At 66.4% G+C, this 114,758-nt stretch carries 99 protein-coding genes, 2 tRNA genes and 1 pseudogene (2 of these 102 only partly in view); 39 read left to right on the top strand and 63 right to left on the bottom strand.

What is annotated here, in order from left to right; translation table 11 throughout:
* The 5 genes in view from trbJ to trbB are tightly spaced (at most 47 nt apart) and all read right to left on the bottom strand, a layout consistent with a single transcriptional unit that may run on beyond the window.
* A protein-coding gene (gene trbJ / locus Y958_RS04900; protein WP_088871118.1) for a P-type conjugative transfer protein TrbJ crosses the window boundary here: on the bottom strand, positions 1-460 show its 5' portion. Its footprint begins 299 nt before the window's first position; only the first 460 of its 759 coding nucleotides appear in the window; it begins with the start codon at positions 458-460; the stop codon falls past the left edge of the window.
* Complete coding sequence (gene trbE, locus Y958_RS04895) at positions 457-2,895, bottom strand: conjugal transfer protein TrbE (RefSeq protein ID WP_088871117.1); 2,439 nt, start codon at positions 2,893-2,895, stop codon at positions 457-459. The genes trbJ and trbE overlap by 4 nt, the downstream gene beginning before the upstream one ends.
* A gap of 12 nt (positions 2,896-2,907) precedes the next feature.
* Positions 2,908-3,189: a VirB3 family type IV secretion system protein gene (locus Y958_RS04890; RefSeq protein ID WP_088871116.1), complete on the bottom strand. Its 282-nt coding sequence runs from the start codon at positions 3,187-3,189 to the stop codon at positions 2,908-2,910.
* Positions 3,189-3,470: a TrbC/VirB2 family type IV secretion system protein gene (locus Y958_RS04885; protein WP_244909415.1), complete on the bottom strand. Its 282-nt coding sequence runs from the start codon at positions 3,468-3,470 to the stop codon at positions 3,189-3,191. Before Y958_RS04885 ends, Y958_RS04890 begins: the two co-directional genes overlap by 1 nt.
* Positions 3,471-3,517: 47 nt before the next feature.
* A complete protein-coding gene (trbB, locus tag Y958_RS04880) occupies positions 3,518-4,477 on the bottom strand; it encodes a P-type conjugative transfer ATPase TrbB (RefSeq protein WP_425600668.1) in 960 nt (319 codons plus the stop codon).
* A gap of 297 nt (positions 4,478-4,774) precedes the next feature.
* Between trbB and Y958_RS32980 the strand changes: the two are divergent.
* From Y958_RS32980 to Y958_RS04865, 4 genes and pseudogenes are all read left to right on the top strand, one after another.
* Positions 4,775-4,912 (top strand): annotated as a pseudogene (locus tag Y958_RS32980) (MerR family DNA-binding transcriptional regulator); the annotation flags it as partial.
* Positions 4,913-4,957: 45 nt separating this feature from the next.
* A complete protein-coding gene (locus Y958_RS32975; protein WP_425600673.1) occupies positions 4,958-5,233 on the top strand; it encodes a MerR family transcriptional regulator in 276 nt (91 codons plus the stop codon).
* Positions 5,157-6,344 (top strand): MFS transporter, encoded by a 1,188-nt coding sequence (locus Y958_RS04870; protein WP_088871113.1) that lies wholly within the window; start codon positions 5,157-5,159, stop codon positions 6,342-6,344. The genes Y958_RS32975 and Y958_RS04870 overlap by 77 nt, the downstream gene beginning before the upstream one ends.
* Before the next feature lie 115 nt (positions 6,345-6,459).
* Positions 6,460-7,356, top strand: a complete 897-nt coding sequence (locus tag Y958_RS04865; protein WP_088871112.1) for a phosphotransferase enzyme family protein — start codon at positions 6,460-6,462, stop codon at positions 7,354-7,356.
* A gap of 60 nt (positions 7,357-7,416) precedes the next feature.
* On the opposite strand, the gene Y958_RS04860 is transcribed toward Y958_RS04865, so the two are convergent.
* The 8 genes from Y958_RS04860 to Y958_RS04825 form a co-directional block, all read right to left on the bottom strand.
* Positions 7,417-7,854 carry a ribbon-helix-helix domain-containing protein gene (locus tag Y958_RS04860; RefSeq protein WP_088872482.1) on the bottom strand — a complete coding sequence of 146 codons (438 nt, stop codon included), beginning with the start codon at positions 7,852-7,854 and terminating at the stop codon, positions 7,417-7,419.
* 8 nt (positions 7,855-7,862) lie between these two features.
* Positions 7,863-8,300 carry a type IV secretory system conjugative DNA transfer family protein gene (locus Y958_RS04855; protein WP_145960790.1) on the bottom strand — a complete coding sequence of 146 codons (438 nt, stop codon included), beginning with the start codon at positions 8,298-8,300 and terminating at the stop codon, positions 7,863-7,865.
* Positions 8,301-8,349: 49 nt separating this feature from the next.
* Complete coding sequence (locus Y958_RS04850; protein WP_088870540.1) at positions 8,350-8,955, bottom strand: plasmid pRiA4b ORF-3 family protein; 606 nt, start codon at positions 8,953-8,955, stop codon at positions 8,350-8,352.
* The gene (gene tnpC, locus Y958_RS04845; protein WP_145960797.1) at positions 8,952-10,547 is read right to left on the bottom strand and encodes an IS66 family transposase; all 1,596 of its coding nucleotides are present in this window, start codon (positions 10,545-10,547) and stop codon (positions 8,952-8,954) included. The genes Y958_RS04850 and tnpC overlap by 4 nt, the downstream gene beginning before the upstream one ends.
* 96 nt (positions 10,548-10,643) lie before the next feature.
* Entirely contained in the window at positions 10,644-10,991 is a 348-nt protein-coding gene (tnpB, locus tag Y958_RS04840) for an IS66 family insertion sequence element accessory protein TnpB (RefSeq protein ID WP_088870542.1), read from the bottom strand.
* Complete coding sequence (tnpA, locus tag Y958_RS04835) at positions 10,988-11,422, bottom strand: IS66-like element accessory protein TnpA (protein WP_088870543.1); 435 nt, start codon at positions 11,420-11,422, stop codon at positions 10,988-10,990. The genes tnpB and tnpA overlap by 4 nt, the downstream gene beginning before the upstream one ends.
* Positions 11,423-11,458: 36 nt before the next feature.
* On the bottom strand, positions 11,459-13,039 hold the full coding sequence (locus Y958_RS04830) for a conjugal transfer protein TraG (protein ID WP_425600667.1): 1,581 nt from the start codon (positions 13,037-13,039) through the stop codon (positions 11,459-11,461).
* A 146-nt stretch (positions 13,040-13,185) separates the two neighbouring features.
* The gene (locus tag Y958_RS04825; protein WP_088871111.1) at positions 13,186-14,193 is read right to left on the bottom strand and encodes a zinc-dependent alcohol dehydrogenase family protein; all 1,008 of its coding nucleotides are present in this window, start codon (positions 14,191-14,193) and stop codon (positions 13,186-13,188) included.
* Positions 14,194-14,297: 104 nt separating this feature from the next.
* On the opposite strand from Y958_RS04825, the gene Y958_RS04820 reads away from it, so the two are divergent.
* Positions 14,298-15,263 (top strand): AraC family transcriptional regulator, encoded by a 966-nt coding sequence (locus Y958_RS04820; protein WP_186291263.1) that lies wholly within the window; start codon positions 14,298-14,300, stop codon positions 15,261-15,263.
* An 11-nt stretch (positions 15,264-15,274) separates the two neighbouring features.
* Here the strand turns inward: Y958_RS04820 and Y958_RS04815 are convergent, their stop codons facing one another.
* Positions 15,275-15,571, bottom strand: coding sequence for a DUF2285 domain-containing protein (locus Y958_RS04815; protein ID WP_088871109.1), 297 nt, complete (start codon positions 15,569-15,571; stop codon positions 15,275-15,277).
* Positions 15,572-15,780: 209 nt separating this feature from the next.
* Here Y958_RS04815 and Y958_RS04810 point away from each other — a divergent pair, with 209 nt between their 5' ends.
* Positions 15,781-16,002 (top strand): helix-turn-helix domain-containing protein, encoded by a 222-nt coding sequence (locus Y958_RS04810; RefSeq protein ID WP_088871108.1) that lies wholly within the window; start codon positions 15,781-15,783, stop codon positions 16,000-16,002.
* Between the two features lie 157 nt (positions 16,003-16,159).
* On the opposite strand, the gene Y958_RS31215 is transcribed toward Y958_RS04810, so the two are convergent.
* The 3 genes from Y958_RS31215 to Y958_RS04795 form a co-directional block, all read right to left on the bottom strand.
* The gene (locus tag Y958_RS31215; RefSeq protein ID WP_145727940.1) at positions 16,160-16,891 is read right to left on the bottom strand and encodes a hypothetical protein; all 732 of its coding nucleotides are present in this window, start codon (positions 16,889-16,891) and stop codon (positions 16,160-16,162) included.
* Between the two features lie 244 nt (positions 16,892-17,135).
* Positions 17,136-18,023 (bottom strand): LysR family transcriptional regulator, encoded by an 888-nt coding sequence (locus tag Y958_RS04800; RefSeq protein WP_244909375.1) that lies wholly within the window; start codon positions 18,021-18,023, stop codon positions 17,136-17,138.
* A gap of 204 nt (positions 18,024-18,227) precedes the next feature.
* Positions 18,228-19,772, bottom strand: coding sequence for an MFS transporter (locus Y958_RS04795; protein WP_244909374.1), 1,545 nt, complete (start codon positions 19,770-19,772; stop codon positions 18,228-18,230).
* Positions 19,773-19,934: 162 nt separating this feature from the next.
* Here Y958_RS04795 and Y958_RS04790 point away from each other — a divergent pair, with 162 nt between their 5' ends.
* Positions 19,935-20,795 (top strand): LysR family transcriptional regulator, encoded by an 861-nt coding sequence (locus tag Y958_RS04790; protein WP_186291262.1) that lies wholly within the window; start codon positions 19,935-19,937, stop codon positions 20,793-20,795.
* 59 nt (positions 20,796-20,854) lie between these two features.
* Here Y958_RS04790 and Y958_RS04785 read toward each other — a convergent pair whose 3' ends face one another.
* Together Y958_RS04785 and Y958_RS04780 are read right to left on the bottom strand one after the other, a co-directional pair.
* Positions 20,855-21,778 (bottom strand): EthD domain-containing protein, encoded by a 924-nt coding sequence (locus Y958_RS04785; protein WP_088871103.1) that lies wholly within the window; start codon positions 21,776-21,778, stop codon positions 20,855-20,857.
* Entirely contained in the window at positions 21,778-22,998 is a 1,221-nt protein-coding gene (locus Y958_RS04780) for an MFS transporter (protein WP_088871102.1), read from the bottom strand. Before Y958_RS04780 ends, Y958_RS04785 begins: the two co-directional genes overlap by 1 nt.
* 122 nt (positions 22,999-23,120) lie before the next feature.
* Between Y958_RS04780 and Y958_RS04775 the strand changes: the two genes are divergently transcribed.
* Positions 23,121-24,044 (top strand): LysR family transcriptional regulator, encoded by a 924-nt coding sequence (locus tag Y958_RS04775; RefSeq protein WP_088871101.1) that lies wholly within the window; start codon positions 23,121-23,123, stop codon positions 24,042-24,044.
* A 30-nt stretch (positions 24,045-24,074) separates the two neighbouring features.
* Here the strand turns inward: Y958_RS04775 and Y958_RS32970 are convergent, their stop codons facing one another.
* The 13 genes from Y958_RS32970 to Y958_RS04710 form a co-directional block, all read right to left on the bottom strand.
* Complete coding sequence (locus Y958_RS32970; RefSeq protein WP_425600672.1) at positions 24,075-25,196, bottom strand: DUF3363 domain-containing protein; 1,122 nt, start codon at positions 25,194-25,196, stop codon at positions 24,075-24,077.
* A gap of 1,222 nt (positions 25,197-26,418) precedes the next feature.
* Positions 26,419-27,348 carry a lytic transglycosylase domain-containing protein gene (locus Y958_RS04765; RefSeq protein ID WP_088872481.1) on the bottom strand — a complete coding sequence of 310 codons (930 nt, stop codon included), beginning with the start codon at positions 27,346-27,348 and terminating at the stop codon, positions 26,419-26,421.
* Between the two features lie 4 nt (positions 27,349-27,352).
* Positions 27,353-27,685, bottom strand: a complete 333-nt coding sequence (locus Y958_RS04760) for a DUF736 domain-containing protein (protein ID WP_088871099.1) — start codon at positions 27,683-27,685, stop codon at positions 27,353-27,355.
* A gap of 45 nt (positions 27,686-27,730) precedes the next feature.
* A complete protein-coding gene (locus Y958_RS04755; protein WP_088871098.1) occupies positions 27,731-28,276 on the bottom strand; it encodes a S26 family signal peptidase in 546 nt (181 codons plus the stop codon).
* Positions 28,273-28,794, bottom strand: a complete 522-nt coding sequence (locus Y958_RS04750) for a DUF2840 domain-containing protein (RefSeq protein ID WP_088871097.1) — start codon at positions 28,792-28,794, stop codon at positions 28,273-28,275. The genes Y958_RS04755 and Y958_RS04750 overlap by 4 nt, the downstream gene beginning before the upstream one ends.
* Positions 28,791-29,042, bottom strand: a complete 252-nt coding sequence (locus Y958_RS04745) for a hypothetical protein (RefSeq protein WP_088871096.1) — start codon at positions 29,040-29,042, stop codon at positions 28,791-28,793. Before Y958_RS04745 ends, Y958_RS04750 begins: the two co-directional genes overlap by 4 nt.
* Positions 29,039-29,692 carry a ParA family partition ATPase gene (parA, locus tag Y958_RS04740; RefSeq protein ID WP_088871095.1) on the bottom strand — a complete coding sequence of 218 codons (654 nt, stop codon included), beginning with the start codon at positions 29,690-29,692 and terminating at the stop codon, positions 29,039-29,041. The genes Y958_RS04745 and parA overlap by 4 nt, the downstream gene beginning before the upstream one ends.
* On the bottom strand, positions 29,689-30,759 hold the full coding sequence (locus tag Y958_RS04735) for a replication initiator protein A (RefSeq protein ID WP_088871094.1): 1,071 nt from the start codon (positions 30,757-30,759) through the stop codon (positions 29,689-29,691). Before Y958_RS04735 ends, parA begins: the two co-directional genes overlap by 4 nt.
* Positions 30,760-31,029: a helix-turn-helix transcriptional regulator gene (locus Y958_RS04730; protein ID WP_088871093.1), complete on the bottom strand. Its 270-nt coding sequence runs from the start codon at positions 31,027-31,029 to the stop codon at positions 30,760-30,762.
* A 163-nt stretch (positions 31,030-31,192) separates the two neighbouring features.
* A complete protein-coding gene (locus Y958_RS04725) occupies positions 31,193-31,678 on the bottom strand; it encodes a DUF2285 domain-containing protein (RefSeq protein ID WP_244909373.1) in 486 nt (161 codons plus the stop codon).
* Positions 31,679-31,724: 46 nt separating this feature from the next.
* On the bottom strand, positions 31,725-31,979 hold the full coding sequence (locus tag Y958_RS32250) for a transcriptional regulator domain-containing protein (protein ID WP_088871091.1): 255 nt from the start codon (positions 31,977-31,979) through the stop codon (positions 31,725-31,727).
* A 296-nt stretch (positions 31,980-32,275) separates the two neighbouring features.
* Positions 32,276-33,118 carry a DUF932 domain-containing protein gene (locus Y958_RS04715; RefSeq protein ID WP_088871090.1) on the bottom strand — a complete coding sequence of 281 codons (843 nt, stop codon included), beginning with the start codon at positions 33,116-33,118 and terminating at the stop codon, positions 32,276-32,278.
* Positions 33,119-33,439: 321 nt separating this feature from the next.
* Positions 33,440-33,997: a TetR/AcrR family transcriptional regulator gene (locus Y958_RS04710; protein WP_244909372.1), complete on the bottom strand. Its 558-nt coding sequence runs from the start codon at positions 33,995-33,997 to the stop codon at positions 33,440-33,442.
* Between the two features lie 145 nt (positions 33,998-34,142).
* Here Y958_RS04710 and Y958_RS04705 point away from each other — a divergent pair, with 145 nt between their 5' ends.
* Entirely contained in the window at positions 34,143-34,793 is a 651-nt protein-coding gene (locus tag Y958_RS04705) for an NAD(P)H-dependent oxidoreductase (protein ID WP_088871089.1), read from the top strand.
* Positions 34,794-34,819: 26 nt separating this feature from the next.
* Here the strand turns inward: Y958_RS04705 and Y958_RS04700 are convergent, their stop codons facing one another.
* The gene (locus Y958_RS04700) at positions 34,820-35,134 is read right to left on the bottom strand and encodes a DUF736 domain-containing protein (protein ID WP_088871088.1); all 315 of its coding nucleotides are present in this window, start codon (positions 35,132-35,134) and stop codon (positions 34,820-34,822) included.
* 571 nt (positions 35,135-35,705) lie between these two features.
* On the opposite strand from Y958_RS04700, the gene Y958_RS04690 reads away from it, so the two are divergent.
* Entirely contained in the window at positions 35,706-36,257 is a 552-nt protein-coding gene (locus Y958_RS04690) for a DUF2867 domain-containing protein (RefSeq protein WP_088871086.1), read from the top strand.
* A gap of 69 nt (positions 36,258-36,326) precedes the next feature.
* A complete protein-coding gene (locus Y958_RS04685; protein WP_186291261.1) occupies positions 36,327-36,875 on the top strand; it encodes an AAA family ATPase in 549 nt (182 codons plus the stop codon).
* A gap of 64 nt (positions 36,876-36,939) precedes the next feature.
* Here the strand turns inward: Y958_RS04685 and Y958_RS04680 are convergent, their stop codons facing one another.
* The 6 genes from Y958_RS04680 to Y958_RS31205 all read right to left on the bottom strand — a co-directional run bounded on the left by Y958_RS04680 (position 36,940) and on the right by Y958_RS31205 (position 42,507).
* Positions 36,940-37,626 (bottom strand): class I SAM-dependent methyltransferase, encoded by a 687-nt coding sequence (locus tag Y958_RS04680; protein WP_088871085.1) that lies wholly within the window; start codon positions 37,624-37,626, stop codon positions 36,940-36,942.
* Positions 37,619-38,248, bottom strand: a complete 630-nt coding sequence (locus tag Y958_RS04675) for a CatA-like O-acetyltransferase (RefSeq protein WP_088871084.1) — start codon at positions 38,246-38,248, stop codon at positions 37,619-37,621. Before Y958_RS04675 ends, Y958_RS04680 begins: the two co-directional genes overlap by 8 nt.
* 256 nt (positions 38,249-38,504) lie before the next feature.
* On the bottom strand, positions 38,505-40,520 hold the full coding sequence (locus Y958_RS04670; RefSeq protein WP_088871083.1) for a ParB/RepB/Spo0J family partition protein: 2,016 nt from the start codon (positions 40,518-40,520) through the stop codon (positions 38,505-38,507).
* A gap of 304 nt (positions 40,521-40,824) precedes the next feature.
* Positions 40,825-41,517 (bottom strand): alpha/beta fold hydrolase, encoded by a 693-nt coding sequence (locus Y958_RS04665; protein ID WP_088871082.1) that lies wholly within the window; start codon positions 41,515-41,517, stop codon positions 40,825-40,827.
* A 301-nt stretch (positions 41,518-41,818) separates the two neighbouring features.
* The gene (locus Y958_RS04660; protein WP_088872478.1) at positions 41,819-42,172 is read right to left on the bottom strand and encodes a DUF2958 domain-containing protein; all 354 of its coding nucleotides are present in this window, start codon (positions 42,170-42,172) and stop codon (positions 41,819-41,821) included.
* Positions 42,173-42,252: 80 nt separating this feature from the next.
* The gene (locus Y958_RS31205; RefSeq protein ID WP_145727941.1) at positions 42,253-42,507 is read right to left on the bottom strand and encodes a hypothetical protein; all 255 of its coding nucleotides are present in this window, start codon (positions 42,505-42,507) and stop codon (positions 42,253-42,255) included.
* Positions 42,508-42,532: 25 nt separating this feature from the next.
* On the opposite strand from Y958_RS31205, the gene Y958_RS04655 reads away from it, so the two are divergent.
* On the top strand, positions 42,533-42,916 hold the full coding sequence (locus tag Y958_RS04655; protein WP_088872477.1) for a helix-turn-helix transcriptional regulator: 384 nt from the start codon (positions 42,533-42,535) through the stop codon (positions 42,914-42,916).
* A 73-nt stretch (positions 42,917-42,989) separates the two neighbouring features.
* Here the strand turns inward: Y958_RS04655 and Y958_RS04650 are convergent, their stop codons facing one another.
* From Y958_RS04650 to guaA, 5 genes are all read right to left on the bottom strand, one after another.
* Entirely contained in the window at positions 42,990-43,424 is a 435-nt protein-coding gene (locus Y958_RS04650; RefSeq protein ID WP_088871081.1) for a SecDF P1 head subdomain-containing protein, read from the bottom strand.
* Between the two features lie 647 nt (positions 43,425-44,071).
* Complete coding sequence (locus Y958_RS04645; RefSeq protein ID WP_088872476.1) at positions 44,072-44,461, bottom strand: GNAT family N-acetyltransferase; 390 nt, start codon at positions 44,459-44,461, stop codon at positions 44,072-44,074.
* A gap of 68 nt (positions 44,462-44,529) precedes the next feature.
* On the bottom strand, positions 44,530-45,171 hold the full coding sequence (locus tag Y958_RS04640) for a GNAT family N-acetyltransferase (protein WP_088871080.1): 642 nt from the start codon (positions 45,169-45,171) through the stop codon (positions 44,530-44,532).
* Between the two features lie 19 nt (positions 45,172-45,190).
* Positions 45,191-46,489, bottom strand: a complete 1,299-nt coding sequence (locus Y958_RS04635) for a tyrosine-type recombinase/integrase (protein WP_425600666.1) — start codon at positions 46,487-46,489, stop codon at positions 45,191-45,193.
* Positions 46,490-46,760: 271 nt separating this feature from the next.
* The gene (guaA, locus tag Y958_RS04630; RefSeq protein ID WP_088871079.1) at positions 46,761-48,323 is read right to left on the bottom strand and encodes a glutamine-hydrolyzing GMP synthase; all 1,563 of its coding nucleotides are present in this window, start codon (positions 48,321-48,323) and stop codon (positions 46,761-46,763) included.
* Positions 48,324-48,518: 195 nt separating this feature from the next.
* Here guaA and Y958_RS04625 point away from each other — a divergent pair, with 195 nt between their 5' ends.
* Together Y958_RS04625 and Y958_RS04620 are read left to right on the top strand one after the other, a co-directional pair.
* Complete coding sequence (locus Y958_RS04625) at positions 48,519-49,517, top strand: alpha/beta hydrolase (RefSeq protein ID WP_088871078.1); 999 nt, start codon at positions 48,519-48,521, stop codon at positions 49,515-49,517.
* Between the two features lie 65 nt (positions 49,518-49,582).
* Complete coding sequence (locus Y958_RS04620) at positions 49,583-50,269, top strand: GNAT family N-acetyltransferase (protein WP_211098529.1); 687 nt, start codon at positions 49,583-49,585, stop codon at positions 50,267-50,269.
* A gap of 10 nt (positions 50,270-50,279) precedes the next feature.
* Here Y958_RS04620 and Y958_RS04615 read toward each other — a convergent pair whose 3' ends face one another.
* From Y958_RS04615 to Y958_RS04595, 5 genes are all read right to left on the bottom strand, one after another.
* Positions 50,280-50,864 (bottom strand): GNAT family N-acetyltransferase, encoded by a 585-nt coding sequence (locus Y958_RS04615; protein ID WP_088871076.1) that lies wholly within the window; start codon positions 50,862-50,864, stop codon positions 50,280-50,282.
* A 132-nt stretch (positions 50,865-50,996) separates the two neighbouring features.
* Positions 50,997-52,403 carry an RsmB/NOP family class I SAM-dependent RNA methyltransferase gene (locus tag Y958_RS04610; RefSeq protein ID WP_088871075.1) on the bottom strand — a complete coding sequence of 469 codons (1,407 nt, stop codon included), beginning with the start codon at positions 52,401-52,403 and terminating at the stop codon, positions 50,997-50,999.
* A 161-nt stretch (positions 52,404-52,564) separates the two neighbouring features.
* Positions 52,565-54,040, bottom strand: coding sequence for an IMP dehydrogenase (guaB, locus tag Y958_RS04605; RefSeq protein WP_088871074.1), 1,476 nt, complete (start codon positions 54,038-54,040; stop codon positions 52,565-52,567).
* A gap of 286 nt (positions 54,041-54,326) precedes the next feature.
* The gene (locus tag Y958_RS04600) at positions 54,327-55,055 is read right to left on the bottom strand and encodes an RlmE family RNA methyltransferase (protein ID WP_088872474.1); all 729 of its coding nucleotides are present in this window, start codon (positions 55,053-55,055) and stop codon (positions 54,327-54,329) included.
* 105 nt (positions 55,056-55,160) lie between these two features.
* Complete coding sequence (locus tag Y958_RS04595; protein ID WP_081486709.1) at positions 55,161-56,195, bottom strand: Ppx/GppA phosphatase family protein; 1,035 nt, start codon at positions 56,193-56,195, stop codon at positions 55,161-55,163.
* Between the two features lie 441 nt (positions 56,196-56,636).
* On the opposite strand from Y958_RS04595, the gene Y958_RS04590 reads away from it, so the two are divergent.
* The 6 genes from Y958_RS04590 (at position 56,637) to Y958_RS04565 (ending at position 61,666) form a co-directional block, all read left to right on the top strand.
* Positions 56,637-56,710, top strand: a tRNA-Gln gene (locus Y958_RS04590).
* Positions 56,711-56,780: 70 nt separating this feature from the next.
* Positions 56,781-56,854: transfer RNA gene (locus tag Y958_RS04585), tRNA-Gln, on the top strand.
* A gap of 159 nt (positions 56,855-57,013) precedes the next feature.
* The gene (locus tag Y958_RS04580; RefSeq protein WP_088871073.1) at positions 57,014-57,280 is read left to right on the top strand and encodes an AbrB/MazE/SpoVT family DNA-binding domain-containing protein; all 267 of its coding nucleotides are present in this window, start codon (positions 57,014-57,016) and stop codon (positions 57,278-57,280) included.
* Positions 57,277-57,690: a type II toxin-antitoxin system VapC family toxin gene (locus Y958_RS04575; protein ID WP_088871072.1), complete on the top strand. Its 414-nt coding sequence runs from the start codon at positions 57,277-57,279 to the stop codon at positions 57,688-57,690. The genes Y958_RS04580 and Y958_RS04575 overlap by 4 nt, the downstream gene beginning before the upstream one ends.
* A gap of 177 nt (positions 57,691-57,867) precedes the next feature.
* Positions 57,868-59,601: an ankyrin repeat domain-containing protein gene (locus Y958_RS04570; RefSeq protein ID WP_088871071.1), complete on the top strand. Its 1,734-nt coding sequence runs from the start codon at positions 57,868-57,870 to the stop codon at positions 59,599-59,601.
* Positions 59,602-59,635: 34 nt separating this feature from the next.
* Positions 59,636-61,666 (top strand): M13 family metallopeptidase, encoded by a 2,031-nt coding sequence (locus tag Y958_RS04565; protein WP_186291260.1) that lies wholly within the window; start codon positions 59,636-59,638, stop codon positions 61,664-61,666.
* A 4-nt stretch (positions 61,667-61,670) separates the two neighbouring features.
* Here the strand turns inward: Y958_RS04565 and Y958_RS04560 are convergent, their stop codons facing one another.
* The 3 genes from Y958_RS04560 to Y958_RS04550 all read right to left on the bottom strand — a co-directional run bounded on the left by Y958_RS04560 (position 61,671) and on the right by Y958_RS04550 (position 64,426).
* A complete protein-coding gene (locus tag Y958_RS04560; protein ID WP_088871069.1) occupies positions 61,671-62,498 on the bottom strand; it encodes an NAD-dependent epimerase/dehydratase family protein in 828 nt (275 codons plus the stop codon).
* Between the two features lie 71 nt (positions 62,499-62,569).
* Positions 62,570-63,421 carry a 2,4-didehydro-3-deoxy-L-rhamnonate hydrolase gene (locus Y958_RS04555; RefSeq protein ID WP_088871068.1) on the bottom strand — a complete coding sequence of 284 codons (852 nt, stop codon included), beginning with the start codon at positions 63,419-63,421 and terminating at the stop codon, positions 62,570-62,572.
* A gap of 105 nt (positions 63,422-63,526) precedes the next feature.
* Entirely contained in the window at positions 63,527-64,426 is a 900-nt protein-coding gene (locus Y958_RS04550) for a LysR family transcriptional regulator (RefSeq protein ID WP_088871067.1), read from the bottom strand.
* Between the two features lie 97 nt (positions 64,427-64,523).
* Between Y958_RS04550 and Y958_RS04545 the strand changes: the two genes are divergently transcribed.
* The 5 genes from Y958_RS04545 (at position 64,524) to Y958_RS04525 (ending at position 72,170) form a co-directional block, all read left to right on the top strand.
* A complete protein-coding gene (locus Y958_RS04545) occupies positions 64,524-65,498 on the top strand; it encodes an NAD-dependent epimerase/dehydratase family protein (protein WP_088871066.1) in 975 nt (324 codons plus the stop codon).
* A gap of 82 nt (positions 65,499-65,580) precedes the next feature.
* Positions 65,581-67,164 carry a S10 family peptidase gene (locus tag Y958_RS04540; RefSeq protein WP_088871065.1) on the top strand — a complete coding sequence of 528 codons (1,584 nt, stop codon included), beginning with the start codon at positions 65,581-65,583 and terminating at the stop codon, positions 67,162-67,164.
* A gap of 249 nt (positions 67,165-67,413) precedes the next feature.
* The gene (locus Y958_RS04535) at positions 67,414-68,997 is read left to right on the top strand and encodes a S10 family peptidase (protein ID WP_088871064.1); all 1,584 of its coding nucleotides are present in this window, start codon (positions 67,414-67,416) and stop codon (positions 68,995-68,997) included.
* A 123-nt stretch (positions 68,998-69,120) separates the two neighbouring features.
* Positions 69,121-71,154 carry a S9 family peptidase gene (locus tag Y958_RS04530; RefSeq protein ID WP_088871063.1) on the top strand — a complete coding sequence of 678 codons (2,034 nt, stop codon included), beginning with the start codon at positions 69,121-69,123 and terminating at the stop codon, positions 71,152-71,154.
* Between the two features lie 20 nt (positions 71,155-71,174).
* Positions 71,175-72,170 carry a hypothetical protein gene (locus Y958_RS04525; protein WP_145727942.1) on the top strand — a complete coding sequence of 332 codons (996 nt, stop codon included), beginning with the start codon at positions 71,175-71,177 and terminating at the stop codon, positions 72,168-72,170.
* Between the two features lie 58 nt (positions 72,171-72,228).
* Here Y958_RS04525 and Y958_RS04520 read toward each other — a convergent pair whose 3' ends face one another.
* Positions 72,229-73,212, bottom strand: coding sequence for an MBL fold metallo-hydrolase (locus Y958_RS04520; RefSeq protein ID WP_088871061.1), 984 nt, complete (start codon positions 73,210-73,212; stop codon positions 72,229-72,231).
* A gap of 116 nt (positions 73,213-73,328) precedes the next feature.
* Here Y958_RS04520 and Y958_RS04515 point away from each other — a divergent pair, with 116 nt between their 5' ends.
* The 3 genes from Y958_RS04515 (at position 73,329) to leuA (ending at position 78,495) form a co-directional block, all read left to right on the top strand.
* Positions 73,329-73,952 (top strand): TetR/AcrR family transcriptional regulator, encoded by a 624-nt coding sequence (locus Y958_RS04515; protein ID WP_186291259.1) that lies wholly within the window; start codon positions 73,329-73,331, stop codon positions 73,950-73,952.
* A 155-nt stretch (positions 73,953-74,107) separates the two neighbouring features.
* Entirely contained in the window at positions 74,108-76,273 is a 2,166-nt protein-coding gene (locus Y958_RS04510) for a TonB-dependent siderophore receptor (RefSeq protein ID WP_088871059.1), read from the top strand.
* A 554-nt stretch (positions 76,274-76,827) separates the two neighbouring features.
* On the top strand, positions 76,828-78,495 hold the full coding sequence (leuA, locus tag Y958_RS04505) for a 2-isopropylmalate synthase (RefSeq protein ID WP_088871058.1): 1,668 nt from the start codon (positions 76,828-76,830) through the stop codon (positions 78,493-78,495).
* A gap of 11 nt (positions 78,496-78,506) precedes the next feature.
* Here the strand turns inward: leuA and Y958_RS04500 are convergent, their stop codons facing one another.
* Positions 78,507-79,424 (bottom strand): LysR family transcriptional regulator, encoded by a 918-nt coding sequence (locus Y958_RS04500; RefSeq protein WP_088871057.1) that lies wholly within the window; start codon positions 79,422-79,424, stop codon positions 78,507-78,509.
* Between the two features lie 136 nt (positions 79,425-79,560).
* On the opposite strand from Y958_RS04500, the gene Y958_RS04495 reads away from it, so the two are divergent.
* Positions 79,561-80,397 (top strand): oxidoreductase, encoded by an 837-nt coding sequence (locus Y958_RS04495; protein ID WP_088871056.1) that lies wholly within the window; start codon positions 79,561-79,563, stop codon positions 80,395-80,397.
* A 38-nt stretch (positions 80,398-80,435) separates the two neighbouring features.
* Here Y958_RS04495 and Y958_RS04490 read toward each other — a convergent pair whose 3' ends face one another.
* The 4 genes from Y958_RS04490 to Y958_RS04475 all read right to left on the bottom strand — a co-directional run bounded on the left by Y958_RS04490 (position 80,436) and on the right by Y958_RS04475 (position 83,871).
* Positions 80,436-81,107: a hypothetical protein gene (locus Y958_RS04490; protein WP_145727943.1), complete on the bottom strand. Its 672-nt coding sequence runs from the start codon at positions 81,105-81,107 to the stop codon at positions 80,436-80,438.
* Between the two features lie 167 nt (positions 81,108-81,274).
* The gene (locus Y958_RS04485; RefSeq protein WP_088872473.1) at positions 81,275-82,612 is read right to left on the bottom strand and encodes an LLM class flavin-dependent oxidoreductase; all 1,338 of its coding nucleotides are present in this window, start codon (positions 82,610-82,612) and stop codon (positions 81,275-81,277) included.
* Between the two features lie 106 nt (positions 82,613-82,718).
* On the bottom strand, positions 82,719-83,414 hold the full coding sequence (locus Y958_RS04480; RefSeq protein WP_088871054.1) for an SDR family NAD(P)-dependent oxidoreductase: 696 nt from the start codon (positions 83,412-83,414) through the stop codon (positions 82,719-82,721).
* A 76-nt stretch (positions 83,415-83,490) separates the two neighbouring features.
* Positions 83,491-83,871 (bottom strand): tautomerase family protein, encoded by a 381-nt coding sequence (locus Y958_RS04475; RefSeq protein ID WP_040848959.1) that lies wholly within the window; start codon positions 83,869-83,871, stop codon positions 83,491-83,493.
* Positions 83,872-84,018: 147 nt separating this feature from the next.
* On the opposite strand from Y958_RS04475, the gene Y958_RS04470 reads away from it, so the two are divergent.
* Together Y958_RS04470 and Y958_RS04465 are read left to right on the top strand one after the other, a co-directional pair.
* Entirely contained in the window at positions 84,019-84,483 is a 465-nt protein-coding gene (locus Y958_RS04470; RefSeq protein WP_088871053.1) for a MarR family winged helix-turn-helix transcriptional regulator, read from the top strand.
* A gap of 216 nt (positions 84,484-84,699) precedes the next feature.
* Positions 84,700-86,382 carry a methyl-accepting chemotaxis protein gene (locus tag Y958_RS04465; RefSeq protein ID WP_088871052.1) on the top strand — a complete coding sequence of 561 codons (1,683 nt, stop codon included), beginning with the start codon at positions 84,700-84,702 and terminating at the stop codon, positions 86,380-86,382.
* A gap of 71 nt (positions 86,383-86,453) precedes the next feature.
* Here the strand turns inward: Y958_RS04465 and Y958_RS04460 are convergent, their stop codons facing one another.
* The gene (locus tag Y958_RS04460; RefSeq protein ID WP_244909371.1) at positions 86,454-90,281 is read right to left on the bottom strand and encodes a LamG domain-containing protein; all 3,828 of its coding nucleotides are present in this window, start codon (positions 90,279-90,281) and stop codon (positions 86,454-86,456) included.
* Between the two features lie 313 nt (positions 90,282-90,594).
* Between Y958_RS04460 and Y958_RS04455 the strand changes: the two genes are divergently transcribed.
* Positions 90,595-92,283, top strand: a complete 1,689-nt coding sequence (locus Y958_RS04455) for a methyl-accepting chemotaxis protein (RefSeq protein ID WP_088871051.1) — start codon at positions 90,595-90,597, stop codon at positions 92,281-92,283.
* A 152-nt stretch (positions 92,284-92,435) separates the two neighbouring features.
* Complete coding sequence (gene mgrA / locus Y958_RS04450; protein WP_088871050.1) at positions 92,436-93,479, top strand: L-glyceraldehyde 3-phosphate reductase; 1,044 nt, start codon at positions 92,436-92,438, stop codon at positions 93,477-93,479.
* 222 nt (positions 93,480-93,701) lie between these two features.
* On the opposite strand, the gene Y958_RS04445 is transcribed toward mgrA, so the two are convergent.
* From Y958_RS04445 to Y958_RS04430, 4 genes are all read right to left on the bottom strand, one after another.
* On the bottom strand, positions 93,702-94,562 hold the full coding sequence (locus tag Y958_RS04445; protein WP_244909414.1) for a glycosyltransferase family 2 protein: 861 nt from the start codon (positions 94,560-94,562) through the stop codon (positions 93,702-93,704).
* Between the two features lie 288 nt (positions 94,563-94,850).
* Complete coding sequence (locus tag Y958_RS04440) at positions 94,851-96,488, bottom strand: alpha-L-fucosidase (RefSeq protein WP_244909370.1); 1,638 nt, start codon at positions 96,486-96,488, stop codon at positions 94,851-94,853.
* 72 nt (positions 96,489-96,560) lie between these two features.
* The gene (pbpC, locus tag Y958_RS04435; RefSeq protein ID WP_244909369.1) at positions 96,561-98,657 is read right to left on the bottom strand and encodes a penicillin-binding protein 1C; all 2,097 of its coding nucleotides are present in this window, start codon (positions 98,655-98,657) and stop codon (positions 96,561-96,563) included.
* 20 nt (positions 98,658-98,677) lie between these two features.
* The gene (locus Y958_RS04430) at positions 98,678-103,543 is read right to left on the bottom strand and encodes an alpha-2-macroglobulin family protein (RefSeq protein ID WP_088871047.1); all 4,866 of its coding nucleotides are present in this window, start codon (positions 103,541-103,543) and stop codon (positions 98,678-98,680) included.
* 376 nt (positions 103,544-103,919) lie between these two features.
* On the opposite strand from Y958_RS04430, the gene Y958_RS04425 reads away from it, so the two are divergent.
* From Y958_RS04425 to Y958_RS04400, 6 genes are all read left to right on the top strand, one after another.
* On the top strand, positions 103,920-105,146 hold the full coding sequence (locus Y958_RS04425; RefSeq protein WP_088871046.1) for an ROK family transcriptional regulator: 1,227 nt from the start codon (positions 103,920-103,922) through the stop codon (positions 105,144-105,146).
* Positions 105,147-105,308: 162 nt separating this feature from the next.
* Positions 105,309-106,493, top strand: coding sequence for an AGE family epimerase/isomerase (locus tag Y958_RS04420; RefSeq protein WP_088871045.1), 1,185 nt, complete (start codon positions 105,309-105,311; stop codon positions 106,491-106,493).
* Positions 106,494-106,549: 56 nt separating this feature from the next.
* Positions 106,550-108,595 carry an alpha/beta hydrolase domain-containing protein gene (locus Y958_RS04415; RefSeq protein WP_088871044.1) on the top strand — a complete coding sequence of 682 codons (2,046 nt, stop codon included), beginning with the start codon at positions 106,550-106,552 and terminating at the stop codon, positions 108,593-108,595.
* Between the two features lie 151 nt (positions 108,596-108,746).
* Positions 108,747-111,563 carry a protein kinase domain-containing protein gene (locus Y958_RS04410; RefSeq protein ID WP_088871043.1) on the top strand — a complete coding sequence of 939 codons (2,817 nt, stop codon included), beginning with the start codon at positions 108,747-108,749 and terminating at the stop codon, positions 111,561-111,563.
* A 22-nt stretch (positions 111,564-111,585) separates the two neighbouring features.
* Entirely contained in the window at positions 111,586-114,450 is a 2,865-nt protein-coding gene (locus Y958_RS04405) for a serine/threonine-protein kinase (protein WP_186291257.1), read from the top strand.
* A 123-nt stretch (positions 114,451-114,573) separates the two neighbouring features.
* Positions 114,574-114,758, top strand: the 5' portion of a protein-coding gene (locus tag Y958_RS04400) for a helix-turn-helix transcriptional regulator (protein WP_088871041.1). It continues 829 nt past the right edge of the window; the window shows 185 of its 1,014 coding nt (coding positions 1-185); it begins with the start codon at positions 114,574-114,576; its stop codon lies beyond the right edge, outside the window.

Below are 114,758 nucleotides of genomic sequence, written 5' to 3'. Positions count from 1 at the left end.
CCTGCACGCGCATGGCGTCCTGCAAGCCGCCGACCGTGTTCTGCCAGCGCGAGCGGGCATCGGCGACGAGCTGCAGGTCCGACGCCGACATCGAAGCGGTCGAGTACTTCTGCTGGAAGGCCCGGTCGATCTGCTGAACGTCAAAGGCGATGTTCTGCGCTTGGCCGAGAAGCAGCTGCGTCCGTTGCACGGACTGTTGAAGCTGCTGGAGCGACGAATACGGCAGGCTCGCCAGATTGCGGGCCTGGTTGATCAGCATCTGCGCTTCGTTCTGCAGCGAGGTGATCTGATTGGTGATCTGCTGGAGCGCACGGGCCGCCTGAAGGACGTTCTGCGCATAGTTCGAGGGATCGAAGACGATGATGGCGTGCGCGGGCATCGGCAGCACCGGTGCGATGGCGGCAGAGGCGGAAAGCAAGGCAGCGGCGAAGTGCGCCGCGCGCAGACGGCGCAGGGTCATGGGCGTGTCTCCAGATTGGTGAGGTCGGGAATGAGGTCGGCGGCCCAGCCGGCGCCGCGATGGCGCAGCCAGGCGTCGAGGAAGCCATCGCGGCCATGTTCGGCGACGATCTTCGCGATGGCCGCCTGATCGGTCTTCGAGGACGCGGCGCAGAGCGCCAGCGCCACGTCCGACAGACCCAGCTCGAACAGCCGATTGCCGCGCCGGGACTGGCAGTAGTAGTCGCGCTTCGGCATGGCCCGCGCGATGATCTCGATTTGACGGTCGTTGAGGCCGAAGCGGCGATAGATGGCGGTGATCTGCGGCTCGATCGCCCGCTCGTTCGGCAGCAGCAACCGCGTCTGGCAACTCTCGATGATGGCGGGCGCGATGGCGCTGCCGTCGATGTCGCTGAGTGACTGCGTGGCGAAGATGACGCTGGCGTTCTTCTTCCGGAGCGTCTTCAGCCATTCGCGAAGCTGGCCGGTGAAGCCCTCGTCGTTGAGCGCCAGCCAGCCTTCATCGACGATGATGAGCGTCGGAGATCCGTCGAGTCGGTCTTCGATCCGGTGGAAGAGATAAGCGAGCACCGCCGGAGCGGCTTCTGTGCCGATCAGCCCTTCGGTTTCGAACGCCTGAACGGTTGCCGTGCCCAAATGCTCGCTCTCGGCATCGAGCAACCGACCCCAGGCCCCACCGATGCAGTAAGGCCGGAGTGCCTGCTTCAGGTCGTTCGACTGCAACAGGACGCACAGGCCGGTGATCGTGCGTTCCTCGATCGGTGCCGAGGCGAGCGAGGTCAGCGCCGTCCAGATGTGCTCTTTGACCTCCGGCGTGATAGCGACGCCTTCCCGGATGAGGATGGCGACGATCCAATCCCCGGCCCAAGCGCGTTCTGCGGTCTCTTCGATGCGGGCGAGCGGCTGGAGGCTGACGGAGGCTTCCGATCCGTCGGTCAGACCGCCGCCGAGATCGTGCCAGTCACCAAGCATGCCGAGCGCGACGGCGCGGATCGAACCACCAAAATCGAAGGCGAAGACCTGAGCCCCGGCATAACGGCGAAACTGCAGAGCCATTAGCGCCAACAGCACCGACTTGCCGGCGCCGGTCGGGCCGACCACCAGGGTATGGCCGACATCGCCGACGTGAAGGGAAAACCGGAACGGGGTCGAGCCCTCGGTCTTGCCAAAGAGCAAGGGGGCGGCACCGAAGTGCTCGTCCCGTTCCGGCCCCGCCCACACGGCACTGAGGGGGATCATGTGGGCGAGATTGAGTGTGGAAATCGGCGGCTGGCGAACGTTGGCGTAGACATGGCCCGGCAGGCTGCCGAGCCAGGCGTCCACGGCGTTGATGGTCTCCACCATCGCGGTGAAGTCGCGGCCCTGGATGACCTTTTCGACCAGCCGCAGCTTCTCGTCGGCAGCGCGCGGATCGGTGTCCCACACCGTCACCGTGGCGGTGACGTAGGCGATGCCGGCATAGTCGGCGCCGAGTTCCTGGAGCGCGAGATCGGCGTCAGCCGCCTTGTTCGATGCATCCGTGTCCAACAGTATGGATTGCTCGTTGGTCATCACCTCCTTCAGGATCGCGGCAATCGACTTGCGCTTGGCGAACCACTGACGGCGGATTTTGGTGAGCAACTTCGTCGCGTCGGTCTTGTCGAGCAGGATCGCGCGGGTGGACCAGCGATACGGGAAGGCGAGCCGATTCAACTCGTCGAGCAGGCCCGGCGTGGTCGCGGTCGGAAAACCGGTGATGGTCAGGACGCGCAGGTGCTGCGCTCCCAGCCGCGGTTCCAGCCCGCCGGTGAGCGGCTGATCGGCCAAGAGCCCATCGAGATACATCGGCGTCTCGGGCACGCGGACGCGATGGCGATGCGTGGAGACGCAGCCGTGCAGATAAGTCAGTGTCTCGCCGTCATCGAGCCAGTGGCATTCCGGCATGAAGGCTTCGATGAGATGCAGCAGCCGGTCGGTGCGGTCGGCAAAGCCGACCATCACTTCGTGCGCATCGATGCCGGTCTTCTCGCGCCCCTCGTAGAGCCATGTTTCGGCACGCGCTGCATCCTCGGCCGGTGGCAGATAGGCGAAGGTCAGGAAGTAGCTGGATTCGAAATGGCTCCCCGCTTCTTCGAAGTCGGCTTTCCGTTCGGCATCGACCAAGGCTGAGGCGGCATCAGGGAAACGGTTCGCAGGATAGATGCCTGCTGCATGGCGTTGCGCCTCGACGAAGATCGCCCAACCGCTCCCGAGACGGCGGAAGGCATTGTTGAGGCGACCGGCGATGGCGACCAGTTCGGCGGGCACGGCCGAATCCAGATCGGGACCACGGAAGCTCGCTGTGCGTTGGAAACTGCCATCTTTGTTGAGCACGATGCCGGTGCCGACCAAGGCCGCCCAAGGCAGGAAATCGGCGAGCCGGCGATTGCGGTTGCGATATTCGGCGAGGTTCATCATGGCCGCGTCCCCTCAGACCGAAAGGTGCGCTGGGATGCGCAGATGGCGGCGGCCGACCTCGACAAAGAGCGGGTCGCGCTTCGCGGCCCACACCGCCGCCAAGTGCCCGATCGCCCAGATGGCGATGCCGACCAGCCAGAGACGCAAACCAAGGCCCACCGCGCCGGCCAGCGTGCCGTTCATAATCGCGATGGCGCGCGGCGCGCCGCCGAGCAGGATCGGCTCGGTCAACGCCCGGTGAACCGGCACGGTGAAACCCGGCACTTCGCCGCTCTGGTCGCCGACGCCCGCCATCAGACCAGCGCTCCGCCGCCAAACGAGAAGAAGCTGAGGAAGAACGAGCTGGCGGCAAACGCGATCGACAGGCCGAAGACGATCTGGATCAGGCGGCGGAAGCCACCCGAGGTGTCGCCGAACGCGAGCGCCAAGCCAGTGGTGATGATGATGATCACGGCGATGATCTTGGCGACCGGACCTTCGATCGACTGAAGGATCTGCTGCAGCGGCTGTTCCCACGGCATTGATGAGCCGGAGGCATAGGCGGGTGCCGTCACCGCCACGCTGAGCGCGACGATGGAGACGGTTAGGGCGAAACGTTGGCGCGCGAGGCGTGCGACTTGGATCACGGAGTCTCTCCTTCCGGGTTGGTGCTGATCGCGCTCGATGCACCGCCGACGGCGGGCACGACGCGGTAATCGCCGTCCGGGCCAAGGCCATCGACGCGGGCGAGTTCGGCGAGCCGGCGCGCTGCTCCACGGCCGGAAAGCACGGCCACGAGGTCGATGGTCTCGGCGATCAGCGCGCGCGGAACGGTGACGACGGCTTCCTGAATGAGCTGTTCCATCCGTCTGAGCGCGCCGATGGCGCTGCCGGCATGGATGGTGCCGACGCCACCCGGATGGCCCGTACCCCAAGCCTTCAGAAGGTCGAGCGCCTCCGCACCGCGTACTTCGCCGATCGGGATGCGATCGGGGCGCAGACGTAAGGATGAGCGGACGAGATCGGACAGCGAGGCGACGCCATCCTTCGTCCGCATCGCGACGAGGTTGGGCGCGGCACATTGCAGTTCGCGCGTATCCTCGATGATGACGACGCGATCGGATGTCTTCGCGACCTCCGCCAACAGCGCGTTGGTCAACGTCGTCTTGCCGGTCGAGGTGCCGCCAGCGACGAGGATATTGGCGCGAGACGCGACGCCCCAACATAGCGCCTCGGCCTGTGCAGCGGACATGATCCCCGCGCGCACGTAGTCGTCGAGTGTGAACACGGCGACGGCTGGTTTGCGGATGGCGAAGGCCGGGGCCGCGACCACGGGCGGCAACAGCCCCTCGAACCGTTCGCCGGTCTCGGGCAGCTCCGCCGAGACACGCGGGCGACCTGCATGAACCTCGGCGCCAACATGGTGCGCGACCAGGCGCACGATGCGCTCGCCGTCCGCCGGCGCCAGTCGCTCGCCCGTGTCGGATAGTCCTTCGGAGAGCCGATCGATCCAGATGCGCCCGTCCGGGTTCAGCATCACCTCGACGACGGCGGCGTCTTCGAGAAACCGGGCGATGGCGGACCCAAGCGCCGTGCGCAGCATCCGCGCACCACGAGCCAAGCCTTCCGTATTATGATGTGAAACCGCCATCTGATCCCCGATCTCGCCAGGGAGAAGTCAGACGATCCCCAGACGGGGTCGATTAAAAGAGCCGGAAATTGGGCTGATTCAACAAGGATTTGATGACGCGCGGCCCTGGCGAAGAAAAGGCGGGGATCGGCGGAATCCCGTATTCGCCTTGAGACCGATCGGCGCAACTCGATGTCGATTGCTCCTTGATCGATTTGCCCTTGACCCTGACATTGATGTCAGGGGTTACGAGATGCAGCAGGAGGGCGGATGAAGATCGGAGACGTTGCAAAAAGGACGGGGGCGAGCGTGCGCTCCATCCGTCACTACGAGAAGGTCGGCCTGATCCGCGCCACCCGCGAGGAGAACGGCTATCGCGATTTCGATGAAGCCGACGTGCTTCTGGTGCGCCGCATCGGCCGGATGATCCGGCTCGGCTTCACCACCGAGGAAATCGCGACCTTTCTCAATTGCATCGTCGATGATCCCGCCACGGTCACCACCTGTCCGAAGGTGGCCGCTGCTCATCGGTTGAAGCTCGCGGCGATCGAACGGCAGATGGCCGATCTCGAAACCCGTCGCCAGAAGCTTCTCATCACCCTGAAGGCCGCCTCCGGTCAGGACGACACCAGCGTACCGGAGACGCTCGCCCATGCCGAAACCAACCCCATCGCCCTCGCTCATCCTCGCCACCCTGGCGCTCGCGGTCTATTTCGTCGGCGCGGTTGAATTCATGCTCGCGCCGATGCTGACGCCGCTGGCATTGGCCTTCGCCGCGAAACCCGCCGATGTCGCCTGGCTCGTCTCTGCCTATGCGGTATCCTATGCCGTGCTCGCCCCGCTCATCGGCCTCCTCAGCGACCGGATCGGCCGTCGCCGCCTGCTCCTGCCGGCACTGGCGCTCTTCGCCGCCGATGCGCTGGCCATCGCCTTCGCTCCCTCGCTCACCTTCGCGATCATCGCCCGCATTCTCGGCGGTGCAGCGGGCGCGGCCCTGACGCCGACCGCCTTCGCCCTCATCGCCGAAACCGTTCCCGAAGACCGCCAAGCCGGCGCCATGGGCCTCGTCCTTTTCGGCCTGACCCTCGGCATTGCCACCGGGCCGACCTTCGCGGGGCTTCTCACCGATGCCTTCGATTGGCAGGCGCCGTTCGTCGCCGTCGCCTGCGGCTGCCTCGCCGTTCTCATACTGACCGCGCGTATCCTGCCGCCGTCTGTTGCACGGCAGGGCCAACCGCTCAAAACCTCGGCGGCGCGCCTGCTCGACGGCGCCATTCTCCGGCCCAATCTCTCCAAAGGATTCTGGCTCGGCGCAACCATTGCCGGCTTCCTGATCTCCGGTGAGGTGCTGCGCAACCGCTACGGTCTTTCGACCAGCATGGTCGGGCTCTCGGTCACCGCCTTCGGGGTCGGTCTCGCGACCGGCAATCTCGCCATCGGGCGCTTCACCATCTGGGTCGGAAGGCCAGAGACTGTCCTCATCTTCGCCATCGCGCTCATCTTCGTAACGCAGAGCGCCTTTCTGGCGACGGACCCGAGCCTCGGTTTGGCGATCGGACTACTGGCTCTCTGGGGCTTTGCATCGGGCCTTGCCGCACCCGCTAACACCGCCATTCAGGCGAGCCGGGCCGGCTCGAACGCCGGCTTCGTGCTGGCATCGTCGGAATCGATGAACAACGGCGCGCTGCTCGTGCTGGCGCCGATCGTCGCGAGTTGGATCGGAGGCGGGGACACCATCAATGCAGCCATTCTGCTCGGCGTCTGCACGCTCGCGGCGCTAGGGGTCAATCTCGCCGACCGAAAGTCCCAAACAAAGACTCTACCATGCCTCAATCCATAAACGTATCCTCGCTCGAATGTTCTGATTGTGTCCCCCGTCGTGGTGTAAGGACCGGGAGTCGCTCGTGGTCTCCGGCGGGTGAGGCAGGGACATTCGCTAGAAGGAACTTCCGGCATTGACCAGTTTCAAGTCCGTCCTCGGGAATCTGCTGGGTGTTCTGCCGCACGACATCGCGATGATCACGGATGGCGTGAACAAGAATCTTCGTGTTGCGACAGATGATCTGGACCTGTTTGCGAGGTTCTCACCCGGGTTCTTACACAGCAAGAGTGAGCTCGAGAATGAAGTTGAGTTGCTAAATTCCTTGAACGCCGTGGGCGCCCCTTGCTGCAAGCCGGTGAGTATGAAAGGGCGGTTCATCACGGGTCCATTTCATATCGAGGGAGTCGAGTATCACCTGTTTCTTAACGAGACGATTGCCGGAGACGTCCTGGGTCCGCAGCTTGCAGACGCCCGGCAGTTCGGGCGATCTCTGGCGACGGTCCACCGGACACGTGTCGAAAAATGGGACGCATCAGAGGCGCCGAGGAACCGGATGGTCCGAGGGGCGAAAAATATCAATCCCGTGTTCCAAGAGCTGAAACAACTGCTCGCAGCGCAAGAAGATCGCGATGGAGAGTGCCTGATCGGGATTTGCCATGGCGACGCGTGGCTGGGCAATGCGAAGTGGTCTGACGGACGGGCTGTTCTGTTTGATTTTGAGTATGCGCGGGTTGGGCCGGTTGTCTACGACATCGCGAGCTTCATTTGGTCTCTTCAAGAAGTGCGGGATAACGATCTGCAGCTCGCCCTCTTCAAGAATTTCGTCCAGGGATATCGCTCGGTCTACGATGTGTCATTTGATGAAGGGGCTCTCAAAGCCAATGTCTTGCGGCGAGAGATCCACAACATCGAGTTTCTGAGCACGCACATCGCGATGTCGAGCGAAGTCCAGGTCGCCGCTACCGAACTTGCAAAAGCGACTTGTGCGCTTGTGCAGAGCGACCGCTTTTTAGAATTTTCGTGGCATTGAATGACAAGTATTGCGGTAGTCAATTCTCGTTCGGTCACTCGGCTTCCCATGGGAGGCAATTTAGATTCTCGCTTTCACCTCCTCTTGGTTCGCGTCAACATCCCGCGATAGTTCCTTCAGGAACCGATCACCCGTTGCGAGCCTTCGTCCAAGCGTTTGCAGAAAGCTCTCGAAGCGCTCTGCGCCTTTCGCCCTTGCAGATGCCTGCGCGCTGTCGGGCAACGGCGGCGTGATGGTTAGCCAGAAGCGGATGAACAACGAGAGCGTCTCTCCGACGATGGCGATGTCTTCGTCGAGCCCATCGATCTGGCGGCCTATGCGATCCATGCGGCGGGCGAACACGGCCTCAAGTCGCTCGGACGCATCCGCCGACAGGAAGGAGGCGACGGCGGCTTCAATGACGGCGGATTTGGAGATGTTGCGACGAAGCGCTAACGCCTCGACCTTTTTCAGGAGGTCAGGGCCAAAATAGACGTTCATGCGGGTCTTGGTCTGCATGGCCATCCTCACAAGTCGAGGCCATCGGCCGGGTCCATCGTCGCCTGCCGGGCATTCGATGTGACCTGCTGGCGAAGACGGCTGGCCCGGGCGGCGTCCACACCGGGATCGTCATCGAGAACATCGAACTCGCTGAGGGGCGATCGTTCGGGCGGCGCGATCTCCTCATGCTCGGGCAATTCCGGCTCACGGCGAATACCGGCATTGGCCGGATCGACGCTCACGCCATTCCCGTGGCCCGATGCGGCTCCAGCCGATGCCGCCGGGATCGCCAGCGCCGACCAATCATCCGCGGACTGCACTGCCGGCGCCGCCGCTGTCGTCGCGTTCGGCGGCGGCAGGATGCGTTCCTTGAAGCGAGCATCCTCGTAATAGCGCGCCTTCTTCGCCCGGACCGGCGGCACGCCCGCGACCAGCAGCAGTTCGTCAGTGGGCGGAAGCTGCATCACCTCGCCGGGGGTCAGCAGCGTAAGCGTCAGCGGATCGGCGAGCAGTTCAAGGGTTGACGGCCTTCTTCATTCTTGAAGCGCTGGCGATCCGCTTAAGAGTAATGCGGATCTGCTCTTCATCGATATCGTCGGGGTCGTAGGGGCCGCCGTACCAGTCGAGGGCTTCCTTCTTCTTTTTGCTGCCTCTGCCCTTGTCGGGCCCGGCGATGTCATCGAGGAAGTCGTAGTAGCCGGGAACTCCGCCGCAATCCTCGGGCGGGCAGCGCCGCTCGCCACCAAGGAACTGGGGATAGGGCTGGTCCGGCTGAGCGGCCTCGACGCGCTCGATGATGATCTGGTGTTCCCAGTTGTCGCCCATGTCGTAGACGTAGCCGAACGTCTCGACACCGGCATCGAGCAACTTTTGTAGCTTGATCGTGCTGGCGCGCTTGATAGTGCGCCCCCAGTCCATGCCATCGGGATCGGGAAGGCCGTAGGTGGCCCCCTCGACCTCGAACTCCCACAGATGGTAGTCGAGCCAGCCCATGGCGGCCTGGATGATCTTGTGGAGCGCCGCGAGGCTGGTGGTGCCGCGCACGGCAACGCGGCGCCAGACCAGGGGTTCGGTATGGAGCAGTTCGATGCGCAGGATGGCAAGGGTGTCGGCGGTCATGCCGCGAGTTTGTCAGCCCGGCGCATCCAGTTCCAGGGCAGAAGTTCGGCCAGCCGGTTGATCGGATGCCCCTTGGCCATGCGGTCCAGGACATCCGCCAGATAGGCCTCGGGGTCGAGCCCGTTCAGCTTCGCCGTCTCCAGGACGGAGTAGAGGAGTGCCGCCCGGTCGCCGCCCGCCTCGGAGCCCAGGAACAGGAAGTTCTTCCTGGTGATTGCGATGCCGCGCAGGGAGCGTTCGGCGGGGTTGTTGTCGATGGCGATACGGCCATCGGCGACATAGAGGGTGAGCGCCTCCCAGCGGTTCAGCGCATACCCGATCGCCTTGCCCAGCGTGTTCTTGGCCGACAGGCGCCGTTGCTGCGCCTCCAGCCATGGCTTGAGGTCGTCGAGGATGGGAACGGCGAGTTGCCGCCGGGCGTCCCGGCGCTGTTCAGCCGACAGGCCGGTGATCGCGGCCTCGACCTCGTAGAGCCGCCCGATCCGGCGCAAGGCCTCCTCGGCGATGGGTGACCTGGTCTTCTCGTACTGGTCGTAGAGATGCCGCCGCGCATGCGCCCAGCAGGCAGCATGAACGATGCCCGATGGGATGATGCCGGGCTGGACCAGGCTCGATGGCCGGGTCAGTGCCTCATAACCCGTATAGGCGTCCGCCTGGATCACCCCGCTGAACCCGGAGAGATGCTCACGGGGCCGTTCGCCCTTGCGATCCGGGCTGAAACGATAGAACGCCGCTGGCGCACGCTCCCCGCACCAGGGCCGCTCATCGACCAGGTAGGTCCAAAGCCGACCGAGCCGGGTCTGGCCGTTGCCGGGGGCCAGCACCTTGATCGGCGTGTCGTCGGTGTGGATGACTGGCGCCGCCATTACATGGGCACCGATCAGACCGGCCAGGGGGGCCACCCACCAGGCGGCATGGCCGACCCAATCGGCCAAGGTCGCGCGCTCGATCGCGATGCCCTCGCGCGCCAGGATCGCCGACTGCCGGTAGAGCGGCAGCCCGTCCAGGTACTTCGACACCACGACATTGGCCAGCAGGCCGGGCCCGGGGCGGCCCTTCTCCACCGGCAGGTCTGGGGCAGGCGCCTGGAGGATGACCTCGCACGCCCGGCAGGAGAGCTTCGGCCGGATGTGGCGGATCACCTTGAGGCGGGCCGGGATCTTCTCCAGCACCTCGGTCACGTCCTCGCCCAGCTTGGAGAAATGCGTGCCGCCGCAGCCGGGGCAGACGTCACCGGGGGAATGGACGACCTCCTCCCGCGGCAGATGCTCCGGCAAGGGATGGCGCACCGGATGGCGCTGGTCCCGCTGGCGCCGTTCCGGGGCCGCGTTCCCGGCATCCAGCGACGGCGCCGTCCGGGCGGCTTCGCCTTCCTCCAGGTCTTCCAGCATCAGTTCCAGTTGCGCGATCTGCCGGTCGAGCTTCTCCGATGAGCGGCCGAACTGCATCCGGCGGAGCTTGGCCAGTTGGGCCTTGTACTGCTCGATCAGGAGGCGCGCGCCAGTCAGTTCCGCCCGCGCCGTGGCCAGTTCGGCCTCGCGTTCGGCGAGCCGGGCACGGAGCTCGGCGATCTCTGCGGCGGCGGCGGTCATGGGGCGGATTCTACCCGAAAACGCCGCCGTCGGCAGCGTGGTGGACAGCATCCGAGTCACTATGACGCGCCGGGGGCCGCACGGGACCGAGCGCGCTCAGCAGGCCGCGTCCGGCTGCCAGGTTCGCACCGGCGTCCGCCAATCGATCCCTTCCAGCAGCATGGAAACCTGGGCGGCGGTAAGCGCGACCGAGCCCTCCCGGGCCTGTGGCCAGACGAACCGGCCACGCTCCAGCCGCTTGGAGAACAGGCAGAGGCCCTGGCCGTCCCACCATAAAATCTTGATCAGGTCACCCCGCCGCCCCCGGAAGGCGTAAAGCGCGCCGTCGTGGGGATCAAGCCTCAGCATCGTCTGCACCTGAGCGGCCAGGCTGTCGAACCCACGGCGCATGTCGGTCGCGCCGCACGCCAGGTAGAGGCGGACATTGCCCGGAAGGCCGATCACGACAATGCCGCCAAAACCCGGCGCAAGGCCGCCTCACCGACATCGCCGGTGATCCGCAGGCGCACGCCGGTCGGCAGCTCGACCTCGACCACGCCGACGGCAACGGGCGTCTGCTCCGCCACTTCAGGTACGACAGCCGGTGCGGGCAACGCCGCATCGGCAACAACCGAGACCGGCACGAACCCCGTCAGCTCACCCGACCGGAACTGCTTGCGCCACGTCGATAGCTGACCGGTGCTGATACCGTGCATGCGGCACGTCAGGCTCGGCGACGACCCCGGCGCCACGCTCTGCGCCAGAACCCGCAGCTTCTCTTCGGTACTCCAGCGCCGCCGACGCTCCGGCCCGCTCAAAACTTCGCCGTGCAACTCCGAAGCGCTCGTATGAGCACTTCGAAGCGCCTCCTTGCCGATCACCGTCACGTCATCCATGCGTCCACCACTCAAGCCGAGCGGCAAGCATGCCCATCAATAACGCCATGGGAAGGCGGGGCTGCGCTGACGCTTACTCAGCAGCGGCCTAGCCGTCTCCTGCCGCGACACCATGAGATGGCCGAGCCAGGGCGACAGCCGGTGGCCGGCATAGTTGGTGGAATCGCGCATCTCGGTCGCGGTGCCGAGCGCGTCCGACACCCGCTTGGCGGTGCGCTCGTCGTTGGTGGCGAAGGCGACGCGCACATGGCAATTGTCGAGCACGCTGTTGTTCGCGCCGTAAGCTTTCTCGATCTGATTGAGGCTCTGGGCGATCAGGAAACTCTTGATGCCGTAACCCGCCATGAAGGCGAGTGCGCTCTCGAAGAAATCGAGGCGACCGAGCGCCGGAAACTCATCCAGCATCAACAGGAGGCGATGCCGGTTGGCGGAGGTCTTCAGGTCTTCGGTCAGACGCCGTCCGACCTGATTGAGGAGCAGGCGGATCAGCGGCTTGGTGCGGTTGATGTCGGAGGGCGGGACGACGAGATAGAGGCTGACCGGCCTCTCCCCCGTTACCAGATCGGCGATGCGCCAGTCGCAGCGCGCCGTCACCTTCGCCACCACGGGGTCGCGGTACAGACCGAGGAACGACATTGCGGTGGAGAGCACGCCCGATCGCTCGTTGTCGGACTTGTTCAGCAGCTCGCGTGCCGAAGATGCGATGACGGGGTGGACGCCGGCCTCGCCGAGATGTGGCGTGTTCATCATGGCACGCAGCGTCGTCTCGACGGGCCGTTTCGGGTCGGAGAGGAAATTGGCGACGCCGGCGAGCGTCTTGTCGGCTTCGGCGTAGAGGACGTGGAGGATCGCCCCGACCAGTAGCGAATGGCTGGTCTTTTCCCAATGGTTGCGCTTGTCGAGCGCGCCTTCCGGATCGACGAGGATGTCGGCGATGTTCTGCACGTCGCGGACTTCCTTGTCGCCGCGGCGCACCTCCAGCAGCGGATTGTAAGCCGACGACGCCGGATTGGTCGGATCGAACAGCAGCACGCGGCCATGCTTCGACCGGAAGCCGGCGGTCAGGCCCCAGTTCTCGCCCTTGATGTCATGGATGATCGAGCTTCCCGGCCAGGTCAGCAGCGTCGGCACGACAAGGCCGACGCCTTTGCCGGATCGGGTTGGCGCGAAGCACAGCACATGCTCGGGACCGTTATGGCGCAGATAGTCGTCGTCGAGCCGGCCGAGCAGGACACCATCGGGGCCGAGCAGACCGGCGGCCTTGAGCTCTTGCGCGTCGGCCCAGCGCGCCGAGCCGTAGGTGGCGACGTTCTTCGCTTCCCGCGCGCGGATCACCGATAGTGAAATCGCGACGACGATCGCGACCAACGCCCCCGATACCGCAATGCCAGCACCTTCAATGAAGATCGATGGGGCATAGGCGTCGTAGCAATACCACCACCAAAAGAAGAGCGGCGGATAATAGATCGGCCAGCCGGCCACCTCGAACCACACCCCGCCGAGCTGCGCCTGAAAGCCGAGCCGCCACGCCGTCCATTCCGTCGCGCACCAGACGGCGGTGAGCACGATCACGAGAACGACGGCGACTTGTCCCCACAGGACGCGACTTCCGGACATTGAGGCTCCAATCGGCAAAAGAGACGGAGCCGATCAGAGAATGCCAGCTACGGCGACAAGCAATGGAAAAGACTTGCCCTCGCGCTATCGGATACAGCAGCGAAGAATCGGCGGACGACATCATGCATCAAGGCTCTCGTGCATCGTCAGTCGTCGTGCCGAATGACAACCTTGCCGAAGTGAGACCGGCTCTGGAAATGGCGATAGGCTTGTCGCGCCTCGGCGAAGGGGAAGACACGATCGATGACGGGCTGCAGCCGATGAACCGCGATGGCACGATTCATCGCCTCGAAATCGGCCCGGCTGCCAACCGAAGCCCAGCGGATCGTGACGATATTTCGTGCGAACGCTGCCGCGTCGAGACTACCGCCGCCGGCGAGCGTGCCGACCAGTTCAATGTGACCGGCCATCGCCGCCGCCTGGATCGATCGCTCCAGCGTGCCTGTGCCACCGATCTCAATGACATGGTCTGCTCCGCGACCGCCGGTCGCCTCCCGCACGGCCAGATGCCATTCGGGCTCACGCTGATAGTTCACGACCGTGTCGACGCCGAGCACCTTCAGACGTTCGGCTTTCTCGTCGCTGGAGGTGGTCGCGATCACGCGTGCGCCGGCGTTTTTGGCGAACAGGAGCGCGAACAGCGAAACACCACCCGTGCCCTGGACCAATACGGTCTCGCCGGGGCGAACATGGCCCACAGCAACCCAGGCGGTGACAGCGGCACCGGGAAGTGTCGCGGCTTCCTCGAATGACAGGGATTCAGGGAGCGCGACCAACGCGTCCTCCTGCACGATCTTGATGTCGGAAAGCACGCCGGGGCGGTTGGCACCCGGCTGATTGATCAGAACCTCCGGCGTGATCTTTCCGGCCAGCCAGCCCGGCAAAGCCGTCAGCGCCACGCGGTCGCCGGAACGGAAACGCGTGACGGCCTCTCCGACAGCGACCACCTCGCCCGCAGCGTCGGACAGCGGGATCAGCCCCGGAATGAATGGGACGCGGCCGTACCGGCCTTCGAGGATCATGATGTCACGATAGTTCAGCGAGGAGGCCCGCACGCGAACCAGAACCTCGCCTTTGCCAGGTGTTGGGTCGGCGTGAACTTCGCGCTCAAGCCTATCGATGTCGCCTTGCCGGCCGAGATGAAAGGACTGCATCGCAACGCTCCCGTTATTCGCTGTCCAATATGGGAGCTTTTGATTGGACGATCGATGGCGTATCGTCCACCAAATATGTTCAATCGTCCAAGTTGGAACGTCGCGTGGACTTTCTCACCAGCATCGTCTCGGCCATGCATTTGCGGAGCGCGCTCTACGCCCGGTTCGAGGTCCGCGCACCTTGGGCTGTGGAATTTGCGCCGGGCAAGGAGCGAGCCCGCTTCGGCCTCGTCACCGAAGGCGTTTGCTGGCTCAAGCGCGAGACTCATCCTCCGCTACGGCTACACACCGGGGACCTCTTTCTGATCCTCGATCCCGATACGTTTGCGCTCGGCGACGAGAACGACACGCCAACGAGAACCTGCGCCAGTTTGATGACTGAAACGCGCGCGGACGATGGGATCATCAGGTTTGGCGGATCAGGGGTTTCGGCGTCGTTCGTCACCGGCTGGTTCGGCTTCAATGCGTCGACCGGCAGACCTCTGGTGGAGTTATTGCCTGAGCTCCTTCACTTCCGGCTGGATGAAGAGCGGAATGAGGCGCTTCGCGCGACATTCAGTCTGTTGGCCCGCGAGACGGTCCAAAGAGATGCCGGAAGCGATGTGGTCGTTCGCGGTCTCGCCGATGTCCTCTTTGTGCAAGCTGTGCGCGCCTATATGGCGTCCGCTCCCGAGCCGAGGCACGGGCTGCTTGCGGCCTTGGCGAACCCACGGCTCAGCCGGGCCATTCACGCCGTGCATGCGGCGCCTGAGAAACCCTGGAAGGTCGAGAGCCTCGCGTCGGTCGCCGGCATGTCGCGTTCGGCCTTCGCCGCAGCATTCCGTTCGACCCTCGAACAAACTCCGCTCGAATATCTGGCGCGCTGGCGGGTGCATGTCGCCAAACGGCTGCTCATAGAGACGGAACAACCGCTTGCCACGATAGCGCACGACCTCGGCTATGGCAGCGACAACGCGTTTGCCAAGGTGTTTTGCCGGATCGTCGGTGTGACGCCTGCCGTGTTCCGGCGAAAGAAGACAAAGCTGATGACGTACGAACGAGGCATCGGCCGAGAGGAGACGGGGGTCTAGCCCCAGGATCGTCAGCGGAACGTGCTTGATCGCGCTTGATCGGCGGCCTGCTCGAGTATTTTGCGATAGCCGGTCTTCGTCATCCATTGCGCGCGTGAGAGATGGCTTTGCCAGCACGTGCGGGTACGCTCTGCGGCCGGATCACGATGCAAAACGATGCGAGCCACTTCTGTCCAGTCAGCGCTATCCGCTTCCGCGTCGAGCAAGCGCAGGTAGGTAACGAAGTGTGCTTCGTCATAAAGCGTCACCTGTGGCTCGGTGGGAGCCAAGTCGTCAACTTCGGGATCGAGTTCGGGGCGCATCCGCATCAGATGGTCCTCCTTTCGACAGTACAGCGATCCGCAAAGAATAGTTCAACAGCTCTTCAATTTTGAGACAACCGGCTTCGTGAACTACGGCTCTGTGGAGCAACGGATAGGAATTCATCGTTTGGTCGAGCGGACCTATAACACGTTTCAGCACGAATCGGAATGATCGTTCCTGGAACGATCATTCCGATGCAGGCTCTCATTTCGCCATGGATCTCAAGGAGGTTATGGCGGTCAATCTGCGTCGGCTGCGCCATGACAAGCAAATGACGCAGGAAGAGTTGGCCGACCAGTCCGGCTTGAGCGCGCGCTATATTGGCGCGATCGAGCGCGCCGACGTTTCCGCCAGCGTCACTGTTCTTGGGCAGATTGCTGAGGCGCTTGGAATTGAGCCGGGCGAGCTTCTGAAGGAATCATCCCGATTGCGCTGATCTGGTTTGTAACCCAGCCAGTAAGAGAGCAATACCTATTGCTGGAATGCACTCTCTATACGTGCTGCAACTGCAATGCAGCACAACATTCTGGGATGCTGACACCATTTAGTCTCCGGCAAAGTCGGCCCGGTTAAGTGGCATGAGAACTCTGCAGTCACCATCGTGGCTCAGGCTGGTAAGCCAGCAATTTCAGCGCTTTGGAGGCATCGCCTCGCGTGCGGTATGTTCCGATTAGCTTACCTGCATCCTCGATGCGCTCGATGCGATACATGTCCCACCGCCGGTCCCTGGTAGGGGCTAACCGATATGCGCGACCATTCTTGCGTGCAAAAATTCCGACAGAGCCGCAGATTGTCGTCCAACTGCAATCCGCTCCCCCGATGAAGCGAGCTTCGAGCGCTTGCTTTTCGGCCTCGCGGCGTTCCTTCCATTCCCGGTCTCGCCGCTCGCGACGCTGGCGTTCTGCCTCATCGACGAAATCCCGGATGGCACCCGCAATGGCGATCATCTCCGTTCCGATCTCTCGCTCGCGAAGATAGAGGTTGAGGCAGTCGGCGCGGAAAGCTTCATCCGGCCAATGTCCTTCTTCTTCATGGATCGCGTTCAGGCGCTGGGTTACGTCGGTCAGGGTCAGAGGCGGTCCGGGATACTGGTTCAGCGAAGCACGGAGGTCTTCGACTGGAATCCAAGTCATGGACGCTGTTCTTATCATATCCTCTCGCAGGGGAGGCCATTTGCTCCAGAGCCCCGGTGGACGATGGACACAATCGGTGATGCGCCGGGCCAAGGCCCCAATAGCATCCTTGTCACGGATGTGCCGCACCGAAGGGCTGGCGACATGCTCAATGATCAGGCGACAAATTTCATGGAATTCATCGTGGACCATGTGTCAGTCTCCGCGGCGGATAAAATTGCCGCCAATCGAAACGGTCCATAGAGATACTTCTGCAGATCACTACTACTGCCAAATGGCGGTCGTAGTGAGTATGGGCGCGCCTGCTGTCACGGAGTCTAGCCTACCGACCGTCACAAGGCTTGTCTGATAACGAATGCCCGAGTTGACACGCATTCGGTCATTTGCCCGTTATCGGCGCGAGACACCGATTGCTCGACATGTCGTCGGTGGTGCCTTAACGGGACGGGCACAAGCGGCTTATCTCGTTGGCGAGATCGAGCAGATGCCTGAGGGCCGGATCGCGATTGTGCGGCGACCAGACCGCGCTGAATCTGGCACGGTCCGGCTCATCGGCGATAGGTCGGAACAGGACACCGGGAAATGGGACGTGAGACGCGGCTTCGCTCGTCAGTGTGATCCCCTCGCCATCTGCAACCATGTGCATCAGCGTGTCTCGACCGACATCGCACCGACGAATGCGCGGCGTCTTCTCTCGTTCGACGAGCCTGCGAACGATGTGGTCCAGAACTTGGGGACCGGCACCGGCTTGCCGGACCAGGAAGGTTTCTGAGGCAAGGTCGTGCCACACAAGATGCTCCGCACACGCCAATGAATGGCCCTGCGGTAGCACGGCCATTAAGGCTTCCGACCAGAGCTGCCGCGAATGGCAATCGGGTACGTCCACGGCACCCACCACGAAGGCGATATCGAGCTTGGCCTCGCGGACCTGACGAATGATTTCGTCCGAGCGTCCTTCGAAGAGGGCGAGTTCGATTTCCGGATGTTCGTCCCGATACCTACGACGCAGATCGGCCAGGAACCCCAGCCCGATCGATGACAAGAGCCCAATCGACAGGTGACCAACCGAGCCGTTCATGACGGACCCTGCGGTCTTGATCGCAAGATCGAGATGGCCGATCCCCGCAGCTACTTCCGTGATGAAGCTTCTGCCTGCATCTGTCAGGCGGACACCACGGTGGCGACGCTCGAACAGAACAACACCGAGATCCTCTTCCAACGCCTTGATCCTGGTGCTCACACTCGACTGACTGACGCCGAGAGCATTCGCGGCGTGTCTGAAATTCAGATACTCGGCAACGGACAGCGTCTGGATCAGCGCCACGAGCGGGATCCGGCCTCTCAACAGTGCATTCTGTTGATCGACAACCTCCTGGCCATTGTGCGCTCGTCGCCGCATTACGCCTCCGGTCCCGATAGGTCTTCGGCCAAGCAACGTCGTTGCTTTCGTAAAGCGAAGGGCGTGGACTCAATTCCGTGATCGACGCGGCGGAGGATGTGCCCCTGGCCGGATAGCCGCTGCCCCGCCTCATGCAGCATCTTGGACATCTTTCCTCCTCCCGAAGGTGAGGAAGCTGAGCGCGGCCAGTACCCAGACGCCGATGGCGCCGTAGAGCATCACCTCACCGAAGCCGCCGGCGAGTGCCGCAGAACCGATCACCTTCGACGATTCCAGGGCGGACGGATCAAGAGCGGAGACGTTTCCGGCGGCGACCTGTTCGGCGACGTGCCGAAGACGCGTGGCGTCGAACGATCCGGACACCGCACTCAGGCGCTCCAGAACGCCGTCGACCAAGACAAAGCCCATCAGCGCGATGTTGATGGCGAGCGAGATCATCCGTGCGCTCATGTCGATGCCGGATGCCATGCCGGCCCTGTCGCTTGAGACCGATCCGGTCGTGGTGTTGGTGACCGGCGTGTTGGTCGCACCGAGGCCGATCCCGGCCAAGAGCGCGCCGATCAACGTGGTCGCCAGGGCCAACGAACCGCCGCCTGTTCCAAGCTTCAGGAGGAAAAAGCCGAGACCGATCACGAACAGTCCCGCCGGGATGACGGTGCCGGCGCCAAGGCGTAGCGAGAGGCGTTCGGCAAAGGGCGGGACGACGAGCGTCGGCAGGGTGTAGGCGAGCAGTGCGAGGCCTGCGGTCAGACCATCGAGTCCGAGCCCAGCCTGAAACCAGATCGGCAGATAGATCATGAACGGCCAGAAGCTGAAATTCATGCCCATCGAGCCGAACAGCGCTCCGGAAAAGGGCCGGATCCGGAACACCGAGAAATCGAACATCGGGTGCGGCGTGATCTGCTCGACAATGACGAAGGCGATGAGGCTGAGGGTGGCCGTGGCGATGATCGCCAGCGCGATCGGACTGGTGAAGCCGAGATCGCTCCCCTGAGTGATGATGTAGGCGACGCAAAAGACGGCCAGTGACAGCGTGGCAATACCGGCGAGATCCAGGCGCCGGGCCTCGGGGTCTTTCGATTCCCGGATAGCGCTCCAAGCCAGGGCGACGGTCAGCACGGCGATGAAACCGTGGATCAGAAACACCCAGGCCCAGCCCATCAGAGCGGCGATCCCACTGCCGATCACCGGACCGAAGCCGAGACCAAAGCCGGTAACGATGCCCCACCAGCCGAAAGCCCGGGCTCGATCGGCCGCCGTGCTGAACTGATGCGAGAGCACGGCGATCCCGCAAATCAGCATGGCGCCGCCGCTCGCGCCCTGGAGCGCGCGGCCGACGATGAGGATCATCATGTTGGGAGCCAGGCCGCACAGCAGGGACGTTGCGCCGAACGCAATGATGGCGATGATGAGGAGACGCTTGCGCCCGAAGCGATCGGCCAGCGTGCCGGCTGCCATGAGGACCGTCGCCACGGCGATGGTGTAGGCGTTCATCGTCCACTGGAGCTCTTGAAAATCGGCGTGAAGAACTTTCTCCAGCGTCGGCAGGATCGCCGGAACGCTTGATATTTCGAAGCCGAACATCAAAGCCGACAAACAGATGGCGGCCAGGGCAAGGTTACCTTGCCGCGAGGAAGCAAAGGACATGATCAGGCCTTTCAGCGCCGAGATCACTCGGCGTCCCGCGTGCGGCCGTAACCCCTCGGCGGCTGAAGCCGGGGTGGCACGGCAGTCTTGCGAGCGACTGTTGTTGATGGACCTGATCGTAGGCGAAACTTGACGATATAAGAATGATATGACTGAGTATTTCAGAGACAACAAATCTGGATTATTAAAATGGCATCCCTCGATGTCGAGTCGGTCCAGGCTTTCGTGGCCATCGCCGACCTGCAGAGTTTCACGCGCGCGGCGGAAGCCCTTGGCACCACGCAAGGGGCGATCAGCGTCAAGCTGCGACGCCTGGAAGAGCGGATCGGCCAGCGCCTGATCGAGCGTACACCGCGCCATGTCCGGCTCTCCGCCCACGGCGCCGTTTTTCTCGACCGGGCTCGCGACTTTCTTGCCGCGCACGAAGCGGCGCTGTCGGCGCTCACTTCCACGACCCCGCGCCGCTTCGGTCTTGGCATCGCCGCGCATGTGGCCGGACCGGAGCTTCCGACCCTTCTGGCGCAACTCAACGCGCATGATCCGGGCCTGCGCATCGAGGTCCGCCTGGAGAATTCGCGCACGCTGCTCGACGCTTTCGATCGTGGAGAGCTGGACGCCTGTATCATTCGTCGCGAAGACGACCGACGCGATGGCGAGGTTCTCGGGCCGGAGGACTTTGGATGGTTCGCCGCGCCGAATTTCGAGCATCGGCAGGGCGAGCCCCTGCGGCTGGCCGCCCTGTCGCCATCCTGCGGCGTGCGCGATATCGCAACCCGCGCCCTCGACGAGGCGGGCATCACCTGGACGGAAGTGTTCCTCGGCGGTGGCTCGTCGGCGGTGACGGCAGCCGTCTCCGCCGGACTCGCCATGGCCGTCTTTTCCTGTCGCCTTGCTCCGCCCGGCACCATCGAAATCGGCGAGCGCTTCAGGCTGCCGCGCCTGCCGTCGTCCGAAATCGTGCTGCACTCGACGCTCACCGATCCCAAGTCGCGCGCTGCATTGCGCACATTGGCTGCGGCCTTTCGGGAGCACCGCGCGATGGCCGGATAACGGGCGCAGGTTAAACGCCCTCAGCCGGTTACGTTGGTCGCACAGCGTCACCGGCCCCCTCATGACGTTCTCGATGCCCGTTCAGGCGCGAGCTGATCGATGACGGTGAAGGTCAGGCCAGTCCAATACTCGCTCGCGTCGGCGATCGCGATGGATCGTTCCGCCTCATCGATCGCGGCATGGCCGTCGGACAGCAGGAAGCTCTCGACATCCTTCATGGAAGCGAAGGCCATGAGCGTCACGCCATCGATCCGGCTGGCTACGGGGTGGAAGAACGGCAAACCCTCTGTGATGGGACCAATGTTGTGCAGTTGGACGTAGCGCTTTACGAGGCGCTGCGTATCGGCCTGGCCGACCACCAGCTCGGCATGGTCGTGCAACCAGCGGCGCTGGAAGGTCTCGCGGTCGAGATCATCGCGCCGGATGTGCGTCTTGATCAGGACGATCGAGTCATCGCCAGCCGCGTTCGGCATGATGATGAACTGGCGGGCCAGTACCGGCCCGAGATCCCGGAAGATGGCCTGATCCTCGGGAAGGATCTTGCGGCGAACACGCTCGGCACCGAGAACCGCGCCGAGATCGTCGAGCCCCCCGAAGTTGAGATACGCGACCCCATCCCACTGCGGACGTCGGTAGGGCTCGACGTGACCGACGATAGTCTCGAACAGGCGACCGTCCGCGTCGAGCGGTGGCCGGTAAGGCGGCGGGTTCAAGCTCGTCGGTCCCGACGCCACGCGGTGAATCTGATCGTAACGCAGCAGGCGACTGATCGTCGTGCGATCGTCCGCCTCGTCGGGATGGAGGAAGCGCGGGCCATGCACCTTGCGCCAGTAGTCACCCCATGTTTCGATACTGAGATTGGGGTCGGGTTCGGACGCGTTGGTCGCTGGATCGGCGCGCGACAGAAACGAGAACAATACCGTCAGCGGCGCAGCGCCTGCGTCAGGCTCGGTTGACGTGAATGGTGCGACAGAGGCGGTCATCAGGCGTACTCCTTTGCAGCGAATGGAATGGATGGTGGAAGGAGAGACCGCAGCAACGCGGCGAGGCCGCAGGCGGCACCTGTGAGGCACACACCGGCCCAGCCGTAGCGGCTCCAGGCCCAGCCCCCGGCGAGCGCGCCGACCGCCATGCCGATCATGGCGGCGGTCATCAACAAGCCGTTCAGCCGGCTGCGCGCGGCAGGGTCAATCGTCGTGACGATGGTCTGGTGCGACACCAGCGCGGCCATGACGCCGAGGTCGAACAGCACCGCGCCCGCGATCAGCGCGATGATCGAATGCGGCGACACCAGCATCAGGGTGAAGGCAAGAGCGACCAGCAGACAACCGAAGCGGATCGCGATGGCAGGCCCGCGGGCGTCGGCGAGGCGTCCGAACAGAGGGGCACCGAAGGCCCCAGCGGCTCCGGCCAATCCGAAGGCGCCGGCCGCACCCGCACCAAGATGGAGCGGTGGCTCCGCCAGCATCAACGCCAGTGTGGACCAGAAGGCGCCGAGGGTTGCCGCCAGCAAGCCTTGGGTCAGAAGAGCCTTGCGCAGCACCGCGTACCGCCCGGCCAAGGTGGCGAGGCTCAAGAGAAGAGCGCCATAGGAACCGTTGGCGGTCGCCGGCTGGAACGGCAACCAGCGCCAGACCGCAACGCCGACCAGCGCCACCATGGCGGCGGCCAACGCGTAGATCGCTCGCCAGCCGAAGAGATCGCCGACGACACCACCAAAGGTGCGAGACAACAGGATGCCGCAGAGCAGGCCCGTGGTCACAAGCCCGATGGTGCGCCCCCGCTCTTCGGCCGTCGCGAGTTGCGCCGCCATGGGCACGAAGTCCTGGCCGAGGCTGCCGAGCAGTCCGACGCCGAGGCTGACGGCAAGAAGCACGGAAAAATTCGGTGCGAGAGCCGTCGCCGACAGGGCAAGCACGAGCAGGATCGACTTGGCGAGGACGAGCCGCTTGCGGTCGATGAGATCGCCGAGCGGGGCCAGCAGCAGCATTCCGAGGGCATAGCCGGCTTGGCTCACCGCCGGGACGAGGCTCGCCGGTTCCGATCCGATGCCGAATGTCTCGCGTACCAGCGGGACCACCGGTTGAATGTAATAGACATTGGCGACGCCAACGCCGGCTCCGATCGCCAGAAGCCAGATCAGAGCCGGCGGGATCGAACGCCTTCCTTCGTCTTCATGGGTGGAATGCGATGGTCCTGGCATGGCGCCGCTCCGTGGGATGCGGGCCGGACGACCCTACCCGGAGCATTTTATTGGCGACTGTAGTGGCGATAAATCGGCTCATATGGCAATATGAGTTGACTGATAGTCGTCAATAGGTCGCGATGATTTCCGCCGAACACCTCAGTGGCATAACAGCCTTCGTCCAGGCCGCCGACGCAGGCGGATTCACACTGGCGGCGGAGAGGCTCGGCCTTTCGAAATCCGGTATCGCCAAGAGCGTGGCGCGGCTCGAGGATCGGCTTGGGGTTCGATTGTTCAACCGAACAACACGCCGCTTCGCGCTGACGGCCGAAGGCCAATCTTTCTACGAGACCTGCGTGCGCGTCCTGACCGACCTGGAAAACGCCGAGACGGCACTCAACGCCCATCGCCTGCGGCCGCGCGGGCGACTGCGGGTCGATCTGCCTGTGGTGTTCGGCCGACGCTGGGTGCTGCCGGTGCTCCTCGACATTGGCGCGCTGTATCCGGAACTGTCGCTGGAAGTCTCTTTGACTGATAGGCGCATTGATCCGATTGACGAAGGCATCGACCTGGTGATCCGCATCGGCGATCTCGATGACAGCACCACACTCGTCGCCAGAAGACTGGGTGTGCAGCAATCGGTGCTCTGCGCCAGCCCCGATTATCTCGACCGGCACGGGAGCCCCACCTCGCTCGATGATCTCAGCGCTCATGCCTGCATCGTCTTCGGCCGGGGCGGACAGTCCTTGCCGTGGTGGTTCCTCGATGGGAGGGGCGCACCCGTGGCGAAGCCCGTCTCCGGACGGCTCTCGTTCAACCACAGCGACGCCATCTGTGACGCGGCCCTCGCCGGCCAAGGCATCGCGCTTCTCTCGACCTGGCTGATTGCCGACCACTTACGCGACCGGCGACTTGCACAGGTGCTGCCGGAGGTGACGACGCGAGGCTTTCCGATCCACGCTCTCTGGCCGCAAACTCGGCAGATGAGCCCAAAGGTGCGTGTTGTGGTCGACGAACTGGTGAACCGCTTCCTGCCTGAGCCGCCGTGGGATCGCGATAGATGAGCCTTCGCTCCAGCTTTCCCGGTGTTGAGATCAGATCTCCAATCCCTTCTGCCGCCCCAATTGCCACGACACCGATCCGCCACGGACGATGCCCGATACCTCGCGACCAAGCTGGCGGTCGATGACCGGCCGCCACGGGATAAGGGTGAACTCGTGGGACTTCTCGACGATCGCGAACTTACCGCTGGATAGCTGCGTGGTCCCGGTGAAGGTGCCGGTGACGGTTTCACCGTCGGCAGCGGCACGGAACGGCAGCGATTTCTTGGCCGCCAGCTCCTCGCCCGCGCGGGCGACTTCGCGCTCCTGAAGCGTGGCGATCAAGTTGCGCCGATAGGCGATCCTGCCATCCGGCTGAGGAGCGGCATCGCCATGCTCGATATGATGTTCACGGCGGCGATCCATCGCCTCGCGCACCTGTTCGCCGAACCCTGACGCTGACAGGTCCGATCCGCCCGCGCTGACAAGCCGCCGGTCGAGCCAGGTCGCACCGTCCGCTCCGATCTGGCGTTCGAGGTCGAAGGTCGAAAGGATGCGGATATTGGCGCGGGCACTACGCCCGGCATCATACGCGGCCGCGCGCGCCTCGAAATCTGCCGGGATGCGCCATTGGTCGGCGTCGATCCGCTCGGCGATCCCGGCGCGACGCAATGCCTCCAGCCGACGGACATGGGCGTCCACGAACCCCTCGTAGTCGCCGCCCAGCACGCGACCTTCGAACTGGGCCTGCTCCAGATGACGGCTCGGCCGATAGAGGCCGTCTTCGGCCATGCCGACAATGGCGCGATCAGATGGACGGCCAGCGCTGTCTGGCGGCCCGATCTCGATGACGCTGCCGATGCGGGCGTCCTCGACCCGCGCCGGGTCGACGCCGGAGACATGGTGCGTGCGTCCGTCGATGCCATCGACCAGCAGCGTCAGGTTCTCGCCCAACTCGTCGCTGAGATGCTTGTCGATGACGCGGCCGACGATCAGCGTCGCGGGCGCGTCATCGTGAATCTGAAAGCTCATCGGGTCGCGCTCGGCTCCCTCGGACCGGAGTGCCTTCTGCATGGTGCGGATGATGTCGCCGCGCTCGCCCATCTCGCGCAAGGTCGGCTCCAGCCTCTCGCTCAACTCCCAGACGCCCGGCGCATGCTCCGTGGCAAGGCCCATGTCGCCGAGCTTGCCAAGACGGCGCAGGCGCATCGTCCGGTCAGACTGGCCGCGCTGATCGTCCGGCTCGTATCGAAGGTCAAGCAAACGATCCTCGGCCTCGGCGATCATCGCCCGGTCGATGCGGGTCAAGCGGTCCTGGTCGATCTCCGACATCAGCTTGCGGCGCTGTTCGATCTCGGTGACGGGGCCGAGTTCCAGCGTCGCCAGTTCGGTTGCCCGCTCGCGGACACCATTGGCGAGATAGTCGCCGTTGATGACGAGATCTTCGCCGAGCGCATCACGACCGTTGACGATGACATGGACATGGGGATGGCCGGTGTTGTGATGATTGACGGCGACCCAATCGAGCTTCGTGCCAAGGTCGTTTTCGAGCCTCCCCATCAGTTCGCGGGTGTAGCCGGTGAGATCGGCAAGATCGGTGGCGTCTTCGGGCGAGACGATGAAGCGGAACTGGTGGCGATCATCCTGGCCACGATCGAGGAAAGCGTCGCCATCGGCTCGATCCTCCGTCGCCGAATAAAGCTGCCCGCGCTCGCCATCGCGAGATGTGCCGTCGCGCTGGATATAGCGCAGGTGCGCGGCGGCCTTTCCGCTCTTGCCTGCACCCCGGACGGAACGGGATTTGACGATGACACGGCGGTTGCCGGGCTGGCGGTGGCTCCAACCGTTCGACAGGTTGCGGGCGCGCACAAAGGCTGCGCCGCGACCGCGTTGCACGCCCCGGCCGGAGGCGACAACACGCGAGCCCTTCTTCGCCGCGTGTCCGGAACCGCCACCCTTCGCGGATCGGCTTCGGCCGGACGCCGCCTGCTGCTGGCGCGTGACCTTCCGCACCTTGCTGAGGAAGCTCTTGGCCTGTCCGGCTTTCGCGCCGTCAGATCGGACGCGGCCAGGCTTCGGCCGGAAGCGATCTTCGTCATCGCCGCTCATGGCCGATCCGCCTGAAACCGCCGATTCCGGACAGGAGTGCCACGAGAAACGCAGGAAATGCTGGCTTTGCCGCGCCTCGCGGCACCATGCCGGCCCGACGAGGGTGCCGCCCTAAACAGTGTGCAGACAAGGGCTTGCCCTGCGGATCGGACCCATGGGGTGCCGTCCGCTTTAATCTTGCCCTCCCGCCTGCCTTTCCGTTCCGCCCCCCCTCTCCAAAGATGTGGCTGACGCCGGCCCCATCCTCTGCACACTGAAGTCGCTTGCGCATCCGGCTCGACCGCGAGCCTCATGGCTGCCGTCCCGTGCCCACTCGTGCAACGAACAGACCGACCGACTGCGGCACGATGGCGGAGAGATCGCGCACGACGACCGCCTGTGGCATGTCGTCCTTGTGCTCGTCCGACTGCACGGGAGGGACCGTCGCCTTGCTCAAAGGCTGCACGACGAAAAGCGGCGCATGGGTCCAGGAGAGCGGATCGGCGGACGCGACGACGACCGCGCCAGAAGTCTCGCTGCGGCTGATGATCGGCGCGAGGGCGGCGACATAAGCGCGGGTCTCTGGCGGAAGCGGTCGGCCCTTCAGCGCCTCCTCGTAGCGCCCGGGACCGGCGTTGTAGGCCGAGATCCACTCCGGCGAACCGTAGCGGTCGAACAATTCTCGGATGTAGGCCGTTCCCGCCACGATGTTGTCGTGCGGGTCATAGGGATCGTCGCCTAATCGGTAGCGCACGCGCAGCTCGGCCCAGGTCTCCGGCATGATCTGCATCAGCCCGATCGCCCCTTTGGGCGAGGTGGCACGTGGATCACCGTCACTCTCGGCGCGCATCACCGCGCGAATCCAGATGGCGGGAAGCTCGAAGCGCTGCGCCGCCTCGGCGATGTGATCGCCATAGGGATCGCGCGATGACGGTTGGACGACAGGCAGAGGCTGCGCCAGCGCCATCGCCGGGATCGCAGCGCCACAAAGCATGCCCGAGAGAAGAATGACCGCCATTCGAACAGGCGCACCTTCTCCGCTGCGACACCAGTCTGCCAGCGTGCTCGCTGCCGTCAAGGGTACGCGCAATGCGCCGATCTTCGATCGCCCTTGACCTCCGCTGCGCGCGCCGGCCGACCGGTCGTCGAGCGGGACGAAGGGATGAGACGGCTTTACCGCGAACAAAGGGATGACCGATCGCAATAGGATCGCGCTCGCGCGCCGGCTGACGGGTCGCATGTTGTCACTCCCGCTCGCCGCGCTTTGGGGCACGGCTCCAATGCAGCGACCAGGACGCGCCACCGTCGTCACGAAACAGGTTCGCGCGGATCGGCTGCGGCAAGGCGGGATCGTCGATGACCAGCGCGATGTAGTCTCCGGCTCGTTCGCCGGTGCGCTTCCAGCCCGCACCGATCTCCGGCCCTTCCTCGTTGCCGTTGTGGACGCGGTAGTCCGGCGCGTTGTCGGCGTCGGACGGCTCTGCCGGAACGATGGTGATCTCGCGGAAGAGCGTGAAGGTGTGGACGCGCCCGATAAAGCCGGTGGTCTCGCGTGTGAACTCGCCGATTTGTGGCATTGGAACCTCCTTTAGCTGGTTGTGGGATGAACGGTGGTGCGGCACTCACCGTGTCGGGGCACGCCAGGCGAAATGGCCGTCGCCCTCCTCGTCGGTGTAGACCGGTGTCGCCGTGCCGATGACGGTGCGCGCCGGGATCGGGCCGAAGTAGCGGCCGTCCAAGCTGTCGGGAACGTTCGGGTTCATCAGGAAGAACTCGTCTTGCGCGACCGTCCGACACCCTTGCCAGACCGGCAGATCTCGGCCCGCGCGGTCGCGATCGAGCGCGTCACCGAGCGGCACATGATCGACCGTAATGGTGCGCCCGGTGCGACAGACTTCATGTCCCGGCAGGGCCATGACGCGCTTCAATAGCGGTACACCGCGGCCGATGTAGCCGCGCTCCACTATGAAGTCGGCGAGCGGTTTGTCAGGAAGCACAGCAACGAGATCGCCGACCTCCAGGTCCGGCGCCGGAGCAAGAGTGTAGAGGCCGATCGGAACACTCGCGGATTCGTTCCAGACGAGGCGCAACGGTGTGGGAATGAACGATGCGACGGCAACGCCCATCACGGAGAAGTACGTCACCATGAAGTAGCCGAACCGGGTCATGGTTCGACCCTCCGGCGCAACAGAAACGCCTGGTGCTGATCGACGGTGTAGGCGCGCGGCTCGTGTCCAACGGTCAAACGGTTGTGGGCGTGTCGCCAGTGATCGGGCGACACCTCGGTCGCGTCGAGGCCGATCGCCTCGATGGCGTCGATGTGCTGAAGGACGCGTTCGACCTTCGACCAGCCCTCGATCCTGAGCAGGATCTCGCCGCCGGGACGCACGAAGGGCAGCGTCTGGAACGGTTCGCCCGGCGCCACCGCACGCACGATGTCGATCCGTGACGTGATCGTGCCGAAATCGTTCGACGCCCACCGCACGAAGGCGAAAACGCTGCCGGGTCGATAGAAAAAGACACTCCGACGGCGGTCGAGCACCTGTTCGCGCACCTTGTGGCCGAACCTGATCCAGTTCTCGAGCCGCTTCTCAATGTGCGTCAGTTCGACTTGCGTGAAAGCGTCGGCGGACTGGGTGCGCGGTGCGGCACCGCCATGTGAACGGGAAGCGTTGGCGCCGGTCATGGGCGATCTCCATCGGTGGTCGGCGGAAATTCGCGCGCGAGCAGATCGCGCAGCATGTCGGCCACGGTGATGCCGCGCTGAAAGGCGACGATCTTGATGCGGCCGCGCAGGTCGGGCGTGATATCGATGGTCAGCCGCGCGGTGAAGCGGGCCGCCTCGTCGTTGCGCGGTGCATCGGCTGCCTTGATCCAATTTTCCGGATCGGCGGGCCGGGCCGCAAAGCGGCGACGGATCGGGTGCGCGCTCATGGCAGTGCCTTTCCCGTGATCAGCCGTCCGATCTCTGCAGCGAGTGCCGCGATCTCTTGCGCGGCCTGACTGTCGGGGTCGATTTCGGAGGCGAGCCGACCGGACTGTGCGGCATCGGCGAAAACGACGCGCTGGCCGATGGTTGTCGACAGCACCGGCGGGTCATGATCGGCGAGCGTCTCGGCGGTCTCGCGGGCGATGATGGTGCGAGCGCCACAGCGGTTGAGAACGAAGCGTGCCATCAAAGCTGGCCGGTAGATGCGCGCTTCGGCGAGGAGCCCCAGCATCTCGGCCGAGGCCCAGCCGTCGAACGGCGATGGCTGCACCGGGATCAGCACAAGGTCGGCGGCCAGCAGCGCGGACCGCATCAGCCCGGCAATGCGTGGCGGCCCGTCGATGACGATGTGATCGGCATCGCGCGCCAGTTCCGGCGCTTCCCGGTGCAAGGTGTCGCGCGCCAAGCCCACGACGCCGAACAGCCGGACACCATTCTCGCGCACACGCTGCTGCGACCAATCCAGCGCCGAACCCTGCGGATCGGCGTCGATGAGGGTCACGCGCTTGCCTCTCCCGGCCCATTCGCCGGCGAGATGCAGCGCCAGCGTCGTCTTGCCGACGCCACCCTTCTGATTGAGGAGCGCGATGATCATGGCATCCGCCTTCCGGCGGCACCGGCACCAGGGCCGCGTTTCGCGCGCGCCAACAAGGAAGAGTTAGATTCTCTGTTAGAGTCTAAGTTAGCGGTCGGATTTCGCGTTTCAGGCCAGAGTGTTAACTGCGGTCCGTGCGCCCGATCTGCCGATAGGCCTGCGCCTGATGTGCCGACACCCGTTGCGCCCGATCTGCCGATGCCGTTCACAGGCTCATCCACAGGCACTGTGAATTGTTGGATGGGCCGTACGCGGAGCAACTCACGCCGCCCCTCGCGTTCGATCGACAGGCGATATCCGGGCAAGGGCTGGCGAAGGGCAATGCGGCGTAGATCGAGCGCAAAATCGGAAATGCGCGCGAGGCTGCCGGATTTGGCGTGGAGGTGGCCGATCTCGAACAGCCAGCCGTGTTGCTGATGGCCGGCGTGCTTGCGCGCGACGCGATAGAGCCAGCGCTCGATGCCGCCGGTCAGCCGGAAATAGTCCGGGTCGATGGTCAGCACCAACGAACGGTCGACGACCCCGTTGTAGAACCACTCGGGCAGGACGAATTCCATACCCTCGACGCGGCCCTCGCGCGTCGTCATCTCCTCCCATTCGTTGATCCAGGAGAATTGTCGGCGGCGCCATTGCGCGCCGTTCCGGATCGTCGTGGCGATGACGGTCGATTGCAGCCGTGCGAGCGACGCCTTTAGCAGAAGATATTGCTGATTTCCGGTCGGGCGGCCGACGCCGCGTAAGAGCTGGTAGGGCGTGAAGCGGAAGAAGCGCGAGGTGCGTAGGCCGTGGTTCTCGGCCGCGACGATCTGCGAGGCGGCCCAGATGAGCACATCGGCATCCCAGATCGTCGCCATGCCGTGCTCGGGCATGCCCAGCACCTGCACCTCGACATCGGCGGCCTTGTAGAGGATCGGCTTGATACGCGGCGTCTTCGATAGCGAGAAGAACGGCCGTTCCATGAGATCGCGCTGATCGCGCGGACTGGCATCGCCGGTGGCCACCACGAAGGGATCGAGCCGCTGGCGCTCGCTACCGTGCTTGCCGTCTGGTCGAGAAGCGCCGCTCATTCAGCGCGCTCCCCGCTCGGCGGGCGTCAGAGGTCGCGCCGGAAAGACTCGGCTGGCAGTCTGGTCCGTGGTGGATTTGCGCGCACCGATGGCCGTCCAGGCCTGCAGGTCTTCGAGCGCATAGATGACGCGGCCGCCGATCTTGCGATAGGTCGGGCCGGTGCCATAGGTGCGGTGCTTCTCCAGCGTCCTGAGCGAGATGCCGAGGAAACGCGCGGCGTCGGGTGTGCGCAGGAAGCGCGGCGGCAATCCCGTCTTCGGGTCGAGCATGATCGGGCCTCCGGGGTGGTTCGGATGGCTGCCGGTGACGGCAGCGAGTCATGGCGAACCGTGGCGGAGGAACGGCGGCTTGCAGCGTGCCGGAATCAGGGGGGTGCGATTCCGGCACCCCAAGAAAGCGAGAATGATGATGATGATGATCGAACGGGAGCGTTCAGCGGGGCGGCAGACGCGTGGGATAATGCAGTAGTTCGCGATATCCGCCGCGCATGTAGTGGGTGCCATCGGCAACAAGGCGGCGCGTCTGGTTCTTACGAGGGTCGCTTTCCCAATCGGTTTTGTTTCCGCGAAAGCCCAGCAGAGCTTCCGCAATCTTGCGATAGCTGGCACCATCGGTGCGACCGTCAAGGGCGCGCAGGATCAGGATATGCCGGTCTCGGGTCTGCGCGGGTAACGCGCGATGGTGTTCGCCGACCGCCCGCCCCATCAGCGCACGCCAGAAGCGCAACACCGCTTCGGCGCGATGCTCCAGCGAAGCATCGAGCGGCAGGATGACGACATAGGCCGTCTTGGTGCCGGGCGGTGGATCTGCGAGCCAGAACTGGTGGTCCGCCTCCACCGACCGCCAGATACCGTGCCACGTCCCATCCTCCGCCACACGAGCATCAAGACCCGACAACGTCGGCAGGCCGATCGTCATGGCCGGATCGTCCACGCTCGCTGGAATAGGTTGAAGCTCAAAGGCGTCAGGCAGCAGAGACGGCATCCAGAACAGCGCGGCCCGGTCGGCGGAGAGAGCCGGGTCCGCCGGGAAATCGCAACCCCCAGCGTTCCGAGAACGCCGTCTGCGCATCGCTGTCGTGGCGAAGCAATCGCCTCACGCGATGGAAGTCGCGGTGATAATCTTCATCGCGACGAAGATACTCCCAGGCAAAGCCGGCGGCAGAAATGCTCTTGGCATGTGCATAGGCAGCCGGCGAGCGCCAATCTGTACTCGGCATGGCGTCACCTCTCGTCCAGCATTTACGCGTTGCTGGAAGGAGGAACTGTTCGCGATGTGAGGCTCACGTTGAAGTCACTGTTGCCCGATATGTTGATCGCATTGGCCGATCAATATTTGGATATAATTCGGATCGTTTTTGAAGTTCCTTCGCGAGCCGGGCCATGCCCGGCGAGCAGCGTATTTCCGGCTCAGCGGAAACCCGCCGATCCGTAAAGACGGATCGGCGCGAAATCTGATCCACGCTTCTGCGGGAAGCCGTGAAGCCGGATTTCCGGCTCCACGGCTCTGCGGATGTCAGGCGCTCTTCAGCCGCTGCATTCCCTCGGCCAGCGTCCACAGGGCGCGGTTCAGCCCGACATTCTGGTCGATACCGTTGATGGGCCGCGTGGTGCTACGACGGATGCGGCCATCCGAAGTCTGCCGCCGTCCATTCAGCCCGCCCCGAATGAGGTTTTCCTGAATGACGTTGAACGTCTGCCACAGGCTTTGCCCGGCATCTTCGCGGCGGCGCGGGGCGATGATCTGATCCGGGCGGACCGGGCTTTCCTCCTCGCCATAGCGCGCGACGAGGCTCGCCTCCGCCAACACCTGCTGTTCATCCCGCGAAAGGCACGTGTCCTTCATGGTTTCCGTCGCATCGATCAGGCGCGGAAAGTCCTCCGCGACGGTGTAGACGCCCTCGATGATCTGGTCCTGAATGCCGCCCTTGTGGGGCACGCGGACTTCCTCGAACCGCTCGCCAGCAATCATGCTGTTGGTGCAGACGAAGCGCAGCATTCCGGCGAACATCTGATAGGCGCTGGTCCCGTCATGGCTGTTGACGATGATGACTTCCGCCGCCTCGGGTTTGCCGATGCCGTCATCCCGGCGCAGGCGCAGCATGTGCTTGGCATGGCCGTGGCGGCTGCCGTCGCGCGGAACCGCCCGCACGGCGAAAAACGGAAACCAACCTTCCCGGCGCAGCCCCTCCACGATCTCAATGGTGGGAACGTAGACGTAACGCTCCGACCGGCTGTCATGCGCTTCACGCGCGAACACCGAAGGGACGTGACGGTGAAGTGCCTCGTTGTCGAGCGCATCGCGCCCGCTGATCTGGTGAGAGTGGCGGCCGAACCGGGTGGCGAGATGATGATACATGGTCTGTCTCCGTGGGGCTGGGTTGGAGCGCAGCGCTGCGCTGCAACCCTGGCCGTCGCCGAGACCGGGGGGCGCAAGGTGCAAGGGCGTCGGGGCCGGAGGGGGATCGCCCGGCCTGCACGGAACGAAGTGAAGGAAGACCGGGGACACCGGCTCGGACGAGCGCCAGCGTCCCCTTGCGCCGCGCTCGGGGGCAGCGCCCCCAAGAAACCCGCCTGGCGTGAGCGCCAGCGGGAGCCTGGGAGAAGGTCTGACCGGGATACGTAAAAACTTAGAACCGGAAAACCGCGTATCTCGATTTCCGTGTTTTCTAAAAGAAGACTACGAAGAGTGGGCGTTATGCCTCGCGATCATCGCCATGATGGCCGCAAAAAGCTCTTCCTTTGCCTCTTCCGGCGTGATTTCCCCGAGGGCCGCAGCATTGGATAAAGAATCTGCAGCTCCGAGCATCGCCCAGAAACTGGCTATCTTAACATCTGATGATCTTGTAAACGGGGCGAGAACCCTCCGGCATTTCTCGAAAAAGACGAGTTGATAGTCTCGTTTGACCCGCTCCAGTTCTGGGGACCCGGCTAGGGCGGCTAGCACGCTGGGTATCTCGCGGCCCTGGGTCAGAACACAATCGACATAGCATGATGCGATGATCGAAGCTCTGCTCTGCAAGGTCGGTGTGCCTTGTTCAAGTGCGGCGTCCATCACGGCCGTCTGCCGCGCGTCGAAATCCCGATAGAGCGCTGTCAGCAATCCCTCGCGGGTGGCGAAGTGGTCGTAAACGACGGGCTTTGCCACGCCAGCGTCTTGAGCAAGTCGCGGCAAGGTCAGCGCATCGGCACCCTCCTTGCGTATTAGCTGCCAGGACACGTCCAGCAGTTGCCTCATTCTCTCGGTGCGGCTGAGACGAAGGCGCTTCGGCGGCGCTGCAACTGATCCAGGCTGGGCCATTGACATCACTATATACGAAAAGTAACTTACTAAAAGTATATATCTAGGCAGGCGAGCCTGCAACCCGAACACTGAGACATGTATGCACGCGCTCATCGTTGTCGCGCATCCCGACCGCGCTTCCCTCACACATGCTGTTGTGCAAAAGGTGTCGGAAGGAATTGCGGCATCTGATATGGCGCGCTCCTTCGAAATCGCCGACCTTATCGCCGAGGGATTCGACCCGCGTTTCACGGAACAGGACTTTGCCGCTTTTGGCGGCGGGCACGCGCTACCGGCGGATGTCTTGTCCGAGCAGTCCAGGCTTGAGCGTGCCGATGCGCTCGTGGTGATTTATCCCGTTTACTGGTGGTCGATGCCAGCCATCCTGAAAGGATGGTTTGATCGGGTCTTCACCAACGGTTGGGCCTATGATGATCGGTCGGGGCCTGACATCGTTAAAATGCTGGGTCGGCTTCCTATTCATCTCATCGCCGTCGGCGGAGCCGATCAGCGCACCTATACCAAGCATGGCTATTTCGAGGCCATGAGAACGCAGATCGATCACGGCATTTTCGGTTATTGCGGCGCGCCCGTCGAGACATCGGAATTCCTGCTGCCGTCGGAATCGGGTTTTCCCGGTTCCCTTCTCGAAAAAGCGCGAGCGATCGGGCACTCGATCTTCGCTTCTGGCGGAGAACCGCGTTTTCTGAGAAGCGGCGACCATAAACAGAAAGATGCCCTGCTCGGGTGAGCAGGGCATTCTCGACGTGGCCGGCTTCAGTCGCCGCTGCGGCGGGACCAGATGAGATTGTGGGCTTCGCCGCCCTCATCCTCGACCAGGCTGGCGTAGATCGGAGCCGGGAAGCTCGGATCGTCCAGCTTGACCGAGAGATAGTCGCGGCCGGTCTCGCGGGCGGTCTTCTTCCACGCCGCGCCGAACTCGGTGGTGCCGGCGACGATTCGATAGTCCGGGCCGCGCTCGCTGTCGCCCTCGGTGGGGACGAACTTGGCCTTGACGTTGAGGGTCAGGGTCTTGACCGTGCCGGTGATGTCGCCGTTCGCGGTCTTGGTGAAGGTGCCGATGGTCGCCATTGTCGTGTCTCCGTTGCTCGGGCCGCGCCTATCGCGACCTCGATGGTGGTCGTGCGACCGGGGACGATCAGCCCGCACCCGGAGGGCTGAAACGCAGTGGAAGGCGGCCGGAGACGGCTTTTTTGCTTCGCGATGCAAAGCGCGGTCACGCGCAGCGGAAAAAAGCTGGCGACGGACGTTGCAGGAAGATGATCGAGGCGAAGCCGCTCTTCGGTCAGACCCAATCCATTCGAGGACGCCGTGGGTGCGGTTCGACAGAACGATGGAGATGCGAGGATGCAGTCCGGCCGCCTTTGAGCTTTGAGATCGAGAGACAGGGCCACTGGCATAGCTGACCCCATTTCCAAACGATCAGCCTCTATCGACCCTTGGAGAAAAGCGACTGAAGCGCCGCCCTTCGCGGACAACGAGCCGGCGGTTTGCGGAGTCGTTCCGAGGAAAACCGGAACGAGCGGGACCGCCATGTAGCCCAGCGGTGCGTAGATCGAGGTCTCGCGCGCGGCTGGAAAATGACTGTCGCCAGGAGCAACATGGGCGAATTCACGCCGACGCCGAGAGTAAGGACCGAGAATTGACCTTGATCGAACACTTCCTGCCAAGGCACCAATTCAGCGAGCGGCATGCTTGCGCCATTACCGCACCTCCCGATCGCATACTCGATGCGGTCGCTGCCTATCGACCGGAGACCGACCCGCTTTTCCGCGCCATGATTGGACTTCGTGAACTGCCGATGCGGCTGTTCGGTAAGCCGGACCATCGGCGGGCGCCATTCGGCATCGACGATTTCACGCTGCTGGGGCGGGACGAAACCTCGATCGTCTATGGGCTGGTTGGACAATTCTGGAAGCCGAACTACGGGCTTGTTTCGGTCTCGGATGGCGCGGCCTTTCTGGCTATCGATGTAGACAATGTTGCCAAGCTTGTGCTCGCGTTCACGGTCAATCGCGACCGGGAGGGACAAACGCGGCTTGTCACAGAAACACGTGTCTATTGCCCGAACCATGCGACCCGTCTGAAGTTCACGCCTTACTGGCTTCTGATCCGTCCTGTCAGCGGCCTTTTGCGTCGTCGGATTCTCTCCTCGGTCAGGAAAACGAGCGAGCAAGGCGAATTGCATTCATAGGGGGTAGCTTCAGCGCTAGCGACCTCCATTACAGCAGGCGACTGTTTACTGAAGAAAGGGAAAAGCATTTTGAGGCATGGACTTGTCGTGATTTCCGGCTGTTCGGGCGGTGGAAAATCTACCCTACTCGCCGAACTGAAAGCGCGAGGTCATGCGGTTGTTGAGGAGCCCGGCCGACGCATCATAGCCGAAGAGACCGCACGTGGCGGATTGGCTCTGCCTTGGGTCGATCTTGCGGCCTTTCTACACCGCGCGATCGAGATGGCGCTGGCGGATCGTGCGGCTGCCGCGGAACATGACGGTTGGGTGTTTTTCGATCGCGGCCTTGTCGATGCGGCGTCCGCGCTGGAGGTTTTGACCGGAGAACCTGTCTTGCGCCGGGTCTGTACAGCGCATCGCTATCATCCCCGGATGTTCTTGGCGCCGCCATGGCCGGAAATCTACGCGACTGACGCGGATCGCAAGCACGGATTCGACGCGGCGGTGGCGGAATATCATCACCTGACGGCGGCGTCTGCCGCCTTAGGATATGAAATAGTCACATTACCGAAGATTTCGACGTTAGCGCGGGCGGACTTCGTCTTGACCTCTCTCGGGGAAGATATAGCGCAGGTCTGATGTATGAATCACCACCGCATCGAAAACTCGACCGATCCATTTGCTACGTGTGAGAAGTTGCCTTCTAGGCACGGCTCGGAGACCGGAGCACGAATTCGACGATGAGGGGAACGTCGGGGCCACGCTTAAACACTTTTTCGGGAACTGGACCATCGAAGTCACGCGGCCGCCACTCCCTACACTCCGCAATGTGTAGCCCGCTTTCGTCCGCGGCATTCAAATAATCGGAAAAACCGTGAGGAAAGGTCGGCATCGTGACAACCGTTCCCTCATCACGAAAATGCGCCGCGACATTTGACAGCGTCAAGAAGGGATGAATTTCGATCAGCACGATCTTGCCATCGTTGGACAAAAGCCGCTTCGCTTCGCGCAGCGGCGGCGTCAGGACCGCGACGTGTTCGAGCGCCAGCGAGAACAGCACGAGATCGGCCGCCCCGTCCGCAAGCGGCAACGGTTGCGCCATATCCTGATGGAAAAGCACCAGCGCAGGGTCGTGCTCGCGCGCTCGCGCCAGCATTCCGGCCGAGAGGTCGCAGCCGGCCACGCTCCTGGCTCCCGACTGCTTCAGAAGCTGGAGATTGCGTCCCGTCCCGCAACCGAACTCGACTACCGCTTGTCCGGCGACGCGTTCGGCAATTCCTCGTACGATCTGCCGGGCGCCGAACACCATCGGGTTGTCGTATCGGTCATAGAATGCCGACCAGCGATCATAGGCGTCCACGAGCGGCAAGAAGACTGTGGTTTCAGGCATCGCAAATCTCCGCCGCCGCCACATTGAGGACGCCAGCCAAAGTCGTGATGAATTCTGAAATATGGAGGCCATCCACGAGACCATGATGGGCCTGTATCGCGATTGGAAACGATACATCTTCTCCTTCGCGCTTGAATCGCCCCACCGCGATATTGGGAATGGAGCAGTCTCCGAAGCGCGCGATGGGATGCTGGATCGCCGTGAACGCGAGCCACGGCAGGCATGTTACGAACAGGTAGTCGCGATTCTCCATCGATGCACGCCGCAGGTAAGTGGCTTGCCGTGCCTCTTCGCGATCCGCGAGGTAGCACGCCAGAAATTGCGCAAATGGTTCATGGAATTGGAAAGTCGAGAAGTTCACGTTGTTGTCCGCTCCGATCACGGTGTAGGACACATTCAAGTGTTCGACACGTGTCAGGCGCCCCCCCATCAGCCGGCGCCGAAAGGGTTCGACCAGCATGCTCGTGGTGGCCAAGGCGTGCAGGAGTACTGCGAAGGGTGGCACTCTCTGCGTTTTGGCAGATGCCACGAAATCATGGCAACGGCAGTCGGCCGTTATGTTCACGATCGGAGAGTCGTAGGAGGCGAAGAAATCGAGGTGGGATTGGCGGCTGAGCATCATACTTCCCCCGCGAGAGCCCGTCTCGCTTTCGGGGCAAGTAGTTTTCCGGTTTGCACCGTTCAGCTCCGCCAGAGCGACTGTTATCTAGTCAGCAAGCCGGTATTGCGTCAAGCATCGGTTTACCGGTTGGCATGACGTTCCCGCTTCTGATCTCTGATCTACAGGCCGGTCACACGGGATCTCCCCCGCACAACCGCGTACTTTCGGTGGCGAAAGGCAGGAAGACCGGGACCGCTCGCGCGATCCCGGCTTGTCCTCACTCGGCAGCTTGCGCGATGGCTTCCGCCTCCGACTCCGTGTCTCGCGACAGAGGCCTTGCGGTGCGCAACACGGACGGCAGCCAGCCGGTTTCGGCGAGAAGCTGTTCGGCTACCTGCGCCATTTCCGTCTTCTTCAAGCCCGCGATCCGCTCGGCGGCTTCATCACCGACACCCTCCCGCACGGCGGCGAGTATGTGCGCCTTGGTGACACGCCCGAGATAGCTCCGCACGGTCGGGGTCCAGTGCGCCGCCATGTCCAGCGCCACCGCGCTCGCTAGCGTCTCCATCGTCGCGCGGGTATTGGGCTTCTGCTCCCACGGTATCCTGACCGCGTTGACGGTCAGCGCGGCGCAATGGGCAAGCAAGGCCATGACGCTTGCATGGTCCAGACCGGCGACGAAGGTCCACAGGTCCGCCACATCGCGCGGCATGTCCGACGCCCATCCCGCATGACGATCCGCCAGCGCCTTCGCCGCAGGCGTGTCTTCGATCCTGTCCGCGTGGGAGGCGAGCGTGGCGCTGATCAACCGGATTTCGAGGCAGGAGGCTTCCCCGCCGCGATAGAAGGTCTGTGACGCCAGCGCATGAACCACGGCGACAAGCGCCATATCCGGCTGCTCGCCAAGGGCGAGGCGCAGACCCAGGGTGCGATGGGCGGTCAGGTCGCGGATGAGAAGGTCCGATAGCGGCTTCCCCGCATCCTCGGCCTCCTCGTCGTCCGGCTGTGGTTCGGCATCCTCGCCGTTTCCCTCGTCCCCGACGATTTCGCCATCTTCCGTGATGGTCGCCCCCTCCACGTCCGCCGATTTCGGGGCCTCGTCTTCGGCGCGAATGAAGCCGCGTTCGATACGGGCCGTACCGTCGTGGTTCAGAATGACGAACACACCACCGCGCGCGATGTCGTCGGTGTCATAGGCGTGGCGCTTGGCGTCGATCCGCTCGATCTCCGCTTCAAGCTCGCCGAACCGCCGATCCGCCTCATCCGGCAGTTCTTCGTAACCCTCGTATTCCGACGACAGGCGGTCGTAGTCCTGCTGCGCCGCGCCATAGGCTGCAGCGTCTTCCTCCGACAGCTCCACCGGATGCGGATAGCTGCGGCGCATCCCGTGCGCGTGGGGGAAGTCGATGTGAACGGAAGCCCACTTCCATCCCTCGGCTGCCTGTACTCGCGCCGCGAGGCCTTCCAACTTGTCGATGACGAGCCGATCTAGCAGCGTGGCGTCCTCGAAATAGCCGCCCCGGTCCTCGGTGAAGAGGTCGCGGATGATGGTGCCGCCCGCTTCGGCGTAGGCGTCCGCACCGACGAAGATCGCCCGCCGGTCGGTCGCCGCGACATTCATTCTGGTCAGGTCGCGCCGGATGGTGGATGGGTCGCGGTTCCACGACAGGTTCTCGTAGACCTGCTCCTGCCGGTCATGGTCCTCGGTGATGGCGAAGGCCATCAACTGGTCCAGCGACAAGCCGCCGTCCCGATAGGCCTGCATCAGCTTCGGGCTGACGGCACCAAGGCGAAGCCGCTGCCTGACGACATGGGCGGTCACGCCAAACCGGGCGGCGATTTCCTCCGCACCCCACCCGCGATTTTCAGCCAGCTCGCGGAAGCGTTCGAACTGGTCGGCGGGATGCATGGCCTCGCGGGTGACGTTTTCGTCGAGGCTGATCTCTGTCGCATCGTTCTCGATATCCAGAACGCAGCGGATGGCTTCCGTCTTCTTGATCTGCTTGCGCTTTACCCGCAGCATCTGCGCCAGCCTGCGGCCTTCGCCGATGGTGACGAAATAGAAGCCGGTCGGTTCGCCGCCCGCGTTCGTCTCCGGCTCCACCACCAGATTTTGCAACATTCCCTTGGCGGCGATGCTCGCCGCCAGCGCCTCGATATGGGCTTCGCTGTGCGGGGTCTTGCGGGCGTTGCGGGGCGACTTCTTCAACTTGTTCAACGGCACGAATAGCTCCGCCCCGTTCTCGGCGGCGGCTTCGGAAGCCGTGGCGTTCGTTTCGATGGTGTCGGTCATGGTCTTGATCCTTTGGCTTGGGTTGGAGCGCAGCGCTGCGCTGCAACCCTGGCCGTCGCCGAGACCGGGGGGTGCAAGGTGCAAGGGCGGCCGGGATGGAGGGGGATCACCCGGCCTGCACGAAATGAAATGGAGGAAGGCTGGGGAGACCATCTCGGCTGAGCATCAGCGATCCCTTGCGCCGCGCCAGGGGGCAGCGCCCCCAAGCAAAGTCGCTGTTCTGAGCGCCGGTTGGCGTGTGTGTTGCTTATGGACGGGCCAATCCGGGCAGTATAGGCGGCGTTCGTTTGTTCCTCGGGGACCGTTACGACATCAGCGCGTCAGCCAGCAAGCGTGCATGTGTGATCATCGCGTCGTGGCCTGCGTCAATCTCGATATAGCGCCAGCCTTGACCTTCTCGCGCGCGTGCTACCGACTTCCCGAGAAGCTCGCCGTTGCCCTGCGAACAGCGGATATAGGTCTTGCGCGCCACCGCAAGCGTGCCGCGCAAGCCAGCGGGCTGAAAATAGCTGCCGACAGGCTGCGGAGTCAGAAGGCTATCGACCCACGGCTGGTCTTCTTTTCCGACCCCGAAAATAGCCGACGGCAATGGCGGAATGTGCCAGTCAGGATCGGCCACGGAGGAAGCGCGATAGGACTCGGTAAGGTGCGACGCATGGTCGAGCAGGATTTCGCCGTCTTCCGGCAGGAAGGCATCGAGCAGCACAAGATGGGACACGAGATCGCCGAGGCGGTCTGCGGCGACTGTTGCAGGAAAGCCGCCGTAAGAGTGCCCAACGAGAGTGATGTTGGGGCGTGCGAGGCGCTGCACATGATCCACGATATCGGCGACATGCGTTTCGAGCGTGATGTCGCGCGAGAGCTGCGGCGCCCGCTCGGCGAGCCCGGTCAGCGTCGGCGACGAAGCTGCATGTCCTGCACCTTCGAGCAAAGGCACAACGCGCTGCCAGCACCATCCACCATGCCATGCGCCGTGGACCAGCACGAAAGTCGTCATTCCGAAGGCTCCCTTGCCTTGGCGCAGATGTCAGGTCCTAGACGCTTGGCCCGAAAAGGGTTGAGTGGTTTCAGTCCGTTGTGACTGGCGCTTGGCTGCGAAGCCAGATGATATGCGCTGAAATCACCTGAGAACAGTATCGGCGTAAAGGGCTGGGGTATTCAAGCGACATGACAGACGGGGCGCTGGCTGTGATCGAGCCGTTGCTTCCGGCGGTTTTGCGCTTGGAACGGCCACGCATTTCCGGTGCGTACGGCTGTAGCCATGTGCCCCGCCGGAAGACGGGACACAATCGCGATCGTCAATCGATAACGATCCTGCCGGATTGGCGGGCGCGTCCGGCATACCAGCTCAGCGGATGCTCGGCCTTGAAGTGGAGGTCGCGTTCGACCGGAAGCCGGAGCCGTCCGCGCACAGAGCGTATTTCGGCAAGGCTGACATAACCGAGTTCGGGTTCGCCAAGGCCGAGATCGCAAAGACCGAACAGGCGGTCAGGATCTTCGGGATCGGCTTCGGTGAGAAGCCAGGTGGCGCCGGCATCCGGTGTGAAAAGCTTGACGACGGGACGTGGATCGATGTCCTCGCCGGCGGCGCTGCGAGCACCATTGGCGAGAAGCCGGGCGTAGAGTTCGTCGGTGATGAGCGCTGCGGCCATGTTGGCCTCCATTCGATGTCACCCTCCGATCGAGGGCGAGGAGGCGTTCGGCCGGCGCAATCGAGCGGCGTGGTCAGGCCCTACACGGTCTGGTGCGGGCCGGGCTTGAGCGCGCCGCGGCGGCGGCCAGCGTTACCGGAGCTCGTTGAGAGGGGAAGATCGAAGGCCACAGGCACATTGCGCTCAGGAAAGGACGCGCCGAGCTTTGGGGAATGCGGGGTGAAGTGTCGCTCGCGATTGCCTTCCGATTCCCGCGCGATGGCCGCCGTTTCCCGCACGTCGACGCTCGATGCCTTCAATGAACGAGCGACATGCATCACCTTGGTCGCAGTCATTCCACTGCGATCGAAGGCGATCGAGATGAAACGCGAACAGACGATTTCTCAAGAAGATCCGGCCTTGGCCTCAGACATCGTGCAGCCACCCGCCAGCGAGCCTGCCGAGAGCGGCTCCAAGCGGTTTCAGCCGCCCGCAGCCATATTCAAGCGCGTGATCCGTCGCCCCGAGCTTCGCAAGATCGTGCCACTCGCTGACACGACGATCTACGAGATGGAACAGCGCGGCGAGTTCCCGAAGCGCTTCTTCCTGACGCCGCGCTGCGTGGTGTGGGATTTGACCGAGGTTGAGACCTGGCTCGACGAACGGCGTCGCGCATCGGATGCAGATGTCGTGCGCAGGGCACCGGCGCCGGATGTTCGTCGACGGCGCGCACGGCCGGTCAGGATATTGCTACAGGGGCATTGAAAGGCGCCAGCGCGGAAGCCTTCGGTCATGTCGGCTGCACTGCTTGAACGCTGCCTAGCCTCGCGCTGTCGCCCTAGTTCGGGGCAACAACTTGCCTGACTTTTGCAGCAAGCGCCTGGGCCTCTGGTTCGGTGTTCAGGGTCAAAAGGAACCCCTGTGCCCGCACCGGATCGAGTATTTTCGGGGTCATGAGTATCTTACCGTCTACGATGATCGCCAGCGTTCTCCCTACGTTTTCGGTAGAAATCCGCTCATACTTCTCCGCGCCGGCCGGCGTGAGCACGACATTGAAACCTGGCTTCCCTTCGACCCATTCGACTTGGCTCACGCTCACGAAGTCAGAAGGCCCTAGTAGCGTCTCTGGTTCGACTTCAAGCTTTCGATCGTCTCCCGCGACAACGGCTGTGGGGCCGCCTCTAGGCTCCTGTGCGACAAGCCTGACTTCGATAGGATCAAACCCCGAAGCTGCCTGCGAAATCGCGGGTCCCGCGAGAAACGCAACCAGCATGAGAATAATGCCAAAAGCTCTAGTTAGTCGCACGCGCCTGCCCTTTATGTTGTTCGTAGGCGAAATAGGTTCTGCGGCCCCGTCTTACAAGTTTCGTTCTGCAATGGGTTATCCCGGCCGCCTCTACTCCGCTGGCGCGCCTAATCGCAAAGGGCCCCGGCTGGACGTTGCATGAGTTTGCGCGCGAAAGCCCGTTCGCCCCCTCGGCATGGGATCGACCGAATGGGCGACCGGCCGTGATGGCGAACCCTTCGCGGCGTCTGGCGCACGCATGTCGGTGCGTGATTTCGCGCGTATCGGTGAGATGATGATGCACGCTGGAAAGGTCGGAGAGCGCACTTTTGTCCCTGCTGACTGGCCCGCCATTAGCCACCGATTGCCCTCTATGGCGCGATATAGCCGCCGACTACCGTACGCCCATCAAGAGATTGTATTAAGACCTATGATCCGCGAGCGGAAGCCATTGATTTTGCTTCCTGTCGGCTGGTTTTGATCCGCGCTCTAAACGGTGCGGAAAACCGCCGATTTGCCGATTTTCCGCTACTGCTAGCTACACTTTGGCAATTAGCAACGTCAGCAAGCGATCCCGTCACAACTTTTCCGCTGACTACCTGGGCGATCTCGAAAGCGGACGGCGAACAAAGTTGCTATTTCAAGGCGATGAGTCCGGCGTCGGTAGGGCTGAAGCCGCAAGCGTCGAAATAAAACCGCCGGAGCTGCGGTTCAAAATCCACATGGAGCCACTCGCAACCGGTTTGTTTCGCACGGTCAACCGCCTCCACTATCAGGGCCTTTGCAATGCCCTGGCGTTGGAAAGCAGGCGGCACCATCGTATCCAGAACAAATGCGTGAACCCCGCCGTCCCACGCGACGTTAACGAACCCAACCAGCTTTCCCGAACGACGGGTGCACACCCAGCCGAGGCTGAAGTGGTTGACTCGTGACCACCAATCATCAACAAAGACTCGATGCCCAAAACACTGGGCATGAAGTGCATTGACCTCAGCGTTCTCGAACGCTCCACGCCACTCGGTCATGTACTCGGAAGGTCTAGAGTCTGGAGCCATTCGCCCGTAACTCAATTTTGTAGGGTTGTGGCGTAGACTTAGTTTTCCGTTTCATCGTCTTCGGCCCGCCAAATACCGTCGATTTCGCTCTTTGGTGCGACAGAGCCGCCGACTGCCGCGAAGGCAGTAGCATCGCCAATCAATATAGCGCCAGACATCCACTCGCGGCGCAGGATGGCGTATTGCATGGTGTTTTCGTAGATCGGATTGCCCGCATCGTCATTGGTGAACGACACGAACTCGATGAACACGCCTTCCCTGCGCATCCCCAGCCTCTCGCACAGGCGCTGTGACGCGAGGTTGTCATCCTCGACATAGGCATAAAGCCGCCGGGCCTCTTTCACCCTGAACAAGTGGTCGAACAGCGCCCGCGCCGCCTCGGAGGCGTATCCGACCCCGCCGAAATTCGCGTTGAAATTCCAACCGACCGAGTATGTATCGGGAGGCTCGTGGACACAAAACAGGTCGCCGATCAGTCTATCGGAGCCGCGCAGGCATACGGCGACATGCTCATCGCTGCCGCTGCGTGTCTCCACTTCGGCTTGAGCGGCACTGAGATCGGCGAGCTTGAGAGAAGCAAAGCAACTCGACCTGGGTTGGTGCAAATATGCAAACAGATCAGCAGCGTCACCCTGCCGGAAATTTCGGAGAATCAGCCGGTCCGTTTCGACGACGTTCACTTGAACTTCCTCTCAGGTTTTATCCGTTCTTCTCGCCCATGAATGCCATCGCCGGCGGCAACAGCGTCGGCATGCGCTTCTGGCCGTTGACCCAGGCATCGATCATATCGGCCCATTCCTGGAGCATGTGGCGGCGCTGCGGTTCGTACTCTGCCTTGTTATAGACGCCGCGCGACGAGCGCCCGTCCTCGTGAGCGAGGCATTTCTCGATCCAGTCGCTGTTGAAGCCCATTTCGTTCAGGAGCGTCGAGCCGGTCCGGCGCAGGTCGTGGACCGTGAAGGGCTCCAGCGGCAGCCCTTCCTTCTTCGCCCGCACAACGACGGCCGTGGTCACGCGATTGAAGGTGGCGCGCGACATGGGCGCATCGGCGTCATAACGGGACGGCAGCAGGTACCGCGAATTGCCGGCGCAGGTCTTGAGCGCAATCAGGATGTCGAGCGACTGTTGCGACAGGTAGACGTTGTGCGCCTTGGACCGCTTCATGCGCTCCTTCGGAATGGTCCAGACGGCGCTCTCGAAATCCACCTCGTCCCAGACTGCGTCCTGCAGCTCGCTCTTGCGCACCATGGTGAGCAAGATCAGGCGCAGGCCGAGACGGATGGTCGGCAGGGTCGGCACATGCTCGATCTGCTGCAGCATGATCTTGATCTCGGCCGGCGACAGCGCCCGGTCCTTCGGCTGGAAGGTCGCGATCGAGGCCGGCCCGACCTCGTCTGCCGGGTTCGGCACCTTCTCCCCATGCAGGATGGCGAAGGCGAAGATCTGTTTGACGATGTCGCGGGCGTGGATGGCCGTCGCCGGAGCGCCGCGCTCCTTCACCTTGGCGCAGAGCTGCCGCAGATCGTCCGGCGTCACCTCGGTCAGAAGGCGGTTCTTCCAGGCTGGGAGAATGTCGCGATCGAGGATGGCCTTGCGCATCGAGCGGGTGCTTTCCGCCATGCGCGCCTCCTTGATCCATAAGGCGCTCACCGCACCGAAGCTGCGCTCCATGGCCTTGCGCCGCTTGTCGCGCTTTTTCTCGTGGGCAGGGGATAGCCCCTCCGCCACCAGCTTGCGGGCCGCGATGCAGCGCTCCCGAGCCTCGGCGAGCGTGAGGCCGTCGGCGCCATAGCGGCCGATCGTCAGCGTCTCCCGGCGACCGTTCAGACGGTAGTCGTATCGGAAGGTGATTTGGCCTGTCGTGGCGACGGAAACGTACATACCGTCACGGTCGGCCACCTTGTATAATTTTTCTTTTGGTTTCAGCCTCTTAATGGCCATGTCGGTGAGCATGGAGACGGCCTCGTTGACGATCGGAAACGCCTTTTCGACCCCCAATTTTACCGTCAAATCCGATACCGTCAATCAACACGAATAACCGTTATAGAACAGTGTACTAACTTGGTTTTCCATGGGCCACTTGCGTTTTCGACCTGACGGTATGGCAAAAATCCGGCGGACGGCGAAAAACGCATACCGTCGCGCACACCGTCAGAGCCTATCGCTTGAAGGCGATAGGCTCCGATAGCGAGTGATTGACTTTTTGTTTAATTTCCGCTAGTTATGAGGATGTGACGATAGTTCGCGAAACGCCGCGAACCACATCATTTCATTCCCACTCGATCGTGCCGGGCGGCTTGCTGGTGATGTCGTAGGTCACGCGGTTGATGCCGCGCACCTCGTTGATGATGCGGGTGGCGACGCGGCCCAGGAACTCGTGGCTGAAGGGGTAGTAGTCGGCGGTCATGCCGTCGACCGAGGTCACGGCGCGCAGCGCGCAGGCGTAGTCGTAGGAGCGGCCGTCGCCCATCACGCCGACGGTGCGCACCGGCAGCAGCACGGCGAAGGCCTGCCAGATGGCGTCGTAGAGGCCGGCGTTGCGGATTTCCTCCAGGTAGACCGTGTCGGCCTTGCGCAGGATATCCAGCTTCTCCGGCGTGATCTCGCCGGGGATGCGGATGGCCAGGCCGGGGCCCGGGAAGGGATGGCGGCCGATGAAGGCCGGGGGCAGGCCCAGTTCCACGCCCAGGCGGCGCACCTCATCCTTGAACAGCTCGCGCAGCGGTTCCACCAGCTTCAGGTTCATGCGCTCCGGCAGGCCGCCCACATTGTGGTGCGACTTGATGGTGACGCTGGGGCCGCCGGTGAAGCTGACGCTTTCGATCACGTCGGGGTACAGCGTGCCCTGGGCCAGGAAGCCGGCGCCGCCGATCTTCTTGGCCTCGGCATCGAAGATCTCGATGAAGGTGGCGCCGATGGTCTTGCGCTTCACCTCCGGGTCGCTGACGCCGGCCAGCTTGCCCAGGAACAGGTCGGCCGCGTCCACATGCACCAGCGGGATGTTGTAGTGGTCGCGGAACAGCGTCACCACCTCATCCGCCTCGCCGGCGCGCATCAGGCCGGTGTCGACGAAGATGCAGGTCAGCTGGTCGCCGATGGCCTCATGGATCAGCACGGCGGCGACGGAGCTGTCGACGCCGCCGGACAGGCCGCAGATGACCTTGCCGGTGCCGACCTGGGCGCGGATCTTCTCGATGGCCTGAGCCTTGAAGGCGGCCATGGTCCAGCTGCCCGACAGGCTGGAGACGGAGAACAGGAAATTGCGGATCAGCGCGTCGCCGTGCGGGGTATGCACCACCTCCGGATGGAACTGCACGGCATAGAAGCGGCGGCTGTCGTCGGCGATGATGGCATAGGGCGCGCCCTCGCTGGTCGCCACGATGCGGAAGCCTTCCGGCAGCTTGGCGACGCGGTCGCCATGGCTCATCCACACCTGCTCACGGGCGCCCACCTGCCACACGCCCTCGAACAGGGCGCAAGGCTCCTTCACATCGACGAAGGCGCGGCCGAACTCACGGGTCTCACCCGGCTCGACCTTGCCGCCCAGCTGCTCGCACATCGTCTGCTGGCCATAGCAGATGCCCAGCACGGGCACGCCAGCGGTGAAGACGATGCCGGGCGCGCGCGGGCTGGCCTCTTCCGTCACCGAGGCCGGGCTGCCCGACAGGATGATGGCCTTGGGCCCATAGGCCTGGATGGCCGCCTCGCTCATGGAATAGGGGTGGATCTCGCAGTACACCCCCGCCTCGCGCACCCGCCGGGCGATGAGCTGGGTCACCTGCGACCCGAAATCGAGAATGAGGACCCGATCGGACGTCGTCTCTGTGGCCATGGGCTTATCCCTATCATTGGGGGTTGCGAGGGTGGCCGCACGCTAGTCCAAGGCACCCCGGCACGGCAAGCGTTGGACAGGCAAGGGGCCCCCGCGCCGAACGCGGGAGAACGGACCGGCCGGATTTTGGATCGGCTGGACTCTGCTTTGTTATTTTGCTAAATAACGAATTACAGCCTTTCCCGTGGAGCATCCATGCGTCCCCTCCTCCGCCGTTTGCTGGCCGCCGCCCTGATCCTCACGGCGCCGACAGCATTGGCCCAAGCCCCCGACACGTCCGATACCGAGGTCAGCCTGGTGGGTGGCGGCGGTTCATTCCTATATGGCTCCCTGATGCGGCCAGCGGACTGGAAAGGCGGGGTGGCGGTGCTGATGCACGCGGGGTCCGGCCCCTCGGACCGCGACGGCAATTCCACCCTGCTGACGGTGCGCGGCAATGTGCTGAAGCTGATTGCCCAAGGGCTGGCCGCCGGCGGTGTCGCCAGCCTGCGGATGGACAAGCGCTGCATCGCCAAGAGTGCCGCCGCCTGCCCCGGCGAGGACAAGCTGCGTTTCTCGACCTACGTCAATGACATGGCGGCCTGGGCCCGCTATCTCGCGCGCCAACCCCAGGTGCGCTGCGTCATGCTGCTCGGCCATTCGGAGGGGGCGACCATCGCCACCCTGGCCGCCGCCCAGCTGGCCAAGGAGAAGGTACCGGTTTGCGGCGTGCTGTCGCTGTCCGGCGCCGGCCGGCCCTTCGGCGACATCCGCCTGCAGCAGATCCGCGACCGGGGCGCCCCGCCGGCCGTCCTGGACAAGGTGGCGGCGATCGAGGCGGCGCTGAAGGAAGGCCACACGGTGGATGACGTGCCGCCGGCCCTGCAGGTGCTCTACCGCCCCGCCATACAGCCTTATGTCATCTCGCAGGGGGCCGTCAGCCCGACGCAAGCCGCCGCCGCCCTGACGGTACCCCTGTTGGTGCTGCAGGGCGACACCGACCTGCAGGTGACGGTCGAGGACGCCCGCCTGCTGGCGCAGGCGCAGCCGGCCGCCACCCTGGCCCTCATCCCCGGCGCCAACCACATGCTGAAGGCAGCACCGGCCGAGCCCAAGGCCAACATCGCCACCTACGCCGACCCTACGCTCCCCCTGGCGCCCGGCGTCATGGACGCCATCACCGGCTTCATCCACAAGGCGGCACCGGGGAATTAGCAACCGCCCCTTGCACCCAGGCGGGCCTATCCCCATCCATAGCGAAACCGATTGGGGGATACGCCTTGGCCGACCTGAGCCTGCTCGACAATCCCGTCTGGAACGCGCTGACCACCGCCCACCGGTCCCTGGGGCAGGTCCATGGCCTGGCCGCGCGCTATCAGGATGACATCTCCCCCCTCGCCGGCCTGGGCGAGCCCTCCCCGGCGGCGCTGGCCGACCTGGCGGCCCTGGTGCCGGCGGGCCGGGGCATTGGCCTGGTCAGCCCGGCGGCCCTCGACATCCCGCCCGGCGACTGGCAGGTGCTGCGCGCGCGGGAGGTGGACCAGATGGTGTGCGAGACCCTGACACCGCAGCCCGCGATACCTCTGATCCGCCTGACCACCGACGACGTGCCCGACATGGTGGATTTGGCCAAGCGGACGGAGCCCGGGCCCTTCCTGGACGGCACCATCCGCATGGGCGCCTACTACGGCCTGCGCAGCCCGGACGGGCGGCTGATGGCCATGACCGGCCAGCGCATGCGCCTGCCCGGCTTGCGCGAGGTCAGCGCCGTCTGCACCGATCCGGATTTCCGGGGCCGGGGCCTGGCCTTGGCCCTGGTCAGCGCCGTGGCCGCCGGTATCGTCGCGGAGGGCGAGACACCCTTCCTGCACGTCAAGACCGAGAACGAGGGCGCCAAGCGCGTCTATGAAAAGCTGGGCTTCCGGGTGCGGCGGGCTGTGCACTTCATCGTATTGCGGCGACTCTGATCCTACCCGCTCACCCTTCGCTGTACGACGACAGCCGGGCCAGGGGCGCCAGGTCCAGCCAGCCGTAGGCGACCTCGGTCAGGCGGGCGCCGGCGAATGTGATGGGCTGTTCCGCCAAACGACTTCCCCCTAAGCGCTCATAGAACCAGCGGGCGGGGTTGTCGCGCAGCACCCAGACGCAGGCGGAGCGCATACCGGAACTCATCAGTTCGGTCGCCATGGCGGCCATCAGGCGGCGGCCGTGGCCCTGGTTCTGGGCGTGGTCGTAAAGGTAGATGGCGTAGAATTCACCCTCATACCCCCGCATGTCGGTACGCTGGGGGCCGCAGGTGGCGAAGCCCACCACGCCCGTGGCCGGCAGGCCGTCGGCGGCGATGTTCTCCCCCATGGCGACGAAGGTGCGACGCTGGCGCCCGGCCAGCAAGCCCCGCCAGCGCTGGGCATGCGCCTCGGGCGACAAGCCCACCAGGTAATCGTCAGGCAATTGCCCCGGATAGGTCGTGCGCCAGCTGGCGACATGGACGCGGGCGATGGCCGCGGCGTCCGCCACCGTGGCAGGCCGCACCAAACCGATTTCCGCCGGACCGTGAGCCATGCGCCGCCCCTCGTTCCCGTTACCGTCCCCACCATCCTGCCGCAGAAGCGCGCGCCCCGCCAGAGGGGGACGCGCCAAACGGAACCCAAATGGAACAAGGATGGTGGCGGGAGGACGGTACCGGGCGGCTGGTCAGGCCTCGGCGGCGTCCTCGCCCGCCTCTTCCACCCCTTCCGGCTCGTCGGCGGTGGCGGTCCCGGCGGCGGCCTCCTTGCGCACCATGACGGCGGCGAAGAAGCCGTCGGTGTCATGGCGGGCCGGGGACAGCGACAGCATGCCGTTGGTGCTGGGCGGGGTGCCCATGCCCTCGGGCCAAGCCTCGGTGATGGGCAGCAGGGTGAAGTCCGGATGGCTGGCCAGGAAGCCGGTCACCTGGTCCTGGTTCTCCTCCGGCAGCAGGGAGCAGGTGGCGTAGACCAGGCGGCCGCCGGGGCGCACCAGGCGGGCGGCGCTGTCCAGGATTTCCGCCTGCAGGGGCAGCAGTTCCGACAGGCCAGGGCCCAGCTGGCGCCAGCGGGCGTCGGGGTTGCGGCGCCAGGTGCCGGTGCCGCTGCACGGCGCGTCCACCACCACGCGGTCGAAGCGGCCCTTGTGCCGCTTCACCCAGGGATCGCGGGCGGACTTGATGGGCCGCGTCTCGATGTTGTGCAGGCCGGCCCGGCGGAACCGCTCCTGCGCCCGCTTCAGCCGGCCGTCCAGCACGTCGCAGGCGACGACACGGCCCTTGTTGTTCATCATGGCGGCGATGGCCAGCGTCTTGCCGCCGGCGCCGGCGCAGAAGTCCACCACCTGTTGGCCCGGCTGCGGGTTGGCGGCGAAGGCCACCAGCTGCGAGCCCTCGTCCTGGATTTCCAGCAGGCCGTCCTGGAAGGCCTTCAGCGTGGCGATAGGGAAGCGGTTGCGTACCCGGATGCCCAGGGCGGAGATCTTGGTCGGCTCCGCCTGCACGCCGGCCTTGGCCAAGGCCGCCAGCGCCTGCTCCCGCGTGCCCTTTACCGGGTTGACCCGCAGATCCATGGGGGCCGCCCCCAGCATGGCCTGCATCTCCGGCACGAAACGCTCGCCCAGGGCGTTGCGCAGGGTATCCGCCGCCCAGTCCGGCACCTCCGCCACCACGGCGTCGGGCTGCTGCGGATGAGCCAGCGTGTGGGTCTCCAGCGCCTGGATCAGGGCGCGCTCATGCGCCTCCAGCGGTGCCGGCGCGAACTTGCCGCCGTTGAAATGCTCCGCCACGGAAGAGGCGCTGCGGCCCCGGGTCAGCAGCTCGTCGGCGATCAGCAGAGCGCGCGCGTCCACCGCCGGCTGGGGCGTTCCATCCGCATTGGCACCGCCATACCCCGCGCGGTTCAGCCACCAGTGCAGGCGCGCCCAGCGCCGCAGGATGCCGTAGACCTTTTCCGCCACGTCGGTACGGTCCTTGGCGCCGATATAGCGGCGGGCGCGAAAGAAGGCACTGGCCACGGCATCGGCGGGGCGCGGCGTGGCCAGAACTTCCGTCAGAAGGTCGATGGCCGCCTGCAGGCGAGCAGTCGGGGTCATAAGTACGTTTTCCTCAAACGCCGGCGGGCCATCCGGCCCTTGGCTTATCCTCGGTTCCCAGTCCGCTTCGCTCCCCGGAAACCTCCGGCGGCTGCGGTCGCAGCCTACAGCGGCATGTGTCTCTCATGCCGCTGCACAGCGGGCGGGAACGCCGGCCGAAATCAACCCGGACGGTAGTTCGGCGACTCATTGGTGATCTGGATGTCGTGGACATGGCTTTCGCGCAGGCCCGCGTTGGTGATGCGCACGAAGCGGCAGTTCTGCTGCATCTCCGGCAAGGTGGCATTGCCGGTGTAGCCCATGGCCGCGCGCAGGCCGCCCACCAGCTGGTGAATGACGCTGCCCACGGGCCCCTTGTACGGAACGCGGCCTTCCACGCCCTCGGGCACCAGCTTCAGGGTGTTGGTGACCTCGGCCTGGAAGTAGCGGTCAGCGGAGCCGCGGGCCATGGCGCCCACCGAACCCATGCCGCGATAGCTCTTGTAGCTGCGGCCCTGGTACAGGATGACCTCGCCCGGGCTTTCGTCTGTGCCGGCGAACATGCTGCCCAGCATGGCGACATCGGCGCCGGCGGCGATGGCCTTGGCCAGATCGCCGGAATACTTGATGCCGCCGTCGGCGATGACGGGGATGCCGCGCTCACGGCAGGCGTCCACCACGTCCATCACGGCGGTCAGCTGAGGCACGCCCACGCCAGCCACGATGCGGGTGGTGCAGATGGACCCCGGGCCGATGCCCACCTTGACGGCATCGGCGCCGGCGTCGATCAGGGCGCGGGCGGCATCACCGGTGGCGACGTTGCCGGCGATGACCTGGGTGTAGTTGCTGAGCTTGCGGGCGGCCGTCACCTGGTCCAGCACCTTGGCGGAATGGCCATGCGCGGTGTCGACCACCAGCACGTCCACGCCGGCGTCGAACAGGGCCTCGGCGCGGGCCAGGCCGTCCGGGCCGGTGCCGGTGGCGGCGGCCACGCGCAGGCGGCCCTTTTCATCCTTGCAGGCGTTGGGATGCGACTGCGCCTTCTCGATATCCTTCACCGTGATCAGGCCGATGCAGCGGTAGCTGTCGTCCACCACCAGCAGCTTTTCGATGCGGTTGGTGTGCAGCAGGCGCTTGGCCTCGTCCTTGCCCACCCCCTCGCGCACCGTGATCAGGTTCTGGTGCGTCATCAGCTCCGACACCGGCTGGTGCGGGTTGGTGGCAAAGCGCACGTCGCGGTTGGTGAGGATGCCGACCAGCTTGCCCGCACCACCGTTCTCCACCACCGGAATGCCGGAGATGCGGTAGCGGGCCATCAGGCCCAGGGCGTCGGCCAGGGTGGCGTCGGCCGCGATGGTGATGGGGTTGACCACCATGCCGGACTCGAAACGCTTCACCTTGCGCACTTCCTCGGCCTGGCGCTCGATGTCCATGTTGCGATGGATGACGCCCATGCCGCCGGCCTGGGCCATGGCGATGGCCAGCGCCGCCTCGGTCACCGTGTCCATGGCGGAGGACAGCAAGGGAATGCCCAACTCGATGGTCTTGGTCAGCCGCGTGCGGGTGTCCACCTCGGCCGGCATCACACTGGACGCCGCGGGCTCCAGCAGGACGTCGTCGAAGGTCAGGGCTTCGCGGATTTGGAGCGCACGGGTCATGAACCATCTCCCTAGGCGGGCCGGCCATGGGACTTAGGCGGGCCCGGGCGTCAGATACGGGTATGGGACGACCCGTCCGCCCCCACACATGGGGCCGGCCGCGTCATCCAGGGCTTAAGGTTCGATGCACTATACACGCGCTTGCCCGCTTGTGAACCCACCACATATGGGTCAAATCCGCCATGGCAGACTTGCGCGGGCCTCACCCCTCGCGGGGTGGAAACTGCCCTCAAACGCCGAGCGGTACCAGTCGCAGCCGACACTGGCAGAAGGTGTGCCGCTGGGCTTAGTCTTCTTCACCCTCGCCGACGTCATCGTCGCGCCGGGCGGTGCTGCCCCGGAAGCCGGTGGCGACGACATAGGTTTCCGAGCTGTCGGCCCGGCTGGCCGGCGGCTTGGCGTGGCGCACCACGGCGAAGTCGCGCTTCAGCAGGTCCAGCAGGCTGCGCTCCGCCCCGCCCTGGAACAGCTTGGCCACAAAGGCGCCGCCGGGGGCCAGCACCTCGGCCGCGAAGGCATAGGCGGCGTCGGCCAGGGCCATGATGCGCAGGTGGTCGGTTTTGGGATGGCCGGTGGTGGGCGCCGCCATGTCGGACAGCACCACGTCGGCGGGGCCGCCCAGGGCCGCCTTCAGCTGGTCCGGCGCTTCGGGCAGCAGGAAGTCCATCTGCATGGTGATGGCGCCGGGCACGTCCTCCATGCCCAGGATGTCCAGGCCCACGACCTTGGCGCCGCGCACCTTCTCCACCGCCACCTGGGTCCAGCCGCCGGGCGCGGCGCCCAGATCCACCACGCGGGTGCCGGGCTTCAGCAGATGATACTTCTCATCCAGTTGCAGCAGCTTGAAGGCCGCGCGCGAGCGATAGCCGCGCTTCTTGGCCTCCGCCACATAGGGATCGTTCAGCTGGCGCTCCAGCCAGCGGGCGGAGGAGACGGAGCGCTTGGCCGCCGTCTTCACGCGCACGGTCAGGCCGCGACCGCTGAGTTGGCTACCCGTGCCTTTGGACTTGGTCATGGTGAACACCCGGTTTGGCGGACCGGGCCCACGGCCCCGTCATCTCTCGACATCGATTCGAAGCGGCGCATATTGGTGCCGGCGCCGCCAAAGGCAAGTGAAACCTCAGCCCCTTCCGCGCGTGGCTGCCATCAACTCCGTCAGGATCCCCTCGCGCACGCCCCGGTCGGCGATGCGCAAATTCTCCACCGGCCAGCGCTCCCAGATGGCTTCCAGCACGGCGCAGCCGGCGATGACCAGGTCGGCGCGGTCGTGGCCGATGCAGGGATGGGCGGAGCGGCCGGCATAATCCAGGCACAGCAGCGACTTGCTGATGGCCCGCGCCTCGTCCAGCCCCAGCCAGGAACCGTCCACCTGCGACCGGTCATAGCGGGTCAGGCCCAGGCGGATGCCGGCCAGGGTGGTGACGGTGCCGGACGTGCCCAGCATCTGCACTCGGCCGGCCGCCACCTCGCGCCGGATGTCGTTGCGGGCGTCGAAATCGGCCAGCGCGGCGCCCACCGTGTCCACCATGCCGCGATAGGCCTCCGGCAGCACGCGATCGCCGCCGAAGGTCTCCGTCAGGCTGACGACGCCCTGGGGCACGGAGACTTGATCGATCAGGGTGGGGCGGCCCCGGTTGAAGGACAGCCACATGATTTCGGTGGAGCCGCCGCCGATGTCGAACACCAGGGCGCGGGGGATGCGGCGGTTCAGCAGCGCGGCGCAGCCAGCCAGCGCCAGCCGCGCCTCCTCCTCCGCCGAGATGATCTCGATGCGGATGCCGGTCTCTTCCGCCACGCGGTCGATGAAGGTGCCGCAGTTGGCGGCGCGGCGGCAGGCCTCCGTCGCCACGGCACGCACGTCGGTGACGCCGCGCCGGCGCATCTTGTTGCCGCAGATCTTCAGCGCCGCCACGGTGCGGGCCATGGCCTCGTCCGACAGGGCGTTGGTGCGGCTGAGCCCCTCTCCCAGCCGCACGATGCGGGAGAAGGCGTCGATGATGCGAAAGCCCTCGCGCCCCGGGCGGGCGATCAACAGGCGGCAGTTGTTGGTGCCCAGGTCCAACGCGGCCAGAACCGGCCGCCGCACAGGCTCACCCGGGCCAGCACCCCGGGGGGGGCGGGTTTCCGGTAGGGGCTGAACGCCCGTCTCACTCATCGCCGAACCAGCCTTTTCCTTCACACCCAACGGACATGCCCATCAGGCACGGCCATTGGGTACGCCCCTCGGGGGCATCACCGCCGCCAGGCCGGTACCCGGTCAGCCGCCCTGGACCGGATGGTCTTCGGGGGCGCCCCGGCGCCGCTGCGGCACACGGGTATTACTCTAGACTATGAGAGCGTCGCCGCACCACCACCCTCGCGCACGCGTCTGCGCCCCGCAATTCGACCATGGATGGGCCTTGCATCCCCCCGCCGCCTCACCGTTCCCGGTCGCCTGCTCCCGGTTGCCGCACGCCACGCCCCTTGCCTCCCTGCCCCGCCCCTTGTCCGGACCGTCAAAAAATTTCCAAGAAAGGGCTACCCATCCCCAAAGAGGGGTGTTATAAGCCGCGCCGTCCGACGGACATGGTGGCCAGCGCCGCCGCGTTCGTTCTGCTGGGGGATCGTCTAGCGGTAGGACTACGGACTCTGACTCCGTCAACCTTGGTTCGAATCCAAGTCCCCCAGCCAATTTCTTCCGCGACAGCTCCGCTTGCCTGAGCACCGGCGCCGATCCAGGCGCCATCGCGGCCCGTCCTGCTGGGGGATCGTCTAGCGGTAGGACTACGGACTCTGACTCCGTCAACCTTGGTTCGAATCCAAGTCCCCCAGCCAAACGGCCTTTAATCCGGTACTTTCAACAAATCCACGGCGCCGTCCGGCGTCGCGCGACGGCGTGCGGATGCCCAACCCACATTGCGGCCCTCCTGATTGCGGCCCTGCGGGGGATATGCCAGGCTATCCCCGCCAAGCCATTCTGGAAAGAGCCACGCCATGTCACACAGCGTCGTCGGCAAATGGGGGAAAAACCTCGCCATCCGCGTGCCCATGGACGTGGCGCGCGCCACCGGTCTGATCGATGGCGAGAAAGTGGACGTCGAGGTTCAAGACGGTGACCTGATCATCCGCCGCCAAGCTGCCCACATCCGCGCCCGGGACGATGCCGCCGCCGCCGCCGCCGAAATCATGGCTGAAAGCCGCCACCATTCCTTGGGGATCGCATCGATACGGGAACTGCTTGAAGAAGGCAGAAGGGGATGAGCATCGTCCTGGATGCCTCCATGGCCGTCGCCTGGCTCTTTGACGACGAACGGACGGCATCGGCACATACGGTCATGCTGCGCGTGGTGGCCGAAGGCGCCTTTGTTCCCACCCTTTGGCGGCTTGAGGTCGCCAATGTTCTGCGGAACGCCGTAAGGCGGGGCCGGTGTGATGAGGCGTATGTCGACCGGTCGCTCACCCGGCTGGGCCGCATGGCCATTCAGAGCGATGAAGAAACGGACAGCCAGGCATGGATCGCGACGCGGCGGCTGGCGCGGGAAGAGGATTTGACGCTGTATGACGCGGCTTATCTAGAACTGGCCCTGCGGCGGGGTATTCCATTGGCGTCGTGTGATGCCGCCTTGATCGTCGCCGCGAAGCGCCGCGGCCTTGAGGTCCTCTCGGCCTAACGCACCGTTGACAGCGCCCGGCCGTTCGTCGTTTCCTCAACCCCAGTGCGCATTGGGGCGCCACCTGTCCGCGGCAAGGGGGCCTGGCCTCCACCCATTCGGCTTCGTCCGTACCCCCCATATCCCTTCTTCCGGCCCTTTGCAGCGGACATCGGGCGTCTTTCGGAAGGAAGGTTCATGTCCCGCACTCTTTCCACCCGCACCACCGTCGACGGCCTGCGCCGCGAGGCCAAGCGCTGGCTGAAGGCCATGGGCGCCGGCGAGGCCGATGCCATCGCCCGCTTCCTCATCGTGTTCCCCGGGCATGCCACGGCGCCCAAGCTGCGCGAGGTGCAGCACGCGCTGGCGCGGGAGCATGGCTTCCCCACCTGGGCCGCCCTGACGCAGGAACTGGCGGACCGCACCCGCACCATGGAACAGCGCGTGCACCTGTTCCTGGAGAAGGCGGTCAACCGCTACGGCACCGACCCCGCCACGCGGAAGTGGGGCGATTATGAGCGCGACGGCGGCAACCGGGGGGCTGTCGCCGCCCGCCTGCTGGCGCGGCATCCCGAGATCGCGCGCGCCAACATCCATACCGCCGTGGTGGCGCATGACCTGGACGCGGTGCGCGGGTTTCTCGCCAAGGATCCGGGCCTGGTCCATGACCGCAGCGACTTCGACGGCTGGACACCGCTGGCCCATTTGGCCTATGCGCGCCTACCCCAGGGGAACGCCATCGGGGAGGCCGACGCGCTGGCCATGGCCACCCTGCTGCTGGACGTCGGCGCCGATCCGGACGCCGGCTGGTCGGACAGCCCCGAGTTCACGCCCCTGGTCGGGGTCATCGGCGACGGTGAGGGTGGGCAGGCGCCGCATCCACAGGCCGAGGCGTTCGCCCGCCTGCTGATCGATCGCGGCGCCGACCCGCTGGCCGCGCAGGCGCTGTACAACACTTCGCTGCGGGAGGATTCCACGGCCTGGCTGGAGTTCCTGTGGGCGCAATCGGCCAAGCGGGGGGAGACGGCCAAATGGACTGGCCCCGCGCCCCAAGCCCTGGGCGGGGAAAAATCCCGCAGCGCCGTCGCCTATCTGCTGGGCAACGCGGTGGCCAGCAACCACCTGCGCCGCGCGGAATGGCTGCTGGAGCATGGCGCCAGGGCAGACGATATCAACTTCTACTCCCGCCAGCCGGTCATGAAGCATGCCGTCATGGGTGGCCATGGCGCCATGGTGGACCTGCTGGTGCGGTACGGCGCGCCGCGTCCTGATTTGACCGAGGACGAGGTGTTCGTGGCCGCCGTCGCCACCGGCGATACCGCCACCCTGCGCCGGCTAGCCACGGCGCATCCGGAGTTCCTGCGGGCCATCGCCCCGGTGAAGGTCGCCCTCGATACCGGCCGCACCGACATGGTGGAGGTCCTGCTGGACCTGGGCCTGTCGCCCGACGTGGCCGACGACCACAATTGCCGCGCCCTGCATTTCGCCGCCCATGCCGGTGCGGTGGCGGTGGCGCGGCTACTGGTCGCCCGGGGCGCGGAGGTCGATCCCTTCGACGGGCGCTATGGCGGCAGCCCCCTCACCCACGCCGTCTATCACGAGCAATGGGAGATGGTGGATTTCCTGGCCGGGCACAGCCGTAATTTCCGGGGGCTATGCTTCGCCGGCAAGGTCGATCGGCTGCGGACGCTGCTGACCGAGGAGCCCGACCGCGCCAACCGGCAGGACCGGCCAGGCGAGCCCGCCCTGTTCTGCCTACCGGATAACCAGGAGACGGCGGTGGAGCTGGCGGAATTGCTGCTGTCCTTCGGCGCCGACCCCACCTTCCGTAATCCCCTGGGCCAGACGCCGGCCGAGGCCGCCCGCCGCCAGGGCCTGGATGACGCCGCCGATGTGATCGAGATGGCGGCGGAAGAATGGACCGCTCGCTAGAATGGTGCTCTCTTCCCGCTGGTGGTGGCAGCCGATGCGCCTTCCCGTTGTTGTCCTCTGCCTGGTCATGGCGATGCCCGCGGAGACAGTCGCCCGTCCGTCGCCCTGGCCGGGCGGCGCGCCCGAGGTCGACCCGGGGCAGGATTTCTTCCGCCACGCCAATGGCGGCTGGCTGGATGAGGTGGCCATACCGCCGGACCGCCCCGGCTATTCCACCGCCACCCAGCTGACCGAAACCGCCGAAGCCCGGGTGCACGAGCTGCTGGAGGGCGCCGCCCAGGCGGGGGCGTCGGCGGACGGCGAGACGGCGCAGGTGGGCGCCTACTATGCCGCCTTCATGGATGAGGCGCGGGTGCAATCGCTGGGCGGGCGCCCCCTGCGCCCAGACCTGATGCGGCTGCGCCTGGCCGCCACCCGCCCGGCGCTGGCGGAGGTGATGGGCCAGGCCAACGCCAGCTTGCACGGTTCGTGGTTCCAGCTGTCGGTGGATCGGGACAGCCGCGACGCCACGCGCCATGCCCTGTACCTGGGCCAGGGCGGGCTGGGTGGCCTGGACCGGGCCTTTTACATGGAGGCTGGCAACGCGCCCCGGCGCGAGGCCTATCGCGCCTACATCGCGCGGCTGCTGACCCTGGCGGAGTGGCCGCAGGCGGATTCGCGGGCCGAGGACGTCCTGGCGCTGGAAACGAAGATCGCCGCCGCCAGCTGGACCCCGGCGCAACAGCGGGACGAACGTGCCATCTACAACCCCATGGCGCCGGCGCAGCTGGCACGCATGGCGCCCGGCTTCCCCTGGACGGCGTATCTCGCGGCTGCCGGCCTGGCCGGCGTGGATCGCATCGTGGTGGTCGAGCGGACCGCCGTGCCGGTCCTGGCACACCTGTTCGCCGTCACGCCCCTGCCGGTGCTGCGCGCCTGGGCCGCCTTCCATCTGGTGGACAACGCGGCGCCGTTCCTGGCCAAGGAGTATGCCGACGCCTGGTTCGACCTGCATGGCCGTACGGTGGAGGGCAAGAAGGCACCGCCGCCCCGCTGGCGCCAGGCCTTGGCCCAGGTGTCGGGCGGCGGCTGGAAGGACATGGCCCACAGCCGGGGCGCCCTGGGCGACGCGGTGGGGCGGCTTTACACCGCGCGCTGGTTCGATCACGCGGCGCAGGCGACGCTGGCCGCGCTGGTCAACCGGATCAAGGCCACGGTGAAGGAGCGCATCGCCGCCTCCGCCTGGATGTCGGGGCAAGCCAAGGCCGAGGCGACGCGCAAGGTGGACGCCTACCGCGTCCTGATCGGCGCGCCGGCCACGGGCGACCGGTACGACGGTCTGGTCATGCGCAGGGACGACCTGTACGGCGATGTGGTGCGGGCCACGGCCTTCACCTGGGAGCAGGACCGGCGCCGGTTGGCACAGCCGGTGGACCCGCAGGCATGGGCCATCACACCGCAGACGGTGAACGCCTACAACGACGGCGCGGCCATGACGGTGGTGTTCACCGCCGCCCTGCTGCAGCCGCCCGCCTTTGACGCCAAGGCCGACCTCGCGGTCATTTACGGTGGCATCGGGGCCATCATCGGGCATGAGCTGACCCATGCCTTCGACGACCAGGGCCGCCTGTTCGACGCGGCCGGTCATGCCCGGGATTGGTGGACCAAGGCGGATACCGCCCGCTTCACGGCGCTGGCCGACCGCCTGGTCAGCCTTTACGGTGCCTGCCAGGTGGCGCCCGGACTGACAGTCAATGGCCGCCTGACCCTGGGGGAAAACCTGGCGGACGTGGGCGGCCTGCAGCTGGCCTTTGAGGCCTACCACGCCGCCCTGGCGGAGGGGGAGGCACCCGTGGTCAACGGCCTGACGGGTGACCAGCGCTTCTTCCTGGGGTTCGCGCAGCTGCGCCGGAGCAAGCGCCGGCCGGAAGCCTTGCGCAACGACGTCGCCAACGATCCCCACACCCCGGACGCCTGCCGCGTGAACCAGGCCGTGCGCAACCTCGACGGCTGGTACCAGGCCTTTGGCGTGGGGCCGGGCGCCCCCTTGTATCTGCGGCCGGAAGACAGGGTGCGGATCTGGTAGGCGCTCACAGCCGCGAGAAATCGAAGCGCGGGCGGAAGCCCAGCACGGTGGCGGCGCGGCCGGCGTCGTACACCCGGTCCAGCCGCGCCGGCAGCGGCCAGCCCCGGCGGTCGAACAGGGCCGCCACCCGGGGCAGGCGGGCGCGGATCAGGCCCGCCGCATCCGTCGCCAGCGCCCCGGCATCCTCCCGCCGGAAAGGCGTCAGGGCGGAGATGAGGAAGGTGCCGGGGACGGTGCCCGCCGCCGCGTGCACATGGGCCGCCGCCGCGTCGGCCATGCTGAGCCCCCGGTGCAGGCGATGGGCGGCACGCACCGGCGCGGCCTCGCGGAAACAGCGGGCGATGCGCAGGATCGCCAGGCCCCGGGCGAAGCGGGGACTGGCCTGCGCGCACAGATCCTCAGCCGCCCGCTTGGTCTCGTCATAGATGTCGCGCGGCCGAACGGGCGCCTGCTCATCCACCCAGACCAGGCCGCCCGGCGGCGGCACCAAGCTATGACCGTAGAGGGAGGTGGTGGAGGTGTAGACGACGCGCCCCACCCCGGCCTCGGCCGCCAGGCGCAGCAGCGTCGCCGTCGCCTGGACGTTCACCCGGTGGAAGTCGGCGTCCGGCAGCCGCCCCACCTGGGGCGCGTGCAGCGCCGCGACGTGGATGACGGCGTCCTGGCCCTCCACCGCCCGTGCCAGCACGTCGGCATCCGCCACGTCGGCCTGGATGTGTGTGGTGGCGCCCGCCCGGATGTCCAGCCCCGTCACCGCCCAACCGTGCGCCTGCCCCTGGCGCACGACGGCGGCGCCCAGCGGGCCGGAGGAACCTGTGACCAGGATGCGCATGGGCCCCTCACAGCAAAGCGGGGGACAGGTTTCCCCGTCCCCCGCTTTTACACCAATTGTGCCGGACGCGCTCAGCGCCGCCAGGCGATGACCGTCTGTTGCTGCGTGCCCAGCAGGTCGGAACCCAGGCGCATGACGTCGCCAGCCTTCAGGAACACCGGCTCCGGCTTCACGCCCATGCCCACGCCCGGCGGGGTGCCGGTGGTGATCAGGTCGCCCGGCTGCAGGGTGACGAAGCGGCTGATGTAGCTGACCAGCGTCGCCACGCCGAAGATCATGGTGCCGGTGTTGCCGGTCTGGCGGCGGGCGCCGTTCACGTCCAGCCACAGGTCGATGTTCTGCGGATCGGCGATCTCATCGGCCGTCACCAGCCAGGGGCCGACGGGGCCGAAGGTGTCGCAGCCCTTGCCCTTGTCCCAGGTGCCGCCCCGCTCGATCTGGTACTCACGCTCCGACACGTCGTTGACCAGGACATAGCCGGCGACGTGGCTGAGCGCGTCGGCCTCGTCGACATAGCGGGCGGTCTTGCCGATGACGATGCCCAGTTCCACCTCCCAATCGCTCTTCACGCTGTCCTGGGGCAGCATGACGTCGTCATTGGGGCCGTTCAGGCAGCTGATGGCCTTGGTGAACAGCACCGGCTCCTTGGGCAGGGGCAGGTTGGATTCGGCGGCATGGTCGGCGTAGTTCAGGCCCACGGCCAGGAACTTGGGCGTCCCGGTGTAGGGCACGCCCAGGCGCGGGCTGCCGGACACGACGGGCAGGCTGGCGATGTCCAGCGCCGCCAGGGCGGCCAAGCCCTCGGCCGACAGCTGGGCGGGGCCGATGTCGGCCACATGGCCCGAGAGGTCGCGGATCTGGCCGGCGGCATCCAGCAGGCCGGGTTTCTCCTGGCCCACCGGGCCGTAACGCAGCAGCTTCATGGGGAAAGTCCTGTCCCTGATTAGAAAGGCGCTCTGTTAGCGGTCGCAGTTTTCTTCCAATCTGACACCGCTGGCAATGCCGATCCTTTCATGGCGCCCCCCGCGTTACTGGCCGTTGCGGATATAATCCGCCAAACCCAGCGCCAGATGATCGTACAGCAGACGCACGCGCCGGCTGGACTTCAGGTCCGGATGCATGACCAACCAGGTATCGAGGTCGAAGCCCAGGGTGCCGGGCAGCAGGTGCACCAGGTCAGGATCGCGGCGCCCCAGCCCCACCTGGCAAATGCCGATGCCGAAACCGGCGCGGATGGCGGCCAGCTGGGCCACGTCGCTGTCGGCGCGGAAGGCGAAATGCTCACGGCCGAAATACCGCCCCCGGGCGCGCAGGCTGCGGATGACAGCCGTTTCGGTATCGAAACCGATCAGGCTGTGGTTGGCCAGATCGTCCCAGCTGGCCGGGGTGCCGTGCGTTTCCAGATAACGGCGGTGCGCGTGAAGCCCCAGCGCGATGACGCCCAGGTGCCGGGCCACCAGCGCCCCCTGCGTGGGGCGCACCATGCGGACGGCAATGTCGGCGTCGCGCCGCAGCAGGTCCTCCGTCTCGTTGGACAGGGACAGCTCAATCGCCACCTTGGGATGGTCGCGGCGAAAGGCGGCCAGAATGGGGGGCAGCACCTCCACCCCCACCACCACGCTGGCCGTGACGCGCACGCTGCCCGCCACCTCATCGGCCGGGCCCGACGCTGCGCGCAGCAGGGCGGCCGCGGCGGCGGCCATCACCTCGGCATGGGCGCGAAGCTCCAGTGCCGTTTCGGTCGGCGTCAGTCCCTGGGGGGAGCGGGTGAACAGGGTGGCGCCCAGCGCGCGCTCCAGCTCCTCCACATGGCGGCCCACGCTGGGCTGGGTCAGCCCCAGCGCGCGCCCCGCCGCCGACAGGCTGCCCTCGCGCAGCACCGCCAGGAAGGAGCGGTAGAGTTCCCAGCCGGGTTCCTGCTTAGTCATAAATTTATGTATATCTATTCAACGTCATTACGCAATTCCGTTTAACACCTCGACCCGTCACCTTCCCGGCATCGCAATGACGCCGACGGAGGAAAAGATGGCGAAGACGAACGGCAAGACGGTCCTGGTGGTCGGGGCCAAGGGTGGGGTGGGTGGTGCCGTGGCGGCCCGCTTGCTGGCCGATGGGTGGACGGTGAAGGCTCTGGCCAGGGGACGGGGCAGCCGCGCCGACCTGGCCACCGCCCAGTGGATCCAGGGCGACGCCATGAACGCCGCCGACGTGGCCCGGGCCGCCGCCGGCGCCGATGTCATCGTCCATGCCGTGAACCCGCCGGGCTACAAGGACTGGGACAAGCTGGTGCTGCCCATGATGGACAACACCATCGCCGCCGCCAAGGCCGTGGGCGCCCGCATCGTCCTGCCGGGCACGGTGTACAACTACGGCCCCGACGCCCAGCCCGACCTGACCGAGGAGTCGCCGCAGAACCCCGTCACGGTGAAGGGCGGCATCCGCGTGGCCATGGAGCGGCGGCTGCGCCAGGCATCGACCGAGGGTGCCCGCGTCCTGATCCTGCGCTGTGGCGACTTCTTCGGGCCCCACGCCGGCAACAACTGGTTCGGCCAGGGGCTGGTGAAACCGGGCAAGGCGGTGACCTCCATTTCCTACCCCGGGCCGCATGCGGTCGGCCACGCCTGGGCCTACCTGCCCGACGTGGCGGAAACGGTGGCCCGCCTGCTGGCGCGGGAAAGCGAGCTGGCCGCGTTCGAGACCTTCCACTTCGGCGGCCACTGGCTGGAGCGGGGCGTGGACATGGCCCGCGCCATCCAGCGCGTGGTGGTGGCACGGGGCGGAAGGCAGCCGACGATCACCACCTTCCCCTGGTGGCTGGTGACCCTGGCGTCGCCCTTCGTCACCATGTTCCGCGAGCTACGCGAGATGCGCTATCTGTGGCAGCGGCCGGTGCGGCTGGAGAACGCCAAGCTCAAGGCCTTCCTCGGGTCGGAACCGCACACGCCGCTGGACCAGGCGGTGGCCACCACGCTGACGGACGCGGGTTGCCTGCCGGCCTGACGCAGGGTCCGGGCTGGACAAACGTACCTGCTTCCACCATCAAATTTTTATTGGATACAAAATCCATGGGCAGGAGCAGGGAATGAAAAAGATGGCTGGAGCGAAATGGGCAACGGCGGCGCTGGCCGCCGTGCTGATGACCGGCGCAGCGACCCAAGGCTGGGCCGAGGACAAGAAGGACAAAGGCGGCGAGGACGGGTCCAAGGCGAACAAGATCGCGGAGCAGATTGACGCCGCCACCGCCCGCGCCCCCATTGCCGAAACGGCCAAGAGCAGCGCCCACAGCGTCACCATCCGTGGCAAGAGCATCCGCTACCAGGCGACCGCCGGCACCCTGACCATCCGGGACGACAACGGCAAGCCCACGGCCAGCGTGTTTTATGTCGCCTACACCGCCGAGGGCGCGCCGGCGACCAAGCGGCCCGTGACCTTCCTCTACAACGGCGGCCCAGGCTCGGCCAGCCTGTGGATGCACATGGGGCTGGGGCCGGTGCGCGTGCGCACCAGCGCGCCGGACAACACGCCGCCGGCGCCCTATGTCTATTCCGCCAATGAGGACAGCATCCTGGACAAGACCGACCTGGTCTTCATCGATGCCGTCGGCACCGGCTATTCCCGCCCGCTGGGCGACGCCAAGGACAAGGACTTCTGGGGCGTGGACCAGGACGTGGATGCCTTCGCCCGCGCCATCAACCGCTACGTCACCATCAACAACCGTTGGAACTCGCCCAAATTCCTGTTCGGCGAGTCCTACGGCACCACCCGCTCGTCCGCCCTGGCCAACCGGCTGCAGCAGGACGGCATGGACCTGAACGGCGTCGTGCTGCTGTCGTCCATCCTGAACTACGGCATCCGCCAGCCGGGCTTCGACAACATCTTCATCTCCTACCTGCCCAGCTACGCCGCCACCGCCTGGTACCACAACCGCATCGCCAACAAGCCCGCCGACCTGGCCGCCTTCCTGCAAAAGGTGCGGGACTACGCGCGCGGCCCCTACACCGTGGCGCTGGCCAAGGGCCAGGACATCACCCCGGAGGAAGAGGACGCTGTCGCCAAGCAGTTGTCGGCCTACACCGGCCTGCCGGTCCCCTTCCTGAAGCAGGCCAAGCTGCGCGTCAGCCTGCAGCGCTTCCGCAAGGAACTGCTGCGTGACGAGGCCAAGACGGTGGGCCGCCTGGACAGCCGCTTCCTGGGCGTGGACATCGATTCCGCCGGCGAGGGACCGGAGTACGACGCCTCCTCCAACGCGGTCACCAGCGCCTTCATCTCCAGCCAGCGCGCCTACATCAGCGGTGACCTGGGCTACAAGACCGACCTGGACTACCGCCGCAGCGCCGACGGCGCCATCGGCCAGTGGGACTGGCACCACAAGATCGAGAACCGGCGGATGGAAATGCCGGACGTGGCCCTGGACCTGGCGCAGGCCATGCGCCAGAACCCGCACCTGCAGCTGCTGTCGCTGAATGGCTGGTACGACATGGCCACCCCGTTCTTCGGCACCGAATACGACATCGGCCACATGCAGCTGGAACCGGCCCAGCGCCGAAACGTGACCTTCAAGTACTACCCCTCCGGCCACATGGTCTACCTGAATCCCGACGCCTTGAAGCAGATGGTGGCCGACCTGGACGCCTTCTACGACAAGGCGGCGCCGGCCGCGCCGTAAGGCTTCCCAAGAGGCGCCGGGACCAGCCAGCGGCATGGGAGCCATGCCGCTGGTAGCCCGCGACTGCGGGCGCCGGAGCGAGCACCGCAGGGCGCAGCGAGGAAGCCAAGCCAGCGGATGCTGGCGCCCGGCGCATGAGGGAACACTAAAATAAGGTCACGATGTCGCTCCCCAGCGCAATGGGCTGGACAGCGGGCTTGTCATCAAACATCAAACAATTTGATGACAACCCGCAACAGGGAGCTGGGGATGCGTAAGACGATCGTGGCGTTGACGGCGGTGCTGCTAACTTCCGTCGCCGTGGCCGGGTGGGCTGCAAATGGGCCGGACGACAAGAAGGACAAGGGCGGCGACGACGACACGCCCAAGGGCAAGGTGGCGGAACAGATCGAGGCGGCCACCGCCCGCGCACCCGTGACCGAGACGGCCAAGACCACGTCGCACACCGTCACCATCAAGGGCAAGAGCATCCGCTATCAGGCGACGGCCGGCACCCTGACCATCCGCGACAATGACGGCAAGCCCACGGCCAGCGTCTTCTACGTCGCCTACACGGCCGAGGGCGCGCCGGCGGCCAAGCGGCCGGTGACCTTCCTCTATAACGGCGGCCCCGGCTCGGCCAGCCTGTGGCTGCACATGGGCTCCTTCGGGCCCATCCGCGTGCGCACGGCCAGCCCGGACAGCAACGCCCCGGCGCCCTACAACTTCGCCGCCAACGACGACAGCCTGCTGGACAAGACCGATCTGGTGTTCATCGACGCCATCGGTACCGGCTATTCCCGCCCCCTGGGCGAGGCCAAGGGCAAGGACTTCTGGGGCGTGGACCAGGACGTGGACGGCTTCGCCCGCGCCATCAGCCGCTATGTCAGCCTCAACAACCGCTGGAACTCCCCCAAATTCCTGTTCGGGGAGTCCTACGGCACCACGCGGTCGGCGGCCCTGTCCAACCGGCTGCAGCAGGACGGCATGGACCTGAACGGCGTCATCCTGCTGTCGTCCATCCTGAATTACGGCATCCTGCAGCCGGGCTATGACGAGGGCTACATCGCCTTCCTGCCCAGCTACGCCGCCACCGCCTGGTACCACAACCGCATCCCCAACAAGCCGGCCGACCTGGCCGCCTTCGTGCAGCAGGCGCGTGTCTTCGCGCGCGGCCCCTATGCCGCCGCGCTGGCCAAGGGCCAGACCATATCGGCGGAGGAAGAGGATGCGGTGGCCAAGCAGCTGGCCACCTTCACCGGCCTGTCCGCGGAGTACCTGAAGCGGGCCAAGCTGCGCATCGACCTGTTCCGCTTTCAGAAGGAGCTGCTGCGCGACAAGCGGCAGACGGTGGGCCGCTTCGACAGCCGCTTCCTGGGCGTGGACACGGATGCCGCCGGCGAGGGACCGGAGTACGACCCGTCCGACAGCGCCATCAACAGCGCCTTCATCTCCAGCCTGCGCGCCTACCTGGCCGGCGACCTGGGCTATAAGACGGACCTGGAGTATCGCGCCGGGTCCGACGACGCCAACGAGCAGTGGGATTGGCACCACAAGGTGCCGAACGTCGGCAAGCTGGAGGTGCCGGACGTGGCCTTGGACCTCAGCCTGGCCATGCGCCAGAACCCGCACCTGCAACTGCTGTCGCTGAACGGCTATTACGACATGGCGACGCCGTTCTTCAACACGGAGTACGACATCAACCACATGGCACTGGAACCGGCGCAGCGGAAGAACGTGACGTTCAAGTACTATCCGTCCGGGCACATGATCTACCTGAACCCGGACGCCCTGAAGCAGCTGGTCGTCGACCTGGACGCCTTCTACGATAAGGCTACCTCGGGCGGCGCATAAGAGCGGACCGCTTTACCCTGGTCCAACAGGCACTTGCCCGGTGATGGGCTTGGCCCCATCTTCGGTCCATTCCGCCGCCGGCGTCCCCCGGGATGCCGGCGGCCAACAACGATGGGGTAAGCGATGCGCGCTGCCGTTCTGGCGTTGACCGTGATCCTGGGCACGACCTCTCTCACGGCGGCGGCCCCGCCCCCGCCGGCCACCAGCCCGGCCGCCCCCCTGATCGAGCGCGCCAAATTCTTCGGCAACCCCAGCCGCACCCAAGGCAAGCTGAGCCCCGACGGCAAGTGGCTGTCGTGGATCGCGCCGCGCGACGGCGTGCTGAACATCTGGGTGGCCCCCGCCAGCGACCCCACCAAGGCCAAAGCCCTGACAGCGGAGAAGACCCGCCCCATCCGCCAGCATTTCTGGTCCCCCGACGGTAAGATGATCCTGTTCGTCAACGACAAGGGCGGGGACGAGAATTTCGTGTTGTACGGCGTCAACGTCGCCACGGGCGAGCAGCGCACCCTGACGCCGCAGGAAAAGACGCGCGTCGACATCATCGGCACCAGCCATCACATCAAGGACCGCATCCTGGTTGGCCTGAACAACCGCGATCCCAAATGGTTCGACGTCTACAGCCTGGACTTGGCCAAGGGCAAACTGACCCTGGTGTTCAAGAACGAGGGCTATGCCGGCTTCGTCGCGGACGAGTCCCTGAAGCTGCGCCTGGCGGCCAAGTCGCGGCCCGACGGCGGAACCGACTTCTTCCGCGTGGCTGACAATAAGGTTGAAGCCCAGCCGCTGGGTGCGGTCGGGCTGGATGACAGCCTGACCACCAACCCCCTGGGCTATACCGAGGACGGCAAGACGCTGTACTGGATCGACAGCCGCGGCCGCGACACCGCCGCCCTGATCGCCCAGGACGCCGCCACCGGCGCCACACGGGTGGTGGGCCAGAGCGACAAGGCCGATGTGGGCGACATCCTGGCCGATCCCAAGACGGGGGTGGTCCAGGCCTATGGCGTCGATTACCTGCGCACGGAATGGACGGCGCTGGATCCCAAGATCGGCGCGGAGTTGGACTTCCTGAAGACCCAGCTGAAGGGCGATATACACGTCACCAGCCGCACCGACGACGACGGCGCCTGGACCGTGGTGGTAGATCCGGTCACGGCGCCGGCGGCGACATACCGCTTCGACCGCAAGGCCCATACCCTGACCAAGCTGTTCGTGAACCGGCCGGAGCTGGAGGGCGCCGACCTGGCCGCCATGCACCCGGTGGAGATCAAGGCGCGCGACGGTCTGACGCTGGTGTCCTACCTCACCCTGCCGGCGGGCGCCGACGGCAAGGGCGATGGGCATCCCGACCAGCCCCTGCCCATGGTGCTGTTCGTCCATGGCGGCCCCTGGGCGCGCGACGGTTACGGCTACAACGGCTATCACCAGTGGCTGGCCAACCGGGGCTATGCCGTGCTGTCGGTCAACTATCGCGGCTCCACCGGCTTCGGGAAGAACTTCATCACCGCCGGCAACCTGCAATGGGGCCGCAAGATGCATGACGACCTGATCGACGCCGTCGACTGGGCCGTCAAGCAGGGCATCACCACCAAGGACAAGGTGGCCATCATGGGCGGGTCCTACGGCGGCTATGCCACCCTGGCCGGCCTGACCTTCACCCCCGACGCCTTCGCCTGCGGCGTGGACATCGTCGGCCCCAGCAACCTGGCCACCCTGCTGAAGACCATCCCGCCCTATTGGGAGGCGGGCAAGCAGCAGTTCTACAAGCGCATGGGCGACCCGACGACGGAGGACGGCCGCCAGCTGCTGCACGACGCTTCCCCCCTGTTCAAGGCGGCGGATATCAAAAAGCCGCTGCTGATCGGCCAGGGCGCCAACGACCCCCGCGTCAACCAGGCGGAGTCGGACCAGATCGTGAAGGCGATGAAGGAGAAGAACATCCCCGTCACCTACATCCTGTTCCCCGACGAGGGCCACGGCTTCGCCCGGCCGGAGAACAGCATCGCCTTCAACGCCGCCGCCGAACAGTTCCTGGGCGCCTGCCTGGGCGGCCGGGCGGAGCCCTTCGGCGCCGCCTTCAAGGGCTCCAGCATCACCGTGCCCGACGGGGCGCAGTTCACGCCGGGGCTGCAGGCGGCGCTGGCGGCCAAATAGCGTGTAACGGAACAAGGGGAATGATGGGTATGACGGCGGGGCGGGCACGGGCACATCGGGTAGGCATGGCGGCGGCCCTGCTTCTTTTCCTGTCCCTGCCGGCCCTATCCCTGCTGGCGGCGGCGCAAACCGCCGCCGACACGCCGGCCGCCACCGACAGCCCACCCACCGTCACCATTACCGGAAACCGCTTCACCGTCGAGACGCTGACGCGGGCGACGGAAGGTTTCGTTCAGGACCACGGCCACCCCTCCCCTCGGTTGAACCAGCTGACCCGGTGGGAACGTCCCGTCTGTCCGCAGGCGATCAATGTGCCGGCCGACGTGGCCGCCTTCCTCACCACCCGCATCAAGACCGTGGCGGGCCAAGTGGGCGCGCCGACGCGGGACGGCTGCAAGCGTGATATCGAGATCATCTTCTCCGACGCGCCCCAGGCCGTGATGGACGCCGTCGCGGACAAACGCTCATTCCTGCTGGGCTATCACTTCGTCAACCAGACCAAAACCGTGAGCAAGGTCACCCAGGCCATCCAGGCATGGTACGTGACGGCCGTGCGCGACGGCGCCACCACGGTGGTGGACGATCCCTATTACGTCCCGGGCCCGAACGATCCCCTGAAAGACCAGTTCCACGGCAACGGCGGCAGCCGGCTTTCCCACGACATGACGAGCGTCTTCGACAATATCGTCGTCATCGTGGACACCACCAAGATCGAGGGGGAGACATTCGGCAGCCTGGCCGACTATCTGGCCATGCTGGTTCTGGCCCAGCCCGCCAGCGCCGTGGGCCAGTGCAACCCCCTGCCCAGCATCCTAAGCCTGTTCACCGACGCCTGCCCATCGGCACAACGGGTCCGGACACTGAGCCCGGCGGACAAGGCCTACCTGGAAGGGCTCTATTCCGTCGCCCCGGACGCGGTCGGCAGCCTGCAGCGCGCCACCATCGCCACCCACATGCTGGACAGCCTCAAGACCAGCGTCCTCGCCCCGGACGGCGGGACACCCGCGGCGAAATAATCCACGCCGATTCACCCCCGCATCCGGCGCATCCTTGAGCCAAACGAATTTGGCCTCGTCAGCGGGTTGACGCTGGATAGATGGCGATCGAGCTGAACGCACGACCGTCATGCGCGGGAACGGCCGTGATCTCGGGATAGCGCGTGGTTGCGGCGCGGATGCGCGCGATGGCTGTCTGTATTTCGGAGCGGTCTTCGCCAATCAGGAACCGCATCATCCAAGGCTTCTCCGCCGGCCGCGTCAGCCCTTCCATCTGCCAAACGAGGTCACCGACAAAGGCATAACGCTTGCCCGAGGGCAGGTTGACGAAGACGACGACCGAGTCCGGTGTATGGCCGGGTGCCGGCACGATCACAACCGAGCCGTCGCCGTAGACGTCGTGGCTGCTTGGGAAACCAAGATAGGGGCCGCCATCGAAGTGATAGGCCTGATAGGTAACCTCATGGAAGCTGTTGAGCACCTCGGTGCCCTCACCATGCGAGCCGATAAAGCGCTGGCCGGCATCGTCCACCAGTACGGGTATGCCGTGGAAATCATCCATGCCGCTGATGTGGTCCCAGTGTGCATGGGTTGGAATAATCGCGGTAATCGTGTCGGCAGGCCCCCTGGCCAACTGATCGATGATGGGCGTGCCAAGGTGATGAGGCGACTGTTGGAGCGAGGGGAGCAGTTTGAGTTGCTGCTCGACATTCCGCCCGAACCCGGTGTCGATCAGCAGGTTCCCCTTGGGATGCCGCACGAGGACGCCGCTCGCGGCGAATGCGCGCTTCTCGCTCCACGAACCGCCCCGAAATGCCAACGCCGCGGGGGTTTCGTATGTTCCTGTCGGCATCGCGCTGATCGACATGGCGGCCGGAGGTGTGGCTGGCGGCAGCGCCCCGACATCGACTTGCGGCACATCGAGCCGGACCGGTGCGAAAGTCCAGGCGAACCAGAGCAGCGCCCCCAAGAGCGGTATCGCGAGCCCGATCAGCGTGCTGTTGATCGGGCGGCGACGCATCCGCGCCAAGAGCGGGTTCCCGCCTTCGATAGCCTGGGCCATTGATCTGCCTTTCGTGTAACAATAACGTACATTATCGCCATAACGATAATGACGACTATCGTTAGGAGTCAACACGCATGAGGGATTGGTCCCCCGATCATCCGAGAGCGAAAGTGATGGCGCGTAAGCGCGCCGCGATCGTGGCGGCCGCCGAGCAGGCGTTCGTGCGGGACGGCTATGCCGGCAGCGGAATGGAGAGCATCGCCCGTGAGGCCGGCGTTTCAATCATGACGCTGTACCGCCATGCTCGAACCAAAGACGATCTCTTTGCAGCGGTAATGGAAAGCGCGTGCCATCCGGTCGATATGGAAGAGTCGGTCAAGATCGAGGAGGTTTTGAAGAAGCCGCTCGCGGACATTCTTCTCTTTGTCGGCGTGATGTTCCAGGAGCGCATTCGCGGCGCGAAGACGACCAACCTGCTCCGGGTCGTCATGACCGAGATACGGCGATTTCCGCACCTTGGTGCGTTGGCGTACGATGGCCTGATCAACGCGCACGTCGAAAGGCTGGACTCTTTTCTGTCAACTCGGGCCGGTACATCCGGGATGCCGGCGGAGCGACGGCGCCAGATCGGCCATGATTTCTTCGAGCGGTTGGTCGGTCTCGATGACTATCGTGTGCTACTTGGCCTGCCAGCTCCGTCGGAGCAGGACATACGCAGGCGGGCGGAACTGGCCGCTCGGGAAGCTGTTGCGGCGTTGGAGAGGGATCAGCCCGTTCCCAATCTGCACGAACTTTGAGGCGCTGACCTGTTCCTGACCTGATCGATCCGGGCGTCGGTCCAGGCCCGCCCCTGTCAAAAGCGCCTAACGATCTTGTTAAAATCGATGTTGCGATCGTTTCTCATTATCAGTATCAGGATGCCAACCGATCCTGACTGAATAATGGAAACACGATGAAAAAGTGCGCCGTGTCGATGCTTGCCCTGTTGGCGGCGATGCAGGCCCCCTTGCGGGCCCAGGCCACGGAAGCGATGGCCACGGAAGCGATGGACGCCGCCGTGGACACGACGGCCTCCACCACGGACGCCGGCCAGGAAAAGGCCCTGGACGACATTATCGTGAGCGGCACGCAGGCCCCCTCCTTCAAGGCGGAGGTAGTGCAGGTCGGCGCCTTCCGGAACCAGTCGCTGCTGGACACGCCCTTGACCGTCGCCATCCTGCCGCGCGCCCTGCTGGACGCGCAGGGGGCGCAGGGGCTGGACGACGCGCTGCGCAACACGCCCGGCGTGACGCAGCAATCCACCAGCCCCCTGACCAGCAACAACTTCGTCTCGCGCGGCGTGCTGATGAACGCGCGCACCAATTATCGCCTTAACGGGTCCTTGCCCATCATCAACCTGGGCCCCATCCCCATCGAGAACAAGCAGCGGGTTGAGTTGCTGAAGGGCGTGTCGGCCCTTTACTACGGCATCAGCACGCCGTCGGGCATCGTCAACGTGGTGACCAAGCGGGCGGGGTCCGACCCCGTCACCTCCTTCACCCTGAACGGCGACAACAACGGCAGTTTCGGCAGCGGCTTCGACATCGGGCGGGAGTTCGGCGACCACAACGAATACGGCGCGCGCGTCAACGGCTACGCCTCACGTATCGGCACGCCGGTCAACGACGTGGACGGTCGCCGCTGGCTGATGAGCGGCGCCTTCGACTGGCGCGCCAGCGAGCGCCTGACCTTCAAGCTGGACGCCGAATACTACCGCCGTGAGATGGATGAGCCCGGTGGCATCACCCTGCCCACCGCCGTGGGCGCCAAAGGCGGCAACGGCGGCACCATCATCCTGCCGTCCATCCCGGACCCCAGCCTGCGCTTCGCCCCGCTGAACGCACCCTACAACACCTGGGCCACCAACGTGGTGGGCCGCGCCGATTACGCCATCACCGACGACTGGTCGGCCCGCGCGGAGTTCGGCGTCGCCTCCACCCGCCGGCAGCGCACCATCGCCAACCTGGGCGGCGTCAACCTGGCCACCGGCTCCGGCACGGTGACCGGCACCTACACGCCCGACCAGGAATATCGCAACCAGAACCTGCGGCTGGAAGTGTCCGGCAAGCTTGACACCGGCCCCATCAGCCATGAGCTGCTGATCGGCTTCAGCCGCAACCGCCAGACGCAGGAGGACCAGCACCAGCAGTCCTACACCGCGATCAAGCAGAACCTGTACGATCCCGTGGATGTCGCCTACGACACGCTGAAGTTCACCACCACCCGCCTGCTGGCCGGCAGCGTGAACATCGACACCGGCGGCTATGTCATGGACATGGCGCACCTGGGCGAAAGCTGGCTGCTGATCGCCGGCGCCCGTTATGTCGACTATGACACCAGCTCGGCCGCCAGCAATTATGCCGTCCAGACCGTCACCCCCACGGCCGGCCTGGTCTATAAGCTGACGCCCAAGTCCAGCCTGTACGCGACCTATATCGAGGGGCTGGAGAGCGCCGGCACCGCGCCGGACGGCACCACCAACGCCGGCAGCATCCTAAACCCCATCGTCAGCAAGCAGGTGGAGGTGGGCGGCCGCATGGAAGTGGCCGGCGCCATGATGTCGCTGGCCTGGTTCCATATCGACCGGGGCCTGGCCTACACCGACATCCACAACACCTACGTCCTGAACGGCCAGGCCATCCACCAGGGCGTCGAAGCCTCCGTCCAGGGGGAGGTGCTGCCCGACCTGTCGATCATGGTCAGCGGCCAGTACCTGAACGCCCTTCAGGAGAACACCGGCAGCATCTACCAGGATGGCAGGCGGGTGGAGAACACGCCGCGCTGGTCCGGTTCCGTCTTCGCGGAATACCATCCGGACTTCCTGGACGGCGTGGGCCTGAACGCCGGCGTCTACTACACCGGCGATCGCGCGGCGGATGCGCAGAACCGCGCCACCCTGCCCGCCTACACGACGCTGAGCCTGGGGGCCAGCTACAAGACCCAGGTGCAGGGCAATGGCCTGACCCTGCGCGTCAACGCCGACAACGTGACCAATGAGCGGTACTGGGCCACCGGCGGCCCCACGCTCTACTCGGGCATGCCGGCCACCGTGCGCTTCTCAGCCACGCTTGATTTGTGAGTTCCTCAGGCGCCGACAGGCCCGTCCGGGCCTTTGGCTGTCCTCGTTCCGCTCCTACGGTGCTCACTCCGGCACCCGCGGTCGCGGGCTACGGTGGCACGAGTCTTTATCTCGTGCCACCGACATTAGGCTGAGCGACCAAAGATTGTCGCCAGTAGCCCGGCATCGACCCTTTGATGCCGGGGCATGGCCGCCATTGAAATTTCGTGAGCATGTTCGCTTGACACGCCCGCCGGATGCCGCTTTTATCCTGCCCATCATGACCGACTTCGCGACCACCCTGCTGCTTCTTATGAACCCGGCCTCCTGAGAGGACCGGGGATTTCGTCATAAGTTTGCGCAAGGTTCGCTGAGTTTCCAAATGTCGTGTCACGCCGCCCCCAGGGGCTTCTCTGCCAAGGCCAGCATCGCCGCCGCCAGCGCCCAGCCGCTGACCTTCGCCGCGCGCCTGCTCCTTACCGGCGGTCGCCGGGCCTGACGGCCATCCGGCGGCTGTACCCCTGGCCGTATTCACCTCCCCGACTGAATACACATAGAGCAGAGACGCCCTGATCATGTTGCGCGATCCGTCCACCAAGTACCGCCCCTTCGCCCACGCCGACCTGCCCGACCGCACCTGGCCGTCCCGCGCCATCACCCAGGCGCCGCGCTGGTTGTCCACCGACCTGCGCGACGGCAACCAGGCCCTGATCGATCCCATGGACGCGGAGAAGAAACAGCGCTTCTTCGACATGCTGGTGAAGATCGGCTTCAAGGAGATCGAGGTCGGCTTCCCCTCCGCCTCGCAGACGGAATTCGATTTCGTCCGCAGCCTGGTGGAAGGCGGCAAGGTCCCCGACGATGTCACCGTCCAGGTGCTGACCCAGGCGCGGCGCGACCTGATCGAGCGCACGTTCGAGAGCCTGCGGGGCGCCCCCCGCGCCATCGTCCACATGTACAACGCCATCTCCCCCGCCTGGCGCCGCATCGTCTTCGGCATGGACCGGGCCGGCATCAAGGACATCGCCGTCAAGGGCGTGACCATCATGCGCGAGCAGGCGGAGAAGTATCCTGAGACCGACTGGATCTTCGAATACTCGCCCGAGACTTTCAGCACGGCGGAGCCCGACTTCGCCCTGGAAGTATGCGAGGCGGTGCTGGACGTGCTGCAACCCACGCCGGACAAGCCCGTCATCCTGAACCTGCCGGCCACGGTGGAGGCCGCCGGCCCCCACATCTATGCCGACCAGATCGAACGCTTCTGCCGCCAGATCAGCCGCCGCGACAGCGTCATCATCAGCGTCCACCCCCATAACGACCGGGGCACCGGCGTGGCCGCGGCGGAACTGGCGGTGCAGGCCGGCGCCGACCGTGTCGAAGGCTGCCTGTTCGGCAATGGCGAGCGCACGGGCAATGTCGACCTGGTGACCCTGGGCCTGAACCTATACACCCAGGGCGTGGACCCGGGCCTGGACTTCTCCGACATCCAGTCGGTCGTCCAGACGGTCCAGTACTGCAACCAGATCCCGGTGCACCCCCGCCACCCCTATGCCGGTGAGCTGGTGTTCACCGCCTTCTCCGGATCGCACCAGGACGCCATCAAGAAGGGCTTCGCGGCGCAGGCCGGCCGCAACGACCAAGTCTGGGACGTACCCTACCTGCCCATCGATCCCACCGACCTGGGCTGCGGCTATGAAGCGGTGATCCGCGTCAACAGCCAGTCGGGCAAGGGCGGGATCGCCTGGGTCATGGAACAGGACAAGGGCCTGAAGCTGCCCCGCCCCCTGCAGATCGATTTCAGCCGCGTGGTCCAGGGCTATGCCGATGAGACCAGCCGCGAGCTGACCGCCGCCGACATCTGGTCCATCTTCCAGGACACCTACTGCCTGACCGGCCTGCAGCGTTTCGAGCTGATCGACTATCAGGAGACGGGCACCGCCGGCAGCAAGGAGCGCATGTTCGCCGGCCGGGTCAGCGTCGGCCGCGAGGAACGCAGCATCAGCGGCCGGGGCAACGGCCTGCTGTCCAGCGTGCTGGCCGCCCTGAAGGTCGATTGCGGCGTGGACCTGGACATCGTCGATTACCAGGAACACGCCATCGGCCACGGCGGTGACGCCCGCGCCGCGGCCTATGTCGAGTGCCGCACCGGCGACGGCCGCAAGGTCTTCGGCGTGGGCATCGACACCGACGTCGCCACCGCCTCCGTCCGCGCCGTGCTCAGCGCCGCCAACGGGGCGGGCTGAGCAACCAGGGTTCAGGGCCGTCTCGCCTGCGGACGGCCCTGCCCCGGCGCCCGCGCGAAATCGATGAAGGCGCGCAGGGCGGCGGGCAGGTGCCGGCGGCTGGGGTAGTAGAGGAACAGGCCGGGGTAATAGGGGCACCAGTCTTCCAGCACCCGCACCAGGCGGCCCGACGCGACCAGCTCGGTTACCCGGACGTCGAACACATAGGCCAGGCCCGTGCCGGCCAAGGCCGCGTCCACCATCAGATCCTGGTCGCTGAGGGTCAGGGGGCCGTCGACCTCCACATCCAGCGCCACGCCCGCCCGCTCGAATTCCCAGCGATAGAGCACGCCGCTGAGGAAGCGGTAGCGGATGCAAGGTAGGCCGCGCAGATCGTGCGGGGTGGCCGGCACCGGATGGCGTTCGAAATAGGTGGGCGATCCCACCACGGCGAAGCGCTGGCGGGGGCCTAAAGGTACCGCGATCATGTCGCCGGCGATGCTCTCGCCGAAGCGCACGCCGGCGTCGAAGCCGCCGGCCACCACATCGACCAGTGCGTCATCCACTACCATCTCCACCCGCACGTCGGGGAAGGCCGCCAGGAAGCGCAGCACGAGGGGCAGCAGCACCAGCCGCGCCGCCGCCTGCGAGGCATTCAGGCGCAAGGTGCCCACGGGCTGGCCACGCAAGCTGTTCAAATCCTCGATGGCGTCATGGATGTCCAGGAAGGCCGGGCGGATGCGGCCGTACAGCCGCTCTCCCGCCTCGGTCAGGGCGACGCTGCGCGTGGTGCGGTTGACCAGGCGCAGATCCAGCCGTTCCTCGATGGCGCGCAAGGCGTGGCTGAGGGCGGATGGCGTCACGCCGAGTTCCACCGCCGCCTTGCGAAAGCTGCGATGGGTGGCGATGGCCAGGAAGACGGACAGCTCCGCCGGATCGATGCGTTTCATAGGTCGGTATTATTGATGAAGTTGTCTCATCAGGCTAACGCAAATTCCTTGGATTAATTCATCAGATGCGCGGCGCTAGCTTTCCCTTCGTCAGCCGGCGGCAATGGGCCCCGGCCCCCAAGCAAAGGAGAGCATCATGCGTGTCTGGTTCATCACCGGGGCGTCCCGGGGTTTCGGCGCCCTGATCACCGAGCAGGCCCTGGCCGCCGGCGACGCCGTGGTCGCCACCGCCCGCGACCCGTCCACCGTCACCGCCCGCTTCGGATCCCTTCCCCGCCTGTTGGCCGCCAAGCTGGACGTGACCGACGAGGTGCAGGCCCAGGCGGCGGTGGAACAGGCCGTCAAGACCTTCGGCCGCATCGACATCCTGGTGAACAACGCCGGCTACGGGCTGCTGGGCGGCGTGGAGGAAGCCAGCGGGGCGGAGGTGGAACGCCTGTTCGCCACCAACGTCTTCGGCCTGCTGGCCGTGACCCGCGCCGTGCTGCCGCATATGCGCCGCCAGCGCGCCGGTCACATCATCAACCTGTCGTCCATCGGCGGCTATCAGTCCTTCATCGGCTGGGGCCCCTATTGCGCCACCAAGTTCGCGGTGGAAGGCCTGACCGAGGCGCTGGCGCTGGAGGTCGCCCCCCTGGGCATTCATGCAACCGTGGTGGAGCCCGGCTTCTTCCGCACCGACTTCCTGGATGACCAGTCGCTGTCGCGCACCAAGGCGCAGATCGAGGATTATCACGCCACGGTGGGCGGCATGCGCGACTTCGCCGCTGGCGCCAACCATGCCCAGCCGGGCGACCCGGCCCGCCTGGCCCAGGCCTTCATCGCCCTGGTGAACACGCCGCAGCCGCCCGTGCGCCTGCCACTGGGCAGCGACACGGTGGCCGCCATCGAGAAGAAGAACGCCTTCGTGGCCGGCGAACTGGCGCAGTGGCGGGAGGTGGCGCTGTCCACCGACTTTCCAGCCGGCGCGTGAGGAGACGGGGCGGCCCTTCGAGAAGGGCCGTCCCGTCCTTATTGCGCCTGATCGCGCGCGAACTGCTGCGCGCACAGCCCTTGCGGCTGCCAATCCTGGATCAGGGTGGTCGGCGGCCGGGCGGCATCGTGCAGGATGAGGGCGAAGCCATGGCGCGGCGCCGTGCCGATGGCCATGAGCAGCATCGGCGGGCCGCCCTCGATGACTAGGCTGTTGCCCGGTCTCCGCTCCTGCCGCGCGCCGGCCGGCGTCTCCAGGCACGTATCCCCGGTCAGCGCATAGAAGGCCTCCGGCCCTGAATGCACGTGCAGGGGTGCCGTCATGCCGGGCGTGAAGACCGAACGCAGATATTCCGCCGAATAGGAGGCGGCGGAGGTCACCGGCAGGGGCCCGATGTCTGCCACATGCGTACCGCCCTGCGGGGGCCGCCATCCCCTCCCTTCAATGGTGAACAGCCAGACCTTGCCGAAGGCGGCGACGACGCTGCCCGTCTTGCTGGCCGCCGCTTCCGCCGCCGCCTTGGAGGGGAAGGTGTCCAGGTGCCAATAAATGTCGCCCTCCGGCAAGACGGCGATGTTCTGGTGGGCCATCAGGCAAGCGGGGCCGGCCGCCGCCTCCACGCCGCAAGGCCGGGCGGTCGCCTGTCCGAAGGCGGGACCGGCCACCAGCACGGCGGCGGCAACGGCCCCGACAGCATATGCTTTTCCCATAATCCACTCCCCTCTATGGATGGCGCAGCATGTCCATCCCAAGAGCGGCGGCGCAATGTCTCCGGGTAGATACAACTTTTCGTGAGGCCATGAATCGTGTGAAGGGGATGGGCAGGCGGTGCCGTGCCCACTGCCCCTTCTGCCCGGCGCCCCCTTTTGCTCGCAGCCTACGCCGCGCCCTTTTCCGCCTTGCGCGCGGTGAAGCGGTTGACCGGCACCTCCAGCCCCAGATTGTCGCGGAAGGTCTCGCCCTCATACTCCCGGCGCAGCAGGCCGCGGTCCTGGAGGATGGGCACCACCGTCTCCACGAACACGTCCAACTGCTTGGGCAGCGCCTCGAAGAAGACGAAGCCGTCGGCGGCCTTGGCCTCCAGCCAGTGCTGGAACTTGTCGGCAATCTGTTCCGGCGTGCCGACGAAATTGCCGCGCGGGGTGGCGAAGCGCTGGGCCACCTGGCGCAGGGTCAGGTTGTCCGCCTTGGCGGCCGCCACGATCTTCAGCACCGCACTTTGGGTGCTGTTGTACGCATCCGCCCCGACCTCGGGGAAAGGCGCGTCCAGGTCGTACTGGCTGAAGTCATGGTCGTTGAACGGCCGGCCCAGCATGGACAGGGCGTTCTCGATGGATACCAGGTTGGCCAATTCCTGGTACTTCGCCTCGGCCTCCGCTTCCGTGGCGCCCACCACCGGCGCCACGCCCGGCAGGATGAACACCTTCTCCGGATCACGACCGAAGCCGGCGGCCCGCGCCTTCACGTCGGCATAGTAGGCCTGCGCCTCCGCCAGATCGTCCTGGCCGACGAAGATGGCGTCGGCGTGCTTGGCGGCGAAGTTCTTGCCATCCTCCGACGCGCCGGCCTGGAAGATCACCGGCTGGCCCTGCGGGCTACGGGCGATGTTTAGGGGGCCCTTCACCTGGAAGAACTCCCCCTTATGGTCCAGGGTGTTGAGCTTCTTGGGGTCGAAGAAGACGCCGCTTTCCTTGTCATGGACCAGGGCGTCATCCTCCCAGCTGTCCCACAGGCCCTGGACCACATCCAGGTATTCGGCCGCCAGGCGATAGCGCTGGTCATGGGCCAGGTGCTGGGGCTTGCTGTAGTTGGCGGCGCTGCCCTCCAGCCAGCTGGTGACCACGTTCCAACCCGCCCGGCCGCCGCTGATATGGTCCAGCGAGGCGAATTGGCGCGCCACGTTATAGGGCTCGCTGTAGCTGACGGTCAGGGTGCCGACCAGGCCGATATGGCTGGTGGCGCCGGCCAGGGCCGACAGGATGGTCAGCGGCTCGAACCGGTTCAAATAGTGGGGACTGGATTTCTCGGTGATGTAGACGCTGTCGGCCACGAACAGGAAGTCGAAGCGCCCCTTCTCCGCCACCTGCGCCTGGCGCTTGTAGAAGGCGAAGTTGGTGCTGGCGTCGGGCTGGGCGTCCGGGTGGCGCCAATCACCCCAGGTGCGGCCAACGCCGTGAAGGATGAAGCCCAGTTTCAACTGCTTGCCCGCACTCATGATCGCCTCCGCTGAAATCGAGGCGGTCAGCATCCGGGCGGGACCGGCGCCACACAAACGAGTCTTCTCAATGAGACCGTTGAGTGGCGCCGGGAATGGTTGATCGTCAGAACTTCTCCACCCACGGGCGCAGTTCCACCTCCCAGGTCCAGGCGCTGCGGTGCTGATTGTGGATATGCAGGTATTCCCGGGCGATGGCGTCGGGATCCAGCCACTTGTCCTCCGGCCCGTCTTCGCCGGGTTTGGACCAGCTGCTGGCGACACCGCCGTCGATGACGAAGTGCGCGATGTGGATGTTCTGCGGCGCCAGCTCGCGCGCCAGGCTTTGCGCCATGCCGCGTAAAGCGAACTTGCCCATAGCGAAGGGGGTTGAGCCCGCCAGGCCCTTCACGCTGGCGGTGGCGCCGGTCAGCAGGATGCTGCCCCGGCCCAGCAGGCGCATGCGCACCGCCGCCGCCTGGGCCACCAGGAAACCGGCGTAGGCGGAGATGCGCAAGGACTCCAGCACCTGGGCGGGGTCCAGGTCCTGCACCGGCCCCCGTGCGCGGGCGCTGGCGTTGAACACCACCAATTCCGGCACGCCCAGGTCGGTGTCGACCTGTTCGAAAAGGCGGGCCACCGCCTCGGGCTCGGCGGCGTCGACGGCATAGGCCTGGGCCCCCGTTTCCGCCACCAGGTCGGCCAGCTTGTCCGTGTTGCGCGCGGCCAGGGCCACACGGTAACCCTCATGGGTCAGCAGGCGGGCCAAAGAGGCGCTGATGCCCTTGCCCGCGCCAACGATCAGCGCTGATTTCTGGGTCATTTCCGTTTCTCCTCAGGCGCCGGCGGTCGCCGGCCAGGGGCGCCATCGGGGCGGCCGGCGCCCCATTTTCCTTGGATCACGCGTATTGCGCTTCGCCGTTGCCGAAGGACCAGTTCTCCTTGGGCACCTCGACCAGGTTGATGAACACGTCCTCGCGCCGCAGCCCCAACCGGGCGTGCAGGCCATCGGCCACCGCCTTGTAGAAGGCCTTCTTCACCTCCAGCGTGCGGCCCTGGTTCAGGGTGATTTGGATGATCACCGTGTCGCGGGTGCGGTGGATGCCCAGATAGGTCGGATCGGCCACGAAGTCGCTGTCACCATGTTCGGTGATGATCTGGAAACGGTCGTCCTTGGGCACGTTCAGGGTGCTGAGCATGGCCTCATAGATCACCTCGCCGATGGTGTGGCGGTATTCGGCGGACTTGCCTTTGATCAGGTCGATACGGGCGAGCGGCATTGGGGGTTTCCTCCGGTTGTGGGCGGCCCCGAACGGGATACCTGAACACGAGCATGCCGCATTTACGGGTAATTGCCCATATGGTCGTTGACAGCGCCACCACAGGCGCGCCTGATATGCTGGCGCCCGTTTCCACCAGGACCATTCATGCCTGACACCGCCCCTCTTGCCGCCGACCTGTCCGAACCCACGCAGTGCAACTGCGCCGCCTTGCGTCAGGCCTCCCGCCGCCTGACCAAGTTCTACGACGCGGCCTTGGCGCCTACAGGGCTGGGCATCAACCAGTATTCCATCTTGTCCCGCCTCAACCGCCATGGACCCAACGGCATCCAGGACCTGGCGGCCCTGCTGGCCATGGACCGCTCCACCCTGGGGCACCTGCTGCGCCCCTTGGAAAAGCGCAACCTGGTGCGTCTGACCATCACGCCGGCGGATAAGCGCCGCCGGGTGCTGGTGCTGACGGCGGAGGGGCAGGATCTGATCGCCCAGGCCCAGCCGCTGTGGTCGGCGGCGCAAGCGCGGTTCGAACACGCCTTCGGCAGCGACAACGCCCTGACCCTGCGCGCCGTGCTGCGCCAGGTGGAAACAGCGGAACTGGCGGAGCCCGTCTAAGTAAAGCGCCAGCTCTGACCAATCCTAATTAAATAAAATTCTATGCAATTGATAGCAAGATAGCGGCAGAACGCCGCATCCCGCCAGCGTGCGACAGGATACGAGGTTAACGGGGGTGGCAATCGGACAGGTGCACCCCATGTCCTCTTCCTACAATGGGGTATCTCTTGTGGGAAAGGGATAGGGGCCCCAGCGCAACCCGCTTCAGGAGCCGCCATGCCGCGTCTTGTCGATCTTTCCTTGCGCACCCGTATATTCTCAGCCTTCGCCTCGGTTCTGCTGGTGACCTTGGGCCTCGGGCTTTTCGCATTGGAGCGCCTTTCCCGCATCGAGGCGGCCGCCGCCGACCTAGGAACCGACGCCCTGCCCTCCATCGTCGCCAGCAATGAATTGCTGCAGGGCGTGCTGGAGGCCCGCCGCTTCCAGCAAGGCATGCTGCTGTCCACCGATGACGCGGCGCGGGCGGAACAGGAAAAGACGGTGACCCAGGAACTGGACCGCGTGGCCAAGGGCCGCCGGGCCTACGACCCGCTGATCACCATCGAGCGGTCGCAGATGGACCAGTTCGACACGCTGTGGCCGCGGTTCCTCGCCTCCTCCACTCAGGTCATCGACGCCCTGCACAAGGGCGACCGGGAAACAGCATTGAAGCTGTACGCCGGTGAGAACCGGGACCAGACCCGCGCCCTGGTCAAGGTGCTGACGGAAACGGCGGACCTGAACTACCGCGCCGGCCAGCAGGCTTATGCGCTGCTGAGCCACACCACCGGCATCTCGCGTCTGGGCACGCTGCTGGCGCTGGCCGTGGCACTGGCTGTGGCCTTTGCCGCCGGCGCCGTCATGGTGCTGACCACCGGCCGGCCCACCCGTCAGCTGACGGCGGTCATGACGCGTCTGAGCCAACGCCAGCTGGACACCGCCATCCCCGGCGCCGACCGCCAGGATGAGATCGGCGCCATGGCGCGCGCCGTCCAGGTGTTCCGCGACGGCCTGGTGGAGGCCGAGCGCCTGGCCGCCGTCCAGCGGGAGGCTGACGCCGCCAAGGCCCGCCGCGTGGCCGCCATCGACAGCCTGGTCAGCGATTTCGACCACCAATCCTCCCACATCCTGCACCAGTTCAGCGGGGCGGCGGCCGAGTTGGACATCGCCGCGCAGAGCATGTCCGGCGTGGCGGAGGAGACCAACCGCCAGTCGGCCAGCGCCGCCGCCGCCGCGGACCAGACCACCGCCAACGTCCAGACCGTGGCCGCCGCAGCGGAGGAGATGGCGGCCAGCATCGCGGAGATCAACCGCCAAGTGGTACACGCCCAAGCCATCGCCAGCCGCGCCAGCATGGATGCGCGCGAAACCATGGCCACCGTCGCCGGGCTGACCGACGCCACCCAGCGCATCGGCGAAGTGGTGACCCTGATCCAGACCATCGCCGAACAGACCAACCTGCTGGCGCTGAACGCCACCATCGAGGCCGCGCGCGCCGGGGAGGCCGGCAAGGGCTTCGCCGTCGTGGCGGCGGAGGTGAAGGGCCTGGCGAACCAGACGGCCAAGGCGACGGAGGACATCGCCGCCCAGATCACGGCGGTGCAGCAGGTGTCATCCCGCACCTCCACCGCCATCCAGGCCATCGGCGCGGTGATCGAGGAGGTGAACAGCATCTCCACCTCCATCGCCGCCGCCATGGAACAGCAGGGCGCCTCGACCACGGAGATCAGCCGCAACGTGGGCCAGGCCGCCACCGGCACCCAAGGCGTGGCGGATGCGCTCGGCGCCGTGACGGAGGCCGCCGGCCAAGCCGGTGCCGCCGCCACCCAGGTGCTGGGCGCCGCCCACGACCTGTCGGAACAGTCCGGCGTACTGCGGACCCACGTCAGCCGCTTCCTGGCCGCCATCAAAGCGGCCTGAGATCTTCTACCGTTGAAATGAAAAGCGCCGACGCGAGGTTGTCTCGCGCCGGCGCTTTTCATTTAGGGAGGTCAGGGCAGCGGCACCACGTTGTTGGCCAGTGTCAGTTCCGGCTGGTCCAGCCCCACCCGAACGGTGGCACCCTGCGCCTTGAAGCCCTTGGGCAAGGGCAGCGTCACCTCCGCCGTGCGGGGTATCAGGTCCACCGGTGCTGCCAGCGCCGGCACGGGGGCCGTAGCCACCACCGCGCCGGAGGCGTCCACCAGCGACAGGGTGCCGGCCGGTGCGTCCATCCCGCCCAGGCTGTGCACGATGGCATGAAGCACGCCCTTTTCCACCCGCACGTCGTCACGGCCGATGCCCAGGTCCGCCCGGCTTTCCACCGGCGTGGTCGCCTGGTCCAGCGTGAACTCCAGCACCGTGGTCTGGTGCGGTTGGAACACCACGTCCACGCCGGCGCTGCGTTCCAGGTCCACGGATTTGGCCGCAGCGGCGCCGGCGATGGAATCGCCGCCCTCCGTCGCGGTACCGCTGGCCATGCCCCAATGGCCGGCGGTGACGTTCCAGGTGGTCATGCGCGCCGCCTGCGGCCGGTCGGACAGGTTGTAGGCCACCACCTTGAAATGGTCGCGCGTGGCGCCGGGCAATAGGATGGCCACCTGCTCCGCCCCGTCCGGTTCGGCGAAGCGCCAGCTGACGGTGTGGCCGGGGTAGAGATAGTTGCGACGCAGCGCCACGCCGCCCAGGCGCTCCCGCTGCAGGACGTCGTTGGGCAGGTCCACCCGGTCGGACCACCAGTGCCCTTCGGTGTTCATGTACATCGTCTGCGACTTGGACTGGATGGCGGCGGCGTGCAACTCCTCCAGCCAGCGCTTGTCACCCGTCATCTGCCAGGCAATGTAGGGCGCGAACCCGCTGTCGCCCCTGAGTGCCACGGGACCGGCCCTGTCGGCCTGGGCGGTCATGGCCCGCCCCCAGTCGTCACGGCGGCCCAGCACGTCGATGGCGTTCTCGTTCAGCTCATCAATGGCGCGGGGACCCGCCTGTGCCACGCGCGACAGGATGGGCCCCAGGTACTTGGCGTCGCCGGTCCAGCGGTAGCTGGCCCAGAAGGCCTGCATCGCCCCCACCTCCCCCACCGCCTTGGCGAGGTCCCCATCCCGTTCCGCGTCCGTGCGCCAGTTGATCTCGGCGGGAAAGGACAGGGTACCGTCCTTCCCGCCCGGCTTGCCATGGGCCAGGTAACCGTCGGCCAGGCCCTGGACCAGGGCGCGGGCCTTGGGGTTGGCGTTGTAGACGCCCATGAGGATGGCGGGGTGGGTGATCATGAAGGAATGAGGCTTCTGCCACTCCCACGGCCCCTCACGGTAAGCCAGGGTGCCGCTGAACCAGTTGGTGGCGAAGTGCATGTGACCATTGGGGTTGGGCAGGATGATGCGCTCCGCCAGCGCCTTGGTGGTGACCATCAGCCGCTCCACCGTGCGCGGCTCGCCCCAGTTCAGGTATAGCGCCTCGCTGTTGCTGTTGATGCCTTCCTCATAGGAATGCAGCTCGTCGGTGGCGATGGTGCCCAGGCCATTGGTGATCATGCCATTGCGGTACTGCGCGTCGATCAGGGCGCGCAGGGAGGCGTTGATCTTGTCCGGCTCCACCCCCATCAGGGCCAGGCCGGGCCACTGCTCCGTCAGGTCGGTGTCGTCGGAGATGCCGCCGCCGAAATCGCCGTAGGGCACCTGGCGCTCATCGATCCACCAGTCGACGAAACGGCGGATCAACTTCATGTCCTCCACCTGGCGGAAGGCCCATAGGGGCACACCGGCCGGTGCCTGCGGCTGGGTGAAGGCGGGCCAGCCCTGCGCGCCATAGCTCATGTCCGCCCAGTAATAGCGGCCCAGCAGGTTGTCCGGATCCACGCGCAGCAGGTCGCTGACATCACCGAAGAGGCGGCGGTACAGGCGCTGGCGCTTGGAGGTGGTGTGCTCCTCCACCAGGAAGCCCCAGTTGTCCTTCACCTGGTTCAGGCGGTCGGCGATATGCTCCACCTTCGCCTGCTCCCGATCCTTGAACACTAGGCGAATGCGGGCGCCGTCCAGGCTGCGGGCGGTGAAGTCGGGGGCGGCAGAGGCGACGGTCAGGTAAAGGCTGTCGTTGGTCAGGATGCGATCGCGCGTGTCCAGCCACAGGGTGCGCGCCTGTCCCGGCTTGACCGAGACCGACACATCGATCAAGTCGCGGTCCGGCCAGATAGGGTCCTTGATCTGGATGTTCAGCGGGATCAGCCCGTCCTTGCCCGGGGTGACGCTCAGCGCCGGCAGGTCGATGGCGATGCCGTCCAGGCCGTCGTGCATATTCTCCCAGCCATAGGCCCAAGCGCGCATCAGCGGCTGCGCCACCGGCGGATCACCAAAGCCCGAAGGGATGAGGACATGCACGATGGGCAGGGTTGGCGCCGTGTCGGCGGTTCGCTTGCGCATCGGCGCCTCGTTGGGCAGGGCTACGACCGTGCTGCGTTCATTGGTTGGATAGCGCCCAGCGATGTAGCCGCGCAAGGCCGCCAGATTGTCGTAATCGGGGGCGGCGTCGCTGCGAATGGTGTAGCTCAGCTTCACCGTGCCCTGCGGTTCCACCCCCTCGGTCACGTTGTAGGCCCAGATCTCCTGGATGGGGGTTTCCTGGGCAACGTTGGTGAAGCGCAGGCGCCCGCCCCGCCGGGTGTCGAACTGGTCCACCGTACGCACCGGCCCCTGGCGGCGCTTGGCCAGCGGCTTGAACGCGCCGTCCGCGCCGGCGTAGTCCAGGCCGCCGTACGCGGCCCCCCTTATCTCCACGCGGTTGAAAGGCTCATCGGGGAGCGCCAGGTCCAGCGCCTGCCCACCCTCCACATAGGTGTTCCAGTCCGGCAGGGTGAAATAGTCATTGCGGCCGGGCAGGCGGGACCGGTTGTAGACACCCGGCCAGGTCGTCTCACTGATGCCGTCGGTGGCCTTCCACATCCATTCCTTCTTGTCCTTGGCGTCAGCGAACTCGACCTTGCGGATGGCTGTCACCGGCGCCGCCAGCGCGGGTGGTGCCTTGTCCTCCCAGCCGTAGCGGCGCAGCCAGGCTCGGCGCGTGGCCGCGTCGGGCCCAGTGCCGGGTGCCGCGCCCGGCATCTCGTTGCGCGCCAACGCCGCCATGTCGGCCGGCGCCAGCATGTGGTCGTAGACGCGAATCTCGTCGAAGTCGCCGCCGCGCATGAAGCTGTAGCGGCTCTGCACCTGATGGGGGGAGATGGTACGGCCGGCCAGGCCGAACTGGTCCAACCCCACGTCGTAATCGCCCTTGGCGGCCTGGCGCGCCACCTCCTTGCCATTCAGATACAGGCGCACGCCCGCCGTCTCATCCCAGGCGAAGGCGATGTGGGTCCAGGCGTCAGGCGCCGGCGGCGCGTCCAGTTTGAAGGAGACGCGGGTGCGCACCAGGTTGGCGTCGGTGACGAAGGCGTCGAAGCCGTGGCCGTTCCAGTCGATGCGCAGCCACGCCATATCCCAGCTGGTGTGGTCGGAAAAGCCCACGCGAAAGAGGACGAAAGGCGCCACGCCCACGGGATAGCGTGACCGCCAGAAGAAGGAGAGCGTACCCCGCTGCGCATAGATATTGCCTGGCGCGTCCCAGGCCAGCACCCCGTCGTCCTGCCATTCGATGGCGCCGCCGGACACGCCCGTCGGCACGATCCGCACCTTGTCCTGGAAGTTGGGCACCGCCTGCCCGCCAGCCACGTCAGCGACGAAATCCCTATCCGCCGACACGCGGAACAGCAGGCCACCGGCCTCGGCGGCCGCCCCCGCCGACGGCGGCAAGATGGTGGCCGACAGCAGGCACGCGGCCAGCGCCCGGCCGGCCTTGGTCATCCCGGACATGATCCCTCCCCTGGGTCCCGGTCGCGTCAGGGCGCCGGCTTCTTCTGGTCTAAAGGAAGGCTAAGTCATAATTGACACCGGTGGCAATTATCGATTTCGGACCACAGTAGGCCGACTCATCAAAGGGAAGTTGGGAGTCGTCTCCGGTCCCGGTACCCTGCATAGCTTTCCAAGAAAAAGATTCGCCTGTCGGGGTAATCAGGAAGAAACAGTGGCGCGCCACCGCAAACGGGAAACATTAATACGTTAATTAATCAAAGCTTAAGGCCACCTTCCAATACTTTGCATCATCTTGACCGCCCGGAGGCCCTTGATGTTTTCCAACATCCGAATCCTGTGGAAGATCGTCATTATCGTCGCAGCCATGGCCCTGGCTGCCGGCGGCATCGCCGCCGCCGGGCTGATCGGGCTGCGCACCATGGCGGACAACGCCACCGAGATTCAGGCCGCCGGCAACGCCGCCACCCTGGGCGCCCGCATGAGCCGGGAGCTGTCGACCGTCAACCGGCTGGAATATCGGGTGCTGGCCCTGCCTGAGGAATGGGACGACGCGGCCAAGGCCAAGGACGTGGCCACGACCACCCTGTTGGGCCGGCTGGACGCCCTGGAAAAGCTGGTGACCCCGGATGAGCGGCCACAGTTGGACGCAGTGCGCGCGGCCTATGCCGACTACACCCCAGTGATGGCGGCGCTGTTCGACAAGGTGCGCCAAGCCCGCGACCGTGGCGGTGACTCCCGCGCCGGCCTGGTGGACGCCATCCACGACTCGCGCGCCCATGTCGCCGCCTTGCAGGACAAGATGAAAGCGTTGGTGGACACGCTGGAGCAGCGCTCCGTCGCCGTGAACGAGCGGGCCCAGCGCGCGGCCCGCATGGCCACCCGCCTGATGATGCTGTTCGCGGCAGTGGGCATCACCGCCGGCCTGGTGGTGGGCTTGCTGGTGGCCCGCCACGGCCTGCTGCGTCCCATCACGCTGGTGGTGGGCAGCCTGCGCGCGCTGGCCGACGGCAAGCTGGAGGCCGATGTGCCCTGTGCCGACCGGGGGGATGAGATCGGCGACATCGGTCGCGCCGCGCTGGTGTTCCGCAACAACGCGCGGGAAGCCGACCGCCTGCGCGCCGCCCAGGCCGCCGAGCAGCAGGCCAAAGCCCGCCGGGCCGAAGCGCTGGAGGGCCTGGTCGCCCATTTCGAGGCGCGGTCGGCCGACCTGGTGCACATGCTGGCCAGCGCCGCGACGGAGATGGAGGCGACGGCCACCTCCATGGCCGGCTTGGCCAACCAGACCAACCAGCGCTCCGGCGCCGTGGCCAACGCCTCGCACCAGGCGGCCCTGAACGTGCAGACGGTGGCCGCCGCGACGGAGGAGCTGGCCCTGTCGGTGAAGGAGATCGCGCAGCAGGTCAGCCATTCCCGCGACATCGCCGACAAGGCGCAGGTGGACGCGGAGGATACGCGCACCACCGTGGCCCAACTGGCCGGCGCCACCCAGCGCATCGGGGGCATCGCGCAGCTGATCGCAGGCATCGCGGCCCAGACCAACCTGCTGGCGCTGAACGCCACCATCGAGGCAGCCCGCGCCGGCGACGCCGGCCGGGGCTTCGTCATCGTCGCCAACGAGGTGAAGTCGCTGGCGACGCAAACATCCCGGGCCACGGATGAGATCGCCAGCCAGATTGGCGAGATTCAGGCCCTGACCGGTCGCACCGTGGGCGCTATTGACCACATCAACGGCACCATCGCCCAATTGTCGGAAATCGCCGTGGTCATCGCCTCCGCCGTGGAGGAACAGACCGCCGCCACCAGCGAAATCGCCCGCAATGTCAACGAAGCGGCGCGTGGCGTGGGCGACGTCTCCACCACCATCACCGACGTCAACCACGCCGCCATCACCACTGGTGACGCCGCCGGCCAGATCGTCGACGCCTCCGGCCAGCTATCTCGCCGGGCGGAAACCCTGAACCGTGAAATCGCCAGTTTCATAAGCGGGGTGAAGGCGGCTTAGTCCACCTTCAATCGCCGCGTGGCCGCGGTCGCGGCCCAGGTTTTCCGTCTTCGCTTGCGGCCAAGTGGCCTTAACCAACTCCCGCCTTGGAGGGCGCCGGCGATACCCGTATGGTGCCACCGGTTACCGCCCCTTTGCAGGAGCCCATAGGAATGCAGTCCCTTTACCGCGCCGCCGACGACCGTTACGAGACCATGCCCTACCGCCGCTGCGGACGCAGCGGCCTGGACCTGCCCGCCATCTCGCTGGGCCTGTGGCATAATTTCGGCGGCGCCGACGTTTTCGAGACTGGCCGCGCCATCCTGCGCCGCGCCTTCGACCGCGGCGTCACCCACTTCGACCTGGCCAACAACTACGGCCCGCCCTATGGCTCCGCCGAGGAGAATTTCGGCCGCGTCATGGCCGGGGACTTCAAGCCCTACCGGGATGAGATGATCATCTCCACCAAGGCCGGCTACGACATGTGGCCCGGCCCCTACGGCATCGGCGGATCGCGCAAGTATCTGATCGCCAGCCTGGACCAGAGCCTGCGCCGTATGGGCCTGGACTATGTCGACATCTTCTATTCCCACCGCGTGGATCCGACCACGCCGCTGGAAGAGACCATGGGCGCGCTGGCCCAGGTGGTGCGCCAGGGCAAGGCGCTGTACGTCGGCATCTCCTCCTATTCAGCCGATATGACGGCCAAGGCCGCCGCCCTGCTGAAGGAGATGGGCGCGCCCTGCCTGATCCATCAGCCCAGCTATTCCATGCTGAACCGCTGGATCGAGGGCGGCCTGTTGGAGACGCTGGAGGGCAGCGGCATCGGCTGCATCGCCTTCTCCCCGCTGGCGCAGGGTCTCCTGTCCAAAAAGTACCTGAACGGCGTGCCGGCCGACGCCCGCGCCGCCAAGGGCGGGTCGTTCAAGGAAGATCTGCTGACGCCCGAGGCGCTGGACCATGTGCGTGCCCTGAACGCCATCGCCGAGCGGCGGGGCCAGACGCTGGCCCAGATGGCGATCGCCTGGGTGTTGCGCGACGCCCGTGTCACCTCCGCCCTCATCGGTGCCCGGACCGTGGCCCAATTGGACGACAGCCTGGACGCCCTGAACAACCTGGCGTTCACGGACGCGGAACTGGCAGAAATCGACGCCCACGCCGTCGACACCGGCCTGAACATCTGGCAGCGCTCCTCCGACGCCAGCACGCCGGAGTGAGCGAACAAAGAAATGCCCGCGCCTCGGACGGGGCGCGGGCATCCAGTATGGCGGTGCGGGCGGGGGGCCGCAGGTACCGCCCATGGGGAGGAAAGCGACGGGTGATGGGGAGTGGGGGACATCCCGTCGCCGCAAGGGAAAGCTACCCCAGGTGGCGGGGGGTGTTCTTGCATGCCTCAGGGATATTTTGTCTGAAAGGGGCGCCATGTCGGACCCGCGGGGTCAGGCCAGGAGGCGCGCCATTTCCACCCTCACGGCCGGCGCGTGGTGCAACAGCGTCCGGTCCTCTTCGTCGTTCAGATCCTGGCGGCGAAAATACTCGTCATCCAACTGTTCCCGCTTGTGCGGATGGCCATCGGCCACCGGCGCGCGTCCCCGCGCCCGCTTGCGCTCGAACTCGGCCCGCGACTTGACGGAATAGTGGTGGATGTAGAGCCGGTCATGGGAAATGGCGGGGGTGAACCCGTCGTCGCGCAATGTGATCGGCTGCCCTCCATCGTCGACATAATGGAAACCATCCCGCAGGCGGCCGGAATGGATGATCATGCGATCCAGCGCCGCGGTTCGCACCAGGCTCTTCATATGGACATGGCCGTGGTAGGTCGCCGGAGCGCAGCGGGTGAAGCGCTCGATCACCAGGCGCCCGTCGGGTTCCTGATGGCCGCTGGATCCGAAATACCGCCAGTTGAGCGCCACCGCCCCCACGGCTGGATCCCGGCCGTATGAGGCCGCCAGCGTCGGCAAGGGTAGCCCCGCCCGGCTGACGACGAATTCATCGGCATCGATGAACAGGGCCCAGTCCGTCTCCGCCGCGTAGTAGGTCACGAAATGATTGTAGGCCCGCAACTGCGGCCCCACCATCATGTCGCCCCACCAGTTGAAATCCCGCAGATCGGGAAGCGACAGGACCAGGTCCCGTGCCTCAAAGAAGGCCAGCGCACCGCTGCTGGGCGCGGACGGCCAGTCAATGACGGTGATGCCCGCCCTGCCGGCGATGCGGTCCAGCACGGCACGCGTATCGTCGGTGCTGCCATTGTTGTAGATGACGAAACGCTCGATGCCCATCAGGCGATAGTACGCCACCCATTCCAACAGAAAGGCGCCTTCGTTCTTGACGATGGCGCAGATGGTAACGCGAGGCGGGTTTGCATCCGCCCCTTGTCCTATCCCAGCCGCCTGCCCACGCCACTGCCAATCATCAGCAAATTTTATTGTTTGCATATTGTTCGTAAAGCGGCCGCGCCGCGCCTGGATTATTCCAGGCATTTTATAGGTCGCCTCCGAATGGTGTGGCCACCGCCCCTTCGCCCTAGCCCACATTGCATAATAATGACAAAATTGCGACGAGCCACCCTTTGGCCAGGCCCCGACTTAGCGCTCGATGCGATAGACGAAGGCGTAGTCACCCGGTGCCCGCTTCGGCACCGCCAGGTGCAAGCCATCCTCATCCTGATGGAAGGACAGAGCCTGCCCGGCCCCGCCGTCCAGCAGGGTGACGACCTTCACCGCCACCCCCGCCGGCAGGGCGTGGATGGTGGCCTCCCCGCCTTCGGGCCAGCCCAGCTCGATGGCGTAGAGGATGTCGCCCTTGGTGGTGAAGCGGAAGTCCTCGGGTCCGAAAGGCCTGTCGGTCTGCCCTTCCTTGAATGAGCCGCTGGCCATCCGGGCGGGCCCCTCACCGAACTGGCGCCAGGGCCGCGTACCGTAGATCGCCTCGCCATTGGTCTTCAGCCAGGCCCCTATGGCCAACAGCCTGTCCTGCGCCTCCTGCGGAATGGTGCCATCGGCGCGGGGACCGATGTTCAGCAGCAGGTTGCCGTTCTTGGACACGATGTCGGCCAGCAGGTGGATGATCCGCTCCGGCGACTTGTATTGCTCGCCCTCGATATAGCCCCAGCTGTAGTCGCCCAGCGAGGTGCAGGTCTGCCAGACGCGGGGCTGGATGTCCGGCATCAGACCCCGTTCCACGTCGGCGACGCCGCTGCCCGCCGCCAGCGCCCCCTCCTTGTAATTCACCACCGCCGAGGCGCCGCGCCGCCCTTGGGTATTGTAATAATAAGCCAGGAACTTGGGCAGGGTGGCGCGGAAGGCCGGGTGGCTGATCCACCAGTCGAAATAGATGAGGTCGGGGTGGTAGTCCTCCACCAGCTCCGCCGTGCGCGCCGTCCAGTCGTCCAGCCACGCCTGCGAGACATAGGTGAAGTCACCCGTCAGCTGGGTGTCGCCCGTGTCCTCCGCCGTCAGCCGCGCCTCCGCCGGGCCATAGAGGTCGGCATAGCGCGGGTCGTTCACGTCGGAAGGGATCTTGCGTCCCTCACCGAAGAACCAGTCGTGCTCCGCCCGGTGGGACGACAGGCCCAGGTGCAGGCCCTGCGCCCGCACCGCCCGCACCAGATCGCCGATGAGGTCGCGCTTGGGGCCCATGCGCAGGGCCGACCAGTCGGACAAGCGCGTGGCGTACATGGCGAAGCCGTCATGATGTTCCGCCACCGGCACCACGTAGCGGGCGCCGGATGCCCGGAACAGGGCAGCCCAGGCGCGGGGGTCGTACTTCTCCGCCTTGAAAAGGGGAATGAAATCCTTGTAGCCGAACTTGTCCGGGGTGCCGTAAACGGCCAGGTGATGCTGGTATTCCTTGCTGCCCTGGATGTACATGCGGCGCGAATACCATTCGCTGCCGAAGGCGGGCACGGAATAGACGCCCCAGTGGATAAAGATGCCGAACTTGGCATCCGCATACCATTCCGGTACCCGCCAGGTCCGCAGGGATTCCCAGTCCGGGCGGAAGGGCCCGGCGGCGTCGCCCGCCGCCACCTTCCGCAGCAGAACCTCGCGCTCATGCGCCGCCTTGGCGGAGCCCTGGCGCCAGGCGGCGTCCATCTGCGCCGGGGTCAGCGCGGCGGCGGTGGGGGACACACCCTGGGCAAGGGCCGGGGCCGGCAGGCAGATCATCGCCAACAGGCCGATGGCGCGCCAGGGGCGGCGCCAGCGGATGGAAGGGCGCGTCATGGGTCGGTGGTCCTCCTGCGTCATCAACGGGCCTTCATCACCAAGGGGACCAGCCTCGCACATCCGCGCCGCTCAGCGAACCCGGACCGTCGCCTTGGCCCGTTGGCCGGCGGCGTCGATGACGGCGATGTCGGCGAAACCGATGCCATCGGGAATCCAATCCGCCCCCTCCCCGCTCGCGCTGTCCGGAAGCGGCAGGCCATTGCCCAGCCAGTGCAGCGGTGGCCGGCCGCCCAGAGCCTCCAGCGGCACCGGCACGGGCGCGCCGTCGCGGCCGGGCGTGCGCTCGACCTCCGCCCCATCCGGCGGGAAGGCGATGCGCAGCGGGGCGGCGGCCGCGGCCAGGCTGCCACCGGGCGTCCCCCGATCGAACAGGGCCAGGGCCGGCGGCAGGGCGTGGCCGGGCCCGGCCTCCAGCACCCCGGGTGGCGGCTCGGGCGGCGTGCCCCAGTCGGGCAGCAGGTCCACCAGGCGGAACAGCAGGGGGGCCGCCATGTCGCGGCCGGCGGCGCCGGGCCGGGGCGTGCCGTCCGGCCGCCCCACCCACACCCCCACCACATGGGTCGAGGTGAAGCCGACTGCCCAAGCATCGCGGAACCCGTAGGACGTGCCCGTCTTGTAGGCGACCCAGCGCCCGCCCACCGCCGCCCGCCCATCCGGCCGGGGCGTGCCCGACAGGATCTCCGCCACGTACCAGGCGGCCACCGCGCCCATAAGCCGCTTGGCCGGCCGTTTGGGCCCCGGCGCCTCCGACGGCGTCAGCAGCAGCGGCCGGGCCTGGCCGCCATCCCCCAGGTCGGCGTAGAGATTGGTCAGATCGGCCAGGCTGAGCCCCAGGCCACCCAGCGCCAGGGGCAGGCCGGGGGCCGCGTCCGGCCGGGGCAACACCACCTGCGCGCCCACCTCCCGCAGGCGGCCCAAGAAGCGGGCGGGCCCCAGCCGATCCAGCACCTTCACCGCCGGCACGTTCAGCGACTGCTGCAGGGCTTCGCGCACCGTGACCAGGCCATGGAAACCGCCGTCGAAATTGCGCGGCGCGTAGTCGCCGAACACGGTGGGCACGTCGTTGATGCGCGTCTCGGGATGCAGGGGCAGCGCCTCGAACCCCAGGCCGTAAAGGAAGGGCTTCAGCGCCGACCCCGGGGAGCGCGGCGCCGCCGCCATGTCCACCTGGCCGAAGGGGCCGGAGAAGCTGCCGCCGACATAGGCGCGCACCTTGCGGCTGCCGATCTCCATCACCAGGACCGCCACCTCCGCCGCCGGCTCCAGCGTATCCTGGGTCCCGCGCACCGTGGCCTCCACCCGCCGCTGCAGGCCGGCATCCAGCGTGCTGGCGATGACGCTACCCGGTGGCGCGGCGCGGCGCAGGCGGTCGGCCAAGTGGGGAGCGAGGAAGGGCAGCGGGCGGCGGTCCGTCGGCAGCGGCTCCGACATGCCTTCGCGCGCCGCCTGCCGGCTCAGCACACCCTTGGCCGCCATGCGGCGCAGCAGGGCATCGCGCCCGGCACGGGCCGCCGCCGGCGCCAGATCCGGCCGGCGCTTGGTGGGCGATTGCGGCAGGGTCACCAGCAAAGCCGCCTGCCCGGGGGTCAGCGCCGCCGGCGGCCGGCCGAAATAGGCCAATGATGCCGCCCGCGCGCCTTCCAGATTGCCGCCGAAGGGCGCCAAGGTCAGGTACATGCCCAGGATGTCGCTCTTGGAATAGCGCGCCTCCAACTGCAGGGCCCGGGCCATCTCCAACAGCTTGGACGCCACGGTTCGAGGACGCGGTTCCAGCAGGCGCGCCACCTGCATGGTGAGGGTGGACCCGCCGGAGACGATGCGGCCGTGGCGCAGGGCCTGGCCCGCCGCCCGCGCCAGGGCCAGCGGATCGACACCGGGATGGTGATAGAAGCGATGGTCCTCATAGGCCAGCAGCATCGCCAAATAGGTGGGGTTGGCCTCGGTGGCACTCATGGGCAGCCGCCAGGCGCCGTCCGCAGTGATGAAGGCGCGCAGCACCTCCCCGCCCTCGTCCGTCACCAGGGTGGACCGCTCCTGCCAGCGCCGCAGGTCCGGCGGGAACAGCCGGTCCAGCGCCACGACCAGCAGGGCGAGCGCCAGCACCCCGGCGCCCAGGCGTGTCCCCCAGGGGACGAAGCCCTGGCGGGCCAGCCCCCAGCGGGTCAATCGGGCACGCCATTCCGGCGTCACGGCACGGCGTCCACCACCGTCCGGCCGGCCGCGGTGCGGGCGATGGCCGCCGGGTCGTACATGTCCTGGGTGGAGGCCGGCGGCAGGGCGAACTGCCCCGGGGTCACCGCCCGCACCACATAGGCGAAGCGGAAGTTCTGGCTGGGCCCGGTATCCTCGTCCGCCTCGCCCCCGCCATCCTCGTCCTCATCCTCGTCCCGGTAGATCCAGGAGGGCTGGCCCGCGTCCAACACGCCGACGAAGCGGTCGTCGCGCGCTTCCGCCACGGCGGCGCGGCTGAGGTTCTTCAGCCAGTCCAGCGCCTTCGCGCCCTTCTTGGCCGGGCGCAGAACGCTCTCGATCTCCCATCCCGCCGGCAGGGGATCGACCGTCACCAGGGTGCGCTTCACATGCTGCTGCTGCACACCCGTCAGCACCACCACCAGCCGCGTGTTGCGGGCAACGTGGTCCGTGCCGGCGGGCTTGCCGTCCATGGTGTAGACCTCCTTGGTCAGGCTGATGCCCTCCGACACCGGGCCCGGGCTTTCCTTGGGCACGCCGCGCATCTGCACCGTGCGCCACACGGCGGCCGTGCCGCTGTTGACGACGCCGAAGCCGGCGGCCAGCTGTGCCGGGGTGGGGCTGTAGCTGAGCGCACGGCCGGTGGCGGCCTTGGCATAGCCGGTGGTGGTCAGGGAGATGGGCTGCCCCTTGGCCAGGATGGCCTGCGAGGCCAGCAGCAGCCAGCTTTTTTGATTGGTGTTGTAATACCAGGGCTCCTTCAGGCCCGTCAGCGCCAGGTGCAGCGCCGCCTCCTGCAGGGGGGCGTTGCCCGCCTCGGCCGCCACCGCCAGGGTGGCGGCGGCGTCGCGCAGCGGACTGCTGTAATAGTCGTGAGAGCCCTGGCCCAGGCGCTTGCGCGCCCGCTCGAACGCCACCTCCGCCCGCGCCTTGTCACCGGCCGCCAGCAGGGCGGCGCCCAGCTGGGCGTAGGCCAGCGGGCCGTTGGACAGCTGCTCCGCCGTCACATCGTGGATGTAGCGCAGGTTGGCCGGGGTGGCGTGGCCGCCCCGGGCCAGCAGGTACTGGCCGTAGACCACCGCCTCCCCGTCCGCCCCACGCGCGTCCACGCCCCGGTCGGTCGCTTGCGTCACCCAGTCGGCCAGGGACTGCATGGCCACGTCCGGCACGAAATAGCCGGCCGCCCGCGCGCGGGTCAGGAAGTCGAACACATACATCTGCAGCCAGGGTCCGCCCAGGCCGTCGCCCGCGGACCACAGCCCGAACTCTCCGGTGCTGTCCTGCCGCTGCAGCAGCCGGTCGATGGCCGTGTTCACCCGGTTGTCCGGATCCTTGACGTTGCCGTCCAGACCCAGCTGACGCGCCAGGTCGCGGAAGGCCACCAGCGGCAGGGCGCGACTGGTGGTCTGCTCGGTGCAGCCATAGGGGTAGAGGTCCAGATCCTTCATCAGGCCCGGCACGTCGATGCCGGGCAGGTTGGAATAGGACAGGGCGACGCTGCCCGTGCCGGGCAGGAACAGGTCCAGCAGGTTGGGCGGCAGGGTATAGGCCTCGCCCGGGGCCTGCTGGCGCTGCTCGGCCATGACGATGGGCGCCTCCGCCGGGCGGATGGTGATGGGCCAGGACCGTTCCAGCCTCAACCCGCCCGGCCCCTCAACCGACAGGGTCAGGCCGCCGATGCCGGCCGGGCCGCCCGCCAGGGCCACCGGCTGCACCACCCGCTGGCCGGAGGCCAGCGTGACGGTGCGCTTCGCATCCCCCGCCAGCTTCAGGGCGCCGTCCGCCGTCAGGGTGACGCGGTAGTCGCCCGCCGCCCCTTCCAGGTTGTGCAGCAGCAGCGTGCCGGCGGCGGTGTCGTTGGGCGCCAGGAAGCGCGGCAGGATGACCTCCGCCACCACGGGGTCGCGCACCGTCATGGCGCCCTCGGCCATGCCCATGCGGTCCTTGTCCAGGGCCACCGCCATCAGGCGCAGGCTGCCGTTGAAGTCGGGGATATCCAGCGTGACCTTGGCGTGGCCTTTGTCATCCAGCGCCACCAGGCCCGAGAACAGGGCCACGGTGCGGGTGGGCACCACCGGCAGGCCCACTCCGCCGGGAGAACCGCCGTCACCACCCTGGCGCAGCACGCCGGTCTGCCCCGCCTGGCTTTCCAGAAGGCGGCCGTAATCATCGCGCATCTCCGCCCCCAGCTTGCGCTTGGCGAAGAAATGGGCCAGCGGGTCGGGGCTGCGGAAACGGGTCAGTTGCAGGATGCCTTCATCCACCGCCGCCACGGTTACGTGGGCACCGGCCTTGGCCCCCGCCGCCGTCACCTGCACGTCGACCTTCTGCCGGGGGCGCAGGGTCTTGGGCGTGTCGATGCTGACCGCCAGCGCCTTGGCCCCGGAATCCACCGGAATCCAAGCCAGGCCCACGGCCCGCACCGGCTGATGGCCCACATCCTTGTCCGCCGGCCGGATGAAGGAGATGAGGGCGTAGGCGCCGGCCCCCCATTCCGCCTTCACGGGAATGTCCACCGTCACCGGCTCCGCGCCCGTGGCGCGCGTGGCCAGGATGCGGACCTCCTGTCCGGCGACGGCCACCTGCATCTGGCCGGCGAAGGGCGGCTCGATACGCAGGTGCGCCGTCTCACCCGCCGCGTAGGCCGCCTTGTCCAGGGCGGAGGGCACCACGTCCGGCGCGTCGGTGCTGGCCCCCGCCATGTACCAGCCGCTGTAGAAGGATTGGGTGGTGACGGCACCGGTGGCCGGATTCTCCACCAGCAGGCGATATTCGCCCCACTCCAGGCGCTGGCTGATGCGCGCCGGCTTGGCACCGTCCAAGTCCAGCGTGCCGTTGGCCACCGGGCGGTACTGGACACTGGTCTTGTACGACCACTGGAAGCCGCTGCGATACCAGGTGTAGTGGCGGTCGGCCTGCGCCAGGACATAGCGCACGCCCTTGGCCGCCTGCGGCACGCCGGTGGCATCCACCGCGAGGATGTCGAAATCGGCGCTGCCCCCTTCCCGCACCCGGTGGTTGGCGAACAGGGGGCGGATGCCCACGAAGCCGGCGCGATAGGTGACCGGCAGGGCCATCTGGTCGCGCGTCACCCGCCCGCCCGGCTCCACCACCGCGGCGGTGATGACGGCGTGCAGGGGGGCCGTGGCGGTCCCGGCCTCCGGCACCGGGAATTCCACCGCCGCCTTGCCGGCGCCGTCGGTGTGGGTGTCGACCGCCGGGGCTGTCTGCGGCTCGAACTTGTCATCGTCGCGGCCGAAGGCGAAGTCGGACCATTTGGCGAAAGGCTTGGGGTCGCGTTCCAGCCGCACCTCGCCCCCTACCGGCAGATCGCCGGCGGCGGCGCCATAGAGGAAGCGCGCCTCCACCGGCATCGTGGCCGGCTGGCCCGCCGCCAGCGCCGGCGTCGCGGGCTTGCCGATGGCGACCTTCAGCCGCTCCGGCACGAAATCTTGCACGTCGAAGGTCCCGCTGCCCACCACCGCGTCGCCGCCGGCGACGTACAGGTTGATGGTCCATTCGCCGCGCGGGGCGGCGGCGCTGATGGGAATGTCGACCGTGCCCGCGCCGCTGCTCAACTTGGCCGTCAGGTGGGCGGCCTCCACTCCGTCACTGCGGCGGACCACGGCGGCCACCATGTCCACAGCGGCGGTGCGGATCTGGGCGTCGCGCAGCACGAAGGCGGCGTGCACGGTCTCGCCCGGCCGATAAACGCCACGCTCGGTATAGACATAGGCGTCCAACGGGCCTGGGTCCGGGCGGCCGTCGGCCCCCCGGGCGCTGAAGTCGAAAGCGGCCCGCTCCAGCGACAGGGCTGCGAAGTCGGCCGGCGTGCTGGCGAAGGGGATCAGCGAGGGGCCGCCGGCGAAGGCCTCCACCAGCGCCGGGCGCGCCCCGCCCTTGCCCCGCAGCAGCCCGATGGGGAAACGGGCGATGCCGTCGCCGTCGGTCTTGGCCTCGCCCAAGGTGCCGGAATCGTGCGCCAGCAGCACCACCCGGGCGCCGGCAAGCGGTGTGGCCTTGGCCAGGGAGCGGGCGACGACCGTCAGGCCGTCACCCCCGGTCAACGCCGTCAGCGCCATGTCCGTCTCGACCAGCCAACGGGCGGCGGTGCGGGCCTCACGCTGGTCATAGGTCGTATTGTCGCGATCCTTCGCCAGCTTCTCATCCTCGACCACCAGCAGATAGGCGCCGGGCTGGCGGTCCTTCAGCACCTGGTCCAGGGGGAAGTTGGTGATGGTCCGCTTATTCTGCGCGCCCTTGGTCTCCATGGTGCCGGTCCAGACGGGCCGCACCTTGTCATTCACCAGGCTTTCCACGCTCCAGCCCGTCGGGTCCTGGTTCAGGGACAGGTTGGCCAGCGCCGTTTCCGGCGCGCGATAGAGGCCCAGCGTCACCCGGGCGATGTTGACAGTCTCCACGGCCACGCCGGCGTTGCCCACGCGCGGCAGGACATAGCCCGTGCCGGCGATGCGCACGCTGCCCGGCAGGTCATGCATCGTCAGGTGGAAGGTGAGGTTCCTGGGCAGGGTGTTGCCGTCGGCGGCGGGCAGGCCGGCGCGGACGGTGACGGTGTAGGCCTTGCCCGGCTCCAGCCCGCTGACGCACAGCTGGCGGTCATTGGCGGTGACGGCCACGTCCCCCGCCGGCTCCACCGCCACGAAGCCCGACAGGTCGCCGTGGTTTTCGGCCAGCGCGCCGTTGAACCAGACGCAAGCGCCGGTGGCGTCGGTGTCGCTTTGCGCCAAATTGCCCGAGGGTGCCAGGGGCCCGGCGGCCAGCGCCGTCGGGCACACGAAGGGGACGGCCAAGGCCAGGACGGCGGTGACCAGGCGGGCGACGAACGCGACGCAGCGTCTCATGCGAGACCCCGGGATATGAGGGAGGGTGCGGGCGGCGGAAGTGCCGCGCCGGTCGATCGTTGCGGCGGCTTTGTGGCGGCGTCAAGGCGGATCCGCAATCATAGCGTTCATCGCCATCAGGGTTATGACGCGCAGCCAGCTTGCCATTCCGCAGGCCGCGATCCTAACCGCGTGAAAGCCGCCCGGAGGGGTCGGAAAGCGGGCTTGTGCGGGTGGGATGGGTGACGGTGGCGGCCTTCCCCACCCCGGATTCCAGGGCGGAGTCGCGGCGAGCGGCCCCGATGTGGGCATCTTAAAAATGCGCATTGTGTCCGGACGGGCGATGCCCCACCATCCCGGCCCATAAACTTGTAAATTTAAATAAGGAATTGCCCGGATGTCCGCGCTCGTGCCCCCCCGCACCGCCGACCTGCACCCATCGCTGGGCGCCAGCCTGTCGGGCACGAACCTGGAACGGGCGGGGGACCACAACCAGCGGGTCATGCTGCAGGCCATCCGTGTCAGCGGCCCCATCACCCGGGCGGAGCTGGCCACCATCACCGGCCTGACGGCGCCGGCCATCGCCAACATCACCAAGCGCCTGCTGAACGACGGCCTGATCATGGAAGTGGGGCGCCTGCACGGCGCGCGCGGCCAGCCGGCCATGCGCCTGGCCATCAACCCCGACGGCTGCTACTCCATCGGTGTCAATATCGACCGCGACCATGTCACCGTGCTCGTGCTGGACCTGCTGGGCCAGGTGCGCCATCGCGCCACCCTGGACGTGGACTTTCCCCTGCCCGACACCGTGGCCGCCTTTTTCAAGGAACAGGTGGAGGCCTTTCAGGCCGCGGGCACCTTCCCGCAGGACCGCATCGTCGGCATCGGGGTCGCCATGCCCGACGACCTGGGGCGGGTGAACCTGCCCAACCGCCCCGCCAGCTATGAAGCCTGGAACACCGTCAACGTCGCCCGGCTGTTCTCCGCCATCCTGCCCCTGCCGGTGTTCCTGGAGAACGATGCGGCGGCGGCGGCCCTGGGTGAGCTGCAGTTCGGGCACGGCCTGCACGATCCCAGCTTCTTCTACATCCTGATCAGCCGGGGCCTGGGTGGCGGTATGGTCATCGATGGGCAGTATTTCCGCGGCGCCCAGGGCCGCAGCGGTGAGATCGGCTTCCTGCCCGTCTCCTCCCCCCGCACGCCGGCGACCTCCTTGCAGGAGGCGGTGTCGCTGTCGGCCCTGTTCAGCTTCCTCAAGGCCAACGGCTATCCGCTGTGCCAGCCGGACGAGTTGGCCGGCCTGGACGCCGCCGGCCAGTCCCTGGTCGCCCAGTGGCTGGACCTGGCGGCGGAACTGCTGACCGTGCCCATCATCGCCGTCAGCTGCCTGGTGAACCCGGAAGCCGTCTTCCTGGGCGGGCGCCTGCCCACCACCCAGCTGGATCGCCTGGCCCAGCTGATCACCGACCGGCTGCAGGCCCATGCCGGTACCATCCCCGTCATCGCCCCGGTCTACCGGGCCGCCACCGCCATGGACGCGCCGGCGGTGGGGGCCGCCATTCTGCCCTTCAACGACCGCCTGCTGCCGTCGCGCACCGCCCTGATGAAAACGGCTGCCGCCTGATGGGCGCTTGCGGGGGGCAGTCTGAACCTTCAAAAGATTAATATTTCAATTTTAATTTCTAATTGCCGACTTTATGGTCCCTCTCACTGGCCGGCCATATCGATTGCCGCGTGCGAGACAACGGCAGAAGAAATAAAAGGCCGCATACCAAAGGGTGTTCGCATGCCATCAGCCGCTCTCCTCGATGCCGCCGCGGTGCGCGGCCAGCTTAAGGCCTGGCTGGTGGAGCAAGCCTACCCCCTGTGGTGGGAGGTGGGGGCGGACCGGGTGAATGGCGGCTTCCATGAGAAGCTGGGCCTGGACGGCAAGCCGACCAACGATGCCCGCCGCGCCCGGGTGCAGGCCCGCCAGGTCTATTCCTATTCCGTCGCCGCCAAGTCCGGATGGAACGGCCCGGTGCGCGAGGCGGCGGAGCATGGCCTGACCTTCTTCCTGAACCATTACCGCCGACCCGACGGCCTGTTCCGCACCAAGGTGGCGCCGGACGGCACCGCCCTGGACGATACCGTGGTGCTGTACGACCAGGCCTTCGCCCTGTTCGCGCTCGCCGCCGCGCAGAGCGCCACGCCGGAGAACCGCAGGGCGGAGGAGATGGCCGTGGCCCTGCGCCAGCGCCTGCTGGACACCCTGCACCACGCCCAGGGCGGCTTCGAGGAGAGCCATCCCCGCACCCTGCCCCTGCTGTCCAACCCGCACATGCACATGCTGGAGGCATCGCTGGCCTGGATGGAGCAGGGCGGCGACGGCGGCTGGCGCGACCTGGCGGAAGAGATCGTGGGCCTGGCGCTCACCCGCTTCATCGACGACGACATGGGCGGGCTGAAGGAGTTCTTCGACGGCGACTGGCGGCCCCAGGCCGGCACGTCCGGCCGCATCGTCGAGCCGGGACACCAGTTCGAATGGTCGTGGCTGATGCTGCGCTGGGCGGCGCTGACCGGCAACAAGGCGGCCGCCGACGCCGCCTGGCGCATGATCGCTGTGGGCGAGGGGCCGGGCGTGGACCCGGCGCGCGGGGTGGCCATGAACGCCCTGCTGGACGACCTGACCCCCCACGACCCCGTCGCCCGCCTGTGGCCGCAGACGGAACGCATCAAGTGCGCCGTGCTGGCCGCCCTGGCCACCCGCGACGACGCCGACCGCAGCGACACCTACTGGACCATGGCCGCCAACGGCGGGCGCGGCCTGATGAAATACTTCGACACGCCGGTGAAGGGCCTGTGGCGCGACCGCCTGAACCCGGACGGCACCTTCGTCGAAGAGGCCGCACCCGCCAGCAGCTTCTACCACATCGTCTGCGCCATCCAGGAACTGGACCAGGCCCTGGGCACGGCGGGCCATCCCGGTTGATCCCGGCCCGGCGCCGCATTAGCCTCGCCCCACAAACAATAACAGGGGCAGTGACAATGCGGCATTTGATCGTCCTGATGGGGCTGCTGACGGCCACGCCCGCCCTGGCGGCGGTGGAGCGGGTGGAGATCACGGAGCGCACGGTGCTGGCCGACGGCGTCGCCTTCGGCACCGTGGGTCCCTACGAGAAGATCCGGGGTACGGCCTGGATCGCGCTGGACCCCGCCCTACCCGCCAACGCGCGCATCACCGATCTGGGCCTGGCGCCCAAGGACGGCCACGGCCATGTCGTCTTCGCCACCGACTTCCTGATGCTGCGTCCCACCAACGCGGCCGGCCGTAACGGCGCCCTGTTCTATGACGTCAACAACCGGGGCGGCATCGCGGCCCTGGGCCAGGTTAATGGTCACGTTCCGGCGCACAACGACCCCACCACCCTGGCCGATACCGGCAACGGCTTTTTCTTCAAGCGCGGCTATACCCTGCTGTGGTCCGCCTGGACCTGGGACGTGCAGCCAGGCGGCCCCGGTGACAAGCCCTTTATCCTGAAACCGCCCGTGGCCCGGGAAAAGGACGGCAAGCCCATCCTGGGCAAGGCGGCCTATGAGTTCATCGTCGATAAGCCGGCCGAGACCGCAGCTTACGTCGGCATGAAGGGCGTCCCCTACCCCTTCGCGACCGAAGGCGCCCCCGACGCCGTGCTGACCGAGCGGGACGCCCCGGACGCGCCGCGCCATCCCATCGCACGCGGCGCCTGGACCTTCGTGGAAAACCCCGACGGCGGCCTGCCGGTGGAGGTGCGCATGGAGGGCGGCTTCCAGACCGGCAAAATCTATGAGGTGGTCGTCCCCTCCCGCGATCCTTACGTGGTAGGCGTGGGCTTGGCCGGCATCCGCGACCTGCTGTCCTTCTTCAAGACCCAGCCCTTCGCCGGGCAGCAGCCGCTGGACCGCGCCCTGATCTTCGGCATTTCACAGTCCGGGCGCGTCATCGACACCATGCTTTACAATGGCTGGAACCGGGATGAGGAGGGCCGCCCGGCCTTCGACGGCGCCTATGCCCAGGTACCCGGCGCCGGCAAGGGCGCCTTCAACCAGCGCTTCGGCATGGCCACCCGCCACTTCAGCCCGCTGGTGGAGCAGATCTATTTCTCCGACGCCTTCCCCTTCACCACCACGCCCTCCACCGACCCGGTGACGAAACAGACCGGCTCCCTGCTGGACGGCGCGCGGGCGGCCGGTCCGCTGCCCAAGATGATCTTCGCCAACACCTCGGCGGAGTACTGGAACCGTTCCGCCTCCCTGCTGCACATCACGCCGGACGGCAGGGCGGACGCCGCCATCGACCCCTCCGCCCGCATCTACATGCTGGCGGGATCGCAGCACTATGTCGGCCGCAGCCATGAGCGCTGGCCCTACACCGCCTGCGTCAACACCACCAACCATTATCCGGTGGAGCGCGCGCTGGTGGTGGCGCTGGATAACTGGGTGCAGGGCAAAGCGGCGCCGCCGGACAGCGCCGTGCCCAAGCTGGCGGACGGCACCCTGATCAGCGCCGACGCCTACAAGGCCGCCTTCGCCAAGGTGCCCGGCCTCACCCCGCCGCTCAGCCCCCTGATGCCGCCGCGCCTGGATTTCGGTCCGCGCTATGCGCAGGGCATCGCCGACACCGTGCCCCCGGCGCGGGGCCAGCCCTACCCCACCCGCGTGCCGGCGCCTGACGCCGACGGCAACGACCGGGGCGGCATCCGGCAGGTGGAGCTGGAAGTGCCGCTGGGCACCCACACCGGCTGGAACCTGCGGGTGCCGGAGACCGGCTTCGACGCCTACCAAGGCCGCTTCGACGGGTCCTTCGTACCCTTCGCCCGCACGGAGGCGGAACGGGCGGCGGCCCATGATCCCCGGCCGTCGCTGGCCGCCCGCTATCCCACCCGCCAGGATTTCCTGGACAAGGCGAAGGCCGCCATCGCCCGCGAGGTGGCCGCCGGCTGGGTGCTGGCGGAGGAGGCGGACAGCCTACTGGCCGACCAGGGCGCGCTCTACGATCGCATCATGGCCCACGACCCGGCCGATACCGGCTGCGGCTATCTCTTTCCCAGCTGAGCCGCCACTTGGTCATGACATGAACGCTAGCGGAACGACGGGAAAAATCGCTTCGCCGGGCGCAACGCTCATTCCCGGAACAATATAGGATTTCAATATTCCCACCGGGATATGGTGGACAATTGCCGCTGTTCACCGGGAAGGGATATCCATGTCGATGACCGCCAAGACCAATTGGCCCCACATCGAGGCGGCGCTGGACCAGTTGCTGGATTTGCCCACGAGCAGCCGCTCGGCCGCCCTGTTGCGCCTGGCCGGGGACGACGCCATCGTCCTGGCTGAATTGCGCACCCTGCTGGCGCAGGTGGAGCGGAATGAAACGTGGCTGGACCGGCCGGCCGGCCTTGGCCCGGTCGACGGCATCGCGCCGCCCCCCTTCCACGGGCTGTCGCCGGGTCAGCGTATCGGCGCCTATCGGGTGATCGCGCCCATCGGCCGGGGTGGCATGGGCGAGGTCTATCGCGCGGAACGCGCCGACGGCCATTTCGAGCAGCAGGTAGCCCTGAAGCTTATCCGACGCGAGGCGGTTGAGCACATCGACCGTTTCCAGGCGGAACGGCAGATCCTCGCGCGCCTGGACCACCCGGCCATCACCCGCATCCTGGACGGCGGACTGCATGACAGCCAGCCTTACATGGTCATGGAACTGGCGGAGGGGCAGTCCATCACGGCCTGGTGCCGCGATCGCGGGATGGGGCTGGACGGCCGCCTGACGCTGTTCCTGGCTGTCTGCGACGCGGTGGCCTATGCCCACCGCAACCTGATCGTCCACCGGGATCTGAAGCCCGGCAACGTCCTGGTGACGCCCGAGGGGCAGGTGAAACTGCTGGATTTCGGCATCGCCAAGCGCATCGTCACCGGCGACGGGGGCGCCCCCGAGACCCTGCTGGCGCCCCTCACGCCCGGCTATGCAGCGCCGGAGCAGCTTCTGGGCGGCCCGGTGAGCACGGCCACCGACGCCTATGCGCTGGGCATGCTGCTTTACGAATTGCTGGCGGGCGCGCGGCCCTGGACGCTGGAAGGCATGCCCCTGGCGCTGGCCGTCCGCGCCGCCCTGCAGGAGGTGCCGCCACCCCTGTCCCAGTTCGCCGCGCGATCCGATGGCGCCCCGCCGGTCCCCGTGAAGGAGTTGACGGGCGACCTGGACGCCATCGTCGCCAAGGCCCTGCGCAAGGAGCCCAGCCAGCGGTACCAGACCGTCGATGACCTGATCCGCGATGTCCAGCGCATGCGCCAGGGGTGGCCGGTCTCCGCGCGCGCCGGTTCCCGGCTGTATGTCATGGGCCGCTTCGCCAAGCGCCACCGCTTGCCCATCGCGGCGGCCGGCCTGCTCACCCTGGCCATCCTGGGGGGCCTGGGCGGCGTCACTTGGCAATATTTGCGCGCCCAGCGGCAGGCTACCCGGGCGGAGACCATCAAGGCCTTCGTCGTCAGCCTCTATGCCGGCCGTGACCCTGGCTTCCCCAAGGACAGACAGCGCCGCGACGTCACGGCGGAAAAGCTGCTGGATCTGGGCGTCGGCCGCATCGAGCGGGAATTCGCGCAGGACCCCGAACTGGCGCTGGAGCTATATGGCATCACCAGCGACCTTTACACCGCGCTCAGCGATCCGGAGCGCACGGCGCAGATGGTGGAGAAGCGGGCCGCCCTGGCGCGAACGGTTTATGGCGAGAGCCATCCGCTGGTCATCGAGATGATGCTGCGGCAGGCCTGGAACGCCATCATGGCCGGCGACCTGCCCCAGGCGAACGGCTTGCTGGACAAGACGGACGCGCTGCTGCGCACCTCCGGCCAGGACAAGACGGCGGTGCGCGCCTATTGGCTGTTGTGCAAGGCGGAAGCGCTGCATGGCGATCCTGGCACCATCGCCATTCGCCGCGCGGATGTCGACCAGGCGGTCGCGCTGTATGAACGCTACGCCCCCGACCACCCTTTTTATCCCTCCGCCCTGCAAAACGCCGCCATCCTGCACAAGCGGATGGGGGAGTATGCCGGCGCCGTAGCCCTCTATGACAAGGCCCTGGCCCGCTTCAGCCAGAGCGGCGATGACGTGACACAGGTCTACATCCTGATTAATCGTGCCAACGCCCTGGAGCCGGCGGGCCGGCTGGAAGAGGCCCGGCAGAGCTATGAGCGGGCCGCCGCTGTAGCGCTGGAGGTCGTCGGCCAAGGCGGACTTTATTGGACCGCCCAAGCCCGCCTGGCCACCCTGTTGCACAAGCAAGGGCGACGGGCGGAGAGCATGGTCCTGTTCGAGGAACTGGCCAGGACAGTGCCGCAAGAGGCCAGCGCCGACCAGATAACGGAAATGGTATGGCAAGCCTATGCCGATGCCCTGACCAATGAGGGGCGGCCCAGCGAGGCCATTCCCATCCTGGAACGCCTGCGCACCATTTTTGAGAAGCGCCTAACGGACGAAAGCACGCTGCGCCTGCTGCGCGCCCAACTGGGCACGGCCTATGGCATGGCGGGGCGCAGCAGCGAGGCCCGGACGCTGCTGACTCAGGCCGCCGCCGACTATGCCAAAGCCCAGCCTGGCAGTTTCGACTGGGTGGAAGCGGAAGGGCGGCTGGGCTGGTTCCTGCTGAATGATGGGGACAAGGAGGACGCCACCCACGCCTTCGACACCATCCTGGCAATGCAGGGGCGGGTGCAGCCGACCTCGCCCACCATGGCCCTGGCCTGGGCCGGCCGTGCCCGCCTGGCCCTGAGCCGGGGCGACATACCAGCAGCGGCGCAGGCGGCGGAGCAGGCCTTCACCGCCTACGGCCAAGTGCAGGCGGCGCACGACATCCCCATCCATACCCGCCTGCTGCTGACCCGCAGCGCCGTGCGCCTGGCCGCAGGCGACAAGGCGGGGGCGGGGCAAGACGCGGCCCTGGCGCTGGCCGACGCCCAGCGCACCGACGCGCCGGGCAGCCCCGTCATCCGCCAGGCGCGCGACGCCGCGGCCGCGGCCGGGGCGTGAGGGGGAGCGGATACCTATGGACATGTCGACGAACGCGACCCAGGACTGGGGGCGCATAGAGGCGGCGCTGGACCATCTGCTGGACCTCCCCGCCACCGAGCAACCGATGGCCCTGCTGCATCTGGCCGGGGGCGACGCCGGGCTGCTGGCCAAGTTGCGGCGGCTGCTGGATCAGATGGCCCGCGAGGAAACCTGGCTGGACCGGCCCGCGCTTCAGGACCCGGGGCCCCTCGACTCACCCGGGAATGCCCCGGCCGCCCCCTTCGCCAGCCTGGCGCCGGGCCAGCGGGTCGGCGCCTACCGCGTCATCGGCGTCATCGGCCGGGGCGGCATGGGGGAGGTCTACCGGGCGGAACGGGCCGATGGCCATTTCGAGCAACAGGTGGCCCTGAAGCTCATCCGGCGGGAGGCCATCGACCATGTCGACCGCTTCCAGGCGGAGCGACAGATCCTCGCCACCCTGGAGCATCCGGCCATCACCCGCATCCTGGATGGCGGGATGTATGACGGCCAGGCTTACATGGTGATGGAACTGGTGGAGGGGCAGCCCATCACCGCCTGGTGCCGTGACCACAATGTGGGCTTGGATGGCCGCCTCACCCTGTTCCTGGCCGTCTGCGACGCGGTGGCCTGCGCCCACCGCAACCTGATCGTCCATCGCGACCTGAAGCCCGGCAACGTCCTGGTGACGCCCCAGGGACAGGTGAAGCTGCTGGACTTCGGCATCGCCAAGCGCATCGTCAGCGGCGAGGAAGGCGACCCCGAGACCCTGCTGGCGCCGCTCACGCCCGGCTATGCCGCACCGGAGCAGCTTCTGGGCGGCCCGGTCAGCACGGCCACCGACGCCTACGCCCTGGGCATGCTGCTTTATGAGTTGCTGGCCGGCGCGCGGCCGTGGACGCTGGAGGGCATGCCGCTGGCGCTGGCCGTCCGCGCGGCCCTGCAGGAGGTGCCGCCCCCCTTGTCGCAATTCGCGGCGCGGACCGACGGTCCGCCGCCGGTGCCGGTGAGGAAGCTGGTGGGCGACCTGGACGCCATCGTCGCCAAGGCCTTGCGCAAGGAGCCGGCCCAGCGCTACGGGACCGTCGACGCCCTGGCGCGCGATGTGGAGCGCATGCGCGACGGCCTGCCGGTCTCCGCCCGGTCGGGGTCCCGGCGCTACGTCCTGGGCCGCTTCATGAAGCGCCATCGCCTGCCCCTGATGGCCGCCGGACTGCTGACCCTGGCCGTGCTGGGCGGCTTGGGCGGGGTCACCTGGCAGTATTCGCGCGCTCAAAAGGCCGTGGCCCGGGCGGAGACCATCAAGGCCTTCGTCGTCAGCCTGTTCGGCGCCACCGACGCGGGTTTCCCCACCGACCGGAGCCGACGCGACGTGCCGGCGGAAAAGCTGGTGGATCTGGGGGCGCGCCGGGTGGAGCAGGAATTCGCGCAAGACCCCGGCCTGGCCCTGGAGCTGTATGGCATCACCCGTCAGCTATATCAGTCACTGGACGACGCCGAAAGCGCCACCCGGATCGCCACCCAGCGAACCGACCTGGCTCGCAAGCTTTACGGCGATGATCATCCGATCGTTATCGACTCCCTGTTTGACGAGGCCTGGGGCGCCATCACCGCTTACGACATGGGCAAGGCGCGCCAGGTGATGGCGACCCTGGACGCCGTGCTGCGCGCCTCCGGCCGTGACGAGACGGCGTATCGCGCCCAGTGGTGGATGGCGCAGGCGGCCCTGCTGAAAAGCGGGCCCGACAGCCAGTCGGCCCGGCGGCAGGCGCTGGACCAGGCGATCGCGCTCTATGAACGTCATGCCCCGGATGACCCGGACTATATCCGGGCCCTGCAGAACGCGGCGATCCTGCGCGTGCAGACGGGTGATTATGCCGTGGCGGCAGCGCTGTATCAGAAAGCCCTTGATCATCGGTTGGCGACCGACGGGGCGGACGGCGTCGGACTCGCCCCCATCCTGGTCAACCAGGCCGTCGTTTTCGAGCGCCTGGGACGCACCGCGGAGGCGGTGCGGAATTATGAGCGCGCCGCACCCCTGGCCTTGGCGGCTGACGGCGTCGGTCCCTCTTACTGGTTTGCCTTGGCCCAACGCGCGAAATTATTGCACAAGCTGGGCCGGCGCGCTGAGGCATTGGCGCTGTACGACACCCTGCTGGCGCAGATCCGCGACAACCCCACGCCGGGTTCACCCCACATCCGCACCACCGCCGCCCAGGTCCAGCTGCTGTACGCCAACAGCCTGACGGCGGAAGGCCGCGCGGCCGACGCGCTACCCATCCTGGAACGGCTACGGCCCATCTTTGAAAGCCAGCCCGACGATCCGCGCGACATGCGGCGGTTGAGATTGGCGCTGGCACTGGCCAGCGCCCAGCTGGGCCGGGACGATGCGCGCGTGCTGCTGTCCCAGCTGCTGACGGAGAACATGGCCAAGGAACCCGATGGGCAGGACACGCAGGACCTGCGCGGCCAGTGGGGATGGTACCTGCTGTCCCAGGGAAACACGGCGGACGCGGCGCAGGTGTTCGACGGCGCCATTCGTGATGAGGCGCGATTGCGCCTCACATCCATCACGCCGACCCTGGCCTGGACCGGACGGGCGCGACTGATGCTGGGCCAAGGGAAGGTCACGGAGGCGGAGGCCGACATCGAACACGCCAAGGCCGCCTATGACGGCCTGCGCGCGGCACACGATGTCCGCATCCACACCCGCCTGCTGCTGACGCGCAGCGCGGTGCGCCTGGCCGCGGGCGACCGGGCCGGCGCCGTGCACGACGCGGCCACGGCGCTGGCCGAGGCCCAGCGCACCGACGCACCGGACAGCCCGCTCATCCGCCAGGCCCGCGATGCGGTGGCCGCTGCCGAGGAGAAAAACCAGGCGCATTAAAAAATTTATATGCCCCCCTGTCCGGTTTGATCCGGCGACCGGGTTTTCCTTCGGGTGTGTTCACCCGCCGAACAGAGTGCCCAGCAAAGAAACCTCGGCGCCATCTGGAAGGAAGTCCCGGACATGTCGTATCCCGCCCTTCAGGCCGACTATCCAGCGGCCCCCTTGAGCTTGCCCCGTGCCTTTCCCGCCGACGATGCCGCGGACATGTCCGTCAGCGACAGCGCCGGCCTCGGGGGCCACAAGACCAGCGGCCAGATCGCCCAGTTGGCGCGGCGCTTTCATCTGCCGGTGGGGCCCCGCCTGTC

This window comes from Nitrospirillum viridazoti CBAmc (genome assembly GCF_000730165.1).
Lineage (GTDB): Bacteria > Pseudomonadota > Alphaproteobacteria > Azospirillales > Azospirillaceae > Nitrospirillum > Nitrospirillum viridazoti.
This window is presented reverse-complemented; position numbering and strand designations above follow the sequence as displayed.

Bases quoted from the DNA above. Each gene is read 5' to 3' on its own strand.
- Y958_RS04415 (WP_088871044.1), top strand. From the start codon at position 106,550: ATGCGGCATTTGATCGTCCTGATGGGGCTGCTGACGGCCACGCCCGCC.
- Y958_RS04515 (WP_186291259.1), top strand. From the start codon at position 73,329: ATGGCGCGTAAGCGCGCCGCGATCGTGGCGGCCGCCGAGCAGGCGTTC.
- Y958_RS04780 (WP_088871102.1), bottom strand. From the start codon at position 22,998: ATGCCAGGACCATCGCATTCCACCCATGAAGACGAAGGAAGGCGTTCG.
- Y958_RS04495 (WP_088871056.1), top strand. From the start codon at position 79,561: ATGCGTGTCTGGTTCATCACCGGGGCGTCCCGGGGTTTCGGCGCCCTG.
- Y958_RS04425 (WP_088871046.1), top strand. From the start codon at position 103,920: ATGTCCGCGCTCGTGCCCCCCCGCACCGCCGACCTGCACCCATCGCTG.
- Y958_RS04765 (WP_088872481.1), bottom strand. From the start codon at position 27,348: ATGCGACCCGTCAGCCGGCGCGCGAGCGCGATCCTATTGCGATCGGTC.
- Y958_RS04825 (WP_088871111.1), bottom strand. From the start codon at position 14,193: ATGCAGTCCTTTCATCTCGGCCGGCAAGGCGACATCGATAGGCTTGAG.
- Y958_RS04855 (WP_145960790.1), bottom strand. From the start codon at position 8,300: ATGCAGCTTCCGCCCACTGACGAACTGCTGCTGGTCGCGGGCGTGCCG.
- Y958_RS04410 (WP_088871043.1), top strand. From the start codon at position 108,747: ATGTCGATGACCGCCAAGACCAATTGGCCCCACATCGAGGCGGCGCTG.
- Y958_RS04785 (WP_088871103.1), bottom strand. From the start codon at position 21,778: ATGACCGCCTCTGTCGCACCATTCACGTCAACCGAGCCTGACGCAGGC.
- tnpA (WP_088870543.1), bottom strand. From the start codon at position 11,422: ATGGATGACGTGACGGTGATCGGCAAGGAGGCGCTTCGAAGTGCTCAT.
- Y958_RS32970 (WP_425600672.1), bottom strand. From the start codon at position 25,196: ATGGGCCTTGCCACGGAGCATGCGCCGGGCGTCTGGGAGTTGAGCGAG.
- Y958_RS04850 (WP_088870540.1), bottom strand. From the start codon at position 8,955: ATGACCGCCGACACCCTTGCCATCCTGCGCATCGAACTGCTCCATACC.
- Y958_RS04570 (WP_088871071.1), top strand. From the start codon at position 57,868: ATGTCCCGCACTCTTTCCACCCGCACCACCGTCGACGGCCTGCGCCGC.
- Y958_RS04455 (WP_088871051.1), top strand. From the start codon at position 90,595: ATGTTTTCCAACATCCGAATCCTGTGGAAGATCGTCATTATCGTCGCA.
- Y958_RS04485 (WP_088872473.1), bottom strand. From the start codon at position 82,612: ATGAGTGCGGGCAAGCAGTTGAAACTGGGCTTCATCCTTCACGGCGTT.
- Y958_RS04405 (WP_186291257.1), top strand. From the start codon at position 111,586: ATGTCGACGAACGCGACCCAGGACTGGGGGCGCATAGAGGCGGCGCTG.
- Y958_RS04790 (WP_186291262.1), top strand. From the start codon at position 19,935: ATGGCATCCCTCGATGTCGAGTCGGTCCAGGCTTTCGTGGCCATCGCC.
- Y958_RS04745 (WP_088871096.1), bottom strand. From the start codon at position 29,042: ATGAGCGCGCACCCGATCCGTCGCCGCTTTGCGGCCCGGCCCGCCGAT.
- Y958_RS04550 (WP_088871067.1), bottom strand. From the start codon at position 64,426: ATGACTAAGCAGGAACCCGGCTGGGAACTCTACCGCTCCTTCCTGGCG.
- Y958_RS04760 (WP_088871099.1), bottom strand. From the start codon at position 27,685: ATGCCACAAATCGGCGAGTTCACACGCGAGACCACCGGCTTTATCGGG.
- Y958_RS04860 (WP_088872482.1), bottom strand. From the start codon at position 7,854: ATGCAGACCAAGACCCGCATGAACGTCTATTTTGGCCCTGACCTCCTG.
- Y958_RS04430 (WP_088871047.1), bottom strand. From the start codon at position 103,543: ATGAGACGCTGCGTCGCGTTCGTCGCCCGCCTGGTCACCGCCGTCCTG.
- Y958_RS04470 (WP_088871053.1), top strand. From the start codon at position 84,019: ATGCCTGACACCGCCCCTCTTGCCGCCGACCTGTCCGAACCCACGCAG.
- Y958_RS04520 (WP_088871061.1), bottom strand. From the start codon at position 73,212: ATGGCCCAGGCTATCGAAGGCGGGAACCCGCTCTTGGCGCGGATGCGT.
- Y958_RS04420 (WP_088871045.1), top strand. From the start codon at position 105,309: ATGCCATCAGCCGCTCTCCTCGATGCCGCCGCGGTGCGCGGCCAGCTT.
- Y958_RS04675 (WP_088871084.1), bottom strand. From the start codon at position 38,248: ATGATGCTCAGCCGCCAATCCCACCTCGATTTCTTCGCCTCCTACGAC.
- Y958_RS04815 (WP_088871109.1), bottom strand. From the start codon at position 15,571: ATGCGGATGCGCCCCGAACTCGATCCCGAAGTTGACGACTTGGCTCCC.
- Y958_RS04625 (WP_088871078.1), top strand. From the start codon at position 48,519: ATGCGTCCCCTCCTCCGCCGTTTGCTGGCCGCCGCCCTGATCCTCACG.
- Y958_RS04600 (WP_088872474.1), bottom strand. From the start codon at position 55,055: ATGACCAAGTCCAAAGGCACGGGTAGCCAACTCAGCGGTCGCGGCCTG.
- Y958_RS04475 (WP_040848959.1), bottom strand. From the start codon at position 83,871: ATGCCGCTCGCCCGTATCGACCTGATCAAAGGCAAGTCCGCCGAATAC.
- Y958_RS04580 (WP_088871073.1), top strand. From the start codon at position 57,014: ATGTCACACAGCGTCGTCGGCAAATGGGGGAAAAACCTCGCCATCCGC.
- Y958_RS04525 (WP_145727942.1), top strand. From the start codon at position 71,175: ATGATGGGTATGACGGCGGGGCGGGCACGGGCACATCGGGTAGGCATG.
- Y958_RS04810 (WP_088871108.1), top strand. From the start codon at position 15,781: ATGGATCTCAAGGAGGTTATGGCGGTCAATCTGCGTCGGCTGCGCCAT.
- Y958_RS04775 (WP_088871101.1), top strand. From the start codon at position 23,121: ATGATTTCCGCCGAACACCTCAGTGGCATAACAGCCTTCGTCCAGGCC.
- leuA (WP_088871058.1), top strand. From the start codon at position 76,828: ATGTTGCGCGATCCGTCCACCAAGTACCGCCCCTTCGCCCACGCCGAC.
- Y958_RS04615 (WP_088871076.1), bottom strand. From the start codon at position 50,864: ATGGCTCACGGTCCGGCGGAAATCGGTTTGGTGCGGCCTGCCACGGTG.
- mgrA (WP_088871050.1), top strand. From the start codon at position 92,436: ATGCAGTCCCTTTACCGCGCCGCCGACGACCGTTACGAGACCATGCCC.
- Y958_RS31215 (WP_145727940.1), bottom strand. From the start codon at position 16,891: ATGGTCCACGATGAATTCCATGAAATTTGTCGCCTGATCATTGAGCAT.
- Y958_RS04730 (WP_088871093.1), bottom strand. From the start codon at position 31,029: ATGCTCGACCCGAAGACGGGATTGCCGCCGCGCTTCCTGCGCACACCC.
- Y958_RS04870 (WP_088871113.1), top strand. From the start codon at position 5,157: ATGCCGAAACCAACCCCATCGCCCTCGCTCATCCTCGCCACCCTGGCG.
- Y958_RS04705 (WP_088871089.1), top strand. From the start codon at position 34,143: ATGCACGCGCTCATCGTTGTCGCGCATCCCGACCGCGCTTCCCTCACA.
- Y958_RS04575 (WP_088871072.1), top strand. From the start codon at position 57,277: ATGAGCATCGTCCTGGATGCCTCCATGGCCGTCGCCTGGCTCTTTGAC.
- Y958_RS04565 (WP_186291260.1), top strand. From the start codon at position 59,636: ATGCGCCTTCCCGTTGTTGTCCTCTGCCTGGTCATGGCGATGCCCGCG.
- Y958_RS04725 (WP_244909373.1), bottom strand. From the start codon at position 31,678: ATGACGATCGGCCTGCCGACGTTGTCGGGTCTTGATGCTCGTGTGGCG.
- Y958_RS04710 (WP_244909372.1), bottom strand. From the start codon at position 33,997: ATGAGGCAACTGCTGGACGTGTCCTGGCAGCTAATACGCAAGGAGGGT.
- Y958_RS04460 (WP_244909371.1), bottom strand. From the start codon at position 90,281: ATGTCCGGGATGACCAAGGCCGGCCGGGCGCTGGCCGCGTGCCTGCTG.
- tnpC (WP_145960797.1), bottom strand. From the start codon at position 10,547: ATGACCGCCGCCGCCGCAGAGATCGCCGAGCTCCGTGCCCGGCTCGCC.
- Y958_RS04750 (WP_088871097.1), bottom strand. From the start codon at position 28,794: ATGACCGGCGCCAACGCTTCCCGTTCACATGGCGGTGCCGCACCGCGC.
- Y958_RS04670 (WP_088871083.1), bottom strand. From the start codon at position 40,520: ATGACCGACACCATCGAAACGAACGCCACGGCTTCCGAAGCCGCCGCC.
- Y958_RS04530 (WP_088871063.1), top strand. From the start codon at position 69,121: ATGCGCGCTGCCGTTCTGGCGTTGACCGTGATCCTGGGCACGACCTCT.
- trbB (WP_425600668.1), bottom strand. From the start codon at position 4,477: ATGCTGCGCACGGCGCTTGGGTCCGCCATCGCCCGGTTTCTCGAAGAC.
- Y958_RS04660 (WP_088872478.1), bottom strand. From the start codon at position 42,172: ATGGCCGCAGCGCTCATCACCGACGAACTCTACGCCCGGCTTCTCGCC.
- Y958_RS04655 (WP_088872477.1), top strand. From the start codon at position 42,533: ATGAAACGCGAACAGACGATTTCTCAAGAAGATCCGGCCTTGGCCTCA.
- Y958_RS04595 (WP_081486709.1), bottom strand. From the start codon at position 56,195: ATGAGTGAGACGGGCGTTCAGCCCCTACCGGAAACCCGCCCCCCCCGG.
- Y958_RS31205 (WP_145727941.1), bottom strand. From the start codon at position 42,507: ATGACTGCGACCAAGGTGATGCATGTCGCTCGTTCATTGAAGGCATCG.
- Y958_RS04645 (WP_088872476.1), bottom strand. From the start codon at position 44,461: ATGACCGAGTGGCGTGGAGCGTTCGAGAACGCTGAGGTCAATGCACTT.
- Y958_RS04610 (WP_088871075.1), bottom strand. From the start codon at position 52,403: ATGACCCCGACTGCTCGCCTGCAGGCGGCCATCGACCTTCTGACGGAA.
- Y958_RS04555 (WP_088871068.1), bottom strand. From the start codon at position 63,421: ATGAAGCTGCTGCGTTACGGCCCGGTGGGCCAGGAGAAACCCGGCCTG.
- Y958_RS04545 (WP_088871066.1), top strand. From the start codon at position 64,524: ATGGCGAAGACGAACGGCAAGACGGTCCTGGTGGTCGGGGCCAAGGGT.
- Y958_RS04535 (WP_088871064.1), top strand. From the start codon at position 67,414: ATGCGTAAGACGATCGTGGCGTTGACGGCGGTGCTGCTAACTTCCGTC.
- Y958_RS04700 (WP_088871088.1), bottom strand. From the start codon at position 35,134: ATGGCGACCATCGGCACCTTCACCAAGACCGCGAACGGCGACATCACC.
- Y958_RS04650 (WP_088871081.1), bottom strand. From the start codon at position 43,424: ATGCTGGTTGCGTTTCTCGCGGGACCCGCGATTTCGCAGGCAGCTTCG.
- Y958_RS04440 (WP_244909370.1), bottom strand. From the start codon at position 96,488: ATGACGCGCCCTTCCATCCGCTGGCGCCGCCCCTGGCGCGCCATCGGC.
- Y958_RS04560 (WP_088871069.1), bottom strand. From the start codon at position 62,498: ATGCGCATCCTGGTCACAGGTTCCTCCGGCCCGCTGGGCGCCGCCGTC.
- Y958_RS04890 (WP_088871116.1), bottom strand. From the start codon at position 3,189: ATGGCGGGCGTCGGCGACCAGAGCGGCGAAGTGCCGGGTTTCACCGTG.
- Y958_RS04665 (WP_088871082.1), bottom strand. From the start codon at position 41,517: ATGACGACTTTCGTGCTGGTCCACGGCGCATGGCATGGTGGATGGTGC.
- Y958_RS04480 (WP_088871054.1), bottom strand. From the start codon at position 83,414: ATGACCCAGAAATCAGCGCTGATCGTTGGCGCGGGCAAGGGCATCAGC.
- Y958_RS04680 (WP_088871085.1), bottom strand. From the start codon at position 37,626: ATGCCTGAAACCACAGTCTTCTTGCCGCTCGTGGACGCCTATGATCGC.
- Y958_RS04465 (WP_088871052.1), top strand. From the start codon at position 84,700: ATGCCGCGTCTTGTCGATCTTTCCTTGCGCACCCGTATATTCTCAGCC.
- Y958_RS32250 (WP_088871091.1), bottom strand. From the start codon at position 31,979: ATGCCGAGTACAGATTGGCGCTCGCCGGCTGCCTATGCACATGCCAAG.
- Y958_RS04500 (WP_088871057.1), bottom strand. From the start codon at position 79,424: ATGAAACGCATCGATCCGGCGGAGCTGTCCGTCTTCCTGGCCATCGCC.
- Y958_RS04735 (WP_088871094.1), bottom strand. From the start codon at position 30,759: ATGAGCGGCGCTTCTCGACCAGACGGCAAGCACGGTAGCGAGCGCCAG.
- guaA (WP_088871079.1), bottom strand. From the start codon at position 48,323: ATGGCCACAGAGACGACGTCCGATCGGGTCCTCATTCTCGATTTCGGG.
- Y958_RS04755 (WP_088871098.1), bottom strand. From the start codon at position 28,276: ATGACCCGGTTCGGCTACTTCATGGTGACGTACTTCTCCGTGATGGGC.
- trbE (WP_088871117.1), bottom strand. From the start codon at position 2,895: ATGATGAACCTCGCCGAATATCGCAACCGCAATCGCCGGCTCGCCGAT.
- Y958_RS04715 (WP_088871090.1), bottom strand. From the start codon at position 33,118: ATGTATCATCATCTCGCCACCCGGTTCGGCCGCCACTCTCACCAGATC.
- Y958_RS04540 (WP_088871065.1), top strand. From the start codon at position 65,581: ATGAAAAAGATGGCTGGAGCGAAATGGGCAACGGCGGCGCTGGCCGCC.
- Y958_RS04510 (WP_088871059.1), top strand. From the start codon at position 74,108: ATGAAAAAGTGCGCCGTGTCGATGCTTGCCCTGTTGGCGGCGATGCAG.
- guaB (WP_088871074.1), bottom strand. From the start codon at position 54,040: ATGACCCGTGCGCTCCAAATCCGCGAAGCCCTGACCTTCGACGACGTC.
- Y958_RS04830 (WP_425600667.1), bottom strand. From the start codon at position 13,039: ATGTCCGGAAGTCGCGTCCTGTGGGGACAAGTCGCCGTCGTTCTCGTG.
- Y958_RS04490 (WP_145727943.1), bottom strand. From the start codon at position 81,107: ATGGGAAAAGCATATGCTGTCGGGGCCGTTGCCGCCGCCGTGCTGGTG.
- parA (WP_088871095.1), bottom strand. From the start codon at position 29,692: ATGATCATCGCGCTCCTCAATCAGAAGGGTGGCGTCGGCAAGACGACG.